The 115,343-nt window shown below is 37.9% G+C and carries 111 protein-coding genes, 1 tRNA gene, 1 pseudogene and 2 riboswitches (1 of these 115 only partly in view); of the genes and pseudogenes, 99 read left to right on the top strand and 14 right to left on the bottom strand.

Annotated elements, in window-relative coordinates:
- From xerD to IGI38_RS07370, 6 genes are all read left to right on the top strand, one after another.
- Positions 1 to 622: the 3' portion of a site-specific tyrosine recombinase XerD gene (gene xerD, locus IGI38_RS07395; protein WP_438728387.1), read on the top strand. It extends 269 nt beyond the left edge of the window; the window shows 622 of its 891 coding nt (coding positions 270–891); the start codon falls outside the window, past its left edge; its stop codon occupies positions 620 to 622.
- Positions 623 to 636: 14 nt separating this feature from the next.
- A complete protein-coding gene (locus IGI38_RS07390) occupies positions 637 to 1,002 on the top strand; it encodes a GNAT family N-acetyltransferase (RefSeq protein ID WP_438728385.1) in 366 nt (121 codons plus the stop codon).
- Position 1,003: 1 nt separating this feature from the next.
- A complete protein-coding gene (locus IGI38_RS07385; RefSeq protein WP_438728383.1) occupies positions 1,004 to 1,750 on the top strand; it encodes a segregation/condensation protein A in 747 nt (248 codons plus the stop codon).
- Positions 1,747 to 2,328, top strand: coding sequence for an SMC-Scp complex subunit ScpB (gene scpB / locus IGI38_RS07380; protein ID WP_438728380.1), 582 nt, complete (start codon positions 1,747 to 1,749; stop codon positions 2,326 to 2,328). Before IGI38_RS07385 ends, scpB begins: the two co-directional genes overlap by 4 nt.
- Entirely contained in the window at positions 2,328 to 3,044 is a 717-nt protein-coding gene (locus tag IGI38_RS07375) for a pseudouridine synthase (protein WP_438728378.1), read from the top strand. Before scpB ends, IGI38_RS07375 begins: the two co-directional genes overlap by 1 nt.
- Before the next feature lie 68 nt (positions 3,045 to 3,112).
- Positions 3,113 to 3,231: riboswitch (FMN riboswitch) on the top strand.
- Positions 3,232 to 3,349: 118 nt separating this feature from the next.
- Positions 3,350 to 3,943 carry an ECF transporter S component gene (locus tag IGI38_RS07370; protein WP_438728376.1) on the top strand — a complete coding sequence of 198 codons (594 nt, stop codon included), beginning with the start codon at positions 3,350 to 3,352 and terminating at the stop codon, positions 3,941 to 3,943.
- Positions 3,944 to 4,006: 63 nt separating this feature from the next.
- Here the strand turns inward: IGI38_RS07370 and IGI38_RS07365 are convergent, their stop codons facing one another.
- Entirely contained in the window at positions 4,007 to 4,219 is a 213-nt protein-coding gene (locus IGI38_RS07365) for a ferredoxin (protein WP_438728374.1), read from the bottom strand.
- Between the two features lie 29 nt (positions 4,220 to 4,248).
- Here IGI38_RS07365 and IGI38_RS07360 point away from each other — a divergent pair, with 29 nt between their 5' ends.
- The 11 genes from IGI38_RS07360 (at position 4,249) to IGI38_RS07310 (ending at position 15,753) form a co-directional block, all read left to right on the top strand.
- Complete coding sequence (locus tag IGI38_RS07360) at positions 4,249 to 5,235, top strand: helix-turn-helix domain-containing protein (RefSeq protein ID WP_438728372.1); 987 nt, start codon at positions 4,249 to 4,251, stop codon at positions 5,233 to 5,235.
- Complete coding sequence (locus IGI38_RS07355) at positions 5,226 to 6,617, top strand: RecQ family ATP-dependent DNA helicase (protein WP_438728370.1); 1,392 nt, start codon at positions 5,226 to 5,228, stop codon at positions 6,615 to 6,617. The genes IGI38_RS07360 and IGI38_RS07355 overlap by 10 nt, the downstream gene beginning before the upstream one ends.
- Positions 6,618 to 6,685: 68 nt before the next feature.
- Positions 6,686 to 7,309 (top strand): LysM peptidoglycan-binding domain-containing protein, encoded by a 624-nt coding sequence (locus IGI38_RS07350; RefSeq protein ID WP_438728367.1) that lies wholly within the window; start codon positions 6,686 to 6,688, stop codon positions 7,307 to 7,309.
- 60 nt (positions 7,310 to 7,369) lie between these two features.
- Positions 7,370 to 8,041, top strand: a complete 672-nt coding sequence (gene cmk, locus IGI38_RS07345; protein ID WP_438728365.1) for a (d)CMP kinase — start codon at positions 7,370 to 7,372, stop codon at positions 8,039 to 8,041.
- A 146-nt stretch (positions 8,042 to 8,187) separates the two neighbouring features.
- On the top strand, positions 8,188 to 9,408 hold the full coding sequence (rpsA, locus tag IGI38_RS07340; protein ID WP_438728362.1) for a 30S ribosomal protein S1: 1,221 nt from the start codon (positions 8,188 to 8,190) through the stop codon (positions 9,406 to 9,408).
- A gap of 525 nt (positions 9,409 to 9,933) precedes the next feature.
- On the top strand, positions 9,934 to 11,244 hold the full coding sequence (gene der, locus IGI38_RS07335; RefSeq protein ID WP_438728360.1) for a ribosome biogenesis GTPase Der: 1,311 nt from the start codon (positions 9,934 to 9,936) through the stop codon (positions 11,242 to 11,244).
- 228 nt (positions 11,245 to 11,472) lie between these two features.
- On the top strand, positions 11,473 to 11,748 hold the full coding sequence (locus IGI38_RS07330; RefSeq protein WP_010744623.1) for an HU family DNA-binding protein: 276 nt from the start codon (positions 11,473 to 11,475) through the stop codon (positions 11,746 to 11,748).
- Between the two features lie 266 nt (positions 11,749 to 12,014).
- Entirely contained in the window at positions 12,015 to 12,701 is a 687-nt protein-coding gene (locus IGI38_RS07325; protein ID WP_438728358.1) for a hypothetical protein, read from the top strand.
- Between the two features lie 192 nt (positions 12,702 to 12,893).
- Positions 12,894 to 13,946, top strand: coding sequence for a hypothetical protein (locus IGI38_RS07320; protein WP_438728356.1), 1,053 nt, complete (start codon positions 12,894 to 12,896; stop codon positions 13,944 to 13,946).
- Complete coding sequence (locus tag IGI38_RS07315; protein WP_438728354.1) at positions 13,947 to 15,194, top strand: tetratricopeptide repeat protein; 1,248 nt, start codon at positions 13,947 to 13,949, stop codon at positions 15,192 to 15,194.
- Between the two features lie 13 nt (positions 15,195 to 15,207).
- On the top strand, positions 15,208 to 15,753 hold the full coding sequence (locus IGI38_RS07310; protein ID WP_438728352.1) for a YpiB family protein: 546 nt from the start codon (positions 15,208 to 15,210) through the stop codon (positions 15,751 to 15,753).
- A 44-nt stretch (positions 15,754 to 15,797) separates the two neighbouring features.
- On the opposite strand, the gene IGI38_RS07305 is transcribed toward IGI38_RS07310, so the two are convergent.
- On the bottom strand, positions 15,798 to 16,688 hold the full coding sequence (locus tag IGI38_RS07305; protein ID WP_438728350.1) for a YitT family protein: 891 nt from the start codon (positions 16,686 to 16,688) through the stop codon (positions 15,798 to 15,800).
- Positions 16,689 to 16,859: 171 nt separating this feature from the next.
- Here IGI38_RS07305 and IGI38_RS07300 point away from each other — a divergent pair, with 171 nt between their 5' ends.
- The 24 genes from IGI38_RS07300 (at position 16,860) to IGI38_RS07185 (ending at position 39,892) form a co-directional block, all read left to right on the top strand.
- Positions 16,860 to 17,210 carry a nucleotide pyrophosphohydrolase gene (locus IGI38_RS07300; protein WP_438728348.1) on the top strand — a complete coding sequence of 117 codons (351 nt, stop codon included), beginning with the start codon at positions 16,860 to 16,862 and terminating at the stop codon, positions 17,208 to 17,210.
- Positions 17,207 to 18,424, top strand: a complete 1,218-nt coding sequence (locus IGI38_RS07295) for a CCA tRNA nucleotidyltransferase (protein WP_438728346.1) — start codon at positions 17,207 to 17,209, stop codon at positions 18,422 to 18,424. Before IGI38_RS07300 ends, IGI38_RS07295 begins: the two co-directional genes overlap by 4 nt.
- Entirely contained in the window at positions 18,421 to 18,798 is a 378-nt protein-coding gene (locus tag IGI38_RS07290) for a thioesterase family protein (RefSeq protein ID WP_438728344.1), read from the top strand. Before IGI38_RS07295 ends, IGI38_RS07290 begins: the two co-directional genes overlap by 4 nt.
- Positions 18,799 to 18,855: 57 nt before the next feature.
- On the top strand, positions 18,856 to 19,308 hold the full coding sequence (locus IGI38_RS07285) for a hypothetical protein (protein WP_438728342.1): 453 nt from the start codon (positions 18,856 to 18,858) through the stop codon (positions 19,306 to 19,308).
- A gap of 217 nt (positions 19,309 to 19,525) precedes the next feature.
- The gene (locus IGI38_RS07280; protein ID WP_438728340.1) at positions 19,526 to 20,104 is read left to right on the top strand and encodes a MarR family winged helix-turn-helix transcriptional regulator; all 579 of its coding nucleotides are present in this window, start codon (positions 19,526 to 19,528) and stop codon (positions 20,102 to 20,104) included.
- Positions 20,105 to 20,217: 113 nt separating this feature from the next.
- Complete coding sequence (locus tag IGI38_RS07275; protein WP_438728338.1) at positions 20,218 to 22,092, top strand: ABC-F family ATP-binding cassette domain-containing protein; 1,875 nt, start codon at positions 20,218 to 20,220, stop codon at positions 22,090 to 22,092.
- Positions 22,093 to 22,140: 48 nt separating this feature from the next.
- The gene (locus IGI38_RS07270; RefSeq protein ID WP_438728336.1) at positions 22,141 to 22,635 is read left to right on the top strand and encodes a dihydrofolate reductase; all 495 of its coding nucleotides are present in this window, start codon (positions 22,141 to 22,143) and stop codon (positions 22,633 to 22,635) included.
- Between the two features lie 110 nt (positions 22,636 to 22,745).
- Entirely contained in the window at positions 22,746 to 23,585 is an 840-nt protein-coding gene (locus IGI38_RS07265) for a DegV family protein (RefSeq protein WP_438728334.1), read from the top strand.
- Between the two features lie 55 nt (positions 23,586 to 23,640).
- Positions 23,641 to 24,492, top strand: a complete 852-nt coding sequence (locus IGI38_RS07260) for an SGNH/GDSL hydrolase family protein (protein WP_438728332.1) — start codon at positions 23,641 to 23,643, stop codon at positions 24,490 to 24,492.
- Positions 24,492 to 25,106 (top strand): YpmS family protein, encoded by a 615-nt coding sequence (locus IGI38_RS07255; RefSeq protein WP_438728330.1) that lies wholly within the window; start codon positions 24,492 to 24,494, stop codon positions 25,104 to 25,106. The genes IGI38_RS07260 and IGI38_RS07255 overlap by 1 nt, the downstream gene beginning before the upstream one ends.
- A 36-nt stretch (positions 25,107 to 25,142) precedes the next feature.
- Positions 25,143 to 25,364, top strand: a complete 222-nt coding sequence (locus IGI38_RS07250; protein ID WP_438728328.1) for a YozE family protein — start codon at positions 25,143 to 25,145, stop codon at positions 25,362 to 25,364.
- A gap of 82 nt (positions 25,365 to 25,446) precedes the next feature.
- Positions 25,447 to 26,865, top strand: coding sequence for a S41 family peptidase (locus IGI38_RS07245; protein ID WP_438728326.1), 1,419 nt, complete (start codon positions 25,447 to 25,449; stop codon positions 26,863 to 26,865).
- Between the two features lie 46 nt (positions 26,866 to 26,911).
- A complete protein-coding gene (gene lepB / locus IGI38_RS07240) occupies positions 26,912 to 27,460 on the top strand; it encodes a signal peptidase I (protein ID WP_438728324.1) in 549 nt (182 codons plus the stop codon).
- A 152-nt stretch (positions 27,461 to 27,612) separates the two neighbouring features.
- Positions 27,613 to 28,638, top strand: a complete 1,026-nt coding sequence (locus IGI38_RS07235; RefSeq protein ID WP_438728322.1) for a C45 family autoproteolytic acyltransferase/hydolase — start codon at positions 27,613 to 27,615, stop codon at positions 28,636 to 28,638.
- Positions 28,639 to 28,934: 296 nt separating this feature from the next.
- Positions 28,935 to 29,783 (top strand): ribosome biogenesis GTPase YlqF, encoded by an 849-nt coding sequence (gene ylqF, locus IGI38_RS07230; RefSeq protein ID WP_438728320.1) that lies wholly within the window; start codon positions 28,935 to 28,937, stop codon positions 29,781 to 29,783.
- Complete coding sequence (locus tag IGI38_RS07225) at positions 29,783 to 30,547, top strand: ribonuclease HII (protein ID WP_438728318.1); 765 nt, start codon at positions 29,783 to 29,785, stop codon at positions 30,545 to 30,547. Before ylqF ends, IGI38_RS07225 begins: the two co-directional genes overlap by 1 nt.
- A gap of 58 nt (positions 30,548 to 30,605) precedes the next feature.
- Positions 30,606 to 31,460 (top strand): DNA-processing protein DprA, encoded by an 855-nt coding sequence (gene dprA, locus IGI38_RS07220; RefSeq protein ID WP_438728315.1) that lies wholly within the window; start codon positions 30,606 to 30,608, stop codon positions 31,458 to 31,460.
- A gap of 101 nt (positions 31,461 to 31,561) precedes the next feature.
- Positions 31,562 to 33,640, top strand: coding sequence for a type I DNA topoisomerase (gene topA / locus IGI38_RS07215; protein ID WP_438728313.1), 2,079 nt, complete (start codon positions 31,562 to 31,564; stop codon positions 33,638 to 33,640).
- Positions 33,641 to 33,660: 20 nt separating this feature from the next.
- The gene (gene trmFO, locus IGI38_RS07210) at positions 33,661 to 34,959 is read left to right on the top strand and encodes an FADH(2)-oxidizing methylenetetrahydrofolate--tRNA-(uracil(54)-C(5))-methyltransferase TrmFO (RefSeq protein WP_438728311.1); all 1,299 of its coding nucleotides are present in this window, start codon (positions 33,661 to 33,663) and stop codon (positions 34,957 to 34,959) included.
- A gap of 201 nt (positions 34,960 to 35,160) precedes the next feature.
- The gene (xerC, locus tag IGI38_RS07205; protein WP_438728309.1) at positions 35,161 to 36,060 is read left to right on the top strand and encodes a tyrosine recombinase XerC; all 900 of its coding nucleotides are present in this window, start codon (positions 35,161 to 35,163) and stop codon (positions 36,058 to 36,060) included.
- Positions 36,061 to 36,089: 29 nt separating this feature from the next.
- The gene (hslV, locus tag IGI38_RS07200) at positions 36,090 to 36,635 is read left to right on the top strand and encodes an ATP-dependent protease subunit HslV (RefSeq protein ID WP_438728307.1); all 546 of its coding nucleotides are present in this window, start codon (positions 36,090 to 36,092) and stop codon (positions 36,633 to 36,635) included.
- A gap of 33 nt (positions 36,636 to 36,668) precedes the next feature.
- Complete coding sequence (hslU, locus tag IGI38_RS07195; RefSeq protein WP_438728305.1) at positions 36,669 to 38,060, top strand: ATP-dependent protease ATPase subunit HslU; 1,392 nt, start codon at positions 36,669 to 36,671, stop codon at positions 38,058 to 38,060.
- An 18-nt stretch (positions 38,061 to 38,078) separates the two neighbouring features.
- A complete protein-coding gene (gene codY / locus IGI38_RS07190; protein ID WP_438728303.1) occupies positions 38,079 to 38,867 on the top strand; it encodes a GTP-sensing pleiotropic transcriptional regulator CodY in 789 nt (262 codons plus the stop codon).
- 155 nt (positions 38,868 to 39,022) lie between these two features.
- Entirely contained in the window at positions 39,023 to 39,892 is an 870-nt protein-coding gene (locus tag IGI38_RS07185) for an aldose 1-epimerase family protein (protein WP_438728301.1), read from the top strand.
- A 100-nt stretch (positions 39,893 to 39,992) separates the two neighbouring features.
- Here the strand turns inward: IGI38_RS07185 and IGI38_RS07180 are convergent.
- Positions 39,993 to 40,607 (bottom strand): annotated as a pseudogene (locus IGI38_RS07180) (NUDIX hydrolase N-terminal domain-containing protein).
- Positions 40,608 to 41,237, bottom strand: coding sequence for a glycerol-3-phosphate 1-O-acyltransferase PlsY (plsY, locus tag IGI38_RS07175; protein ID WP_438728299.1), 630 nt, complete (start codon positions 41,235 to 41,237; stop codon positions 40,608 to 40,610).
- A gap of 126 nt (positions 41,238 to 41,363) precedes the next feature.
- Here plsY and IGI38_RS07170 point away from each other — a divergent pair, with 126 nt between their 5' ends.
- The 8 genes from IGI38_RS07170 to IGI38_RS07135 all read left to right on the top strand — a co-directional run bounded on the left by IGI38_RS07170 (position 41,364) and on the right by IGI38_RS07135 (position 53,063).
- Positions 41,364 to 41,786, top strand: a complete 423-nt coding sequence (locus IGI38_RS07170) for a CoA-binding protein (RefSeq protein WP_438728297.1) — start codon at positions 41,364 to 41,366, stop codon at positions 41,784 to 41,786.
- A 264-nt stretch (positions 41,787 to 42,050) separates the two neighbouring features.
- Positions 42,051 to 44,078 carry a DNA topoisomerase IV subunit B gene (gene parE, locus IGI38_RS07165; protein WP_438730355.1) on the top strand — a complete coding sequence of 676 codons (2,028 nt, stop codon included), beginning with the start codon at positions 42,051 to 42,053 and terminating at the stop codon, positions 44,076 to 44,078.
- 14 nt (positions 44,079 to 44,092) lie between these two features.
- Positions 44,093 to 46,540 carry a DNA topoisomerase IV subunit A gene (gene parC, locus IGI38_RS07160; RefSeq protein ID WP_438728295.1) on the top strand — a complete coding sequence of 816 codons (2,448 nt, stop codon included), beginning with the start codon at positions 44,093 to 44,095 and terminating at the stop codon, positions 46,538 to 46,540.
- A gap of 286 nt (positions 46,541 to 46,826) precedes the next feature.
- Positions 46,827 to 49,118, top strand: a complete 2,292-nt coding sequence (gene pflB, locus IGI38_RS07155; RefSeq protein WP_438728293.1) for a formate C-acetyltransferase — start codon at positions 46,827 to 46,829, stop codon at positions 49,116 to 49,118.
- 218 nt (positions 49,119 to 49,336) lie between these two features.
- Positions 49,337 to 50,122 (top strand): pyruvate formate-lyase-activating protein, encoded by a 786-nt coding sequence (pflA, locus tag IGI38_RS07150; RefSeq protein ID WP_438728291.1) that lies wholly within the window; start codon positions 49,337 to 49,339, stop codon positions 50,120 to 50,122.
- Between the two features lie 147 nt (positions 50,123 to 50,269).
- Positions 50,270 to 51,199: a manganese-dependent inorganic pyrophosphatase gene (locus IGI38_RS07145; protein ID WP_438728289.1), complete on the top strand. Its 930-nt coding sequence runs from the start codon at positions 50,270 to 50,272 to the stop codon at positions 51,197 to 51,199.
- Positions 51,200 to 51,394: 195 nt separating this feature from the next.
- Entirely contained in the window at positions 51,395 to 52,195 is an 801-nt protein-coding gene (locus tag IGI38_RS07140; protein ID WP_438728287.1) for a DUF1803 domain-containing protein, read from the top strand.
- 4 nt (positions 52,196 to 52,199) lie between these two features.
- Positions 52,200 to 53,063, top strand: a complete 864-nt coding sequence (locus tag IGI38_RS07135; RefSeq protein ID WP_438728285.1) for an alpha/beta hydrolase — start codon at positions 52,200 to 52,202, stop codon at positions 53,061 to 53,063.
- Between the two features lie 2 nt (positions 53,064 to 53,065).
- Here the strand turns inward: IGI38_RS07135 and IGI38_RS07130 are convergent, their stop codons facing one another.
- Complete coding sequence (locus IGI38_RS07130) at positions 53,066 to 53,620, bottom strand: DUF2179 domain-containing protein (RefSeq protein WP_438728283.1); 555 nt, start codon at positions 53,618 to 53,620, stop codon at positions 53,066 to 53,068.
- 423 nt (positions 53,621 to 54,043) lie between these two features.
- Here IGI38_RS07130 and glgB point away from each other — a divergent pair, with 423 nt between their 5' ends.
- From glgB to IGI38_RS07065, 13 genes are all read left to right on the top strand, one after another.
- On the top strand, positions 54,044 to 55,945 hold the full coding sequence (gene glgB / locus IGI38_RS07125; RefSeq protein WP_438728281.1) for a 1,4-alpha-glucan branching protein GlgB: 1,902 nt from the start codon (positions 54,044 to 54,046) through the stop codon (positions 55,943 to 55,945).
- A 39-nt stretch (positions 55,946 to 55,984) separates the two neighbouring features.
- The gene (locus tag IGI38_RS07120; protein ID WP_438728279.1) at positions 55,985 to 57,130 is read left to right on the top strand and encodes a glucose-1-phosphate adenylyltransferase; all 1,146 of its coding nucleotides are present in this window, start codon (positions 55,985 to 55,987) and stop codon (positions 57,128 to 57,130) included.
- The gene (glgD, locus tag IGI38_RS07115; RefSeq protein ID WP_438728277.1) at positions 57,117 to 58,265 is read left to right on the top strand and encodes a glucose-1-phosphate adenylyltransferase subunit GlgD; all 1,149 of its coding nucleotides are present in this window, start codon (positions 57,117 to 57,119) and stop codon (positions 58,263 to 58,265) included. The genes IGI38_RS07120 and glgD overlap by 14 nt, the downstream gene beginning before the upstream one ends.
- A 2-nt stretch (positions 58,266 to 58,267) precedes the next feature.
- Entirely contained in the window at positions 58,268 to 59,695 is a 1,428-nt protein-coding gene (gene glgA / locus IGI38_RS07110) for a glycogen synthase GlgA (RefSeq protein ID WP_438728275.1), read from the top strand.
- Positions 59,696 to 59,827: 132 nt separating this feature from the next.
- Entirely contained in the window at positions 59,828 to 62,266 is a 2,439-nt protein-coding gene (locus tag IGI38_RS07105) for a glycogen/starch/alpha-glucan phosphorylase (protein ID WP_438728273.1), read from the top strand.
- Entirely contained in the window at positions 62,247 to 64,079 is a 1,833-nt protein-coding gene (locus IGI38_RS07100) for a glycoside hydrolase family 13 protein (protein WP_438728270.1), read from the top strand. The genes IGI38_RS07105 and IGI38_RS07100 overlap by 20 nt, the downstream gene beginning before the upstream one ends.
- 96 nt (positions 64,080 to 64,175) lie before the next feature.
- Positions 64,176 to 64,781, top strand: coding sequence for a hypothetical protein (locus IGI38_RS07095; protein ID WP_438728268.1), 606 nt, complete (start codon positions 64,176 to 64,178; stop codon positions 64,779 to 64,781).
- A 61-nt stretch (positions 64,782 to 64,842) separates the two neighbouring features.
- Positions 64,843 to 65,028 carry a hypothetical protein gene (locus tag IGI38_RS07090; protein ID WP_438728266.1) on the top strand — a complete coding sequence of 62 codons (186 nt, stop codon included), beginning with the start codon at positions 64,843 to 64,845 and terminating at the stop codon, positions 65,026 to 65,028.
- Positions 65,029 to 65,074: 46 nt separating this feature from the next.
- Positions 65,075 to 65,158, top strand: a tRNA-Leu gene (locus IGI38_RS07085).
- 189 nt (positions 65,159 to 65,347) lie between these two features.
- On the top strand, positions 65,348 to 66,172 hold the full coding sequence (locus IGI38_RS07080) for a helix-turn-helix domain-containing protein (protein ID WP_438728264.1): 825 nt from the start codon (positions 65,348 to 65,350) through the stop codon (positions 66,170 to 66,172).
- A gap of 77 nt (positions 66,173 to 66,249) precedes the next feature.
- Positions 66,250 to 67,395 carry an N-acetylglucosamine-6-phosphate deacetylase gene (nagA, locus tag IGI38_RS07075; RefSeq protein WP_438728262.1) on the top strand — a complete coding sequence of 382 codons (1,146 nt, stop codon included), beginning with the start codon at positions 66,250 to 66,252 and terminating at the stop codon, positions 67,393 to 67,395.
- 123 nt (positions 67,396 to 67,518) lie between these two features.
- The gene (locus IGI38_RS07070; protein ID WP_438728259.1) at positions 67,519 to 68,229 is read left to right on the top strand and encodes a gamma-glutamyl-gamma-aminobutyrate hydrolase family protein; all 711 of its coding nucleotides are present in this window, start codon (positions 67,519 to 67,521) and stop codon (positions 68,227 to 68,229) included.
- A 14-nt stretch (positions 68,230 to 68,243) separates the two neighbouring features.
- Positions 68,244 to 68,762, top strand: coding sequence for a nucleotidyltransferase domain-containing protein (locus IGI38_RS07065; RefSeq protein WP_438728257.1), 519 nt, complete (start codon positions 68,244 to 68,246; stop codon positions 68,760 to 68,762).
- A 40-nt stretch (positions 68,763 to 68,802) separates the two neighbouring features.
- Here IGI38_RS07065 and IGI38_RS07060 read toward each other — a convergent pair whose 3' ends face one another.
- Complete coding sequence (locus IGI38_RS07060) at positions 68,803 to 69,252, bottom strand: hypothetical protein (RefSeq protein ID WP_438728255.1); 450 nt, start codon at positions 69,250 to 69,252, stop codon at positions 68,803 to 68,805.
- A 184-nt stretch (positions 69,253 to 69,436) separates the two neighbouring features.
- On the opposite strand from IGI38_RS07060, the gene IGI38_RS07055 reads away from it, so the two are divergent.
- Positions 69,437 to 70,138: an ABC transporter ATP-binding protein gene (locus IGI38_RS07055; RefSeq protein ID WP_438728253.1), complete on the top strand. Its 702-nt coding sequence runs from the start codon at positions 69,437 to 69,439 to the stop codon at positions 70,136 to 70,138.
- A gap of 12 nt (positions 70,139 to 70,150) precedes the next feature.
- A complete protein-coding gene (locus IGI38_RS07050) occupies positions 70,151 to 72,766 on the top strand; it encodes an FtsX-like permease family protein (protein ID WP_438728251.1) in 2,616 nt (871 codons plus the stop codon).
- Between the two features lie 29 nt (positions 72,767 to 72,795).
- Here IGI38_RS07050 and IGI38_RS07045 read toward each other — a convergent pair whose 3' ends face one another.
- Positions 72,796 to 73,392 (bottom strand): FUSC family protein, encoded by a 597-nt coding sequence (locus IGI38_RS07045; protein WP_438728249.1) that lies wholly within the window; start codon positions 73,390 to 73,392, stop codon positions 72,796 to 72,798.
- 99 nt (positions 73,393 to 73,491) lie between these two features.
- On the bottom strand, positions 73,492 to 74,451 hold the full coding sequence (locus IGI38_RS07040; protein WP_438728247.1) for a Gfo/Idh/MocA family protein: 960 nt from the start codon (positions 74,449 to 74,451) through the stop codon (positions 73,492 to 73,494).
- 241 nt (positions 74,452 to 74,692) lie between these two features.
- On the opposite strand from IGI38_RS07040, the gene IGI38_RS07035 reads away from it, so the two are divergent.
- The 5 genes from IGI38_RS07035 (at position 74,693) to IGI38_RS07015 (ending at position 78,234) form a co-directional block, all read left to right on the top strand.
- Positions 74,693 to 75,226, top strand: coding sequence for a hypothetical protein (locus IGI38_RS07035; RefSeq protein WP_438728245.1), 534 nt, complete (start codon positions 74,693 to 74,695; stop codon positions 75,224 to 75,226).
- Positions 75,227 to 75,243: 17 nt separating this feature from the next.
- On the top strand, positions 75,244 to 76,026 hold the full coding sequence (locus IGI38_RS07030) for a M15 family metallopeptidase (RefSeq protein ID WP_438728243.1): 783 nt from the start codon (positions 75,244 to 75,246) through the stop codon (positions 76,024 to 76,026).
- 9 nt (positions 76,027 to 76,035) lie between these two features.
- Positions 76,036 to 76,650: a glycoside hydrolase family 73 protein gene (locus IGI38_RS07025; RefSeq protein WP_438728241.1), complete on the top strand. Its 615-nt coding sequence runs from the start codon at positions 76,036 to 76,038 to the stop codon at positions 76,648 to 76,650.
- Positions 76,651 to 76,689: 39 nt separating this feature from the next.
- Positions 76,690 to 77,376, top strand: a complete 687-nt coding sequence (locus IGI38_RS07020; protein ID WP_438728239.1) for a hydrolase — start codon at positions 76,690 to 76,692, stop codon at positions 77,374 to 77,376.
- Between the two features lie 96 nt (positions 77,377 to 77,472).
- Positions 77,473 to 78,234: a C39 family peptidase gene (locus IGI38_RS07015; protein ID WP_438728236.1), complete on the top strand. Its 762-nt coding sequence runs from the start codon at positions 77,473 to 77,475 to the stop codon at positions 78,232 to 78,234.
- Between the two features lie 39 nt (positions 78,235 to 78,273).
- Here IGI38_RS07015 and IGI38_RS07010 read toward each other — a convergent pair whose 3' ends face one another.
- Positions 78,274 to 78,987 (bottom strand): HAD family hydrolase, encoded by a 714-nt coding sequence (locus IGI38_RS07010; RefSeq protein ID WP_438728234.1) that lies wholly within the window; start codon positions 78,985 to 78,987, stop codon positions 78,274 to 78,276.
- Between the two features lie 232 nt (positions 78,988 to 79,219).
- Between IGI38_RS07010 and IGI38_RS07005 the strand changes: the two genes are divergently transcribed.
- Complete coding sequence (locus IGI38_RS07005) at positions 79,220 to 79,711, top strand: pyridoxamine 5'-phosphate oxidase family protein (RefSeq protein WP_438728232.1); 492 nt, start codon at positions 79,220 to 79,222, stop codon at positions 79,709 to 79,711.
- A 47-nt stretch (positions 79,712 to 79,758) separates the two neighbouring features.
- Here IGI38_RS07005 and IGI38_RS07000 read toward each other — a convergent pair whose 3' ends face one another.
- From IGI38_RS07000 to IGI38_RS06990, 3 genes are read right to left on the bottom strand one after another with little or no spacing between them, the layout of a single operon-like run.
- The gene (locus IGI38_RS07000; RefSeq protein WP_438728230.1) at positions 79,759 to 80,421 is read right to left on the bottom strand and encodes a hypothetical protein; all 663 of its coding nucleotides are present in this window, start codon (positions 80,419 to 80,421) and stop codon (positions 79,759 to 79,761) included.
- Positions 80,411 to 80,920, bottom strand: coding sequence for a nucleoside 2-deoxyribosyltransferase (locus tag IGI38_RS06995; RefSeq protein WP_438728228.1), 510 nt, complete (start codon positions 80,918 to 80,920; stop codon positions 80,411 to 80,413). The genes IGI38_RS07000 and IGI38_RS06995 overlap by 11 nt, the downstream gene beginning before the upstream one ends.
- Positions 80,907 to 82,124 carry a GNAT family N-acetyltransferase gene (locus IGI38_RS06990; protein WP_438728226.1) on the bottom strand — a complete coding sequence of 406 codons (1,218 nt, stop codon included), beginning with the start codon at positions 82,122 to 82,124 and terminating at the stop codon, positions 80,907 to 80,909. The genes IGI38_RS06995 and IGI38_RS06990 overlap by 14 nt, the downstream gene beginning before the upstream one ends.
- 321 nt (positions 82,125 to 82,445) lie before the next feature.
- On the opposite strand from IGI38_RS06990, the gene lepA reads away from it, so the two are divergent.
- The 28 genes from lepA (at position 82,446) to IGI38_RS06850 (ending at position 112,010) form a co-directional block, all read left to right on the top strand.
- The gene (gene lepA / locus IGI38_RS06985; RefSeq protein WP_438728224.1) at positions 82,446 to 84,281 is read left to right on the top strand and encodes a translation elongation factor 4; all 1,836 of its coding nucleotides are present in this window, start codon (positions 82,446 to 82,448) and stop codon (positions 84,279 to 84,281) included.
- A gap of 195 nt (positions 84,282 to 84,476) precedes the next feature.
- On the top strand, positions 84,477 to 85,388 hold the full coding sequence (locus tag IGI38_RS06980) for a helix-turn-helix domain-containing protein (protein WP_438728222.1): 912 nt from the start codon (positions 84,477 to 84,479) through the stop codon (positions 85,386 to 85,388).
- Between the two features lie 91 nt (positions 85,389 to 85,479).
- Positions 85,480 to 88,707 carry a fibrinogen-binding MSCRAMM adhesin Fss3 gene (gene fss3, locus IGI38_RS06975; protein ID WP_438728220.1) on the top strand — a complete coding sequence of 1,076 codons (3,228 nt, stop codon included), beginning with the start codon at positions 85,480 to 85,482 and terminating at the stop codon, positions 88,705 to 88,707.
- A gap of 112 nt (positions 88,708 to 88,819) precedes the next feature.
- Positions 88,820 to 89,134 carry a YdcP family protein gene (locus IGI38_RS06970; RefSeq protein ID WP_081118559.1) on the top strand — a complete coding sequence of 105 codons (315 nt, stop codon included), beginning with the start codon at positions 88,820 to 88,822 and terminating at the stop codon, positions 89,132 to 89,134.
- A gap of 12 nt (positions 89,135 to 89,146) precedes the next feature.
- Positions 89,147 to 89,521, top strand: a complete 375-nt coding sequence (locus IGI38_RS06965) for a YdcP family protein (protein WP_029487158.1) — start codon at positions 89,147 to 89,149, stop codon at positions 89,519 to 89,521.
- Between the two features lie 9 nt (positions 89,522 to 89,530).
- A complete protein-coding gene (locus tag IGI38_RS06960; RefSeq protein ID WP_438728217.1) occupies positions 89,531 to 89,866 on the top strand; it encodes a damage-inducible protein J in 336 nt (111 codons plus the stop codon).
- Between the two features lie 69 nt (positions 89,867 to 89,935).
- Positions 89,936 to 91,279 (top strand): FtsK/SpoIIIE domain-containing protein, encoded by a 1,344-nt coding sequence (locus IGI38_RS06955; protein WP_438728215.1) that lies wholly within the window; start codon positions 89,936 to 89,938, stop codon positions 91,277 to 91,279.
- 85 nt (positions 91,280 to 91,364) lie between these two features.
- Positions 91,365 to 92,039: a zeta toxin family protein gene (locus IGI38_RS06950; RefSeq protein ID WP_438728212.1), complete on the top strand. Its 675-nt coding sequence runs from the start codon at positions 91,365 to 91,367 to the stop codon at positions 92,037 to 92,039.
- Positions 92,032 to 92,199 carry a hypothetical protein gene (locus tag IGI38_RS06945; protein ID WP_002298811.1) on the top strand — a complete coding sequence of 56 codons (168 nt, stop codon included), beginning with the start codon at positions 92,032 to 92,034 and terminating at the stop codon, positions 92,197 to 92,199. The genes IGI38_RS06950 and IGI38_RS06945 overlap by 8 nt, the downstream gene beginning before the upstream one ends.
- A 78-nt stretch (positions 92,200 to 92,277) precedes the next feature.
- Positions 92,278 to 93,420, top strand: a complete 1,143-nt coding sequence (locus tag IGI38_RS06940; protein ID WP_438728209.1) for a DNA cytosine methyltransferase — start codon at positions 92,278 to 92,280, stop codon at positions 93,418 to 93,420.
- Positions 93,421 to 93,444: 24 nt separating this feature from the next.
- Positions 93,445 to 93,699 (top strand): hypothetical protein, encoded by a 255-nt coding sequence (locus IGI38_RS06935; RefSeq protein ID WP_438728207.1) that lies wholly within the window; start codon positions 93,445 to 93,447, stop codon positions 93,697 to 93,699.
- A gap of 257 nt (positions 93,700 to 93,956) precedes the next feature.
- A complete protein-coding gene (mobT, locus tag IGI38_RS06930) occupies positions 93,957 to 95,141 on the top strand; it encodes a MobT family relaxase (RefSeq protein WP_438728205.1) in 1,185 nt (394 codons plus the stop codon).
- Positions 95,138 to 95,275 (top strand): DUF3789 domain-containing protein, encoded by a 138-nt coding sequence (locus IGI38_RS06925; protein WP_438728203.1) that lies wholly within the window; start codon positions 95,138 to 95,140, stop codon positions 95,273 to 95,275. Before mobT ends, IGI38_RS06925 begins: the two co-directional genes overlap by 4 nt.
- 4 nt (positions 95,276 to 95,279) lie before the next feature.
- A complete protein-coding gene (locus IGI38_RS06920) occupies positions 95,280 to 95,501 on the top strand; it encodes a hypothetical protein (protein ID WP_002298822.1) in 222 nt (73 codons plus the stop codon).
- Positions 95,502 to 95,513: 12 nt separating this feature from the next.
- Complete coding sequence (locus IGI38_RS06915) at positions 95,514 to 96,017, top strand: antirestriction protein ArdA (protein WP_438728201.1); 504 nt, start codon at positions 95,514 to 95,516, stop codon at positions 96,015 to 96,017.
- A gap of 88 nt (positions 96,018 to 96,105) precedes the next feature.
- Positions 96,106 to 98,148, top strand: a complete 2,043-nt coding sequence (locus tag IGI38_RS06910) for a PHP domain-containing protein (protein ID WP_438728198.1) — start codon at positions 96,106 to 96,108, stop codon at positions 98,146 to 98,148.
- Complete coding sequence (locus tag IGI38_RS06905) at positions 98,129 to 98,428, top strand: hypothetical protein (protein WP_438728196.1); 300 nt, start codon at positions 98,129 to 98,131, stop codon at positions 98,426 to 98,428. The genes IGI38_RS06910 and IGI38_RS06905 overlap by 20 nt, the downstream gene beginning before the upstream one ends.
- A 67-nt stretch (positions 98,429 to 98,495) precedes the next feature.
- A complete protein-coding gene (locus IGI38_RS06900) occupies positions 98,496 to 98,885 on the top strand; it encodes a conjugal transfer protein (protein ID WP_438728194.1) in 390 nt (129 codons plus the stop codon).
- Positions 98,872 to 101,319 carry an ATP-binding protein gene (locus IGI38_RS06895; protein WP_438728191.1) on the top strand — a complete coding sequence of 816 codons (2,448 nt, stop codon included), beginning with the start codon at positions 98,872 to 98,874 and terminating at the stop codon, positions 101,317 to 101,319. The genes IGI38_RS06900 and IGI38_RS06895 overlap by 14 nt, the downstream gene beginning before the upstream one ends.
- A gap of 4 nt (positions 101,320 to 101,323) precedes the next feature.
- A complete protein-coding gene (locus IGI38_RS06890; RefSeq protein ID WP_438728189.1) occupies positions 101,324 to 103,447 on the top strand; it encodes a CD3337/EF1877 family mobilome membrane protein in 2,124 nt (707 codons plus the stop codon).
- Positions 103,444 to 104,448, top strand: coding sequence for a bifunctional lytic transglycosylase/C40 family peptidase (locus IGI38_RS06885; RefSeq protein WP_438728186.1), 1,005 nt, complete (start codon positions 103,444 to 103,446; stop codon positions 104,446 to 104,448). The genes IGI38_RS06890 and IGI38_RS06885 overlap by 4 nt, the downstream gene beginning before the upstream one ends.
- Positions 104,449 to 104,466: 18 nt before the next feature.
- A complete protein-coding gene (locus IGI38_RS06880; RefSeq protein WP_438728184.1) occupies positions 104,467 to 105,378 on the top strand; it encodes a conjugal transfer protein in 912 nt (303 codons plus the stop codon).
- A gap of 424 nt (positions 105,379 to 105,802) precedes the next feature.
- Positions 105,803 to 106,039, top strand: coding sequence for a hypothetical protein (locus IGI38_RS06875; protein ID WP_438728182.1), 237 nt, complete (start codon positions 105,803 to 105,805; stop codon positions 106,037 to 106,039).
- Positions 106,040 to 106,052: 13 nt separating this feature from the next.
- Positions 106,053 to 106,175, top strand: coding sequence for a hypothetical protein (locus tag IGI38_RS06870; protein WP_438728180.1), 123 nt, complete (start codon positions 106,053 to 106,055; stop codon positions 106,173 to 106,175).
- An 82-nt stretch (positions 106,176 to 106,257) separates the two neighbouring features.
- A riboswitch (M-box (ykoK) riboswitch) is annotated at positions 106,258 to 106,427 on the top strand.
- Positions 106,428 to 106,564: 137 nt separating this feature from the next.
- Entirely contained in the window at positions 106,565 to 107,248 is a 684-nt protein-coding gene (locus IGI38_RS06865; protein WP_438728178.1) for an MgtC/SapB family protein, read from the top strand.
- A 4-nt stretch (positions 107,249 to 107,252) separates the two neighbouring features.
- On the top strand, positions 107,253 to 107,717 hold the full coding sequence (locus IGI38_RS06860; protein WP_438728175.1) for a GNAT family N-acetyltransferase: 465 nt from the start codon (positions 107,253 to 107,255) through the stop codon (positions 107,715 to 107,717).
- Positions 107,718 to 107,834: 117 nt separating this feature from the next.
- On the top strand, positions 107,835 to 110,573 hold the full coding sequence (mgtA, locus tag IGI38_RS06855; protein ID WP_438728173.1) for a magnesium-translocating P-type ATPase: 2,739 nt from the start codon (positions 107,835 to 107,837) through the stop codon (positions 110,571 to 110,573).
- 273 nt (positions 110,574 to 110,846) lie between these two features.
- Positions 110,847 to 112,010, top strand: a complete 1,164-nt coding sequence (locus IGI38_RS06850; protein WP_438730351.1) for an RNA-guided endonuclease InsQ/TnpB family protein — start codon at positions 110,847 to 110,849, stop codon at positions 112,008 to 112,010.
- Positions 112,011 to 112,569: 559 nt separating this feature from the next.
- Here IGI38_RS06850 and feoB read toward each other — a convergent pair.
- Together feoB and IGI38_RS06840 are read right to left on the bottom strand one after the other, a co-directional pair.
- Positions 112,570 to 114,471, bottom strand: a complete 1,902-nt coding sequence (gene feoB, locus IGI38_RS06845; RefSeq protein ID WP_438728171.1) for a ferrous iron transport protein B — start codon at positions 114,469 to 114,471, stop codon at positions 112,570 to 112,572.
- Complete coding sequence (locus tag IGI38_RS06840) at positions 114,458 to 114,694, bottom strand: FeoA family protein (RefSeq protein WP_438728169.1); 237 nt, start codon at positions 114,692 to 114,694, stop codon at positions 114,458 to 114,460. Before IGI38_RS06840 ends, feoB begins: the two co-directional genes overlap by 14 nt.
- A gap of 233 nt (positions 114,695 to 114,927) precedes the next feature.
- On the opposite strand from IGI38_RS06840, the gene IGI38_RS06835 reads away from it, so the two are divergent.
- On the top strand, positions 114,928 to 115,167 hold the full coding sequence (locus IGI38_RS06835; RefSeq protein ID WP_438728167.1) for a winged helix-turn-helix transcriptional regulator: 240 nt from the start codon (positions 114,928 to 114,930) through the stop codon (positions 115,165 to 115,167).
- The last annotated feature ends 176 nt before the right edge of the window (positions 115,168 to 115,343 follow it).

The following is a 115,343-nucleotide window of genomic DNA, read 5'->3' as shown; positions in this document are numbered from 1 at the left end:
GGATCATGATCCTATGCAACATATCGATAGCCCTAAAAAAGCTCAGAAATTGCCCCAAACACTTTCTTTGACAGAGGTAGAACGTTTAATTGCCGCTCCAGATACCAGTACTGATTTAGGTATTCGCGATCGAGCTATTCTGGAAGTGATGTACGCGACAGGGCTGCGGGTAAGTGAGCTGATAGGATTGAAACTTGGAGATATTCATTTAGAGATGGGTCTTTTACAGACTATCGGTAAAGGTGACAAGGAGCGAATCGTTCCATTAGGGGATTATGCGATTCATTGGTTAGAACGCTATCTTGCAGAGGTTAGGCCTTTATTAACAAGAAAAACACCAAATGAAACTTTCCTATTCGTTAACAATCATGGACACGGATTGAGTCGTCAAGGTATATGGAAGAACTTGAAACAGCATGTTATCAAGGCAGAAATCATGAAAGACGTTACACCCCACACATTACGTCATAGTTTTGCGACGCATCTACTTGAAAATGGGGCTGATTTGCGAACGGTTCAGGAACTTTTAGGGCATGCTGATATATCCACTACTCAAATATATACTCATATTACAAAACGGAGAATGACTGAAGTGTATAAAGAATTTTTTCCACGCGCTTAACAGGAGGATAAAGAATGCTTACTCAATACCGAAAAAATCAACGAAAAATAGCAATGGGTCTTTTAAGTTTTCATGAAAGTCTGAAAGATCAACAACATTTGTTAAAAGAAATCGATACATATGAAGACGATGATCGTTACCAACTTTATTGCTACTATAATGAAAACTCTGATAACGTTCAAGGTGTAGTTGGTATAAGTCAGTTAGAAGATCAAGAAATTGTTCTTCACGATATAAGCTTGAACCCTTCCTATCGCGGAGAAGGAATTAGTATTGCTATGATGGATGAACTACAAGCTATTTATCCAAATCAAAAAATTATTGGAACACCGGCCACATCAGTTTTTTTGGCGAAATGGCAGGAGTATAAGCGAGGATAAGATGGAAGCAATTAGTTTAAAATTGGATGTTTTTGAAGGACCGCTCGACTTATTGCTGCATTTGATCCAACAGTTGGAGATTGATATTTATGATATCCCTATTGCGGAAGTTACTGAGCAATATATGAATTTTATTCATGCTATGAAAACGCTAGAATTAGAAGTAGCTGGTGAGTACTTAGTTATGGCAGCGACACTGATGTCGATCAAAAGTCAAATGCTCTTACCAAAACCAGAATTAGAGTTTGATTATGATGATGAAGAGGGGGAAGACCCGAGGGATGCACTAGTTCAACAGCTTTTAGAATATCGGAAATATAAATATGCGGCTTCTGTCTTATCAGAAAAGGAACAAGAGAGAAGTTTATTTTATACAAAAGCACCGATGGATCTTTCTGAGTACGAAGAAGAGATTTTACCATTGCCTAAAAATCAATTGAACACGATTGATCTCTTTTTAGCACTACACGATGTCCTACAGCGAAAAAAACGAAACCAGCCAATTGAGACGACAGTCACGACTGAGACAATAACTGTTGATCAAAAGGTAACTGAAATCGGACTGCGATTGGAACAATTAACTGAGGGCGAGGGGTTGACTTTAGAGTCCTTTTTTATTCAATATACGAAGGATGAAATGATTACGACCTTTATGGCTCTTCTAGAATTGATGAAAAAGGGACAAGCTTTGGCAACTCAGAAAGAAAGTTGTGCGCCAATTTTGATATTTAAAGGAGCCATAGTATGAATCAACTAAGTCAGATTGAGGCGATGCTTTTTGTTGTTGGGGAAGAGGGCATCAGTTTAGAAGAATTGGCGTTCACGCTAAAACGTCCAATGCCAGAAATCTATCAGAATATTACTGAATTAAAAGGATCTTATGAAATTAATGAAAATTCGGCACTCACTCTTTTAGAAATGGGAAATCATTTTGTATTGAGTACTAAGAAAGAGTTCGCGCCGTTGTTAAAAGAATTTGCTCGCTCACCAATGGCTAATCGCTTAAGTCAAGCAGCCTTGGAGACACTTTCCATTATTGCTTATAAACAACCTGTGACTCGCTCTGAAATTGATGAACTACGGGGAGTTCAATCAAGCGGAGCTGTACAGACATTAGTGGCACGACAATTGATTGAAGAAAAGGGCCGTGTTGATGGGCCCGGACGAGCTATTTTATATGGAACAAGCTCCTATTTCATGGACTATTTTGGTCTAAAAGATATGGAGGAATTACCGGATGTTCAAAAAATGGAAGAAGATTTAGCGGATGAGAATGAACCTCTGGATTTATTTTATGGCCGCTTTAAAGAAGAGGATGAACAATAATGGAGAGATTGCAAAAAGTTATTGCCCATGCAGGGATTGCGTCGCGTCGTAAAGCAGAAGCTTATATTACAGATGGACGGGTCAAGGTAAATGGAGACATAGTTAAAGAATTAGGGACAAAAGTTGGAAAGAAAGATATCATTGAAGTCGACGGTGTGCCGATTTATCAAGAAGAACCTGTTTATTATTTATTTTATAAGCCTCGTGGGGTTATTTCTGCGGTGACCGATGATAAAAATAGAAAAGTTGTGACGGATTATTTTTCTGCAGTACCTGAAAGAATTTATCCTGTAGGTCGATTAGACTACGACACATCAGGGGTCTTACTTTTAACCAATGATGGAGATTTTTCACAACGTTTAGCTCATCCAAAACATCAAGTTGATAAGGTTTATGTGGCGAAAGTGAAAGGCTATGCTGAAAAAAGAAATCTATTGCCATTAACAAAAGGAATTCGTATCGAAGGCAAGAGGACGGCACCAGCCCGATTTGAAATTCTTTCAACGGATAAAAAGGCTGAAACAAGTATTGTAGAGTTGACGATCCATGAAGGACGCAACCATCAAGTTAAAAATATGTTAGCGGCAGTAGGATTCCCTGTTCAAAAATTGAAACGTGAACGTTATGGTGACTTAACCTTACAGGGGCTTCGTCCAGGAGAATATCGCCGTTTAAATACGAAAGAAATCAATACGTTATTACACCAATCAAAATAGCTGAAATCATTTACTTGTTTTTTGATAGTAAAATTGTTATAGTGAGTTTACAATAAAAATAATTTAAGGTTCGTCTTCAGGGGCAGGGTGAAAATCCCGACCGGCGGTAATAGTCCGCGAACTGCGCAAGCAGCCGAATCGGTGTAATTCCGATACCGACAGTACAGTCTGGATAAAGAAGATAGAGCTTATTTGAGTGAGTCTGAATTCAAGTAACTCTATGCTTTTCTGAAGCATAGAGTTTTTTTGCGAAAAATAGCACTCAAATAGTTCGTTGAAGATGATTCCAAAATGGAGGATTTCACATGAAGAACTTACGATTACAAAAAATGACAGCAGTAGCAGTGGCAGCAGCAATGGGATTGATTTTACAATTTATTGCTTTTCCGATTATTCCAATGTTTCCCTTTTTAAAGTTAGATTTTAGTGATATACCAGTATTAATTAATATGTTTATCTTCGGTCCCTTAACGGGTATTGCAACTGCATTTATTCGATCGCTGCTCCACTTAACTATGAGCGGTTTTTCTATAGATAACATGATTGGTGATTTTGCTAGCTTCTTTGCATCAACTTTGTATACATTGCCAATTTTCTTAATGTTTAGGAAAAAAACAACTTCAAAACGAGTGTTGGGTCTTGGATTAGGAATTTTAGCAATGACAGTATTTATGAGTATTGCGAATTATTTTGTTATCACCCCTCTTTACTTAAAAGCTTTTGGGCTCTCTGCTGGTCAAATGCTAGGTATGGGTCTAGGTCGTTATATTCTTGTAGGCATCGTTCCGTTTAATATACTCAAAGGAGTAATTGTCAGTGGAGTTTTCTTAGTATTACACGCAAAATTATTGCCTTGGTTGTCGAAAAAAACGTTAACTTCTCAACATCATTCAGTGTAACTGTTTCATGAAAGCAAAAATCTCAGACTAAGTGTCTGAGATTTTTTTTGCTGATATATGTTATTATGAATTCTGATATAGGATAGCATGAGATGGGCATCGCTTGGCGGACTGAATGACTGCAGATTGTTGATCTGCGGGAATAAACTCGTGATTCCTCCCTGGTTCGCCGATAAAAAGGACAAGACCATCATCTGTATAATCAAAAATTTCTGGCGCGATCGTTTGACATAAACCACAAGCGATACAACGGTCAGGAATGATTTCGCATTTCATTTTTTTCACCTTCCACAGGAGATTTTACTATGACTTTATTTATTTTAACGTTATTTCAGACTGGCTACAAGTTAAGAACCTCTACGTTATATCATTTATTAACAGGTAAAAGAACTAGTTCAGTTTTGCTTCATGGTTTTTTTTATGGAAATTTGGCTTATTTAGGTGCGTTCCCAAGTTTTAAAGAGGACAAATTTCAAAAAGAACTGGGGCAGTTGATTGACCACCAACTGATTTCAGTTGAAGACGGTTATGGTGAATTAACAACAAAAGGGAAAAAGAAATTATCCGAAGCTTCTTTTGAATTAGATGGATTAAACAATCTTCGTTACGGTCGAATGCGAGAAAATTCATGGCAATTGCTCCTTTTCGCAGTTCAGGTTATCAGCCATCTATCATTTAATAAAAGAGACTATCTTCCTATTGAGAATCGGCCCTACTATTTGCAAGAAATGAAAAAATGGTTGGCGCATTCAAAGCCAGATTTAGCTGGACAATTCCAAAATGAATTAGTAATGGTTTTTCAAAAATTGCCGCAAGAACAGGCCGATTTTTTAGCAAATCAATTTTCCGGTTTCGGTTTTCAAGGAAAAACTTCTTTTCAACTCCTACCAGAAAAATGGCAGAGAGAGCCATGGAATGTACTTTATCGTCAAAATGCGATTGATCTGTTTTTGGCGCAGATCAATGATGGAGAATTGTTGAGGTTATTGTCGAGTTTAGATCAATTAAATATCAATCAAAGTATGCTGAAAACAAAGGAATTCTTTTTAGCAGACAAAACGATAAATGAAATTCTGTCTTTACGTCATTTAAAACAAGGAACTATTAATGATCATTTTATCGAATGGGCACTAATGGATAAAGGATTTCCTTTTGAAAGATTTGAAATAATTGAATTTAATACTCTTGATGATAGCCAAGTGATTAATGCGCGTTATCAAGATTATGAGACTCCCTATTTAAATTTTAGACTGTCTCAAGTTTATTATTTGAGGAGAAAGAGATGGAACTAACAGAGTTGTTAAAAACTAAATTTCATTATGACCATTTTCGTCCTGGACAACAGGACATTATTGAGACGCTCTTATCAGGTAAATCGGTATTGGGAATGCTGCCGACAGGATCTGGGAAGTCTTTATGCTATCAATTACCAGGCTACTTGCTTGATGGGACTGTAATAATAATTTCTCCTTTGATTTCTTTAATGGAAGACCAAGTAACACAATTACAACGTTTGGGAGAAAAGCGTGTAGTAGCTTTAAATAGTTTATTATCATCGTGGGAAAAGCAATGGATATTAAATGAGGCACATAAGTATAAATTTATCTTTATGAGTCCAGAAATGTTTTTATCATCTCGTGTTCAAGAAACACTACAGAGAATGAAAATCTCTTTAGTTGTAGTTGATGAAGCCCATTGTATTTCGCAATGGGGAATTGATTTCCGACCAGAATACCTGAAATTGACCGACGGAATAAAATTTGTAGGGGGCTCATTGGTTTTAGCTTTGACGGCAACTGCTACTAAAGCGGTTCGAGAAGACATTCAACGATTATTATTTGGCAATAAAGCTCAGGAATTTATCTATTCTGTGGAACGACCAAATATCAGTTATTTTGTCTATCAAGAAGATAAACTTAAGAAACTACTGGAATTAGTGAAATCATTAGACGGATCAGGCATTATTTATTGTGCTACTAGAAAGAAAGTGGAAGAACTTTATCAAGTTCTCAAAAAGAAGCATGCTGTTGCGTATTATCATGGTGGTCTTAGCGGACAAGAGAGAAGAGTTCTGCAGCAGCAGTTTTTAACTGGTGATTTGCAATTGCTAATTGCAACGAATGCTTTTGGAATGGGGATTAACAAAGACAACATTCGGTTTGTCATTCATTACGATTTGCCGGATTCACCAGAGAATTACTTGCAAGAAGTAGGGCGAGCTGGAAGGGATGGTCGACCGAGCCAAGCAGTACTACTTTATGAAGAAGGCGATGAATATATCCATCATTTTTTACAAGAGCAGACCAATCAATCAAAGAAACTATTTGAAATAAAGCAAAAAATAAAAGATCTTACCTTCGAAGATCCATTGATAAAAAAATGGGAACAGTTTTTTCCTAATGAAGAATCACGATTATTAAATCTATTGAGTCACCGTGGAACAACAAAAAAGATGCAGTTACAAAAGATGCTTGACTATATTAAAACATCAGACTGTCGTCGCAAATTTTTGGTGTCTTATTTTGATGAAACTTTACGTGATAAAAATCCAAAATGTTGCGATAATGATGGCGCTGTTTTATCCATCATAACGAGTGAACGTGAAATTATTGATAAGGCTCTCTCATGGCAAATGATAATTCAAAAAATTTTTAAAAATGCTAAGAAAGATTGAAAAGTGGCGCCACTTTTTCAAGAGCTATGGTATAATACATGGCGATAGCATTTAGGAGGTTAGAGAAATTGAGTAGAAAAGATCGCTATAACGATACGAATAATGAACCGTGGGATCAACATATTTACGAATCTGATAGTGAAGAAGAAACTTATTCACGTAGCCAGTCTCGTCGTAGTGGTGGTGGTAATAAAGGTGGCGGAAATACAAAATTCTTAACGATTCTAGTCGCATTATTGTTAGCCCTTATTTTGATTCCAGCTGGTGCTTTTTTCTGGATTACTCGTGGAAATGATAAGCCAGCGGCCTCTCCCGAGAGTACCACGCAAGTATCAAAGGTATCTTCAACGGAAAAATCCAGCACTGAAGAAAGCACTTCATCGACAGAGTCAGAAGTGAATCAACAACAGCAACAACAAGCCGCTGATCAGCAGGCTGCTGCGGACTCTCAAGCAGCCGCACAAGCCGCACAAGCAGAAGCATCTCGATCTGCTGCAGCTGCACAACAAACGACACCATCTTCAAGCACAACAGACGATGCTAATGCACAATATGGCACTGTTCAATCTGGTGAAGGCCCTCAACAAATCGCTGGGCGTTATGGCTTAAGCGTAGATGAATTCTTAAGGCTTAATGGGATGGATAGAAGCAATTTCTATTTTGACCCAGGCCAACAAGTGCGTGTTAAATAATTTGAATACCTTGCCGTAATCGTTATCGATTACGGCTTATTTATTGAAAAGAGGCAGAACATGGAAAAAATTTCAATTGCAATTGACGGACCAGCATCCTCGGGGAAAAGCACAGTGGCAAAAATTTTGGCGAGCGACTTCAATTTTATTTATGTTGATACGGGTGCGATGTACCGTGCTATTACTTTTTTAGCTATCAAACATCAAGTGAGCTTCTCAGATGAAGCAGCCTTAGCCGCATTGACCCAAAAATATCCGATTACTTTTAAACAATCTGTACATGGCCAACTAGTGTTTGCTGACAATGAAGAAATTACCCAAGCAATTCGACAGCCTGATGTAACGGCTGCGGTTTCGGAAGTTTCTGCGCACGGGAAAGTTCGAGAGGAATTAGTGGCGGCTCAACGTCAATTGGCAAATGCCGGTGGTATTGTAATGGATGGCCGCGATATCGGAACAACGGTTTTACCACAGGCAGAAGTAAAAATATTTTTAGTGGCAAGTGTTGAAGAACGTGCTCAACGTCGTTATAAAGAGAATCAAGAAAAAGGAATTGTGATGGATTTCGAGTCAATTAAGGAGGCTATTGCAAAGCGAGATTATCTGGATTCACATCGAGAGGTTTCGCCGCTTGTTCAAGCTTCAGATGCCGAATTAGTAGATACAACTGGAATGTCTATTGAACAGGTAGTAACGAAGATTAAGAAGGTTGTATGCTCAAAAGGTTTCTAATTTTTGGATAAAATCGATAAATAAAGCGAATTTCTTTCATTTTTTTAGAAAAAAAGAAGAAATCGCTTTATTTTTCATGTGGATTAATCTAAAATAGAACATGTAGTGTATTTTACACAGAATTGTTGGTAAGGAGGACAAACGACATGACAGATTTAGAACAAAATTCGATGGACAACGAAAATGTTTCCATGGAAGCAGCAATGGAAAGTGTGCATGAAGTTCAAGTTGGCGATATTGTTAAAGGTGAGGTGCTCGCCTTAGAAGATAAACAAGTTATCGTTGGTATTGAAGGTGCGGGAGTAGAAGGTGTAGTTCCTGCGAAAGAACTTTCAACATTACCTGTTGAAGATATCAATGAAGAAGTCAAGGTTGGCGATATTCTTGATTTAGTCGTTATCTCTTCTATCGGAAAAGACAAAGAAAATGGTAGTTATCTTCTTTCTAAACGACGCTTAGATGCGAAGAAAGTTTGGGAAGATATCGAGAAAGATTTCCAAGATGGAAAAATTATCGAAGCGCCGGTAACTAGCAGCGTTAAGGGTGGTTTGGTTGTTGATGTAGGCGTACGTGGTTTTGTACCAGCATCAATGATTGATGATCATTTTGTTGATGATTTTTCAGTTTATACTGGGAAAACTTTAAAATTCAAAATTATTGAAATTGAACCTTCTGAGAATCGTTTGATTTTATCGCATAAAGCAGTTGTTGAAGCTGAAAAAGCTGAGAAGAAAAAAGAAATTTTAGCAGAGTTATATGAAGGTCAAGTAATCAAGGGACAAGTTGCTCGTTTGACAGATTTTGGTGCGTTCATTGATCTTGGTGGAATTGATGGTTTGGTTCACGTTTCAGAGATTTCTCATAGTCATGTGGCAAAACCTGCGGATGTATTAAGCGTTGGCGATGAAGTGGAAGTACAAGTATTATCCGTTGATCCAGAAAAAGAGCGTATTTCATTATCAATTAAAGCAAACTTACCTGGACCTTGGACAGACATTGAAGAAAAAGCGGCACCGGGTTCTGTGCTTGAAGGAACGGTGAAACGTTTGACGAGCTTTGGTGCATTTGTTGAAATTTTCCCTGGAGTTGAAGGATTAGTTCATATTTCTCAAATTTCACATAAACATATTGCGACACCGCATGAAATTTTACACGAAGGCGATCAAGTACAGGTGAAAGTTTTGGAAGTACATCCCGATGATCATCGGGTGGCTCTTTCAATTAAAGCTTTAGAAGAAAAACCTGAAGAAGCTAAACCTGAACCTGTCGAAGAGGAATCGTATGAATTACCAGAAGAAAATACTGGGTTTACTATGGGTGACATTTTAGGTGACGCTTTAAGTGATGACTCAGAAGAAAATGAATAATCAGAGCTACTGAGTTAAAAGGTGTGCATATGCATACCTTTTTTTGTTTTGGAAAAGAATAATTTTTTATTGGGGATTGACCAGTGTAAACTATCAGTAGCGGACAAGGCGGTAGTTTGAGGAATCCTGACTATAACAGTTGTTCTTAAATCGTTTTTTATCAATAAAACCACAATTTTATCATTATTTAATACATGTAAGCGGCTCCTTCTCTTGCAAGTAGGAGGTTTCTTCGTTAAACTAAGGAGAATTTGAAAAAAGAATGCAGCTGCTAAATCTACTTCTTGTATTTGTAAGATTAGTAGAGGGGTATCTAATTGAATCTAAAATAGATTTTGTGGAAATTTATTGTAATTATTTGAAATTGCCCTTGTTTTTATAGTATCTTTTTGATATGGGTTACAGTTAAATCACCACTCTTGGCCCATATCTTAGCGTACTAAATAAAATGATAAATACTATGAGCATTGGGCTGATTTTTTTTGAAAAAATTTAACATACTAAATAGAAACGAGGAGTTAAGTTATGTCAAATCCTACAATTGCGATCGTTGGTCGCCCGAATGTCGGTAAATCAACACTGTTTAATCGAATCGCTGGAGAACGTATCTCGATCGTGGAAGATACTCCAGGAGTTACTCGTGATCGAATCTATGCAAAAGGCGAATGGTTGGATCATGAATTTTCAATCATCGATACTGGTGGAATCGATATTGGTGATGAGCCATTCATGGAACAAATCAAACAACAGGCACAAATTGCGATTGATGAAGCAGATGTCATTTTATTAGTAGCAAGCGGAAAAGAAGGTGTTACTGACGCAGATGAAGCAGTAGCAAAAATTTTGTACCGCAGTAAAAAACCAATTATTCTAATAGTAAACAAAGTAGACAATCCTGAAATGCGCAATGATATTTATGAGTTTTATTCATTAGGACTAGGAGAGCCTTATCCTGTATCTGGTAGCCATGGACTTGGACTTGGTGATGTTCTAGATGAAGCAGTCAAACACTTTCCTGCTGATAATGAAGAAGATGATGATCAATCGATCAAGTTTAGTTTGATTGGCCGCCCAAATGTTGGTAAATCCTCATTGATCAATGCTATTTTAGGTGAAGATCGGGTGATTGTTTCAGATATTGAGGGAACTACGCGTGATGCAATCGATACGAAGTTCATTGGTGAACATGGTCAAGAGTTTACGATGATTGACACCGCTGGTATGCGAAAGCGCGGAAAAGTTTATGAAAATACTGAAAAGTATTCTGTGATGCGTGCCATGCGTGCTATTGATCGTTCGGATGTAGTTCTTGTTGTTTTGAATGGGGATGAAGGTATTCGCGAACAAGATAAACGAATTGCAGGGTATGCTCACGAAGCAGGTCGTGGAGTGATTATTGTGGTTAACAAATGGGATCTAGTTAAAAAGGATACCAATACCATGAAAAAATTTGAGGAAGAAATTCGTGAGGAATTTGCTTATTTGGATTATGCACCGATCGTTTTTGTTTCAGCAATAACCAAACAACGATTGAAAAAAATTCCGGCGATAATCGAAGAAGTCAGCATGAATCAAAATTTGCGGATACCATCTTCTGTTTTAAATGATATTATCATGGATGCAGTAGCAATTAATCCGACACCAACCGATAAAGGCAAACGCTTGAAGATTTTCTACGCCACTCAAGTTGCTGTGAAGCCGCCAACTTTTGTAGTTTTTGTTAATGAAGAAGAGTTGATGCACTTTTCATATGCGCGATTTTTAGAAAACCAAATCAGAAAAGCTTTTGAATTTGAGGGAACACCGATAAAAATAATCGCTCGCAGACGAAAATAAGGTATTTTATCATACTTTTATTTTGGTGACAACAGATTTCTCCGAATGGTAAAACAACCATGAATTTTATGCCATTAATCGCTAAAAACCTTGCTAACATAAGGTTCTTATGCTATCTTTATAACAGAATATTGACCAAATCAATATTTCTTAGCTGATGACTGGACCACTCAGTTATCAGTCGATGTTTACACATCACTACTCATTTCTCAGGAGGTGAATTCATTCATGGCAAACAAAGCAGAATTGATCGAAAAAGTTGCAGCAGCTACTGACTTAACTAAGAAAGACGCTACAGCTGCTGTCGATGCTGTATTTTCAACTATCCAAGACGCATTAGCTGAAGGTGAAAAAGTTCAGTTGATCGGCTTCGGTAACTTTGAAGTACGTGAACGTGCGGCCCGCAAAGGACGTAACCCACAAACTGGTGAAGAAATCGAAATTCCAGCAAGCAAAGTACCTGCATTTAAACCAGGTAAAGCGCTAAAAGATGCAGTTAAATAATTGCAACGTAAAAACCGTTGGGCTCTAGAGCTCTAACGGTTTTTTGTTTCTTAAAAATTAATCCAGAATTAGTTAATACTCATTTCGCTTCGGTTCGAAATAGTTATTTCTTCAAGTTTGCAACTTATTTTTTAATTTACGAAAGGCATTACATAGGATAAAATGAAGAAAGAAATTTCAAATTTATGGTTTAGCCGCTTTCTATAAAATGATATACTGCTAAATAATAGAATGCTTTATATAGAATGAAGAAGGAAGGTGAGACGATGTCAAAGGAACGACTTTTTTATGTGAAAAGTAATGATTCTTGGCATTCATATGATTTTCTTGCACAAAGAAAAAATGACCCTAAATGGCGGCAAGCTTTTTTAGAAGCAGACGCACTGCTAGAGCAAGAAGATAAGAAAAGGAAGCGCCGTAATTTTACAATATTATTAGTATCAGTTCCGGCATTATTGATTCTTGTATTGGTTGGCTTGTATTTCTATGGTTCTTCAGGGGAAGGGATAGTTCCGAAACGGGAAATAAGTTTGAATGATTCGACATCGGCCTCTACTATGTCAGCGGATTCATCTGAGGCGATTGATACATCCAGTATTGGGCAAGTATTGACTACACCTTGGGGTGAGCAAGTTACTGTTTTACGGATCCTTTCAAATGGTGAGCGGGTTATTAAAGAAGGCTATTCGCCATCTGATTTGAATAGTGATGGTGTATTGACTTTTGAAGAATTGTCAAAAGTCGAAGAAGAAGCGAACCGCGGGAATCAACAAACATATCAACAACAGGGACAAAACTATCAACAGCAGCAACAGGGACAAAGTGATCAGCAGCAAATCACGGATCAGGGGCAAAATAATCAGCAGACAACACCGCAAGAAAATCAACAACAAGGTGTTCAACCAAGCCAATCAAACACACAACAGACACCTTCAAGTCAAGAAGGTTACTAATACAGAATCAATATGATGTATTGTTAATATAATTAATATGTAAACAAGGCGAGAATAACAGAAATAGAATCCTTGAAATCCGAATAATTTCTTATTCTTACAATTATTGAAATAATATATTCTATAGCCTTTCGCAGATTTGTTGCGGGAGGTTTTTTTGTAGTATAAAATGAAAGAAACGGGGTGATCGGGATGGAAGTAACTTATCGAAATAGAGAAAATGAGACACGAGTTATTTATGGCGAAACCGTTGCTTCAATGATGCGTAAAAAGGATCTACAAAATAAACAGATTCTCTTTTGCGGTAATCAACGATACTATGATCTATATGCGGAGAAATTGCGGCAATTCATTCCTAAAACAAGCTCTCACGAATGGTTCATCACGACGAATAACCGTTATTGCAATACAATGGAAAATTTTCATGAATTGATTGGATTTCTCGATCGATTTAGTCGGCAAAAAGAAACTGTTTTTCTTGGTATTGGAAATGAGGGAGTCATGGAGCTTTTAGGTTTTACCCATCATGTCGCTAATTTTCAAGCTGAATTATTCTTTTTACCTGTTTCATTACGATCTTTTGCTCAAAGTTTATCATTTGTCGATCAGATTGTCTCAGATAAAACTATGATGACAGTGATGGAAATCGAGGAGGTTCCGCAAAGCATCCTGTTTGATCATACGTTGGCTGATCAGCAAAAAACTGGGAAAATGGTGGATCTTTTGACTTTAATTCGCTGTGGAATTGTTTGTGACTATCCATTTCTACAAAGTTTATATGTGAATTTCCCGACGCATGAAGCGTTAGCTCAACATTCTTTTTCAGCTTTTAGTGAAACGCTTATTAATTATTATCAAGAGAATAGCGAACAACTTCGCGGATTTGGAAAAACCTTTGAAAAAGCTTTTTTTCAAACGGAGAATGGGTCACTTTTGTCAAACAGTATGAAGACAATGTTTGGTTTGTTATTTGAAATGGCGTGGAACGTGACAGCAAGCAATCTTCATTTCAATTTCAAAAATTTTATGATATGGTTGGTGCGATTGGGATTTCCAATCATGATGCCTGAAGGGATCTCTCTGGCGGATTATGGTCAGCAGGTGATTGCTTTAGCACAAGAGAAGCCATTGGTTGGATTGATCCAAGTCGGTGAAGTAGGCATGAGCAAAGTTCCGACTCAAGGAGAATTACTTCAAACATTTAAAGAGTATCAAAAAATAGTAAACGAGATCAGGGGAGAATAGATGTCAAGCTACAGTGAAAAAATGCTCGCAGCATTAAAAGATGAAAATTTAACAGAAGCAACTCTGATGTTTGAAGAGGCGCTAAAGAAAGACGAACCGGAGATCTTAGCAAGTTTGGCTGAAGAACTTCAGGCACTAGGTTTTTTAGAAGAAGCAAAGCGTATTTTAGAGAAATTATTGATTGATTTTCCTCAAGAAGATATTTTTTATCTTTCGCTAGCGGAAATTTCTATTGAGAACGACAATATTGATGATGCTTTCGAATATTTAGAGAGAATTAAACCCGAGAGTGCCAATTATTTAGAGAGTTTACTAGTGACTGCTGATTTATATCAAGTATTAGGAATTCCAGAAGTCAGCGAAGCAAAACTGCTACAGGCGAAAACAATTGCGCCAGAAGAATCGTTGATTACGTTTGCCTTGGCAGAATTACATTTTTCTGCTAATCAATTAGGGGAAGCGATTAATGATTATGGTCAGCTTCAAAAGCAAGGAATAGATGAAATCGCAAATATTTCAATTGATGAACGAATTGGTGCAGCTTATAGTATGATGGGTGGTTTTGAAGAAGCCGTTCCATTTTTAGAACGAGCATTGGAGAAAGAACATACATCTGATCGTTTGTTTCAAGTAGGGTTTACCTACTATCAGTTGCATGACTATCAAAAGGCAACTAATTATTTACAAGAATTAATCACTCTTGATCCGCAATATCAAAGCGGCTATTATTATCTTGCGGATAGTTTGAAAGAAGAGGAATTATTAGAAGAGGCATTGCTTGCGGCTGAAGAAGGGATCAAAGAGAATCCTTATCAAGTGGAATTACTACATTTGGCTTCTGAAATTGCGTATCGTTTGCGCGATAGTAAGAAAGCAGAAGAACTATTGTTACAAGCACTTGAAACAGGCGATAAAACGGATGAAACCCTACTGACGTTAAGTAATCTTTATCTAAATGAAGCCCAACCTGATAAAGTCATTGAGATGATCAGTCAGATGGATGAGGAGGATAACCCCTATGCTGCATGGAATTTAGCGCAAGCGTATAATGAACTGGAGGATTTTGCTGCTGCACGAACATATTATAAACAATCATATGAAGATATGGCTCATGAGCCAGACTTTTTGAAGGCTTACGGCATCTTTCTGCGAGAAGATGGGCAGTTGGATACCGCGCGTGCTGTTCTGACGGATTATTTACAACTAGAACCAGGAGATTTAGAAGTGCAATCATTACTAGAAGAGTAGAGAGGTGAGAAAAATGATCGATGTAGGTGAAAAACGTGAGTTTCTCGTTTGGTTGATTAATAATGTAAGTTTTCAACGACGAGAAGTGATTTGGATTTTAAATTACTTAATCAATCATGAAGCAATTTTACGGAATGTCCACATCGTAGAACAAGCCTTGGAAACAAAAAGAGGATTGGTATTTCGAGATATCACTCAACGGGAAGAACCCATGGTATTTTCGATCGAAGGCAATCAATTTTCCAATAGTGATCAAATTTTTCATGAAATTCGTCTGCATTGGCAACAGCCTTTATACTTAGAATGTGTTTTTCCGAATTCTTGGCAGAATGCACAATATTTATCCGTTCTTGAAGACAACCCTGCACTTTCTTGGAATGATAACGTTAGTGAAGAGATTGTGATGGAGGTCGAAAGCTACATGAAGTTTCAAGAACAGGAAGCACAAGTAGATTTATTAAGGAAACAAATTGATATGGCATTGGAAGATGGCGACAAAGAAGCCTTTCTAATTTTATCAGATGAATTGAACAGGCTTAAATTGAGTCTGCATGAATAAAACCAACGCACAGATAAGAGTGACCCTCATCTGTGCGTTGGTTTTTAATTATTTCGTTTTAGACTAAATCTTCGCCGTTGAGGTCGTAAGTAAGTGAAACCTTCCCCCTCTACATCGTGCACGTTACTAATTAAAATAAAAGCTTTTTCATCAACAGAGTGAATAATTTTTTTCACTTCATTAATTTCTTGTTGAGAAACGACGATATAAACGATACGCTTCAACTCTGAGGAAAACCCGCCTTCTCCGTGAAGGTAGGTAACACCACGTTCTAAATGAGCCATCAATAATTCTGCGATCACGTTGCTTTCGTTAGAGATGATCATCACACCTTTAGCAGCATAACCTCCAGATGATAACATATCAACTACTTTACTAAATACGAACGAGACAATCAGGGTGTACATCATACGCTTCAAATCTAAATAGGTAAGTGAACAAATCAATACAATAATATCAAAAACTAATAGTGATTTACCCATTGTAAAGCCGATTTTTTGTTCAAGAATTCGAGCAATAACATCTGCTCCGCCTGTCGTTCCACCATTTCGATAAACTAATCCGCTGCCAAATCCAGCAAATAATCCCGCTAAGATAGAGACGATAAACAGATCATGGTCCAAATTGATTTGCAGTGGAATTCGCTGCCAGATCCATAAAAAGACAGATAAGCAGACAGTTCCCAAAATTGTATAGTAGAAAGATCGTTTACCCAAAATCTTTCCGCCAATTAAAATCAATGGAATATTAATAATTAATGTTGTGTAAGCAGGATCAATGCCAAAAAGGGCTCGAATGATCAAAGTGATACCGGTGACGCCGCCCTCTGCTAAGTGATTTGCAATATTCAAATATACTAGTCCAAATGCATAAATGGCTGTTCCCACCACAATAAATAAAATCTCTTTGATCCGTGTAGCCATAGTCGTTTCCATACGACACCTCCTGATTTTTATTTATTAAGACGAACTTTAACTAAGAATTTGACCAGACAATCGTCCTGTTCAAATTCAGTCCTCAATCAACATAGCATGAAATTCAGATAGTTACAACAACATGATAGGAAACAAATCTGTTTTTTGATAAGATAGGTTTGAGGTGGTTTGATGAATGAAAAGACAATGAAAATCATGCAACAAGAAGTTGATGATTATATCCAACAATTTAAAACTGGTTATTTTTCTCCATTAGGTCAAATGGCTCGCTTGACAGAAGAAGTTGGCGAGTTAGCTCGAGAGGTTAATCATCATTATGGTGAAAAAACGAAAAAAGACTCGGAGAAACCAAAAACAATTGAAGAGGAGCTTGGTGACGTATTGTTTGTGACAATTATTATGGCGAACTCTCTAGGAATCGATTTGACAGAAGCCTTTAACCGGAATATGGCAAAGTTCAATCAACGCGATCGTTTTCGTTTCGAACGTAAAGATGGCCAGACGGAAGGTGATACTAAATGAGATTAGAAGCTTTTCCTTTAGAATTTCAAGGAGCGATGCCAATTTTACGCAAATTGCAGAATGCTGGTTATGAAGCATATTATGTTGGCGGAAGCGTCCGTGATATTCTCCTAAATAAACCAATTCATGATGTAGATATCGCAACAAGTGCTTTTCCAGCAGAAGTAAAAGAATTATTCCATCGCACAATTGATGTAGGAATTGATCATGGAACAGTAATGGTAATAACTAAAGAGACGACATACGAAGTTACAACTTTTCGAACGGAGTCTACCTATCAAGATTATCGTCGTCCAGATCATGTAGAGTTTGTTCGATCGCTAAAGGAAGATCTGAAACGTCGCGACTTTACTATCAATGCCCTAGCAGTTGGTATAGATGGTACTGTGATCGATCTTTTTGACGGATTAGTTGATCTTAGAAATAAAGTCTTGCGAGCTGTGGGAAACCCTTATGAGCGTTTTCATGAGGATGCTTTACGAATGATGCGTGCATTGCGATTTGTGAGTCATTTAGGATTCACTTTGGAACCTGATACATTTGAAGCGATCCAAGAGTATCATTCCTTATTAGCGAAGATTTCTGTTGAGCGAATCAACGTAGAGTTTGTGAAATTAATGATGGGGTCTTTTCGCGAAGCAGGTTTGCGTTCTTTTGTAGAGTCAGAGTGCTACATTTATTGTCCCGGTTTAAGAGAATACGGGAATGCCTTGTTAAAGTTCTCAGATCTTCGTGGCCCAGCACTCCCAACTGAACGGCAGGCTTGGACGCTATTAATGATGATGCTTGATATGAATATTACAGACATTCGTCACTTTATGAAAGAATGGAAGTGTTCGAACCAATTGATTCGCGAGGTTAGCCAAATGGTTCCTGCCCTGCAATTTCGTTTGAAATATGAATGGGATAATTGGACGTTGTATCAGCTTGGCAGGGAGTTGGCTCTCTCTGTTGAATACCTTTTATACTATTTTGAGCGTGAACCTAATTTAGCTAAAATTCGTCTGTTATATCAAAATTTGCCAATCAAATCATTGAAGGATCTTACGATAAAAGGCAATGAGGTAATGGAGTACTTTGATTATCCTCGCGGACCGTGGATTAGTATGACGCTAAATGTTTTGGAACAAGAGGTAGTTGAAGGCAAATTGAAAAATGACAAAAATGAATTGTTGAATTATGCAGAAGGATTTCTGAAAAAGGAGATGCTATGAAAAAAATAACGAATCTGTATCGAGTGACTGAAAATCAGACAGCTTTCAAAATGGGCTCAGGTGATTTAGAAGTTCTTGCTACCCCCGCCTTAGTAGCAATGATGGAGAATTGCGCGAAGCTTTTATTATCACCTGAACTTTCTGCTGAACAAACTAGCGTTGGTTTCAAAATGGATTTGAGACATTTAGCTCCGACAGCTGTTGGGGCAGAGGTAAAAGTTGAAGTTCAAATAAATGAAACCGATAAAAATAAGATTTCTTTTTCTATCAAGGCTTTCGATGGTGAAAAATTAATTGGTGACGCTATACATCAAAGAGTTATTGTTGATACTGCAGATTTTCTTGAAAAAATGAAGTTGGAGCACAACATGTGACCGTTTACTCAAGGTATGCTAAACTAAATTTTAGATCATTAGTGAGGAGAATGCAGAATGGCAAGAGAAATGACAGCGTTAAAATTCTATTTTCGTAATGGCGAAACTTGGACAATTGATCGTCGTTACATTGGCGATTTGTGGATCAAACAGATTACGACAAGTTTTGGAAGAATTCATGGCAGCGAATTCGTGGAGATTCATCCATGTGCTGGATTCAAGATCGAAATTTATCAAGAAGGTGATCATGTTCAAACGACTGACATTAATCTAGGTGGTTTAGAGTTAGGCATGTTTGAACGAGCACGCAAGTTTGAGGATATTGAACGGATGGATATAATTTATCGTGCTGGACACCCTGACTCAGTATATTTCCCTTATAAGGACAAAGATACTGAAGGATTAGATAACGTGTATCAGTCGACAAAAGTCTCTGAAAAAACCAAAAGCCTATATATTGTAATTGATCCGACAAAAAATGTTGATGATGTTTATAGTGAGCAGTTCTAATCTATTGATTGACAAGTATCCTAAAATGGATACTTGTTTTTTTAGTTTATCTTAAAATTGTATACTAAAATATTCAAGGGAAATTATTTTTGGACAGGGCAATTCATAAAGAAAATATTAAGGTACCAGACAAATATGGTGAACATCTTGAAATATTGTTAAGGTACCTGTATTATAGAACATGTAAGGTACCTGATCAAAAAAGGAGAGATGAATAATGGAGAATCAAATGAATGATCAATTTATGAAGCTGCAACACGACTTGCGCCGTTACTATCATCGTCAAATGGCTAAAAAGCAAAGTTTTGGACCACATCGTGGGCAAGGTAGAGTTTTGACACTGTTGAAAATGAATCCAGAAATTAGTCAAAAGGATTTGACTTTTGTCTTAGGAATGCGGCCACAATCTGTCGGTGAGTTATTACAAAAACTTGAGGATAAGGAATTAATTACTCGCGAAACCTCAGAAGAGGATCGTCGCGTTATGATTATTCGTTTAACAGAACTTGGCAAAGAAGAAGCGGAAAAAATATCTGAAACACCTGACTTTGGTGAAGAACTTTTCTCTGATTTTAATGATGCTGAAAAAGAGGAATGGACGCGTTTGGTAGAGAAATTGAATAAAAATTTGAAAAATCTATTAAATGAAGATGATTCAGAAGAATTTTTTGGTGGTGGAAAGAGCTTTGACGGTCCGCAAATGCATCATGGTCATGGACCTCATGGGTTTGGTGGGCATCATGGTAAAGGTTCCGCTCATCATCATTTTTGCGAATTTGAAAATTTTAATTGGTAAACAAAAAAATATCAAAGACTTTTAAACGTGATAATCAAAAGCCGCAAAGGAAAAATTTCCTTTATGGCTTTTTTTTGTTACAATAACTGAGAGAAATTTGAGGATGGTTCAAGATGAAAGAATTAAAAGTTACAGAGTTACATAAAACATTTGGGGACAAAACATTATTTGATCGGATATCTTTTTTGGTTCATGAGAAAGATCGGATTGGATTAATTGGCGTTAACGGAACTGGAAAATCTAGTCTATTAACCATTTTAGCGGGGAAAGACAGTGGGGATGGAGACATTTCAGCAATCGAAAAAGCTAGTGAATATCGAATCGGTTATTTAGCTCAAGAGCAAAACTTTACTGAAGAGACGTTGGTCTTGGATGCTGTTTTTCAAGGAAATAATCCTTTGATGAAAACAGTCCGTGAATATGAAAAAGTTTTGCTAGAATTATCAAATGATAATAATGAGGAAACGCAGCGTAAATTTACGTTGGCTGAAGAAGCAATGAATAAGCAAGATGCTTGGACAGCTGACAGCGAAGCTAAGGCAATCTTAAATAAACTGGGCATTGATACTTTGAATAAACAAATCAGTGAACTTTCAGGTGGACAAATTAAGCGGATTGCCTTGGCGCAGGTCTTGATTGATGCACCTGATCTATTATTATTAGATGAGCCGACTAACCATTTGGACTATGATGCAATTCAATGGCTCGAAGGTTACTTGAGAAGCTACACGGGTTCACTTTTAATGGTTACCCATGATCGTTATTTTTTGGATCACGTTACGAATCGCATTTTTGAACTTTCTTTTGGAAAGTTATATGAGTACCGAGGAAACTATGAGGCTTACTTAATTGAGAAGGCTGAACGGGATCGAATTGCCTCTGAAAAAGAAGGAAAAAGAAAACAGTTGTACAAACAAGAATTGGCTTGGATGCGCGCTGGGGCAAAAGCTCGGACAACCAAACAGCAGGCAAGAATTAACCGATTTGAAGACCTAAAAGAAAATCTACATCAAGTGAAAAGTGAAGATCAGTTGGAGATGAATATTGCAACGACTCGATTAGGGAAAAAGGTCTTAGAATTGAAGCAAGCTTCTTACGAAATTGATGGAAAAACAATTCTAGATCATTTTGATTTGTTGATTCAAGCAAAGGAACGACTGGGCATTACTGGAAAGAATGGTGCAGGGAAATCAACGCTTTTGAATATTTTGGAGGGGCGATTACCACTAAATGCAGGATTACTTGAAGTTGGTGAGACGGTTCGATTGGCATACTATACTCAGCAAAACGAAACTCTAGACCCAAATAAGCGGATGATTGCCTATTTACAAGAGGCTGCAGAAGAAGTGAAACAACGAGATGGCTCGCAAATCAGCGTCGCAGAAATACTTGAGCGATTCTTATTCCCGCGCTTTATGCACGGATCGTTGATCGGTAAATTATCTGGCGGTGAAAAAAGACGACTATATTTATTAAAGTTGCTGATCCAGCAGCCAAATGTTCTTTTATTAGATGAACCAACCAACGACCTAGATATTGCAACATTAACAGTTTTAGAAGATTATCTGCAAGATTTTCCTGGCGCAGTGATTACGGTTTCTCATGATCGTTATTTCTTGGATAAAGTAGCCGAAAAGTTATTAATCTTTCAAGGTGACGGTCAAATTATTTCTTATTTTGGTTCTATTATGGACTATTTGGATCAGCAAACAACCCACAAGGATGAAAAAATAGTCAAAACAAAGCCTCAGGCTAAAGAACGAAAGAAAAAACTTTCCTATAATGAGCAAAAAGAATGGGAAACGATAGAGGATGATATTGCGCTACTGGAGAGTAAAATTGATGAATTATCAGAATCAATGAATCATCAAGGCGATAATTTTACTAAATTGCAAGATCTGCAAAAAGAAATCGATTATACAGAACAGACTCTGGAAGAAAAGATGACACGTTGGGAATATCTGAGTGAAATCATTGAAGATAATTGAATCAATTTTCAAAAATGAACATGTTACTTATGAAGAAGGAGGAACATTATGCTGATTGCGATTTGGGCACAGGATAAAAATGGGTTGATTGGCAAGAATAATCAATTACCTTGGTATTTGCCAAATGATCTACGTTTTTTTAAAGAAACTACAATCAACCATACTTTGGTGATGGGGCGTAAAACGTTTGAAGGTATGGGTGGTCGTCCCTTGCCAAATCGTCAAACGATTGTATTGACCCGAGATGAAACTTACAAAGCTGAAAATGTAATAGTCATGCATTCGCTTGAAGAAATTCTGGTTTATGATCAAAAGAATACAGGTACGACTTTTATTGCGGGTGGCTCTGCTATTTATACAGAGTTTTTGCCATATTGTAAGAAAATTCATCGAACTTTTATAGAGGCGAGTTTTGAAGGGGATGCTTATTTTCCAAAAGTATTTTGGAATGAGTGGGAACTGACCGAACGAAAACAAGGTCAAAGGGATGAAAAAAATCCTTATCGCTATTATTTTGAAACTTATATAAGAACCGAGTCATAATGACACGGTTCTTTCAAGATTTGTAAAGAAATAGTTTCAACAATGATTTATTTCATAAGGTTTGATATACTAAAATTAATTTGAAACTAGGTGTGGAAAGAAGGATCAAAATGCCAAATGTTAAAATTGTAACCGACTCTTCTTGTACGATTGAAAAATCTGTCCGAGATGAATTAAATATTACCGTTATTCCATTATCAGTGATGATCGATGATGTCGTTTATCCAGATGATGATGAATTAACTGGAGAGAAATTTATGGAGATGATGGCGCAGACCAAAAATCTACCGAAAACGAGCCAACCACCGATTGGGTATTTTGCGGAGCTTTATGATGAATTGGGTAAAGATGGGAGTGCAATCGTTTCTATCCACATGTCTCATACATTGAGCGGCACTGCAGAAGCGGCACGACAAGCGACCTTCTTGAGCAGTAGCGAAGTGACAGTCATTGACTGTGGATTTATCGATCAATCACAAGCTTTTCAAGTGATTGAGGCAGCTAAGTTGGCGCAATCAGGAGCAACCTTGGATGAGGTGTTAGCTGGTGTGGAGCGAGTAAAAAATCATAGCAAACTATTTATCGGTATTTCATCACTTGATAATCTAGTTAAGGGTGGTCGGATTAGTCGAGTTGCAGGAGTGATTTCCAGTGTACTTAACATGCGTGTAGTGATGGAACTTGAAAATGGCGAGTTGCTTCCGATAACGAAAGGTCGTGGCAAGAAAACATTTAGTAAATGGTTTGCTTCCTTCATGGATGAATTGACGAAGGTCAATGTAAAGCAAATTGGGATTTCCTATGCTGGTAAATTAGACTTTATTGATGAGGCAAAACAAGCATTGCAGGAAATGTTTCCAGATATGCATATTCCAGTCTTGCATACTAATCCAATCGTGGCTACCCATACGGGACCTGGAGCATTTGCAATCATGTATTACACAGATTAGTTGAACCTGCTGCCTCTAGTAATAGAGGCGCTTTTTTTACAAAAGGAGTAAATGAATGAAAAGATTTTCAATACTATTGATTCCGTTGGCAGCTGCTGTAGCAACTTTGCTCATACTTTTTCTAACAATTCCTAAAGCTGAGTCTCGTATTCATGTCGTCAGGGATGAAGGCCAGAATTACAAGAAATCTATTCACTTTGTTGCAGTGGGGGACTCTTTGACTGAAGGAGTCGGTGACGAGACAAAGCGTGGCGGATATGTGCCATTAGTAGCAGACGCTTTACAACAAAAATATGAACTAACTTCTATTGAGAAAGATAACTATGGTGTTTCTGGTGAACGCAGTGATCAAATCTTGAAACGTGTTAAAAAGGATTCTGATTTACGAAATAGTTTAGCTAGTGCAGACATTATTACAATGACGGTTGGAGGAAATGATCTCTTTCAAGCATTTCAGAATAATCTTACTGCTAAAAATGCCAAACAATTTGATCGTTCAATAAAAAAATACGGAAAGCAAGTCAATGATATTTTAACTGAGATGCGAGATTTGAATGCGACAGCGCCGATTTATATAGTCGGAATCTATAATCCTTATTATTTGAATTTCCCAGATATCAAAGCGATGCAAACGGTTGTTGATAACTGGAATAGTGAGACGAAGAATCTAACTAAAGAAACACAGAATTGCTTTTTTGTTCCAGTAAATGATCTATTATATAAAGGGATTGCAACAAAAGACACCGAAGAAACAAGTGGAAGTTCAAGTTCTGAAGTGAAAAACAATGCTCTTTATGATGAAGATAATTTTCACCCGAATAATTTGGGCTATCAATTAATGGCTACAGCGATCAAGGATAAAATTGCGGATACGAAAGATTTATGGTTAATAAAGGAGAGCAATTAATGGAAGAAACGAAGAAAAAAATCAATGGTTGGAAAATTGCTTTTCTTGTTTTGATTGGCATCATTATAGGCGGCATCATTTTTTCAACTGTACGTATATTCACTGCACGAGAAACAAATTTACCGCCTAGCAGCGAAACTACAGTGCCGAAAGGGTCTCCTGTACTGTCGATGAATACGAACAAGAAAAAACTGAACACCGTGATGGAATATTTTTTGAACGATTTACAAAAGGGTTCGGATGTCAAATATGAATTCTATTTAGAAAATCAAGCGATGCTAAAAGGCGAGTTCAAAATTTTAGGTGCTACAGTAGACTTTTATCTTTACTTTGATCCATATGTTATGGATAATGGCAATGTTCAATTAAAAGCCCGAGATTTGTCAATTGGTTCGCTAAATTTACCTGTGAGTCAAGTAATGGCGACCGTTAAGCGTGGATACAAGTTTCCTAAATGGGTAGCTATTGACCCAGAAGAACAAACAATCGTTTTGAAATTGAACGAGTTCAAATTGAATAACGGAATGTTCATCAAAGCAAACCATATTGATCTCGTTGGTGATGATATCCAATTTAGTTTGTATTTACCAAAAGAAAAGAAAGCGAATGATTGATCAATAGAAGCACATGCAATCATTGAGGTGAAACAAATGAGAAGAAGTTTTTATCATTATATACTGACACAGCGTGGGCATAATCCTCATGATCCTGTTGAATCATTTGCTGGAGCTGTCTCAAAAGATATAATGTTTCCTAAACAATCTGAAGATTACCATGAGATTACTGATTACTTGGAATTGAGCGTCGATTATTTAGATTCGATGGATCTTTTTGATCAAGTTTGGGATAAATATTTAGAAAACAATAAATAATTAAAAAGGAAAAGTTGTGGAAAGCTTTTCCTTTTTTTTCTAGCGTGCTATCATGAAAAAAAGGGTGAAAGGAAAATGCGCCTTGCAGAAAAAAACGTTACCAGTATCGATTTTTCTAATATCGATTGTATGTACTGTCGTAATTACGGCGGTAGTGACTCATTTTATTGAACAAAAGCAAGCGATGGATAGTGATTCTGTCGTCAAAATTACGCGAAACGATCTAGACGATGTTCAAGATTTGTATGATTTGATTAGTACCAACTACGTTGATAAAGTTGATAAGGAACAGTTGATCCAAGGTGCTCTAAAGGGAATGACTGAATCTTTGCAAGATCCTGAATCTGAATTTTTAACAGCGAAAGAAACTAAGGAATTGAATGAGCAAGTAGCTGGAAGTTTTGAAGGGATAGGTGCGAATCTTCAACTTGAAAATCGCTTACCAGTCATTGATCGTGTGCCTGTTAAAAATTCTCCTGCTGAAAAAGCCAAGCTAAAGGTAGAAGATATTATTCTGGAAGTGGATGGTCAAAAAACACAAGATAAGTCGATTGATCAAGTGGCAAGTATGATCCGCGGCAAAAAAGGGACTCAAGTAAAATTATTGATTCAAAGAGGTAGCGAACAATTCGAAGTATCTATTGAACGAGATATTGTTCCAGAAGATACTGTCAAGGGGAATCTTGATTCGAAGGATAAGTCAATTGGCTCAATCCAAATTGATAACTTTCGTGATACAACGGCATTGGAGTTCAGGACGATTATCGAGCAATTGCGTAAAGATGGCGCAAAGTCTTTTATAATTGACTTGCGCCAAAATTCTGGTGGATTGATGGCAGAATCAGAACGAATCGCTAGTTACTTTTTAGAAAACGGAGATACGATTGCACAATTTTCAAATAATGAAAAGGTCATCTCGATTGATAAAGCTGGTAAAAAAATCGATCAAGGTTTCAAAGTCAAAGAACCGACTGTATTTTTAGTGGATCAAGAGAGTTCTTATGGAGCGGAACTTCTAGCAGCAGCGGTTAAAAATAAGAATTATCCGATCATTGGGGTCAATACCTTTGGTAAGGGCAGTGTTCAAAGTGTTAGCCCAATTGGAAAGGATAAGTATGTCCAGTTAACAATTATGAAATGGTTCGCACCAGATGGATCATCAGTTGAAGGTAAGGGGGTAACCCCTACGATCCAGGCTGATTATCCTGAGTACGCGAAACTTCCTCCAATCTCGAAACAGTCTAATTGGCGTATTGGTGATTCTGGTGATGCAGTCAAAAATATTAATACAATGTTAAACGCTTTGGGATACTCGACAGAAGGTGATTTGTTCAATGAATCTACAAGAGATGCAGTAACAAAGATTCAGACAGAGAATAATTTATCAGCAACTGGAGCTCTCGATACTAAAACAGTAGATGTTTTACAGGAAATGGTGTTTAAACTTGTTAAAACAAATGATGTCGCTTATGCTAAAGCCATTGAAACACTAAAAAAATGAACGACAGAATAGACGGCATTGTTTCTATTTGCGAGGAGGGAAGCCAGTGAAAAACTTACTGACAAAAAACCATTTATGGTTAGGTGTAAAATATTTATTGATTTCCCTCTTTATTGGTGTAGTAATTCGTGGATTTTTATTGATCCCTGTTCCTGTAACCGGTAATTCAATGGACCAGACCTTGGCTCAAGGAGATATGGTTTTGATGGAGAAATTTAGTAAAGTTAAACGTTTTGATGTTATTGTTTTTCAGCAAGCTGATGGTACGATATATATCAAGCGAATCATTGGGCTGCCTGGTGATGAAATTCGTTATGAAAAGGATCAGTTGTATATCAATGGAGAAAAAATTAATGAATCCTTTTTAACCAATAATCGCAGTCATGATCATCAAGTTTCTCCTTACACAACAGATTTTCAACTAGATGAATTAATTGGCGAAAAACAATTGCCGAAAAATGAATATTTTGTATTAGGTGACAATCGACGGATTTCTAAAGACAGCCGATCTTTTGGAACGGTTCAAAGTAAAGATATCTTAGGCAAAGCTCAGGCTGTTTATTACCCGCTGACACATATTAAAATTATTTCGTAAAAGACGGATTCTGTATTCCGTCTTTTTTTCTTGAGTTAAAATGAAATATAATGTGAGAAAAGTTCTCATTTTATTCAATTGAAGTTAAATTTTTATTGCGTTACTCTTGATATAGGAAGTCGACTCCTAATTGAAGATAAAGGAGAAAAAATATGTATCATGCAAGATTCAGAGGTAATCACTATGAAATAGGTAAGAAGTGGGGAACGTTATTGAGAAAAAATGATCAATATCTTCTTGATAACATTCCTTTTGAAATAACTCAAGAAATGAAAGATTTTTCTAAAAACTGTTTCCCTTATTATGAAGAATTTTTTCCTGAGATTCTTGATGAAATAGATGGGATAGCAGAAGGTCAATTAATCGCACCAGATTCTTTATATGCCGTACTGTTTTCAATGTACGCACTTGTTAGAGTGACTAACTGTTCAAGTTTTATCATTAAAAATGAACATACTTTTTTACTTGGAAGGAATAGTGATTTTTTAACAGCGATTGAAAAGTTGTACATGAACTGTATATATACATTTAATGAGTCCAATTCGTATTCGTTTTCGGGAAATACAACGGCTTTCGTTGAAATGGAAGATGGGGTCAATCAGTGGGGGCTGGCAATTGCCTTGACATCTGTTTTTCCTAACAGCATCAAACCCGGGTTGAATGTTGGATTTATTCTTCGGATATTGCTGGAAAAATGCAAGAATGTAGATGAAGCGCTTGAATTGCTACAAACTCTTCCGCGATGCACTGCTGGAACATTAGTGATAGCGGATGCATCGGATAAAGCGTGCTTAGTTGAATTTACGAATAATGAGTTGACGTATTCATTTATCAATAATGAAGGGTATCTATGTGCGACCAACAGTTTTCATTTATCAGAAATGATTACGTACAAAATATCATTAGAAGATGATTGGTTTGCAGAAGAACGTTATCAAACGCTTGATCAGCATTTGAGTGAGAATTATTCCAGTATGGAAGTGTCAGAGGCTGAACAATTGCTAGCTGGGAAATATGGATTCTTGTGTCAATATGATCGTAAAACAGGAAAGGATACTGTTTGGTCTACAATCTATGATTTGAGGAATAACCATGTTTATCGTTGTGAAGGCAATCCTTCACGAAAAAAATATAACGAAGATTCACGATTTACCTTCAAAAAAAATAAGAATAACTAAAGAGACAATCGCAAAAGTTTGATAAAAACTTTTGCGATTTTTGAATGAAGGTATCTGAACGAGAAAAAGAGTTTAGTTGTGTAAGCTTCTTTCAGAACATACTATTTCAGTAAGTAAAGCATGTCTCAAAAAAGCAAGTATGAGATGATTTCAAGAAAAGAGAATTGTGATACAATAGCGTGTGGAATGTAGAAACTTAAATCCGTTAGTAAACAGAAAATAACTTAGAAATGACAGTAAAACAGGATTTTTTTAGTTTAACGGGTGAACATTATGTTTAAGGAAGAGGTACATATATGACTATTCAATGGTTTCCTGGTCACATGGCTAAAGCTAGACGGGAAGTTTCTGAGAAATTAAAATTTGTTGATATCGTTTTTGAATTAATTGATGCCCGTCTCCCATTATCTTCACGAAACCCAATGCTAGATCAAATTGTTCAACATAAGCCACGACTTATATTGTTAAATAAATCTGATTTAGCTGATCCGATTCAAACAAATTTGTGGGTCAATTATTTTCGAGAACAAGGTCATCACGTTCTCGCATTGACTGCTAAAGATGATAAAAGTGTAAAACAGATAGTTCCAGCTAGCAAAAAGGTCTTAGCAGATAAAATGGCTCGCGATAAAGAAAGAGGGCTAAAAACGCGTGCTATTCGTGCGATGGTTTTGGGAATTCCTAATGTAGGAAAGTCGACGCTATTGAATCATTTGGCAGGAAAGAAAATTGCAGGTACGGGAAATCGACCAGGTGTAACTAAGGGACAACAATGGTTGCGCTTTGGCTCTCAATTAGAATTATTAGATACCCCTGGAATTTTATGGCCTAAATTTGAAGATCAGGCTGTAGGGAAAAAATTGGCATTGACCGGAGCAATCAAAGACGATCTTTTACATCTAGATGATTTGGCTCTTTATGAGTTAGAGGTGTTCTGTCGATTCTATCCAGAGCAATTAAAAGATCGTTATAAATTAACTAATGATGATTTATTTATGGAGCTGCCAGAATTATTAATGTTAATTTCTGAAAAACGTGGTTTTAAAGATGATTATGAACGAGCAAGTGAAATGTTGATTCTTGAGTTACGACAAGGGAAACTAGGACGTTATACTTTAGATCGTTTTGAGGAGCTGAACGAGTAGTGGAAAAATTGTCAATCAGCGTGGTGAAAGCTGAATTAAAAAAAATAGTCTCGTTTGATGATCCTCGTCTTGCGGAGCTTCGAAAGGATTCACGAAAAGGCGTTCAACAAGCTTTAGATCAGTGGCAAAAGCAACAAGATAAACAGGCGGCTTTGATCGAAAAATATCGAGAAATGTCTGTCTTTGAGAATGAAAAGAAGACACAGGGATTTCAAGCAATTTGCGGTATTGATGAGGTCGGACGTGGACCACTAGCCGGCCCAGTAGTGGCAGCGGCTGTCATTCTAAATGATGAACATGCGATTTTAGGTTTAAATGATTCAAAGCAGCTTTCCGCTCAAAAGCGAGAAGAGCTTGTTGGTGAAATCAAGAAAAATGCTAGATCAATTGGTATTGGTGAAGCAACTGCAGAAGAAATTGATCAATTAAACATTTATCAAGCGACTAAAGTTGCTATGCAACGAGCGATAGATCAGTTAGAAATATCGCCAGATTGTTTATTGATTGATGCGATGGTTTTAGATAATGGATTGCCGCAAGAAAAAATTATTAAGGGTGATGCACGATCTGTTTCAATCGCTGCAGCAAGTATTATTGCAAAAGTTCATCGGGATGAATGGATGGCAGATTATGGAAAAAACTATCCAGCTTATGGTTTTGCAAAAAATGCTGGATATGGGACTAAAGAGCATTTAAAGGCTATTGATGAGCAAGGGGTCTTACCTATTCATAGAAAAACTTTTGCACCAATTAAAAATTTATAAAATAAAATCCTTCTTTTTTTAGTATCTTTTTGATAAAGAACTGAAAAGAGGGATTTTTTTGAAAAATAAATTTTTATTGCGTTTATGCTTAACTAAAGGAATCGGGGCTTTTGGAAAACAACGGATTTATCAATTCGCTAAAAGACATCAGTGGTGGCAATTTGATGGGTTAGAAGTACGCTTGTTGGCTCAAACTACTAAACCCAATAATTGGAATGAATGGACAGAAGAAAGATTACAGGAAATTGAGAGAACGCATCAATTTATCACTATTGAGGATATTGAATATCCAGAAACGTTGCGTCATGTTCCAACTCCACCATTGGTATTATTTTATAAAGGTGATTTAGCCTTATTAAAACGAGATATGCTAGCTGTGGTAGGTGCTCGTGAGGCAACAAAATATGGCTATCATGTTTTGCAGGAATTGATGCCAGAGCTAACAAAACGCGGGTTTGTGATTGTTAGTGGTTTAGCCAAAGGAATAGATAGTTTCGCGCATCAATTTGCTATCAGTAATCAGGGAAAAACGATTGGAGTAGTTGGAACCGGATTAGATATCTGTTATCCTAAATCTAGTGGTAATTTACAAATAGAAATGTGCCAACAACATCTGGTTGTGAGCGAATATCCTAATGGAACAAGTCCGGCGAAATTCCACTTTCCAATGCGTAATCGAATTATCGCGGGATTAAGCACAGGCGTTTTAGTAGTAGAGGCTAAAAAACGCAGTGGTTCATTGATTACAGCACAGCAGGCTTTGGATTATGGTAAAGATGTTTTTGTGGTTCCCGGATCAATATTAGATGGGCGCTCTAGCGGCTGTCATCAGTTGATTCAGGACGGGGCAATTTGTGTTGAAAAAACACAAGATATCTTTGATTCTTATGATTTATGGAATAAAATTCATTAGACCTGACTTGACAAACAAAATTTGAATAGCGTATTATAGGCTACGATTTGTCAGTAGTTACCGATATATAATAGTAGAAAAAATTGAGGAGGCAAAAACATTTGGCCTATAAATACCTAGTTATCGTAGAATCACCCGCAAAAGCAAAGACCATTGAGAAATATTTAGGAAGAAATTATAAAGTGGTAGCGAGTGTTGGGCATGTTCGTGACTTACCGAAGAGCAAGATGGGAATTGATGTTGAAAACAATTATGAACCCCATTATATCTCAATTCGCGGCAAGGGCGATGTCATCAAAAGTTTAAAACAAGCGGCTAAGAAAGCGCAAAAAGTTTATCTTGCAAGTGACCCGGATAGAGAAGGGGAAGCCATCGCATGGCACCTTGCTTATTTATTAGGTTTAGACTTAAAAGACAAAAACCGTGTAGTTTTCAATGAAATTACTAAGGATGCAGTAAAAGCGGCCTTTAAAGAACCTCGTTCAATTGACGTTTCGTTGGTTGATGCCCAGCAAGCACGTCGAGCATTGGACCGTCTAGTTGGTTATTCCATTTCACCGATTCTTTGGAAAAAAATTAAAAAAGGATTAAGCGCCGGACGTGTTCAATCAATCGCATTAAAGATAATCATTGATCGGGAACAAGAAATTCGTGATTTTGTACCGGAAGAATATTGGAGTATTGATGGAAATTTCAAAAGAAAAACCAAAAAATTTAAAGCTAATTTCTGGGGCGTTGACGGTAAGAAGAAAAAACTACCCAATGCTGAAGCGGTCAAGGAAGTCACTTCCCGGATTAATGGTAAGGATTATGAAGTAACCAAGGTTGAGAAAAAGGAACGCAGACGAAATCCGGCATTGCCATTTACTACTAGTAATATGCAACAGGAATCTGCTCGAAAACTAAATTTCCGTACTAGAAAAACCATGATGGTTGCACAGCAACTGTATGAAGGCATTGCTTTAGGAAAACAGGGTACAGTAGGTTTGATTACGTATATGCGTACTGATTCAACCCGTATCTCGGATACAGCAAAAACTGAGGCAGCTGAATTTATTGAAAAAACTTATGGGAAAGAGTATTCGCAACATCATGCTCGTAAAGCGAAAAATCCCCAAGGCTCTCAAGATGCCCACGAAGCAATTCGTCCAACTAGTGTTCAGCGGACACCTGATGAGATGAAACAATATTTAGACAAAGACCAGTTGAAACTCTATACTTTGATTTGGTCACGTTTTGTCGCTAGTCAAATGACTGCGGCAATACTTGATACAATGAAGGTGACGTTAGAACAAAATGGTGTAATCTTTATTGCTAATGGCTCTAAGATCAAATTTAAAGGGTTTATGCAAGTTTATATTGAGGGTCGTGACGATGGCAAGGAAGATAAAGAAAATATCTTACCAGAACTGGAAAAAGGCGATGTTGTTAAATCTGTTAATATTGAACCTAAACAACACTTCACTCAACCGCCTGCTCGCTTTAGTGAAGCGACGCTGATCAAAACATTGGAAGAAAATGGTGTTGGTCGACCTTCAACATATGCGCCGACTTTAGATACTATCCAACGGCGATACTATGTGAAATTGACACAACGACGTTTTGAACCAACGGAACTTGGAGAAATTGTTAATACCTTGATTGTTGATTTCTTTCCACAAATCGTAGATGTTAACTTTACAGCTGAGATGGAAAACGATTTGGATAAGGTCGAGGACGGCAAAGAGGAGTGGACAACGGTTGTCGATCGTTTCTACAAACCGTTTGCTGTCGAACTAGAAAAAGCTGAAGAAGGTATCGAGAAAATCCAAATCAAAGACGAACCAGCGGGATTCGATTGTGATGTCTGTGGACATCCAATGGTGATCAAATTGGGACGTTATGGAAAATTCTATGCTTGTAGCAACTTCCCTGATTGCCGCAATACAAAACCGATCATTAAGGAAATTGGTGTTGAATGTCCGGTTTGCCATAAGGGACAAGTGGTGGAACGTAAATCGAAGAAGAATCGTTTATTCTACGGCTGCTCACGCTACCCAGACTGCGACTTTACTTCTTGGGATAAACCAATTGGACGGACTTGTCCGAAAGACGGTGGTTATCTAGTTGAGAAGAAAGTCAAAGGCGGAAAACAAGTCGTTTGTGTGAATGGTGATTACGAGGAAACAGTACAAAAATAAACTTTATAAGTGAGGAATAGATGGTAAAAACTGTTAATGTTATTGGGGCCGGTTTAGCCGGAAGTGAAGCTGCGTGGCAATTAGCAGAGTCAGGGATCCCAGTGAATTTATATGAAATGCGTCCAATTAAATCTACCCCAGCACATCACACTGGAAATTTTGCGGAACTTGTTTGTAGTAACTCATTGCGCGGTAATGGTTTAACTAATGCGGTCGGTGTCTTGAAAGAAGAGATGCGTCGCTTGAATTCAGTTGTGATTACTTCAGCAGATGAGACAGCTGTTCCAGCAGGTGGAGCTTTAGCGGTAGATCGTAATAACTTTTCTGAATTGATTACACAAAAAATCAAAAATCATCCGCTGATTACTGTCATTTCTGAAGAAATCACTAGAATCCCTGAGGGAATCACTATTATTGCGACAGGTCCGCTGACTTCTGAAACCCTCGCAAATGAAATAGCGGAATATAACGGATCGCATGGTTTTTATTTTTACGATGCAGCGGCACCAATTCTGGATAGTTCTACTATTAATCGTGATAAGGTTTATTTAAAATCTCGCTATGATAAAGGCGAAGCTGCGTACTTGAATTGTCCAATGACTGAAGAAGAATTTATGCGTTTTTATGAAGCTTTGATCGAGGCAGAAGTAGCCCCGCAAAAGGAATTTGAGAAAGAGAAATTTTTTGAAGGCTGTATGCCGATCGAAGTTATGGCTAAACGGGGTATCAAAACCATGTTATTCGGACCTATGAAGCCTGTGGGGTTAGAGGATCCAAAGACTGGTAAACGTCCATATGCCGTGATTCAGTTACGTCAGGATAATGCTGCAGCATCAATGTATAATATTGTTGGTTTTCAAACTCACTTGAAGTGGGGGGAACAAAAACGCGTGTTCCAAATGATTCCTGGTTTGGAAAACGCTGAGTTTCTACGTTATGGTGTTATGCATCGAAATAGTTTTATGAATTCCCCAGAGTTGTTAAAACCAACCTATCAAAGTCAAAAAAGAGATGATCTATTTTTTGCCGGTCAAATGACTGGTGTGGAAGGATATGTAGAAAGCGCTGGTAGTGGATTAGTTGCGGGGTTGAATGCTGCTAGGCTGGCGAAGGATGAAGCACTGATCGAATTTCCTCGTGAGACTGCGCTCGGTGCGATGGCCTATTATATTACTCACGCGGAGGGAAAGCATTTTCAACCGATGAATGCCAATTTTGGGTTATTTCCTAGTTTGCCAGAACGAATTCGAGATAAGAAGCTACGTTATGAAACACTAGCAGAGAGAGCTTTGAATGCTCTGGCTGACATGAATATTTAGAAAAAAAAATCCGTTGCTTCGGCAATGGATTTTTTTATTTGTACAAAATAAACCGGATTCATGTTTGATTTGAAGGTAATTATGAAATATCTGTAAAGAATTGTTAGTATATTCGTGAAAAGTCAATAAATTCTGACAATTCAATTGTATTTAAAAAGCTCTTATGCTACATTTGTGATATGTTTGTGAGGTGAAAAAAGTTTGGAAAACGAAGCAGCAACGCAAGAGTTTATGAGTTATTTAATAACAGAACGCGGCTATTCGAAAAAAACAAAAGAGGCGTACCAACGGGACTTAGACGACTTTTGCGATTTTCTAAAAGATTCGGGGGAACCTTCGTTGATGGCAGTAGATCATTTGGATGTCCGAGTTTACCTAGCTTTTTTGAATGATCGAAAGTACAGTCGAAATACAATCAGTCGGAAGATTGCTAGTTTACGATCTTTTTATCAGTATCACTTAAGACATGAAAAAATTATGGAGAATCCTTTTTCTTACGTACATCTCAAGAAGAAACAGGCCAGACTGCCACGCTTCTTTTATGAAAAAGAAATCGAAGTTCTTTTTGAAAGCGTTGAAGGAACTGAACCGTTGGATCAACGAAATCGTGCGTTACTAGAGGTACTCTATGGATCGGGTCTTCGAGTTAGCGAATGTGCCAATCTCAGTTTGTCAGTGATAGATTTTGATAATAGTGTCATGTTGATTCACGGTAAAGGAAATAAAGATCGATATGTTCCACTAGGGTCGTATGCGGCGGATGCAATTCAGGCATTTGTATGCGATGGGCGCAAGAGATTGATGGATCATTTTGACAAAAAGCACGATTATCTTTTTATCAATCATCGGGGAGAGCAAATTACACCGACTGGTATCGAGTATGTTCTCAATCAAATTATCAAAAAGAGTAGTTTGACTAATGATATTCATCCTCATATGCTGCGCCATACGTTTGCCACGCATTTATTAAATAATGGTGCAGATTTGCGTACAGTGCAAGAATTACTAGGTCACGCCAATCTATCAACCACGCAAATTTACACGCATGTTACAAAAGAAAGCTTACAGAAAAGTTATCGCTCATTTCATCCAAGAGCTTAGAAGTTCATTTAAACGAAGGAGAGAATAAAATGTCTGAATCAAAATTTCATTCAACCACGATCTGTGCGATCGAAAAAGATGGAAAATTAGCAATGGCTGGTGACGGTCAAGTTACAATGGGAGAGCAAGTTATCATGAAAGGGACTGCACGTAAAGTTCGTCGAATCTACAACGGTAAGGTTGTCGTTGGTTTTGCTGGAAGCGTAGCAGATGCTTTTACTCTAGAAGAAAAATTTGAAGGCAAGCTGAACGAATATAATGGGAATCTTCAAAGAGCAGCTGTTGAGCTAGCTCAAGAATGGCGTACACAACAAGCTATGAAAAATTTAGAGGCTTTATTGATTGTTATGAACGACGAGGAGATGCTATTGGTTTCTGGTAATGGAGAAGTAATTGCACCAGATGATGGTATTTTAGCGATTGGTTCAGGCGGGAACTACGCTCTTGCTGCTGCTCGTGCCATGAAAAAACATAATTCTGAGATGAGTGCGAAGGAAATGGCTGAAAGCGCACTGAATATTGCCGCCGATATTTGTGTTTTCACAAACCATAATATTATTGTTGAGGAAATGTAATTCGTTCATTAATTATGAGTAAGGAGAATCAAGATGACTGAAGTTAATAAAACACCAAAAGAAATTGTAAGCGAGTTAGATCAATACATCATTGGACAAGAGGATGCAAAACGTTCAGTAGCGATCGCTTTACGCAATCGTTATCGTCGGATGCAATTAGAAGAGTCAATGCAACAAGAAGTTACACCCAAAAATATTTTAATGATCGGGCCAACAGGCGTCGGAAAGACAGAAATTGCTCGCCGTTTGGCACGAATCGTTAAGGCTCCTTTTGTTAAGGTTGAGGCGACTAAGTTTACAGAAGTTGGTTACGTTGGTCGCGATGTAGAATCAATGGTACGTGATCTAGTAGAGAATGCAATTACGATTGTTGAAAAGGAACAATACTCAAAAGTGTATTCGCAAGCCTTAAAACGAGCGAACAAGCGCTTAGTCAAAGTTTTAGTTCCAGGAATTAAAAAAGAGCAGAAACAAAGCAACAATCCATATGAACAGATGATGAATATTTTTAATCAAGCTCAAACTGAGCCCAAAGAAGAAGTGACAGAGGACATCAAGGTCAATCGTCAAACTATTCTTGATCAATTAGAAAAAGGATTGTTGGATCAAAGAGAAGTAACGATCGAAGTGACCGAACCCAAAAAGGCAGCACCGATGAATAACGGGTTAGAACAGATGGGAATCGATTTATCTGATACATTAGGAGCATTAACACCAGAGAAAAAAGTTCAACGCACGGTGACTGTTAAGGAAGCGCAGGAGCTTTTAGTAAAAGAAGAGCAGGCTCAGTTGGTAAATGAAGGAGATATCTCTACCGCTGCAATTAAGTTGGCGGAAAGTTCCGGTATTATCTTTATCGATGAAATTGATAAAATTACGTCAAAATCACAACAAAATTCAGGTGAAGTATCTCGCGAAGGTGTCCAACGAGATATTCTTCCAATTGTTGAAGGATCGCAAGTGAATACTAAATATGGAGCAATTCAAACAGATCATATCTTATTTATTGCTAGTGGAGCTTTTAGTTTGTCTAAACCAAGCGATTTAATTCCAGAATTACAAGGTCGTTTCCCAATTAGAGTAGAACTGAACGATTTATCAGCGGAAGATTTTGTCAGAATTTTAACTGAGCCTAATAATGCGTTAATCAAACAGTATATCGCTTTAGTTGGTACTGAAAATGTCAAAATAATTTTTACACAAGAAGCAATCGAACGAGTTGCGCAGATTGCCTCTGATGTGAATCGAGAAACCGACAATATTGGTGCACGTCGTTTACATACGATTCTGGAAAAATTGCTAGAAGACCTACTGTTTGAAGCGCCTGATATGCAAATGGGTGAAATCAAGATTACCGAAGCATATGTAGATGAGAAATTGGTATCTATTGCTCAAAATAAAGACTTAAGTCGTTATATTCTTTAAAAAAATGGAGGGGAAAAAGTGGAAACATTATTAGAGAAAACACGTCAAATAAATAAGTTAATGCAGCAGAAGAATGCCTTTGAACCGACTGCGGAATTACCTTATAATAATATGGCGCGAATTTTAGGGGATATCTTAGGCTCATTGACCTATATCATTGGTGCAGAAGGGAAGTTGTTGGGACTTAACGAAAAGATTGATATTAATACGGATCGTGTTCGTTCGTTTCTTGTCGATCGTCAATTTCCTGATAGCTATGTAGCTGAAATGAAGGAAGTTTTTAAAACAGAGGCTAATATTCCTGTAGCGAATGAATTAACAGCTTTTCCGACTGAAAGAGCAGAACTTTATCCTAGTGGGTTGACGACGGTCATTCCAATTTTTGGATCAGGGGAACGTTTAGGTACTATTGTGTTGGCGCGAACAGAAGGGGCTTTTGACGATGATGACCTCGTTTTGGCTGAATATGGTGCGACCGTTATCGGAATGGAAATTTTGTATCAACAATTTTTAAATGTGGAAGAAAAGATCCGTAGTCAAACGGCTGTACAGATGGCAATCAGTACACTTTCTTATAGTGAGTTAAAAGCGGTTAAAGCAATTTTTGATGCTTTGGAGGGCGACGAAGGTCGATTGACAGCCTCGAATATTGCAGATAAGATCGGCATTACGCGATCAGTGATTGTAAATGCTTTGCGAAAATTAGAGTCCGCAGGAATAATTGAATCCCGTTCTTTAGGTATGAAGGGGACCTATTTAAAAGTGTTGAATCCATTGTTTAAAGATGAGTTAGTACGTCATAAATAGAGCTGCCTAGCTGCCTGTCCAATTTTTTCAAGTCGAATGAATTCCGAAACATAAGATTGATTGTTTAGTTGGATGGTATACGGCATGGAACTTGAAATTATTTTTTCCGTGAGAATTGATAATTACATTTAGTAGGAATAAGGAGTGGGTTACTTATGTCAGTAACAATCAGCAATGATTTCTTACAAGCAACGATTAACGAAAAAGGAGCCGAACTTGTCAGTTTGTATGCTAATGAAATTGAATATGTTTGGCAAGCAGATCCAAAGTATTGGAATCGTCACGCACCATTTTTATTTCCATTTGTTGGTCGCTTGAAAGATAATCAATACACTTATAAAGGAAAAACATACTCTATGGGCCAACATGGCTTTGCTCGTGACAAAGAATTTAAGATCATAGAACAAACAAAAGATAAGGTGACTCTTTTGTTAGAGAGCGATGAAGAGACACATAAAGTGTATCCATTTGACTTTGCTTTGACGATTAGTTATGAGATTTGGGGGGAAGGAGTCCGAATTCGTTTTAATGTTGAAAATACTGGTGTCGAGGAAATGATTTTTGCATTGGGCGGACATCCGGCCTTTAATATTCCTTTAACAGATGATTTGAGCTTTGAGGATTATTTTATTGCTTTTTCTCCACAAAAATCACGAGTAAAGATTCCTCTTGATGGTCCTTACGCAAATTTAAATCAGAAGACGATCGGTCAAACGAATACTAATATTCAATTGAGTCGTGAGCTGTTTAAAGAGGATGCGTTGATTTATGAAACTCGGGGCTTAAATGCTTATACTTTAGGCAGTGAAGAATCGTCGCATAGTGTCACTTTAGCGTATAATAATATTCCTTACGTAGGATTGTGGTCGCCATACCCAGCTGAAGCACCATTTGTCTGCATTGAACCATGGTGGGGCTTTGCGGATACTGTGGATAGTACTGGGCGATTAGAAGACAAAGAAGGAATGAATCGTTTAGCTGTGAAAGGGAACTTTAAAACAGAATTCTCCATTACGGTTAGTTAAAAGTCGGATTTTTTCCAAGTTTAGATGCTTTATAGAAGCAGATTGCTTATGACTTAATGAAAACATAAAAGCCTGTCACTTCTGAAGTGACAAGCTTTTTTTAATCAAAAGGCACACGCCATTGATCATCACTATGGGCCTTAAAGCAGAGTTCGATTTGTTCTCGTGTGTTTTTCTCTTCAGCCAATTTGGGTAGACTGTTCTTATCAAACCAGTCGATTTGAATTGTTTCAATATTCTCGACAAAAGTGCCATTTATTAAACGGCACTCAATAAAAATTTTACAAACACTATAGGCATAGCGGGGAAGATTGTGTTTATTGCGATCTTGGATAGCAATAACTTTTTGTGGAACAACAGACAATCCTGTTTCTTCTAGTGTTTCTTTAACCGCATTTTCTTTGATAGATTGATCAAAATCGACCCACCCGCCCGGCAGTGATCAAGTGCCGTTTCTTTCTTGGACTAGCAGTATCTTTTCATTTTTGAAAACAGCTGCCCGTGTATCCAATTTTGGTGTGGGATAGCCAGTTTCAGCAGCGAATAATTCTCTTAATTTTGGAATTGGGATTGGAGACTGTACAGAGAGCATCTCTACAGCGATACTCCTAATGCGTTCAAAGCGTTCTTCATCAAAAGGATCTTTTGTATAGGTCAGACCAGCTTGTGCGAGAGATTGAAGTTCAATTGCCCATTCTAAGAGTTGCTCTTCCATCTATTTCTCCTTTTTATTTAGTCCAAACGAAACACGATTCTCCGTACCTGTCTTAATCCGTTGAATGTTTTCTTTATGACGATATATGATGTAGCAGGTCAAAGCAAAACAAACTAGCGTGAGTAACCAGTTATGTGTAGGTAAAATTGTTGGCCATATATAAGGTAAAGCAATTGAAGAAAGAGTCACAAAGACAGCTGAGGCAATACTTGCAGCACTGACCATGCTGGTGATATAAAGAATGATCAGAAAGAAAATCAATGAATAAAAAAAGAATAAAGGTGCAAATGCCAGTAACATACCAGCGCTAGTTGCAACAGCCTTGCCGCCTTTAAAACCGGCAAAAATAGGCATTGTGTGCCCAATAACAGCAACTAAACCAAACCATAGCGGATTGATATTCAAATGAAAAATGATAGGTAGAGCAGTTGCCAGAGAGCCTTTCAATAAATCCATTGCGAAAACAACAAATCCTGCTGTTCTGCCTAGCACTCGAAAGGTATTGGTAGTTCCTGAATTGCCGCTACCAAACTCACGAATGTCTTTCTTAAAAAAAAGTTTTCCAATCCAAATACCGGAAGGAATGGAGCCCAAAAGGTAAGCTAGGACCAAAAGTATAGCGGTTTTCATATGAATCCTCATTTCTTTGTTAGTAAGGCTATTTTATCAGATTTCAAAAGAGTGAACAAATTCTAATCCCGTGATATACTAAATATTGTGAATAAATAAAAAATTGAACTTAGTGAGGGAAATCAGATGAGTTTTCAAAATCCTAATCAAGAAAAGATTTTTCAGTATTTGGACGAAGCAAAAGTGATTGCGATAGTTGGATTAAGCGATAAGCCTGAAAAAACAAGTTATCAAATTGCTGACGTATTAAAATCTCATGGATATAAATTATACGGAGTTAATCCAAAATTAGCAGGCCAATCGATCAATGAGATTCCAGTTGTAGAAGATTTAGTCGCAGTACCTGAGACGATAGATATAGTAGATATTTTTAGACGTAGTGAATTTTTGCCAGCAGTTGCAAAGGAATTTTTGAAAACGGATGCCAAAGTTTTTTGGGCTCAGCTTGGTTTGAGCAATGAAGAGGCGGCTAAAATATTGCAAGATCAAGGGCGCAATGATATCGTTATGGATCGTTGTGTGAAGATCGAATTAAACAAAAAAGCGTAATCTCTTAGTTGATTTTCTTAAAAAAAAAGCTTAAAATGCCTTTTCAGTTGAAGGATAGGCTTTTTTTTTGAGCTTTTTTAGCGTATCATACAAATGATGTACTTTAGAAAAGGAAATTCACCCCACTTTTTATTGTTTGATAAACAGGCAAGAAATCTTTTATCAAATAGTGCGGCGATATCCAGTACGAATAAACAAAATATTTTTCTTATTAGGAAAATAATTACGTAAAAGTAGAAGTAAGGAGTTGTAGGCTTGGTTAAAATGAACAACGAGTATAATGACGCTTCGATCCAGGTATTAGAAGGATTAGAAGCGGTTCGAAAACGACCTGGGATGTATATCGGCTCGACTGATGGTCGCGGCTTACATCATTTGGTTTATGAAATCGTCGACAACGCAGTCGATGAAGCGTTGTCTGGTTATGGAAATGAGATTGAAGTTGTTCTTCATCCGGATAATAGTGTAGAAGTGAGCGATAAAGGACGGGGAATGCCAGTTGGGATGCATGCATCTGGAATCCCAACAGTAGAGGTAATCTTTACGATTCTGCATGCTGGCGGAAAGTTTGGACAGGGTGGATATAAAACGTCTGGTGGGTTACACGGTGTTGGTGCCAGTGTTGTAAATGCCTTATCAGAATGGTTGAATGTCACAATCGTTCGTGATGGTGTGGAATACTGTGAAGAATTCAAAGACGGCGGTAAGCCACAAGGAACTCTTAAAAAAATAGGCAAAACTCGTAAACCAAACGGAACAACTGTGCATTTTTTACCCGATGCTCAAATTTTTTCAACACTTAATTTTTCTTATGAAACCTTATCCGAGCGTTTACGTGAATCGGCGTTCTTGTTACGGGGTGTTAAGATCATTTTGACTGATCTACGTGGAGAAGAAAAGATTACGGAAGTCTTCCATTTCGAAGAAGGAATCAAAGAGTTCGTTGAATATTTGAACGAAGACAAGGATACGTTGACTCCTGTCGTTTATTTTTCTGGTGAACGTGATGGAATCGAAGTTGAATTTTCTTATCAATACAACGATGGATATTCGGAAAACCTTCTTTCATTCGTTAATAATGTGCGCACAAAAGATGGCGGTACTCACGAGTCTGGGATGAAAACATCTATGACTAAAGCTTTCAACGAATACGCTCGTAAATCTGGCTTGTTAAAAGAAAAAGACAAAAATCTTGAAGGATCAGATTTCCGTGAGGGGTTATCAGCAGTTCTATCTGTTCGCATCCCTGAGAATCTTCTGCAATTTGAGGGACAAACAAAAGAAAAACTAGGAACCCCTGCTGCTCGTGGTGCAGTTGATAGTGTAATTGGCGAACAAATGGGCTTCTACTTGCAAGAAAATAGTGAGAATAGCCAAATGTTGGTTCGTAAAGCAATCAAAGCGCGTGAAGCGCGTGAAGCTGCGCGTAAAGCCCGTGAAGAAAGTCGGAATGGCAAGAAACGCAAAAAAGGCGAATCATTACTTTCAGGCAAACTTACTCCAGCTCAGTCTCGAAATGCCGCTAAAAATGAGTTGTTCTTAGTCGAAGGGGATTCTGCCGGTGGTTCAGCGAAACAAGGTCGTGATCGGAAATTCCAAGCAATCTTACCATTACGAGGTAAAGTTATTAATACCGAAAAAGCCAAGATGCAGGATATCTTGAAAAATGAGGAGATTAATACAATGATCTACACAATCGGTTCTGGAGTTGGTCCGGAATTTTCGATTGAGGACTGTAATTACGATAAAGTAATTATTATGACAGATGCGGATACCGATGGTGCTCATATTCAAGTTTTGTTATTGACTTTCTTCTATCGCTACATGAAGCCATTGATCGAGGCTGGAAAAGTGTATATCGCTTTACCACCACTATACAAAGTTTCAAAAGGTGCTGGACGCAAACAAGTCATTGAATACGCATGGACAGATGATGAGCTACAAGATGCAACGAGTAAAATTGGTAAAGGCTATATGCTGCAACGTTACAAAGGGCTAGGAGAGATGAACGCCGATCAATTGTGGGAAACGACCATGGATCCTGAACATCGTACACTTGTCCGTGTACGGATCGATGATGCTGCTCAAGCGGAACGCCGCGTTACAACCTTAATGGGCGATAAAGTAGAGCCACGTCGTAAATGGATCGAAAACCATGTGCAATTTACTTTAGAAGAGGACGGTAGTTTACTGGATAATAAAGAAGAAATATCTACAGTTCCAGTGGCTGAACAACAAGAAAAAGAAGAAACGGCTGACGAAGTAAAAGTAATCAGTTTGTTTGATGAGTAGGAGGTGGTCAATTAATGGATACTAAGCATTCAATTCAAGAATTAACTTTGGAAGAAGTAATGGGGGACCGTTTTGGCCGCTATTCTAAATATATTATTCAAGAACGTGCGCTGCCGGATATTCGTGACGGCTTGAAACCCGTACAACGTCGTATTCTGTTTGCTATGAATAAAGATGGCAATACTTACGATAAAGGTTTCCGTAAATCTGCAAAATCTGTTGGTAATATCATGGGGAATTATCATCCTCATGGAGACAGTTCAATTTATGAAGCGATGGTTCGAATGAGCCAAGATTGGAAATTGCGTCAGGTACTAATCGAGATGCATGGTAACAATGGTTCGATGGATGGTGATCCACCTGCTGCAATGCGTTATACAGAAGCACGATTATCTCAATTAAGCGGTGAGATGTTAAAAGATATCGAGAAAGAAACCGTTGACTTCGTATGGAACTTTGATGATACAGAAAAAGAGCCAACAGTGTTACCAGCAGCATACCCAAACTTGTTGGTTAATGGTTCAACTGGTATTTCTGCCGGATATGCGACTGAGATCCCTACACATAATCTATCCGAGGTTATCGATGGTGCAATCTATTTGATTGACCATTCAAATGCTTCGTTAGAAAAAATTATGGAATATATTCCGGGTCCAGATTTTCCAACAGGAGGAATTCTACAAGGAAAGGCTGAAATTAAAAAAGCATACGAAACAGGAAAGGGCAAAGTAATCCTTCGTTCAAAAACCTCGATTGAACCGCTTAAAGGCGGGAAACAGCAAATCGTCATTCATGAGATTCCTTATGAGGTGAATAAAGCTGTTTTAGTCAAAAAGATGGATGAAATCCGTTTGAATAAAAAAATTGACGGGATTGCTGAGGTTCGTGATGAATCAGATCGGACGGGGCTGCAGGTCGTTGTAGAACTTAAGAAAGACGCTAATGCAGAAGGTATTCTAAATTACTTATTCAAGAATACTGATTTGCAAATCAACTATAATTTCAACATGGTTGCGATCGACAATATGACTCCGCAACAAGTTGGTTTGAAACATATTTTAGAAAGTTATATCGGCCATCGTAAATCTGTAATCACAAAACGTAGTCAGTTCGAACTTTCTAAGGCGCAAAAACGTCAACACATTGTTGAAGGTTTAATGAAGGCTTTGTCGATATTGGATGAGGTTATTGCAACGATTCGCAACAGTAAAGATAAAAAGGATGCAAAAAACAATTTAGTCGAACGTTTTGACTTCAGCGAAGAGCAAGCTGAAGCGATTGTGACCTTGCAATTGTACCGCTTGACCAATACTGATATCACTCAATTAGAAAAAGAAGCAGCTGAGCTAGCTGGTGAGATCAAAGAATTACATTTAATTTTGGACAGTGAAAAAGAACTGCATAAAGTTATGAAACAAGAGTTGCGCCAAATCAAAAAGAATTACGGCAATGATCGCTTGACAAAAATAGAAGATGAAATCAGCGAGATCAAGATCGAGACAGAAGTATTAATCGCACAAGAAGATGTGATTGTTACTTTAACAAAAGAGGGCTATTTGAAACGTAGCAGTCTACGCTCATACAATGCTTCACGTCCTGATGAACACGGGATGAAAGATGGCGATTCTATTATCTTTATTGATAAGCTGAACACACTTGAACATTTGTTGATTTTAACGAATCATGGAAATATGATTTATCGACCAGTTCATGAAATCACTGAACTAAAATGGAAAGATGTGGGAGAACACATCTCACAAACCATTACTAACTTATCTATGACAGAAGAAATAATAGCAGCCTTTCCTTATAAAGAGATTGATGCAAACAAACTCTTTATCTTCATGAGTAAGGAAGGTATGATCAAACAAACTCGTATGACAGAATTTTCGCCTTGGCGCACCTATCGTAGCCGACCTACAACTGCGATGAAAATGAAAAGCGATACAGATCAGATTGTATCAGTCTTCTTAACGGATGAGGTCCGTAATGTAGATGTTTTTATTGCTTCGCATCGAGCGTTTGGTTTGCGTTATCCGTTAGAAGAAGTACCTGTAGTGGGTTCTAAAGCAGCCGGCGTTAAGGCTATCAACCTTAAAGATGGCGACTATGTAATAGCGGGCGGTTTAGTTCCTTCTGAAGGAGATTCGCCAATTCTATTATTAAGTCAACGTGGTGCAGCAAAACGAATGCTTGCGCAGGAATTGCCGCAATTGGGACGTGCTAAGCGTGGCTTAATGATTTTCCGTGAGTTAAAGAAAAATCCGCATCGACTCACTTACATGACGACGGAGACTGAAGGAAGACTTATTTTGACGTCCAGCAAAGGTATCGAAAAAGAAATTGAGGTATCTAATGTCGCTATTAGCGACCGAATGTCAAATGGCACGTTTGCAATTGATGAGAAAAAAGAAGGAGAGCTTTTCTCTGTTTATCACCCTCAGGAATTAAGTGAGGAATAGCTTTCTGTACTATAAAATAGTAATACAGCCGGGTATCTGTTTTAAAACAGATACCCGTTTTTTTTATCACAAAATACGAAAAAATACATAGTTCGAGCAAAAGGATTAATTCGATATTTACTAGAAAATCCCATTATATAAAGGGTTTGCTAGCGATTTCAGGAATATCTTATTTTCTAATTAATCTTTCACAAGGAAAGGCTTGCATAATAGAATTTATGTGTTATACTTTGTTCGTAAAGCTGTAGCAATTAAGTTTTTATTATTCTAAGGAGGTCCTTTTGGAATGGGAACTGCAACAAATGAACTAGAAAAAATGAAAAACACTGAAAAGTCTGCATGGGAAGGCTTTAAAGGTCATCTATGGAAGAACGAGATCAATACTCGGGACTTTATCCAAGCAAACTACACACCTTATGAAGGCGCGGCTGACTTCTTAGCTGATCCAACTGAGGAAACCAATGCATTATGGAATAAGTTGCAAGAACTTCAAAAGCAAGAACGCGAAAATGGCGGAGTGCTAGATATGGAAGCGGATATCGTATCTGCTGCTAACGCATACGGTGCTGGTTATATTGACGAAGATATGAAAGATAAAGAAACAATCGTTGGTATTCAGACTGATAAGCCTTTGAAACGTGCATTCATGCCTTATGGCGGTATTCGTATGGCTGAAGAATCACTTGAAAGCTATGGCTACACACCAAATCCTAAATATACTGAAATCTTCAATGATTATCATAAAACTCATAACCAAGCTGTATTTGATGTCTATACTCCAGAAATTCGTGCAGCTCGTCGTGCTAAGATCATTACAGGGCTTCCAGATACTTACGGACGTGGACGTATCGTTGGTGACTATCGTCGTGTAGCTTTATATGGTATTGATTATTTGATGCAGCAAAAATTAAAAGATCATGCAAATTGTGGTCATGGTCAATTCACAGAAGAAGACCTTCGTCTACGTGAAGAAATTAGTGATCAATACAAGGCATTAAAACGTATTAAAGAAATGGCAGAAGCTTATGGCTTTGATATCTCTCGTCCAGCAGAAAATGCGAAAGAAGCTGTTCAATGGACATACTTCGGTTATCTAGCAGCAATTAAGGAACAAAATGGTGCTGCAATGTCAATCGGCCGTGTTTCTACTTTCTTGGACATCTATATTCAACGCGATATCCAAAATGGCATATTGACAGAGGAACAGGCGCAAGAATTGATTGATCATTTGGTAATGAAATTACGTATGGTTAAATTTGCACGTATTCCATCATACAATGAGTTATTCTCTGGTGACCCGGTTTGGGCAACATTATCAATTGCTGGTATGGGTATGGACGGACGTACATTGGTTACTAAGAATGATTTCCGTTTCTTACACACATTAGAAAATATGGGACCATCTCCAGAACCAAACTTGACTGTATTGTATTCTTCTCGTTTACCAGAAGGGTTCAAAGACTATGCAGCAAAAATTTCAATTGACACATCTTCAATTCAATATGAAAATGATGATGTAATGCGCCCAGTATGGTTAGATGATTACGCAATCTGCTGCTGTGTATCTGCTACACAAACAGGGAAAGAAATGCAATTCTTTGGTGCTCGCGCTAACTTAGCAAAAGCTTTGTTATATGCAATTAACGGCGGTGTTGATGAAAAATCTAAAGCACAAGTCGGACCTGATTTCCGCCCAATCGAATCAGACGATGCATTGGACTTTGACGATGTTATGGCTAAATATGATGAAGTGCTTGAATGGCTAGCGGGTATGTATGTGAATACATTGAATGCAATCCACTATATGCATGACAAATATTACTATGAAGCAGCTGAATTGGCGTTGATGGATACTGACTTAAAACGTACATTCGCAACGGGAATCGCTGGATTCTCACATGTTGTCGATTCGTTAGCAGCTATCAAGTATGCGAAGGTCTTCCCAATTCGCGACGAAGATGGAATTGTTACTGACTTTAAGATCGATGGTGAGTTCCCTAAATATGGTAATGACGACGCTCGTGCGGATGATTTAGCGGTTTGGGTATTGAAAACATTTATGGAAAAATTAGAACACTACCATACTTACCGTAACTCAGAACCAACAACTTCAATCTTAACAATTACTTCAAACGTTGTTTATGGTAAAGCAACTGGTACAATGCCTGATGGACGTAAAGCCGGTGAACCGTTGGCTCCAGGAGCAAATCCATCTTATGGTGCTGAACAAAATGGGTTATTGGCATCTCTTAACTCATTGACAAAATTACCATACGAATATGCATTAGACGGTATTTCAAATACTCAAAGTATTAATCCTGATGCCTTAGGACATGATGAAGATGAGCGGATTGAAAACTTGACGAACGTTTTAGATGGTTACTTCAATCAAGGAGCACATCACTTAAACGTGAACGTATTCGGTAAAGAAAAATTAATCGATGCAATGGAACATCCAGAAAAAGAAGAATATGCGAACTTTACGATCCGTGTTTCTGGATATGCAGTTAAATTCATCGACTTGACTCGTGAACAGCAAGAAGATGTTATCAGCCGTACATTCCACGCAAAAATGTAAGCTGTTGATTACAATAATTAAAGGTATAGTAAGGGCGGATGGACGGAGGTCTATTCGCCTTACTTTTACCAGTTTAGTAGAGCTTAAGCTGGATTTAGAAGAATAATCGCATGAAAAAAGTCATTTACTTATAGTCTCATAAAAAAACCAATTTGTTGGTATGCGTAGTGAAAATCAACACTTAAAAAATTTTACATATATTAAGAGGGGGCCTGTTTATGTCTGCTGTGACTGAACAACCTATTGTCGGAAATGTCCATTCAATTGAAAGTTTCGGATCTGTTGACGGACCGGGAGTACGTTTTATTGTCTTTATGCAAGGGTGTCGTATGCGTTGTCAATTCTGCCATAATCCGGATACTTGGAAAATCAATGATCCAAAAGCTAAAAAGAGAACTGCTGATGATATTTTAAAGGAAGCAGTGAATTATAAAAGCTATTGGGGTAAAAAAGGTGGTATCACTGTAAGTGGTGGGGAACCATTATTGCAAATTGATTTTTTAATTGATTTATTTAAAAAGGCAAAAGAGCTGGGAATTAACACGACTTTAGATAGTTGTGGCAAGCCCTTTACATTTGACGAACCATTTTTCTCGAAATTTGAGGAATTGATGAAATATACAGATCTGGTTTTATTTGATATTAAACAGATCGATAATCAAAAGCATAAAGAATTGACTGGTCAAAGTAACGACAATATCTTGGAGATGGCGAAATATCTTTCTGACATCAATAAACCTGTTTGGATACGCCATGTGCTGGTACCTTTTAGAAGCGACTATGACGAATTTTTAATTCGATTAGATACATTTATTAAGAGCTTAAACAATGTTGATAAGGTTGAAATCCTGCCTTATCATACGATGGGGAAATATAAGTGGGAAGAAATGGGAATGAAGTATCCTTTAGAAGGAATTGAACCACCTACTGATGATCGTGTAGAGAATGCTAAAAAGATATTGCATACTGAAGATTATAAAGGCTATTTGAAGCGTAAAAATTAAATAAAACAAAAAAATCGGGTGGAGTGTTCTTTACCCGATTTTTATTTAGATAGTTTTGGAATATGATTTAAAAAAGCGGCATGTTGTTGCTCTTTTCATTTTTTTTGATATGATAAAGAAGAACTTATTTAAAGGAGCGAATAAACTATGGGAAAAGTTTTAATTTTTGGACACCAAAACCCTGACACGGATGCGATTGGAGCAGCGATTGCATTTGCTAACTTGCAAAAGGAATTAGGTGTGGATGCCGAAGCAGTAGCGCTTGGAACACCAAATGAAGAGACACAATTTGCTTTGGATCATTTTGGTTTGACAGCGCCACGTGCGGTAAAAAAAATCGCGGCTGAAACAAATGATGTAATGTTAGTTGACCACAATGAATTTCAACAAAGTGTGGCCGACATTGAAGATCTGAATATTTTAGCGGTAGTTGACCATCACCGGATTGCAAACTTCCAAACAGCAAACCCTTTATATTATCGTGCTGAACCAGTTGGGTGTACGTCGACGATTGTTCTAAAACTATACAAAGAAAACAGTATTGCTGTTCCTGCAAAAATCGCGGGCATGATGTTATCAGCGATTGTTTCCGATACATTATTATTCAAATCACCGACTTGCACGCAAGAGGATATTGATGCCGCAAATGAATTAGCTGAAATTGCTGGTATTGAGTTGAACAGCTATGGGCTTGATTTATTAAAAGCTGGAACAAATTTAAGTAATAAATCTGAAGCAGAATTATTGGATTTAGATGCTAAGTCATTTCCTATGGCAGGAAAAACTGTTCGAATTGCGCAGGTTAATACGGTAGATTTGGCTGAAGTTTTCACTCGTCAAGCTGCTTTGCGTGATGCGATGTTGGCTGAAAATGTCAAGAATGGTTATGATTTATTCTTACTGCTTGTTACAAATGTACTTGATTCTGATTCAGAATTATTAATAGCCGGTGAACCAAGAGAAATGGTTACCGAAGCATTTAAAGTACAACTTGAAAATGACCGTGCATTCTTACCAGGTGTTGTATCACGTAAGAAGCAAATCGTACCTCAATTGACCGAAGCGTTTGAAAAATAATTCGAGCTTTTAAAAAGTGGACTTTGGAAGTCCACTTTTTTGTGGAATTTTTTAAAGAGGACTATAATTCAAATGGACATTGAGCTCAACAAATTGTTTTAAGCAATTTTTTTATCTATGGAATGGTTGGTGCTCAAAAGACCATAATTAAATATTGAGTTAAAAAGGTTCTCCATTTTTGGAAAGGAGATTGCTATGCAAATCTATACGAACAACAAAAAAATTCAACTTTTTTTAAAGCGTACAGAAATTCAAGAATTATTGAATTATTTTGAGAAACTGCAAGAGCCAGTGATCCTGCGTGAGATTAGAAAAAAATTTCCGTATCATAAACATTTAGATAAAGATATCGATTTTTTGATTGACAACGGTATTATTACTCGTCAGGATCGCCGCTATTATTTTTCTTTACCAGTAATTAAGGATTATCCAACGACTGAAATCGTCGAAAAAGTTATTCAAGAGGCAGATGAAAAGTATTCGATCGATGAGCTATTGGTTTGGTTAGGTGAAATACTGAGGGTTGATGAATTTAGCGATATACTCGCGATAGATTTTATTTTTCCGAGATTTAACCGATTAGAAAATGATAACTTTCAATTAGTGACAATTAATCGCGCAGGAAAATTACCAGAAACATTAGCGAATTATTTTGTGAATATTGACCAACCAAAATTATTCCCGAATCTGGCTTCGCTTATTGGGGATGTTAATCAGGAATTTTTCAGCAATCAGTTGGACCTAATTTTCGATCGTGTAATGGCAAGCAAGCCGCCGCGACGAGACTCGATCTTTGTGGATAGCTTGCTGACCACTCAAGTGATTACCGCTGATCCGGAATGGCAATTGGTTATTCCGTTCTATACTAAGAGTATATCTTATGACTTTGATCGAGAATTAGATAGCCGGACACGTTTCTTTTTTGTGCGACAATTAGCTGAACGACTGTTAGCTGACAGAGAAAGTTTTACGTACTTAATAAAAAAGAAGGCATGAAAAAATGCAACGAATAATAAAGGGATTTATTTTGATTGTTAGTTTTTTATTGGTGTTTGGCGGTATTTATTATGCGAAGGTGCGCTACTTCAGTCCAGGCACATTAGCAAAACAGAAAGGTATTCATTATTCAAATGTGCCTACAGTCTTTATTCATGGGTATGAAGGGAACTCCTTTTCTTTTGGACCGCTTTTACGGAGATTTGAACGAGAGAATGTCGCTAAACGTGAGATGACGATTGTAGTTCAAGCGGATGGTAAGCTAACTGTCGAAGGAAGATTGAAGAATAGAAATGATAATCCGACGATCATGGTCCTTTTTGCAAAAGATGTAACGGATGAAATAACTCAAAGCAAGTGGATTGATAAAGTAATGCGCTATTTGTATGAACAAAAGGTAACACGTGTCAATCTTGTCAGCCATTCTATGGGCGGGGTTTCGTCGCTACGCTATTTATTAGAGTATGCGGGAGATAAAACACCAGTGACTGACCGTTTTGTTGCGATCGCTGCACCCTTTAATGACTTGGAAATCGCTGAAGATACGGAAGAGATTTTTGCTTATGAATTAACAGAAAATGGACCAAGCGGGGAAACTCCGATCTATCAATATTTTGATCAAGCTATGAATCGCTTACCCTCGAATTTACAAGTACTTAATGTCGCGGGAAACTTGCAGGACGAAACAGATAGTGATGGCTCTGTTTCAACGCATAGTGCATTTTCCTTGCGCTTACTATTCCAAAAACATGCAAAGAGCTATCAGGAACTAACTGTTACAGGAAAAAGCGGCGCTCATTCGACGATAACTAAGAGTGATAAGTTAGAAAAAAAATTGATCCAATTTATATGGAAAAAAACAGCTTGAAGCTAGTGCTTCAAGCTGTTTTTTTGACGTTTGCGAACTTTTTTTGTCCAGAACCCGCCAGAGATATATTTTGGTTCATAGGAGATAATGAAGGCGCGCTCTTCAACTTCTTTAATCAATGCATAAAGGGTACGTTCTGTTTTACGTGGAGATAAAATCTCTAAGATCATTCGCCCACCTTCAAGACCTTCTCCATAGGATTGTGTGACGCCATATCCGTTCTCTCTCAAAATACGAGGTAAGCTCGATTCTTGATCAGTATTAGTTGGTAATATGACAGTGACCATGATATAGCCTAAAGCTAATTTGTCTTCAATTCTTATGCCAACACTAATTCCGATTGCGTATCCTAAGGCATATGTCAGTAGATTGATAGGGTTATCTAAACGATTTAAGACCATTGACAGCCCGAGAATGTAGATAGTAATTTCTACCATACTCATTAAAGGAGCTAAAACGCGATACCCCTTCATCGTAAGCATAAAACGAAGAGTATTCAATGTAACGTACGCAAAATTAATAAAAAAGATCATTACCAGCATTTTAATATCAACCAAATAAAAGAACCCCTTTATTTTATATTTTTCAAATTTATTGGGTTTTATTGTTCGTGTTTTTTCTTATGATTACCAGCCTAACGATTATTCTAGTAAAAAGCAAATAGAAGGAAATAAGTAAAAGAAAAACTTTTATAAACTATCAAAAAAAACGATCAAGATAATAACGAGTGTTATTTATATGTGCTAAATGAACTTATTTAAAAGAATTGGAAATTTTAACTTCTATTTTAAATCTTATTATAATATAATGTTAGATAGAGGCATTTAATAATGTAGAGAGGAATGCAGAAAACGCTTGATACGTTATTTATCTTGGGTTTGTGTTATTATAATAAAACAAGGTATGTTTTTATTATTAAACTTTACACATTGAAATGTAATTTAAGAGCGCTTTGTCGTTCGATTAAAAAGGTGGTTCTCATGAAAAATACTATGCAAGATGAAAAGCAACAAGTGGATGATGCTAAGAAATCATTTTTGTCTGGAGAAAATTTTTATGCACAACAGATGTTGGGAGCACACCAAGAGGAAGATGGGCATGTTTTTAGAGTATGGGCACCGAATGCACTAGCGGTTTCTTTAGTTGGAGATTTCAATGACTGGCAAGACTTGCCAATGGAAAAAGATGACTCAAGCGGAATCTGGCAAGTTTATACAGATGCTGCAAAAGAGGGGGATCTTTACAAGTTTAAGGTGAAACAAGCCGATGGTCGAGAGATTCTGAAAATTGATCCATTCGCTGTTCGGTTTGAAAAACGTCCTGGCGATGCAGCGGAACTATATAATTTCCCCGAAAAGAAATGGAAAGATGGTTTATGGCGCGGACGAAGCAAACGAGCGAATGCGTTTAAACGGCCGTTGAATATTTACGAGATGCATGCCAGCTCTTGGAAGTATCATGAAGATGGGACGCCCTACAGTTTCGCCGATTTGAAGCAGGAACTGATTCCTTACTTGGTCGAAATGAATTATACACATGTTGAGTTTATGCCATTAATGGAGCATCCATTGGGACGTTCGTGGGGGTATCAGCTAATTGGTTATTTTGCAATGAGCTCTTACTATGGCACACCGGCGGATTTTCAAGATTTTGTAGAAGCATGTCATTTGAACAACATCGGAGTGTTTGTTGATTGGGTGCCTGGTCATTATTGTATCAATGATGACACGTTGCCTTATTATGATGGAACGCCTCAATTTGAATATACCGATCCGGACCGAGCTAAAAATAATCGCTGGGGATCAATAAATTTTGATCTTGGCAAACCTCAGGTTCAAAGTTTTCTGATTTCTAGTGCGATGTTCTGGATCGAGATGTTTCATGTGGACGGCATTCGAGTGGATGCTGTTTCAAGCATGATTTATCGAGATTACGATGATGGTCCATGGACACCAAATCATGAAGGCGGAAACCGTAATTTTGAAGGCTATTACTTTTTGCAAAAGTTGAATGCAGTAATCAAGTTGGCACATCCAAATGTGTTAATGATTGCGGAAGAAAGTTCTTCTGAGACACCGGTTACTGGGTTGATTGAAAGTGGTTCGTTGGGTTTTGATTTTAAATGGAACATGGGCTGGATGAATGATGTTTTACGTTTTTATGAGATGGATCCGGTTTATCGAAGTGAAAATTTTAACTTAATTACCTTTTCTTTCATGTACATGATGCAAGAAAATTTTATTTTGCCGCTTTCTCATGATGAAGTAGTTCATGGCAAAAAGAGTTTGATGCATAAAATGTGGGGTGATCGCTATAAACAATTTGCGCAATTGCGGAATTTATACACGTATTTTATGATGCATCCAGGTAAAAAATTACTGTTTATGGGAAGTGAATGGGGTCAATTTTTAGAATGGAAATTTGATGAAGGATTAGAATGGGACGACTTGAATGACTCAATGAATCATTCAATGCAGCATTTTACAGCCGAATTAAATGATTTTTATAAGAGCCAAACGGCTTTATGGGAATTGGAAGATTCTTATGACACGATCGAAATTATTGATGCAGATAATACAGATGAATCGGTGTTGACCTTTATGCGCAAAGGAAAGCGTAAAAAAGATTTTTTGATCATTATACTAAATATGACTCCGGTTGAACGCCATGATTTCCACATAGGCGTTCCATACCCAGGAACGTATAAAGAAGTTTGGAATACTGAAATGAAAGAATTTGGTGGGACTTGGACGAAACACAACGAGGATCGTCAAAGTGAACCAATCAAATTTAAAGAGTACGGCCAGTTGATCAAGACGATTGTCCCAGCTCTGGGAGCTATTGTTTTAAAACCAGAATCAATTAACACACGCAAAAAATAGAGGGGAGGTAGATGAAGGAAAATCCTTCATCTAAGTAAAATGAAAACAGAAATTTTAGCAATGATTTTAGCCGGTGGGAAAGGTTCTCGCCTAGGCAAACTGACACAAAAAATTGCAAAACCTGCTGTCCCTTTTGGCGGTCGCTATCGAATTATTGATTTTACCTTGAGCAATTGTATCAATTCCGGGATTAACAATGTGGGTGTGGTGACACAATATCAACCGTTGGCATTAAATAATCATATCGGGAATGGCTCTAGTTGGGGATTTGATGGCTTAAATTCCGGCGTGACAATCTTACAACCGTATTCTAGCAATGATGGCAGTAAATGGTTCGAAGGAACGGCTCACGCGATTTATCAAAATATGGATTACATTGATCAAATGGACCCGCAATATGTTCTTGTATTATCAGGTGATCATATCTATAAAATGGATTATGAAGCGATGTTGGAAGATCATAAAGCCAATAATGCATCATTGACAGTCGCTGTAATCGAGGTACCAATTGAAGAAGCCTCGCGTTTCGGGATTATGAATACTGATGAAAACGATCGAATCATTGAATTTGAGGAAAAACCAGAAGTTCCCAAAAGTAACTTAGCTTCGATGGGGATCTATATCTTCAACTGGAGCCGTTTACGCAGTGTATTGCTGAACAGCTACAAAAAGGATGATCAAATGTTAGATTTCGGAAAACATGTGATCCCAGCCTATTTAGAAAGTGGAGAAAATGTTTTTGCTTATCGTTTTGACGGCTACTGGAAGGACGTAGGTACGATCGATTCTCTTTGGGAAGCTAGTATGGAGTTTATTGATCCGGAACATAATTTGAATATTCGAGATAAGAATTGGCGTATTTTAGCGAAGAATACGATTTCCCCACCGCATTTTTTAACAGAAAGTGCCGATGTGAAGGATTCACTAGTTGTTGATGGATGCTATGTTGCTGGTCACGTTGAACATAGTATTTTATCGGGCGATGTTCAGGTTAAAGAAGGAGCAAAAGTGGTGGACAGCGTGATTATGCCAGGTGCTACGATCGGTAAAAATGTACAAATCACGAAAGCGATCATTGGGGAGAATGCAATCATTGGCGACGGTGCGGTGGTTGATGGTTCGGAAGAAATCGCTGTCGTGGGCTATTCAGAAGTGATTGGAGTGTTGACAAGTGAGAGCGAATAAAATGTGTGCCATTATGGGTAATGTATATGAATGTCCAGAATTATTACCCTTAACTGAAAAAAGACCATTGGCTACTTTGCCTTTCGATTGCAAGTATCGTCTAATTGACTTCAATTTGTCAAATGCGATCAATGCTAATATCAAGTCTGTCTACATGGTTTTCAATCAAGGAACAACTAAATCTGTATTTGACCATATCGGCGGCGGACGTGAATGGCACTTGGATAGTGTGGATAGTCGCTACTTTATTCACTTTTATCAAGATTTCTTAAAAAAGAAAGCCGAAGGACGTCCTTATTTCGAATCTGTTATCGATTATTTAAATAAATCGAAATCGGAATATACAGTTTTTATGGGAAATCGAATGCTTTGTAACATTGATTTGGAGGCGGTATTAAAAATTCACCAACAAAGTGACAGTGTTATGACAGTTGTCTATAAAAAAATGCCTAAGGAACAAATCTATCGTCAAGATGAAATTTTAGAAGTAGATGAACATGGCATAATTAAAGGACACCATAATTTCTTAGAAGATAAATCAGATGATGAAATGCTTAATTTGAGTATGAAGATCTTTATTTGCCGTACAGATTGGTTAATCAATGCCTTGCAGGAAGGACAAAATTTAGGTGGTCCGGTAGCATTAGTTGATTTCTTGACTCTAGCGATGAATCAGGTGAAAACATATGCTTATGAATATACAGGTTTTTTAAGTAATATATTTGATATCAAATCTTATTATGATGCCAACATGGCGATGCTGGATCCGAAAAAGTTCACCTCGTTGCTTTATTCTAAACAGAAGATCTATACAAAACTAAAAAATGAAGTGGCTACGTATTATTCTCCAACCTCAGAAGTGAGAAATAGCCAATTCGCAACAGGCTGTTTAATTGACGGTAAAGTTCAAGGATCTCTTGTATCACGGAGTGTTGTAGTAGAAAACGGTGCCGAGGTTGAAGAATCGATTATCATGGCAAGCTGCAGTATTCAAGAAAATGCTTTTGTTAAGCATGCGATATTGGATAAAAATGTTGTGGTGGAACCAGGAATCAAAATTATTGGTTCAGCTGATCAGCCAGTTGTTATCAAGAAAAACACGCATGTATTAAGCGACGTTTATGGAGGCGAATAAGCGTGAAGACATTATTTGTAGCAGCTGAATGTGCACCCTTTTTTAAAACAGGAGGATTGGGTGATGTCGCAGGTGCTTTGCCAAAGGCGCTGAAGGAAAAAGGAACGGACGTAAAAGTTGTTTTGCCGTATTTTACGAAAATGTCAGACCGCTATAAAGAGCAGTTAGAGGATTTATTCTCTTATGATGTTTATGTAGGATGGCGTAAGCAGTATTGCGGTGTGAAGCATCTTAAAATGAATGGGATTGATTATTATTTTTTAGATAATCTGTATTACTTTAATCGTCCGGAACTGTATGGCTATTATGATGACGGAGAACGTTTTGCTTTTTATCAGCAAGCAGTCATTGAATTAATGGAGAAGATTGATTTTATTCCTGATGTAATGCACTTGAACGATTACCATACATCCTTCATTCCATTTTTATTGAAGGAAAAATATCACTGGATTCAGAAATTTAATCAAATTCGGACGGTTCTGACTATTCATAATATCGAGTTTCAAGGACAGTATGATCGTGAGATTCTATATGATTTATTCGGCGTAGGTTGTGAACGCTACGATGATGGAACAATTCGCTTTAATGATTGTGTGAATTTTATGAAAGCGGGCATCCTTTATGCGGATCGTGTAACGACAGTCAGTCCTTCTTATGCTGAAGAAATCAAAACAGCTGAATTTGGTACAGGGTTGGATGGAATATTACGGATGGAAAGCGGAAAATTGCGCGGAATATTAAATGGGATCGACTATGATACTTTTGATCCAGCAAAAGATCCTGCGATTTTTTCAAACTATGATGAAAAACATCTTGATAAAAAAACAGAAAATAAAGTTCAATTACAGAAGCACTTAGATTTACCCGTTCGTCCGGATATTCCTGTAATTGGAATTGTCAGTCGTTTAACATATCAAAAGGGTTTCCATTTGTTACTAGAAGAAATGGAACATTTGATGCAGTTTGATGTGCAATTGGTTTTGATCGGTACGGGTGATCCTAATTTTGAAAATCAGTTCCATTATTTTGGTGAAAAATACCCCCAAAAAGCTAGCATACATATCGCATTTGATGTGACGTTGGCTCAAAAAGTCTATGCGGGGGCTGATATGTTTTTGATGCCATCAGCGTTTGAACCTTGCGGATTGTCACAAATGATCTCAATGCGTTATGGAACATTGCCAATTGTGCATGAGATTGGTGGTCTAAAGGATACTGTTCAACCCTATAACCCAATTACTAATGAAGGCACTGGTTTTGGGTTTGATATTTTTGAATCGTTTTATTTAATGAACGCTTTAAAGCAGGCGATTGAACTTTATCATGATCACCAAGATATTTGGAGAAAAATTGTGCTAGAGGCAATGTCGCGTGATTTTAGCTGGAATGAATCTAGTCAACAATATTTAGAGCTATATAAGCAAATGTAGGATTCGAAATGCCAGAATCTAAAGCCTTAGGCTATGGATTTTGGCTTTTTCTATCAAGCTTCTAGCTGTGATGAGGTACTATGTAGTAAGAATTAATCGTATTTTCGAAAAATGCAGGTTGGAGATGACGAAATGGACAAAAAAGAATTTAAACAATCATTCAGCCGCCGTTTAGCTGAAAAATTTGCAATGGATGTAGCAGATGCTTCCCCAAACGAACTTTATCAAACGTTGGGTTCATTGCTGACTTCGGCATACTCACAGAATTGGCAACAAACATGGAAAGACTATCGAGAAGCAGAACAAAAACAAGCTTATTATTTCTCTATTGAATTTTTGCCAGGAAAAATGTTGAAAAGCAATCTGCTTAACATGGGCTGGCTGGATATGGTAACGGAGGCTTTAAGTGAATTAGGCATTAATTTAGATGATCTGGCTGAAGTGGAGCCGGATATGGCACTAGGTAATGGCGGCTTAGGTCGTTTAGCATCATGTTTCATGGATTCAATCGCTTCGATGGGCTTACCAGGTAATGGTAATGGAATTCGTTATGAATATGGGCTTTTTAAGCAGCGTTTTGTCGACAATTATCAGGTAGAGTTACCAGATGAATGGCTGCAAAAGGGCAATCTGTGGGAAGTTCGAAAAGAAAGTAAAGCGGTAGATGTGCGAATTGGCGGAGATGTCTACATGAGTCCTGATTCCTATGGCAACCTTGTTCCGATTTATCAAGGAGGAATGAAGTTACGCGCGGTTCCTTATGATACTGGTATGGTTGGGTATCAGAATGATATTGTCAATACGATGCGATTGTGGTCGGTGGAAATCCCGCCAGAAGAAGAGGATCGCTATCGAAGTATCGAAGATCGCCGTGCGGTTGAGGATTTGACATCCGTCTTATATCCAGATGATTCTAGTGAAGCGGGCAGAAAACTCCGCTTATCGCAAGAGTATTTCTTTGTTTCCGCTGGAGTACAAAGTATTTTACGGTATTACAAACAATTAGATAAATCGATGGACGAGATCAATCAATATATTGCAATTCATATAAATGATACTCACCCAGCAATGTGTGTCGCTGAGTTCATGCGCCTGTTAATCGACGAAGAAAAATTAGGCTGGGATCGGGCTTGGAATTTGACTCAAGAGGTCATGAGTTATACAAATCATACTATCATGGCTGAGGCACTTGAAAAGTGGTCCATTGATATGATGAAAAGTGTTTGTCCTCGAATTTATCAGATTATTGAAGAGATAGACAGACGTTTTGTTGAAGAGATGACCGGAGTTCATGATTTTGATTTAATTCAACGGACAAGAATCATTCAGTACGGACAGGTTCACATGGCTCATCTCGCTATTATCGGTTCTCATTCAACCAATGGCGTGGCAAAATTGCATTCGGATCTTTTAAAGTCCGTTGTTCTGCATGATTTTTATCGACTTTATCCAGCTCGTTTTAATAACAAAACGAATGGAATCGCAATGCGTCGATGGACACAGTTAGCCAACCCTAAAATGAGTAAAGTACTAGATGAGGCAATTGGGAAATCTTGGCGTAAAAAACCAAGTGACTTACGTTTACTGCTTAATTATGAAGAAGATGATCAAGTTCTAGATGCTTTAGCAGACGCGAAGCTAGAGAATAAAAAACGTTTAGCTGATTACATTCAAAAGCAATGTGGAATCGCAGTGAATCCTGAGGCAATTTTTGATGTTCAAATCAAACGATTGCATGCGTATAAACGCCAATTACTGAATTTGCTGCACATCATTAAATTATACTTGGATCTGAAAGAAAATCCTGAGCTGCCAATCGAACCGAGAGTATTTATTTTCGGTGCAAAAGCTGCTCCTAGCTATCATCATGCGAAATCAATTATCAAAGTCATTAATGAAACCGCTAGTTTGATTAATCAAGATCCAGCGATTAACGATAAGTTGAAGGTTGTCTTTTTGGAAAATTATAATGTGAGTTTGGCGGAGCGGATCATTCCAGCAGCCGATGTCAGTGAACAAATTTCTTTAGCATCAAAAGAAGCTTCTGGTACATCAAATATGAAGTTAATGTTGAATGGAGCAGTGACGATCGCGACTTTAGATGGGGCTAACGTTGAGATTCGTGATGCTGTTGGGGATGAAAATATCGCTATTTTTGGTTTAACTGAATCAGAAGTGTATCAGTATTATGAAAATAGAAACTATTCATCAATGGATATTTTCAAGGAGAATGCTGTCATACAAAAGGTGGTAAAGGCTCTTATTGATGGAACGATCCCCAATATTCTTACAGAAGGATATGAAATATTCGATTCATTAGTCAAATACAATGATGAATTCTTTGTCTTGCGTGATTTTGAAGATTACTGCTTAGCACAGGAATCGGTCAATCAAGCGTATCAAGATCAGCGTCGTTGGCGACAAATAAGCCTACGCAATATAGCAAATGCTGGACGTTTCTCATCAGACAATACAGTTCAACGTTACGCAGATGATATTTGGCAAATCGAGCCTGTTTTTGCTCATGAAGATGATCGAGGTGTGACACAACATGACTCATATTTACTTTAATCCATGGTTAGAACGTTATAAACAACCATTTGGTGCTGTTCAAGAAGGGGCAATGGTCAAAATTTGGCTGTCTGTCCCTGAGCAGCAAAATACAAAAGTCCTTTTGATCGTACGTAAAGAGGGAAGTTCGGTCGGTCAAAAAATTTTTTCAATGGAGCCAGCCTCAGAAGATCGGTTTCATTTTCAAACGATTATGGATCAAGGATGGGGTCTGTACTTTTATTATTTTAATATTATTCATGAATCGGAAGGGTACGAGACTGTACAATACTATGGTTTTAATAGGCAAGGCGGGGAAGGCAGAATTTATGGTTCTGAACGGGAGGTAGTTCCTTATCAGCTGACTTGTTATCAAAAACCGGAAGTCGCGCCTAAATGGTATCGCGACGCTGTTTTCTACCAGATTTTCCCAGATCGTTTCGCTAACGGAAATCCCGATAGAATAATTAATCAACCCAAAAAAAATACCTTCATTTATGCGACTGAAGAAGACGAACCATTTTATATTAAGAATCAAAAAAGTGAAATTGTTCGCTGGGATTTTTTTGGTGGGAATTTTAAAGGAATTCAGGAAAAGATACCTTATTTGTTAGAGCTGGGAATCACAGCACTTTATTTAAATCCGATTTTTGAAGCTAGTTCTAATCATCGATATGATACCAACGACTATTTTAAAGTGGATGGCGTTCTAGGAACTGAAGAGGATTTTCGAAGTTTGATCGCAGCTTTGCATATGGCGGGTATCGCTGTCGTGCTAGATGGTGTCTTCTCCCATGTTGGCAAAGATAGCCGCTATTTCAATATTTCAGGCTATTATGGAGAGAATACAGGTGCCGCACGAGATGCAGAGAGTCAATATCGTGACTGGTTCACCTTTAATCATTATCCAGATGATTATAAATCTTGGTGGGGCGTCGCAGATTTACCAGAAGTACGAAAAGAAAATCCTCGCTATCAAGAATTCATTTATGGCGATTTGGACAGTGTCTTGTCGAAATGGACTTCAATGGGTGTGGATGGCTGGCGATTAGATGTAGCTGATGAACTGACTGATGATTTCATTGCGGGGATTCGTAAAAATCTATTATCCTATCAAGAGAAAATCTTGATTGGAGAAGTTTGGGAGGATGCCTCAAATAAAATTGCATACGATACTCGACGTAAATATGTTTTTGGCGATCATTTACAGGGAGTAATGAATTATCCGCTGCGGCAGCAAATCTTGGACCTTTTAAAGCAATCCCGTTCCTTGCAAGATATTTGCGAAGAAATGATTCGTTATCAAGAAAACTATCCTGCTGATTTTTATTATAATCAGTTAAACAATATTGGAACTCATGATACTGAACGTATTTTGACAATGTTAGGCGGGTCTGTTGAAACGCTGGATCAAGCATGGGGGCTGATGTTTATGATGCCGGGCATTCCTTGTGTCTATTACGGTGACGAGGCTGGCTTGACTGGCGGTAAAGATCCTGATAATCGCAAATTCTTCCCTTGGAAATCGATTGATCCTCGCTTGTTTAAAAACTGTCAGAAGTGGATCGAACGCAGAAAGAAATATGATGTTATGAAAAATGGTCAGTTTTTCCCATTTTACTCTCAAGCCCAACAAATTTTTGGGATCATTCGTTATACAGAGAATGCTTACGTGATTTACGCGCTCAACCTATCTGATCAAGAACAACTATTAAATGTCGGAGAATTATCAAGTCCTCGTGCTTATCAGGGAGAATACGCGGTTTTAGAGCGTATTTTGGAAGGCGAGACATTGGCTCCAAAAGGCAGCTTATTCATGTATGATTCAAATTAACTTATCTGTTTTGTTTGCTTACTGCTTAGAAAATTAAAAGCATTTTTTCAGCATTTATGCTAAACTATGCTATATCAGAACGATGAGGATGATTTTATGCAAACGTACAGCAGAAAAAAGAGCCGTTTTCCTGCTTTTGATGATGAAGCAGGTGTTAAATTAGTACAAATCAATCAACGTGTCTTGTTTGATGGACAGGATGACTTGATTACAAGTTATCGTTTGGAGGCAAAAGATATCTTTGAACGCCCGATGCCGAAAAACAAACGAACAAGACGTGTTAATCTAGATGAAGAACCGCGCAGAGAGCTAGATCACCATAAAGCGAATTTGCCAACGTACTATGGAGAACGAAAAGAATCGAAAAAAGCGAACTTATTTGAAGAGCGCAAACCAAAAGAAACGACGCAGCCTAAAGCTTCTTTTAATACGCGAAATGGCCGCAGTGCTACACCTTTTGCACCTAAATTTGTGCCCTCTTCATTAATTCCCGATGAACCGGCCGATGCAGTCTCACCACGAGAATTGATGCAAAGAATGGAAAAATCACGTCAATCCTACATTCTATTTGCTTCGGAAAATGAACAGCAGCAACCGGCGATCGAAAGAAAAAATTCGCGTCAACGGTTAGATCGTTCACTACGAGGTATCATGGAAGAAGAGAATTCAAGTATTGAAAATAGCAAATATTTTCATGATTAAGGCAGAAGGAGCCGATTGGCATCCTTCTGTTGTTTTGCGATGATAGGAGAGAACAGGGAATATGAATCCATTTGAGGAAAAGATTCGTCAATTACGAGCAGGAGAAATTGATACTTTCGAAGTGAAGCGAGATGAGTTTTTTTTGTTTCGCGAAGTATGGAGTAAACAAGAGGATAAAAAATTTTTCCGAGGTATCGCTGGATTAAAGGGAAATATTACTTATGTCTACGATACATCAATCGTTTAGGCTATTGACTTTTTCATTTTAGCTCGCTATCATGAAAAAGGATTCTGCGGTGGTGTTGGAATTGGCAGACAAGCATGACTAAGGATCATGTGAGAGCAATCTCGTGTGGGTTCGAGTCCCATTCGCCGCATTAGGATGTACCAATCTTGGTACATTCTTTTTTTGTAAGAAAATCAGGATTAAATGATTAGACAATTGTTTATTTTCATTTTTAAGCAATCCTTTTGTGTATTTCGATCACAAGATTTGCTTGTCTATTAGTCATCAGCTAAAATTAACTTATTGAAATGTGAATTTGCATATTTTGGAGGAAGCGGTAATGGAAGCGATTGGTCAAGTCTTAAAAGAGTTCAGAAAAGAACATGGCATGACACAGAAAGATCTTTCTCAAGGAATTTGTTCTCAAAGTGTCTTGAGTCGGATTGAAAATAATGAAGAGATTCCCAATATTTTTGTGATCCAGCAACTTTGTCATCGATTAGGGATTACGATTGACCAACTGATGCTTGATTTTTTACCAGAAGAACTGTTCCTGCGAAAATATTTCAATAAGATGTTTATGTATTTGCGAATCGGAAAATATTTAGAGATTCGAACCACCTTAGACTATTTAGATGAGCGTCAAATCACGCATCTTGATAAGGATCGCCAGTTGGCCTGCTTTTTTAAGGGCGTCTGCGCCTATTTTATCGACAAGAACCCAGAAGCGGCTTTAGAAAAAATAGAACAGGGACTATCAATCTGTGTTTCGAAAAAATATGATGGCTATTTTGATAGTCGGATCTTACTTTTAAGTCTGGCTGGTAAGATGAACTCTGTTTTAGGCAGAGTGAACGAAGCGCAAAATTACTACAACCAAAGCTTTGAGCTATTTCAAACGATGATGGCTGACTATTCAGAACGAAGCGAATTGAGTAATCTTTTTGTTAATTATGGAACTTTTTTAGTTAAGCACGAGCGTTTGGATTTAGCAGAGAAGGTCGTGGATATGGGGCTAAAATGGAATCGTCAACAATGCAGTTACTACAAGTTGAGAGAGCTTTTGGAATTGAAGATCCTTATGCTGGAGGCTCGTGATGAACTTCATTTAGTGATAAATTATCGGAAAATGGTACGCGCCTTAGAAAAGATAAAAGATTTATAGAATGGTCTACACCATTCTTGACTTATTATCCTTTCAGGAGTAACTTTAAGGTACTAAGAAAAAAGGGAGAGCTCAAAATGAAAACATTTATTTACGCTGACAAATTCTTTCTAAACTCTGGTGTTAAAGGCGCAGGTTATTTAGATGTCACTGATGGCATTTTTGGAACATATACGAAAGAAAAACCAGAAGGTGCTGAGATCATCGACCAAAGTGGAAAATGGATCGCTCCTGGTTTAGTTGATACTCATATCCATGGGTATAAAAATCATGATGTTATGGATAATGATGCTGAAGGAATCAAAGTGATGTCTGAAGGCTTATTATCATGTGGTGTCACAAGTTTCTTGCCAACAACATTAACGTCTTCAAAAGAACGGTTAAAAGATGTTGCTGAAACAATTGGAAAAGTTTCCAAAGATGTTGATGGTGCTAAAATTCAAGGAATTTACTTTGAAGGTCCATTCTTCACAGAAGAACATAAAGGGGCTCAAAATCCTAGTTATTTCGGTGATCCAGATTTGGATACCTTCCATGAATGGCAAGAAGCTTCAGGCGGTTTGATTAAGAAAATTGCATTGGCTCCTGAACGTAAAGGGGTCAAAGAGTTTGTTAAAACAGTGACTGATGAAGGTGTAGTTGTTTCGTTAGGGCATTCCAACGCAACTTTAGAAGAAGCGCAAGAAGCAGTTGAAGCAGGTGCGAGTGTCTTCGTACATGCTTACAATGGAATGCGTGGATTTAATCACCGCGAACCTGGAATGGTCGGAGCTTTGTTGGCGTTGCAGCATGTCTTCTCCGAATTAATTTGTGACGGTCATCATGTGCATCCGCAAGCGGCTGAAGTGTTGATGGAAAAAGCAGGACATGATCACGTGGCTTTGATTACTGACTGTATGATGGCTGGTGGTATGCCTGATGGCAACTACAATTTGGGCGAATTCCCCGTAGTCGTTGCAGAAGGAACAGCTCGTCTAGACTCAGGTAACCTGGCTGGAAGTATCTTGAAATTAAAAGAAGCAATCAAAAATGTTGTTGATTGGAATATCGCAACACCTGAACAAGCAGTTATGATGGCGTCCTACGTACCAGCTGTCAGCTGTAAGATTGATGATAAATGTGGAATGATCGCTGAAGGTCGTGCGGCTGACTTTATTGTCTTAGACCCTAGCATGGATCTAGTAGCTACTTATCTTGATGGCGTAGAACGCTACCACGCTTAATTGAATCGTCATTATTAAACTCGATCATTTTTTTGATCGAGTTTTTTTGTTATTGAGAACCTTTTTATGGTAAAATTTTCGTTAAAACTTTTTATTTTGAAAAAAACTGAAATGGGGTACATTATGAAACCAATAATCGGTGTTATTCCGCTATATGATGATGAACGAGAAAGTATCTGGATGTTGCCGGGGTATTTGAAATTAATTGAAGAAAATGGCGGGGTTCCGTTGATTTTACCTCTAACCAGTAGAAAAGAAACATTGACGCCTTTTCTAACAGATTGCGATGGTTTTTTGTTTACTGGCGGGCAAGATATTGATCCTTCTTTGTACAATGAAGAAAAACGGGAAGAATGCGGCAACCAATGTCAGGTGCGCGATGAAATGGAAAGTTATCTTGTGCGTGAAGTAATTGCAAGAGACAAGCCGTTGTTGGCTATTTGCCGAGGGGTACAATTATTGAACGTATTATATGGAGGAACCCTCTATCAAGATCTATCAAGCGAATACGCTACAGCAATAGTTCATCAGATGACCCCGCCCTATGACAAGATTCAACATGAAGTTGATTTGATTGAAAATAGTCTGCTTCATCGTATTTTAGGACAAGCTAAACTAGGAGTGAACAGCTACCATCACCAAGCAATCAAGAATCTGGGTGAGGGGCTGGAGTCAACCGCAGTTTCGACGGATGGATTAGTTGAAGGTATTACTTTGCCTGCAGCTAAGTTTGTTTTAGGCGTTCAATGGCATCCTGAGTTTTTCAAGGCAGCGACACCAGAAAATCAGGCAATAATCCGGGCATTTTATTCTGCTTGTTTGGATAATACTTAAAAGGAGAAAAATGAATGAAATTAGAATCTGGGAAAATTAGCTCCGTTAATAAAGAAAACTTTCTTAGGATCATCGATCTGTTAACAGATTTAGATATTCGATATTGGGTTGAAGGTGGTTGGGGAATCGATGTTCTTATTGGAAAACAAACTAGAGAACATAGCGATGTGGATATTGACTTTGACGCAGCGTTCGAGAAACAATTAATCGAGAAGTTGACTGAGATAGGGTATCAAATTACCATTGATCAGCGTCTGACGCGTTTAGAATTATACCATCCTGTCTATGGAATTATTGATATTCACCCATTCGTAATCAATGAGTCCGGGAGTATGCAGCAAGCGAACCCTGAAGGCGGTTGGTTTGAGCTGGCGTCTGATTGGTTTTCTGAAGGGAATTATGAAGGCCGAGTTATTCCTTGTGTGTCAGTTGAGGGGCAGAGATTATTCCATAGCGGGTATGACTTGAGAGAAGTAGACCGCTCGGATTTAGAAAAGTTAAACAATACATTCTTACCGAATTCGAATCACTAATGATCGAAGGCGCACCGTCCTGCCCGACTTGTTTGAAGGATTATCTTGAACTGTTTTTCAGATATACCTGAATTTCTTCTGGCTTTAATTTCCTTGTCTCTGTGTATGGAAATTTCTGATAATCAGCCTTTTGATAGAGTCCTTGTCTTTTTGTAGCAGTCTTTTTCTTATTCTTTGTTAGATAATTTTCAAAGCTCTGTTCATTTATAAAAATCTTGTAGGATTTTCGTTTTGAATCGCTGATGATTTCATAGATACCACACGACTCGTGATAGAGGTGATCCGCAACCCGCAGATAAAGCTTTGCAATTTCCAAACTTTTAAAAGGAAAATCGATTCTGCGCAATTGTCGTTTGTCATCCTTTTGGCAGCAGATACATCGGCCGCAAGTACCGCAAATATATTGTTCATGATTCTCTAAGCATTCACGTTTACCAAGTAACGGTGTTGCATGATTGTCTGACGCATAGCATTCAATACATTCTTTCATTGTGAAACACTCCTTTTTACTATTATCCATTCAAAAACTGTCATTTTCAACAGTTTAGTTAATGAGGAACGATTTTTTTGTAGGTCAATGGCATCTGCCGTTGGCTTTTTTTTCTGCTATGTTAAACTGAAAAGAGAATTAAGCAGTTGTATACATCACTGTTTTTTGATAAGGGGGAGATAGAATGGCTTATATTGATGTGATCGATGAGAGTAAACATTACAAAATGGGAGAGACGATCATTAAAGCGAATGAAAAAATTAATTTTTCGATTGAAAAAGGAGAAGTAGCGGTGATTCTTGGACCAAGTGGTGCTGGAAAATCGACTGTATTAAATATCTTAGGCGGAATGGATGGCTGTGATGAAGGAAAAGTAGTTGTGGATGGGACCAATATTGCGGCTTTTAGCGACAAAGAATTAACTACTTACCGTCGAAACGATGTCGGATTCGTTTTTCAGTTTTATAATCTAGTTCCTAATTTAACAGCGAAAGAAAATGTTGAGCTGGCCTCTCAAATCGTTGCGGATGCGATGGAACCCGAGACAGTCTTGGCTTCTGTTGGCTTAGGAGAACGTATGGACAATTTTCCAGCGCAACTATCAGGGGGAGAGCAGCAACGGGTTACTATCGCGCGGGCCTTGGCTAAACGCCCTAAACTATTATTATGTGATGAACCAACAGGTGCGCTGGATTTTGAAACTGGGAAGCAAATTTTAAAAATATTGCAAGATACTGCACGAAAAAATGGGACAACGGTCGTGATCATCACGCATAATTCGGCAATTGCTCCGATGGCTGACCGGGTCATTCGAATCAATGATGCACAGGTCCGCAGTGAAGAATTAAATGACGCACCTCAGTCGATTGACGATATTCAATGGTAAGAGGTGATAAAAATGAAAAAAGCGATGCGGCGAACTAATTGGCGTGAGATTAGGCAATCTAAAACACGATTCTTTTCAATTCTAAGTATCATTTTTTTAGGTGTCGCTTTTTATGTTGGACTACGTGCTACTGGACCCGATATGCTGAAGACCGCTGTAAATTATTATCAAACACAACATTTGGCTGACACGCGCATTGTCTCCACATTGGGATTGACGGACAAGGATATCGAGACGATCGAGGAAACGGATGGCGTAAAAGCAGAAGGACGTTATTTCCAAGATATCAATCTGAGTCAGGAAAATCAGGTTTTTCGTATTTTTAGCTACGATTCGAGCCAAGTAATGAATCGTGTGCTGATTACAGCAGGACGATTACCGAAAAAGACAAACGAAATTGTCTTGGATGATTTTGCCAGAAAAAAAGGCTACAAACTAAACCAAAATTTTGATTTCTCGATGGACGATTCTAAAAAAGCATTCAAACGTCAAAGTTTTAAAATTGTCGGTTTTGTTAAAAGTCCTGAATTTATTGAAAATATCTCTCGTGGAAACACCATGGTAGGGAAAGGGTCGATTGATTGCTTCGCCTTTGTTTTGCCAGATAACTTTACTCAGCCGGTATATTCGGAAGCTTTAGTAAGGTATCAGGATTTAAAGAAGAGTGATGCTTATTCGCGAAAGTATGAAAAACGCGTAAAGCAGGAACAAAAGAAACTGAATAATCATTTAGAACACTCTGCTTCGGTTAGTTTAGCGGGAAAAAAAGCAGAACATCAAAAACTTCTCGATCAGAAAAAAGCAGAATTTCAACAGCAAACACAAATCGATTTGAACGAGCTTAATTCAGAACAACTATCGGCATTAGCATTGATAAATCCTGAGCTGCCAAAGCAAGTGGAAAGTTTGGATAAACAACAGGAGCAGATTGATTCTTTACCAGCTCCCGAGTATCATTTTTTTGATCGTTCTGAAAATCCGGGCTACAGCGAGTATGAAGATAATGCTCAGCGAATTTCCTCGTTGGCCTCGGTCTTTCCCTGGATATTCTTTCTGATCGCCGCCTTGGTAACATTGACTACTATGACGAGAATGGTAGAGGAAAAGCGAAATGAGCTGGGAACGTTTAAGGCATTAGGCTACCGTAATGGAGAAATTGCAGAAAAATACTTACTCTATGCCGCTTTAGCAGGTGGATCAGGAACTGTTCTAGGGCTTGCAGTTGGTTTCTATCTATTACCAAAAATTATTTTTAATGCTTATGGACAGCTATACAATTTAGATAATGTCGTGACGCCGTGGTATTTGAGTTATGGGCTGATCGCCTTAGGAGTAGCGTTGGCCTGTTCGGTTGGTTCTGCTTGGTTCGTTTTACGTTATGATTTGAAGGCGGCGCCTGCAACTTTGATGCAGCCTAAAGCACCTAAAAAGGGCAAGCGAATCTTTTTGGAGCGCGTGAACATTATTTGGCGCCGGCTTTCGTTTAGTCAAAAGGTAACGTTACGTAATTTATTCCGCTACAAGCAGCGAATGTTAATGACCGTAATCGGAATCGCTGGCTGTATGTCGATGATCATTACAGGTTTTGGTTTGCGGGATTCGATTGGTGATATCGTCACATTGCAATTCGATAAACTTTGGCATTATCAAGGAACAATTGTATTCAAGGAAACGCCAACTGCTGAACAAGAACAAAAATACGTGCAGCAGCTGCAAATTTTTTCAAACTATCAGGATCATCTATCAGTTTCCTTAGAAACCTTTGTTGCACAAAAAACGAATGTTTCTAAACAGGAAATCAGCTTGTCGGTTCCTAAAGAAGACAAGCAGCTTAATGATTTTTTGTCCTTTAGAGATCGCAAGTCGAACAAGTATTATTCGTTGAAAGATGATGGTGTCGTAATCAACGAAAAGCTAGCCAAATTATTTGATTTAAAAAAAGGCAGCGAACTAAAAATCAAGTCAATTGCTGGTAGAGCATACACGGTCAAAGTAGCTGCTATTGCTGAGAACTATGTGGGGCATTTCATTTACATGACACCGAACTATTATGAAAAAATCTTTGCTAAACAGCCAGAATACAATACGGATCTTTTATTATTTAGTAAAGAACCAATTCGGCACGCTGAAGATCAAATGGCAAAAAAACTAATGGATAATCCTGAAATTGCCAATGTGAGTTTTATGTCGAAGTCGCGAGATACGTTGCGAGACACGGTTAAGAGTCTGAATATCATTATGTGGGTATTGATCGTTTCGGCCGGTTTACTGGCCTTTATCGTATTGTATAATTTGACTAATATCAATATCTCGGAACGGATACGAGAACTGTCTACGATCAAAGTACTAGGTTTCTATGATGGTGAAGTGGTTCGTTATGTATATCGGGAGAATATATTATTGACTGTCATGGGTATTTTCTTTGGACTGTTCCTTGGAAAAATCGAACATGGGTATATTTTACAAACAGTTGAATTGGATATGACGATGTTTTCACCAGATATTCAACCATTGAGCTATATTTATGCTAGTTTAATCACTTTGTTCTTTACGTTGGTCGTCGGAGTGATCATGTATTTCCGCTTGAAGAAAATCGATATGATCGAAGCATTGAAAGCGAATGAATGATTTTTAAGAACAAAAACAAAGGAGCAATCTCATTTATGTTGAGACTGCTCCTTTATTTGTTTGCGGACATCATAAAGCATTTTGTTTAAATCGGCTTCTTTCTTACGGAGTTCAACCAGATCCTCTTTAATTTGTTTTTCCTTTTCATCTGTTTGAGGGGAAATAACGCCATTTAAAGAAATTCCAATAATCGTTCCTATAAAAGTATCTAACACGCGATTCAACGCGTAGAGAAAGGATTCACCTTGAGGAATACTCAGAGCAATCAACAGCATTGTTGCGATGGCGGAAATGATTCCTGAATTATTATTGAGACCATCTGAGACGACGATGACCAAGACTACGAATAAAGGCAGTACGATTAGTTCGACAAAAAAATCATTTTTGAAAAAAGCTTGGATATAGTAAAAAACGAGCGCCAGCAATCCACCCAGAGAATTCCCTAATACCCGTGAGCGACCAAAGGAAATACTTGTTGTCAGATCTTGTCGTAATGAAAAGACAGCCGCTAGTGCGGCGATCAAAGGGGAACCACGATCAGTCACATGGAATAATAGAATACACAACATCACAGCTAATGCGGTTTTCATTGTTCGCATACCTAAACGAAAACGACCAATTTGCAATTTTCCTCCTACTTTCTTATCTTTATATATAATAGTTTAGCGGATGTTTGACAAAAAAACAAAAAACATCGCCTAGGCAATGTTTTTTGTCAGAGCTATCTATTTATTTTTTTGCCATTGCTGCTGCATCTGATCTAAAATATCGATGACATCTTTCGTAAAGAAGAGTGATCTATTTGAAAGTTCTCCGGTAATCATTTTCACCATATTTTCGATTTCATAATTCATCGCATTCCCAGTGAAGCCAGATTCGATCAATTCTTTTGTCCCATCATTGAAAAATAATTCGGCTTTATCTGCGCGAGGATAGTCATCGACGGTCAAATAGCCATGTTCAAAAGCAACGATCCCTTTTTTCGGCATTTTAGCTTGGAAAGTCAGACTGACTGTTGCTAGTTCGTTCTTTTTGTTTTGTAAAATCGTCACAGATTGCTCATCAACTCCTGTTGAGAAAGGAACCATCGTTGAAGCAATAACTTCTGGTTGTTCTGACAGGAACCAGCGGGCAAAGGAAACAGCATAGGTTCCGATGTCTAATAAGGCACCGCCTGCTAACTCAGGGTTGAAGAAACGATTAGTCGGATCAGGATCTTTGTAGCTGCCAAAGGGTGCTTGGACCATCTTCAATTTTCCCAATCGACCACTATCGATTAATGTATGCAGTTCCTGATATAGAGGCATATTAAAGATCGTCATAGCTTCAGCTAAGATTAATTGCTGTTGTTCGGCAAGTTCGATCGCTTCTTGCAATTCAGCTAAGCTCATGGTAATCGCTTTTTCACATAAGACGTGTTTCCCAGCTTTTAAGGCTTGTATGATGTGTTGATGATGCTGGCGATTTGGAACAGCAATATATATAATAGAAATATCATCATCAGCCAATAGTTCTTCATAGCTTCCGTAGGCTTTTGGCAGATCGTATTGCTTAGCAAATTCTTCCGCTTTTTCTAACGTCCGCGAGGCACAAGCCGTAAGTTTACTTGTTGTTTGGTCAAAGTTTCCAGCAAAACTGTGGGCAATACCGCCGAGTCCAACGATGCCCCATTGTAAGTCAGTCATAGTGATCCTCCTAGTTGATAGTAGTTTCCTCTCTTCTCGATACAAAAACTGCTTCTCACAAAGCAGAGCATTGTTTTTAGTAAACATTCGAGTTTTCTTTTTGTAAAATATTTTCAAAATCAGAAATAAGAGGGAAGCTTTCTTCAAAGTATAGCAGTAAATATTAAAATATTTCAATCCATTTGCCAAAGCGCTGTATTTTTTCTAAAAATTCAGTAGAATAGGAGAGGAGGGATTTTTCGTGAATCAAATTTATTTAGATTTAGTAATGAGTGCAATTTTTGAACAATTTCATACAGAACAGGATTTTTATCAAGAATATTTAGGCATCACTGATGTTCAATGGCAACACTGGAAAGCCGGACAAAATAATTTGTCTCCTGAGGTAAATCAAAAAATCAAAAATCTTTTCAGTGATTATGAGTGGATGTTGAGTCAAAAAGTCATTCGCCAAACATTTCTATTTCCCGAGAAACGCCCAACAGCAGTGGCTGAGTATCGTGAAATGAAAACAATTGTTGCGCAAAAATGGATCGCCAGCGGTTTAGCTCAAGTTGAGATGATCCCATTTAAGAATAAGAATGAAGAAGAAAACCATGATTTTATCGACTTAAGAGTAACCATCGATTATGACAATTGGGGTTATAGTGATATACTAAGTTTTCGTTTGCCAGCTCATATCCAAAATCAAATTGCTAGTGCGCACAAAAAAACAGCATTGCTTGATTGGGTAAATGAGAACCTGACGGAAACATATACGTCATTAGACGATTAACGAGAGGATTTTTTAAATTGAAAAAAACAGTGGGACTGCTTTCAGTCATTACCATGTTTGGAATGACCGCCTATTCGCTTTTTTATAGCACACCCGCAGAGTCGGATGCGAAAAAGGCTACGGCAACGACTTACTCATTTGAAAAGAAGACGACTACGAAGAAGAAAAATACTGTACAAAAAGCGTTGCCGGATTCTAATGTGAAAGACTGGAACCTTGTACTAGTCGGCCCTAAAAATAAAATTGAAAATGAAGTCGCTGAAAGTCAGTTAACTACACTGTCAGATGACAGTCATCAAGTCGACAGTCGAATAGCTGCAGACTACGAGGCATTTTCTGAAGCAGCAACGAAAGCTGGGTTTCCTTTAGTAATTATTTCAGCGTTTCGTTCAGTTGAATCGCAGAAAGAAGTATTTGATACAAATGTGAGTGGCCTTATCAATGGAAATGGAATGTCAGAAGCAGATGCAATCACAAAAACGAAAGAAACCATGACGGAGCCTGGTTATAGTGAACATCATACGGGACTCGCGATCGATATTGTCGATCAGGAATGGTATAACTCGTATTCGACTCAAGTATTGGATGCCTCTTATGGCGATCACGATGGAGCAAAATGGATTGCTGAGAATGCGCCGAAGTATGGTTTCATCATCCGTTATCCAAAGGATCGGCAAGATATTACAGGTATTACTTACGAACCATGGCATATTCGTTATGTCGGTAAGGAAAATGCTGAATATATTACCAAAAACGATCTGACATTAGAAGAATTTTTGAAACAATTGTCAGCTAAGTAAGGAGTCACTATGGCTAAAAAAACTTACCAGAAACGAAAGTCCAAAACTTCGATCCCGCTTATTTTTGCGGGGATCTTAGTGATTGGGTTAGCTTTCGTTTTTTCTTTACATACATTATCTGATTTTGGTGTTGAAAATGAGACAAAAGAAGAAACCGTTTCTCATCAAGGCTTCATTGATCAATTAGCACCGCACGCAAAAGAATTGCAGCAGGGGTATGGTGTCTTGCCTAGTATTATTCTAGGACAAGCCATTTTAGAGTCGAATTGGGGTCAATCAGAGCTTGCTAGTCAATATAAAAATCTTTTCGGGATCAAGGCTTCGGGAAATCAAGCCAAAGTCAGTTTAGAAACAAAAGAATACGTGAACGAACAATGGGTCACGATTCAAGGCGATTTCAAAGTCTATAATTCTTGGGAAGAATCACTTGATGATCATACGATGCTGTTCGTTAATGGAACGAATTGGAATTCTCAGCTTTATGCTGGTGTTTTGACTGCGGCTGATTATCGGCAAGCAGCTCAAGCTCTGCAGACAGCCGGCTATGCAACTGATCCGGACTATGCGAATAAAATCATCAGTGTGATCGAAACATATAATTTGGAGCAGTACGATCATTCATAGTAAAATCAACTTAGGAAGTTGATAGGGAGATGATTTTGAATGGCAGAAGACTATGTACCTGAAATTATGACCGAATTGCGGCAAGATATCGTTCGTGTACCGAAAGAGATTCGAAAGGCTTCAGGAATTGTTATTTTCGGGAAAAGAATTCGTTCGATAATCTTTACAACTGATATCGCAATCATACGAAATACTGATGCGGATGCAGTAATCGCTGTATATCCGTTTACGCCACACCCAGCAATTACTAAAAGTATTATAGAGGCAGCAGATATTCCCGTATTTTCTGGAGTTGCCGGAGGATTGACCCATGGAGCACGTTCCGCCTATATGGGCATGTTCGCTGAATCTCAAGGAAGCTTAGGGGTCGTGGTCAATGGCCCGACACCAGTAGAAACGATTCAAGCAATTGAAGATGTCGTTGATATCCCATTAATTGCGACAGTTACATCGAAATATTCAAAAATCGAGGAAAAACTAGCTGCTGGAGTTGATATTATCAACATTAGCGCCGGAAAAGATACGGTAGAGGCAGTAAAATACTTCAGAAAAACGTATCCCGATCTGCCTATTATCGCAACAGGCGGTCCAGATGAAGAAACGATCGAGGCAACGATTGAAGCGGGAGCGAATGCCATTACCTATACACCGCCTTCAAATGGCGTGTTGTTTAGTAAGAAGATGGAGAAATACCGCAAAATGGAATATGATGAAGGGCATCAGTAAAAAGCTGTCGAAAACCATAGTTGGTTTTCGACAGCTTTTTTAGGTTCATTTAAGCTAACTTTGAGAAACTTACCTTAAGAAGAAATTCAAAATGGGGTGAGGAAAATCAAGCGATTAATAAAATGGACGAGTTTTGTTCTTGTACTCTCTGCTGGCTGCTTATTCTTTTTTTATCAGGATAAACTGGCACAAGTAGATAGCAGTGAAGTAAAGACCGTACAGTCACCGATTTTACTTGCGGATAAAGGAAACACGGACACCGACCTAATTGATGTTCCTATTGAGAATCAAAATACCGGATCGATTCCTCTTGAGAATGGTTGTGAAATCACGGCTTTATCTATGCTGTTAAATTATTATGGTTATGAAACAACTAAGAATGAGTTGGCTGATCTGTTGGAGTATGTGCCTGTATACGAAAATGAGGCAGAAGGAATCCGAGGAAATCCTCATGATGGTTTTGTCGGAAATATCTATGAAGGTTATGACGCAATGGGCGTGTCGGTTGAGCCGATTGCCGAAGTGGCAGAAGAAGTCGTTCAGGACGATCAAGAAGTAGTCGCTAGCAGCGATACGTCATTTACCGCACTAACGAGCTTAGTTCAAGCTGGGACACCTGTATGGGTAGTGACAACAGTTGATTTTGAAAATCCAACAGCCAATGATTTCATGCTTTGGGAAACAACTAGCGGAGAAGTGACGGTATCGCCGCTGTGTCATGCAGTCGTTGTTACGGGAGTAGATGACGAAAATGTATACGTGAACGATCCCTACGGCTATAAAAATCGGATTGTTGACCGTAGTGAATTTGAAGAGATCTATCAAAAAATGGGCAGTCAATCGCTCTATTTAGCTTAAAAGAGTACAAAGACACGGAAAATCTTCCGTGTCTTTGTTTTATGCAAAAATGTGTTGGAAAGTTGGTAATAATTGATCGAATGAGGTTAGTTCAATATCGTGAATTTGCGAGGTTCCTTTTGGTAACTGACGATTGCGATGGTTCAGCCAAAGAGATTGCCAGCCAGCTCGTTTTGACCCGATAACGTCGTTATTAAAGTTGTCGCCGACATACAAAGAACACTCAGGATTTAAATCAAATTGCTTTTTACCTAAATCAAAAATTTCTACATCAGGTTTTTCGTAGCCGGTTGCTTGGGAAATAATGATGTTGTCTTCGTCGACCCAGTTTAATAATCCTAACTGCAAAATCTTTTTATACTGGTGATCGGTTGGTCCGTTGGTAATGATACTGATAGGCACATTTCTGGTCTTCAGAAATTCTAACGTTTTTTCAACTTCTCGATGCATCTCAATAGCATCCAACTCCGCTTCGTAAACATCCTGGAAAGTTAGCGCTTCGTCGTCAGTAATATGAGGATAATCTAAATCCTTCAGGGATTGACTGATGCGATGAGACCGCATGTATTCCAATGTCCATTCTTGAGTGATGACTTTGTTAAAGTTTGCATCACTATGAACTCGGAAACGAGTGTATAGAGGGAGCATATCTGCCTCGCTAACCAAAGGAAATAATTTTTGAACAGCCTTGCGAAATGGTTCTTGTTGATCGTAAATTGTATCATCGATATCAAATACGACAGTTTCAATCAAAATTGACACGCCTTTCTTTTTCAGCAAATTTTCAGTTAATTACAAAAGCTATTTTAGTACAAAAAATCACACAAAAAAAGGGGATAATCGTTGATTAGAAAAGGTTTTTACTACTAAAAAAGACAAACCGCAGTCTAACAGTTTTCAGTTTTTTTGACTAAAAAAAAGATTTCTTTTTAATTTCTAATCTATTATGATTAGAGTATAAAATGGAACAGGTGGAGGGAATGTAATGCGCAGAAAAAAAAGACAAGTGACTGATTTAGCTTCAATCAAGAATTTGGTGGAAGAAGCACAGGTAGTACGGATTGCTATGAATGGGGAGGACTATCCTTATGTTGTACCGGTGAATTATGGTTATGAGTGGAACGAGGAAAAATTGACACTTTTTGTTCATGGGGCAAATGAGGGGAAAAAAGTATCGATGATCGAAAAAGATCCCAAGGTTGCTATAGAAATGGATGGCAATCACAAATTGGTTCAGGGAACGATGAACGCTTCGAGCTATTCCTATGCGTATCAAAGTCTCATTGGTTTTGGAGAAGCGGAACTGGTAGAAGATTTGGAAGAACGAAGACGGGCGTTGCATATCTTAATGGATCATGCGGCAAAGGGCGCGTCTTTTGATGAAATACCGGAGGGAATGCTAAAAAGAACAGGTGTCATCAAGATTACTCTAGACTCGTATACGATGAAAGAGAATGTTCATCCAGACGATAAATAAAAAAAGGTTTCAAAACCGATGTTTATTTCGGTTTTGAAACCTCTTTTTTAGGCTCTTTTTTTGGTTAAGCGATATTCTTCAAAATAGGCAGCATTTCCGCGACTTTGAACTTTCGCATAGATGCCCATCAAGACCGCTCCAATTGTATTCGTTAAAAGATCCCCCATGGTATCCATCAGAGCAGCCCGCCCAACTAATAATTTGCCTGCAGATGTCGCATACCGCTGAAGGTTCATATCAGCAACGGTATCACAAAGAAATTCCCAAAATTCCCAAAAGACACCGCAGAGACCGGCAAAGGCAAAGCCGAAAAGTAGGAATAACCACGGCGAGGTTTTACTGATATCGGCCTCTTTCATAAAGTAGCCGATCAAGCCATAGCCTAACGCGGTCAAGACCATTGGGCTAACTGTGTGTAAAATTTTATCCCAAAAAGAAATAATTGAAATCATATGCAAGGAGGTTCCCAGGAAGACAGAGATAACTAGGAAAAACCAATAGAAATAGATAATTTTTTCAGGTAAAACGATTTTGAACAGCTTTTCGATGATTTCTGGTAAGAAAATCAGCGCGATGCCGGCTAAACATTCGATAACAAAAATTACACCTTGCTTGGTCGAGTATTTGCCAGTCACAAATTCAAAAATATTATAGACAAGACAAAGCCCACCAAAAATCAATAAAGCCAGCCGATATTTTTTATAAGTCATGGAAATCACTACCTTCTAAAAAAGATTTGATCTGTTCTAATAGAGCTTCCTCGGTATTGACGATCGTACCGTTCAATTTAATAAGGCCCACGGTATAAAGATTTAAGTAATGAAATTGATTTTCTGCGGGTGTTTGCAGTGCATCAATTTTTTTCTGGTTATCAGCCCCTTGTTGACGTGAATCTGTATAAAGAGCAATTACAGGAATACCTTTTGCGTAAGCGACACCGATTTCTGATGCAACACCCGCATCGATGGTCAGCCCGTCTAACAAAGCAACCATCAGATCGCTTCTTAAGACTTCCTCAGTGTCAGCCAAAGCAATCATTTTACTGTCAGCATAAGCCGATTTATCATTGATGCCATCGTTTTCCTGCGGTAAATAAATAGTCAGGTCAGTGCTGATGGTTCGTATTTTTTCAACCAAGTATTGATTGTATAGCAGGTCGCTTTTTGCGAATAAAGGTGCGGCAAAATAAATATGTTTAGAAGTAGTCACTAAAATAAGCCTCCATATCTGGTATTGTTGTTTCTAATAATTCAATTGCTTTCTTGTCTGCTTCCAAACGCTCAATACGAGCAAGATAAGCAGCGCGGCGATAATTCATCAGCATGCACGTCAACGTCTGGATAGTTAGTTGAATTCGTTTGCCTTTAGGCTGATCAGAAATGCTTAATTGTCCCGTTGCGTCCCAGCTTAGGGCAAAGATGCCATTGTTCCATTCTGCGATGGGATCTTCTACAACGAAGTAAAAGGGATCAACAGGTTTTTCAAACGGATACTCCAGCAAGAATTCCTTTACATCAACGATTCGTGCCATAAAAAATGGAGAAATCGTTTCTGAAATCTCACTGTCATCAAGCAGGAAGGACAAGGGTTCGTTTTTGAAAATGTCTCCTTTGACCCAATAGACCATTGAGAAATGGGCACTAATGAAATTCCACAGACCATTTCGGCCTTCTTGGTTCAAATAGAACATTTCTTTAATATGGAAAACCTCGTCAGAAATCCAATAAAAAAGAACACCAGTTGGTTTCTTATTGGCATCATAATAAATCGCTGCAATCCGTTCTTCCTCATTTTCAAAGCGCCAGTATTCTTCCCAGTTCAATTCTTTGCGAATCATTGCTCCATGATTGTTCATTGCGAATTCTTGGTATACTTGGTAAACATCAGGATCATCAACTTCTTTACGTTCGACGATACCTGGCAGATCAACTTGTTTCGGTAATTGTGTGTCCTTGATTTTGAAGCTGAGCTTATCAGACATGATCTCCCAGCCCTTACGACGATAGTAGGGAATATTGTAAGGATACAAATATGAGATCCATTGATGATCTTCACGCATCTGAATCAATGCTTTCTCTATCAGATCTTTCATCAATCCGTGGTTCGCATATTCTGGATATGTCCCGACGCCAGTTACACCGCCCATTTGAAAAAGTTTGCCGTGGATGTTTACTTCACAAGGATAAATTGCGATCTGGGAAATCAATTTGTCATCATGAAACCAGCCAAACACTTTGGATTGCTCCAAAACAGGCTTCTTCGCCCTGACCATCTCCCGTTTATTCTCATACCCGCTATTTTCAATATCGCTTTCTGTTACTTGAAAAACGTAGCTGAGTAATTCATCATACTGAGCCAAGTGTTCTTCACCAACTGGCTTCAAGACTAGTTGTTTCTTAAAGTCACTGTCCATTGTGTCATCTCCTAATTCCTATTAATGAAATTATTTTTCCGAGAAAAATAAATCAGATTGTCATTACGTATATCATTCTACTAAAACCGCTAAAGCAGTCATTCTTTTGAAAAGTTGAATCTCTTTACAATTTACCATTAAGTGAATTTGTTGAGCAGGGAACGTGGCAAAATGAGATCAAAATTTAGTTTACATCTTAAGTATAGCAAAAGCAGGATTATTTTTCTCTTACCGACTTTGATAAATAGGGGAAAAGACTTTTTTTCTATTAGAAACGTTGGTATAATTGACAGTGCTGATTAAAAGAAATGAGGAACTTTGATGAATATAGAAGAAATGAAGAAACGCCAAGAAATGATTCGAAATTTTTCGATCATTGCGCATATTGATCACGGCAAGTCGACGCTGGCTGACCGGATCTTAGAACAAACGAATACAGTAAGTTCCCGTGAAATGCAAGAGCAGCTGTTAGACTCAATGGATCTTGAGCGCGAACGTGGAATTACGATTAAGCTGAACGCAGTAGAATTACATTATACAGCGAATGATGGTCAAACATATATCTTCCATTTGATTGATACACCAGGGCACGTCGATTTTACTTATGAAGTTTCACGTAGTTTAGCTGCTTGTGAAGGCGCGGTTCTAGTAGTTGATGCCGCCCAAGGGATCGAAGCTCAAACATTAGCAAATGTTTATTTAGCTTTGGATAATGATTTAGAAATCTTGCCAGTCATTAACAAAATCGATTTACCAGCCGCTGACCCAGAACGAGTGCGGAAGGAAATAGAGGATGTAATCGGAATCGATGCCGAGGATGCTGTTCTAGCAAGCGCGAAAACAGGTATTGGTATCAGTGAGATTTTAGAACAGATCGTAACGAATGTCCCAGCACCAAGCGGCGACTTGGAAGCGCCATTGAAAGCTCTGATCTTTGATTCTATTTATGATAGTTATCGCGGAGTAGTATTGAATGTTCGTGTTACTGACGGTATCGTTCGTCCAGGTGATAAGATTCAATTAATGAGTAACGGGAAAACGTTTGATGTAACAGAAGTTGGCGTCTTTTCACCAAAGGCAGTTCAACGTGATTACTTAATGGTGGGCGACGTGGGCTACATTACTGCCAGCATCAAATCTGTTCAAGATACGCGTGTCGGGGACACAGTAACACTTGCCAATAATCCGGCTGAAGAAGCATTGGAAGGTTACCGCAAAATGAATCCAATGGTCTTCTGCGGACTGTATCCAATTGATAATTCTCGCTACAATGATTTGCGTGAAGCATTAGATAAACTGCAATTGAATGATGCAGCATTACAATTCGAGCCAGAGACTTCTCAAGCTTTAGGATTTGGTTTCCGTTGCGGATTCTTAGGCTTGCTGCACATGGATGTGGTCCAAGAACGTTTGGAACGGGAGTTCAATCTAGACTTGATTACCACGGCACCGTCGGTTATCTATCGTGTAAACTTGACAGATGGCACACAGCTCGTTGTAGATAATCCGTCTGATTTTCCTGATCCATCAAAAATCCAAAATGTCGAAGAGCCATACGTCAAAGCGAATATCATGGTACCAAACGAATATGTTGGTGCGGTAATGGAATTGTCCCAACGTAAACGTGGCGAATTCATCACGATGGATTATTTAGATGATTATCGGGTAAATGTGGTCTACAATATCCCATTGTCAGAAATTGTTTTTGACTTCTTTGATAAGTTGAAATCCAGTACAAAAGGCTATGCCTCACTTGACTATGAAATGGCTGACTATCGTGAAAGCCGCTTAGTTAAGATGGATATTCTTTTAAATAGTGAAACAGTCGATGCCTTGAGTTTTATCGTCCACCGGGAATTTGCTCAAGAACGAGGACGTGCGATCGTCGATAAGTTAAGAAGTCTGATTCCTCGTCAGCAATTTGAAGTACCGATCCAAGCAACGATTGGAACAAAGATCGTTGCACGTACCGATATTAAAGCTCTCCGTAAAAACGTATTAGCGAAATGTTATGGTGGGGATGTTTCTCGTAAACGTAAATTGTTAGAGAAACAAAAAGAAGGTAAGAAACGAATGAAACAAATTGGCTCAGTCGAAGTACCTCAAGAAGCCTTCATGGCCGTGTTGAAAATGGACGACCAGGATAACGCGAAATAGCTTGTTTTCAACGGAAATCCCTATTAAATCAATCTTTCTGAGTAGCGCAAAATTCGTGATTTACCCGTTTAAAAAAGTTTAAACTGTCATACGGTTGTCACGGATCAAAAAAATTGTCAAAAACGGAATATTTTTCCTTGAAGGTTTTTAGCCGTCAGCGTATGATGAAAGCATCTCATGGGAGGTGCTTTTTTCATGTCTGAAAATATAAGTGGAGAACTTCTTAAGTCTTTAAGGAAAGAGAAAAAAATGTCTCAAAAGAAGCTAGCTGACTTAGCGGGGATTTCGCAAAGTGCTTTAGTGAAGTATGAAAAAGGAACAAGAAAAATCTCAAAGGATATTGATATTGTTTTAAGTGAAATCTTCAATGTAGATACACTTTTAAGTGATCAAACTGACTTAGTAACAACTACAGTAAATCAATTGTCAGCTTTTAAAGAAAAGAATTGTTTAACAAGTAAACAGTTAGCGCAAAAGATTGGAATTGATGCACCCTTGATGAGTCGTATATTGAGCGGTAGTCGAAAGCCATCAAAGGATGTGCAGCAAAAAATTGCTGTGTTTCTCTCTAACGATGGTAAAGAAATTTTGATGGATATAAAACAAGATGACGGTTCGTTTAAATTACCCATCATAGATAAAATAGCGATGGGAGAACGAATTCAAGAGATTCGGAAAAATCGAGGTGAGACACTGGAGAAATTTGGTAAGAACTTTACTCGGCCAGCAGGTAAGAATGTTGTGAATAGATGGGAAAAGGGTGCGAACATTCCTGATATTGAAAGATTAATGAATGTTGCCTATCTTGGGAAAGTGACTGTCGCTTATATTTTGTATGGCGAGACTTTTAGCAAGATGTTGAAAAGGGGAAATACGATTAACCAATTTGAAAAGTTGGATCCTTTCCGAATGGGACTAAGATTTAGGAAGATTCGAAGGGATTATCGTTTAGAAAGAGAAGACTTTGGAAAGTTTTTTTCACCGCTGATTACAAAATGGTCGATGGATAGATACGAGAATGGAAAAGATATCCCAAATACGGATCGCATTATTCAGTATGCCTATATAGGAAAAGTCTCTTTGGAGTTTTTGATATATGGTATCTGACAATTTTTGAAAAGAATAGTTTTAAACATTTGAGACATTCAGAGATGGATGTCTCTTTTTTATTACCCAAATGGGAAAGGAGATTAATTATATGAAAAAGCCGAGATTTAAAAATTGGCGATTATTTGCGACTTTGGCTCTATTAGGTCAAACTATTGGTGGTGCGATTGGTCCTACGATTGTTTTGGCCGATGAAATTACTCATCCACAAACGGTAACCGTGGAACTTGATTTAGCACATCCGTATGCTGTAGAAGGAACTTTCAGTGACGGCCGTCCAATGTCAGAAGTCACTGTTCCACATTATGCGGTGTACAATGGTGTGAAACAAGATATTTTTTGTATTGAACCAGGGGTTCCAATTTACAATGAGTTCACTCCCGGATATGAGAAAAATCCTTTGCCTGATATGCCGGAGAAAGCGAAACTAGTTTCCGTTTTATGGAAGAAAGCCGGTACAGATGTAGATACTCATATTGTGGCACAGAAGATGATCTGGCAAGAAGTTAATGGTTATACCCTTCATTCGATCAAACGATTGGATGGTAGTGCCGTAAATATCGCAGCCATTGAAGCAAAAATTAATCAAGCCATTGCCGATTATCAGAAGAAACCAAGCTTCCATAATAACACGGCTAAAACTGTGTTAGGTCAATCGACTACTGTAACAGATACGAATAATCTGAACTTATCAGAATTCGATGAGGTCGTGGAAAATACTGCAAATATTGATTATCGTGTGAACGGTAATCAATTGGTCATCACACCGAATGCCAATTCAAAAGAAAGTGGTGTGTTGACGCTTAAGAAATCCGCTGGGACGGGGACACCGGTTGCTTATAAGATGGCTGGACAACAGACCTTGATGGCCGGGGCGATTGATAAACCGAACACTTACACAATCAAAATTGATGTAGAAACCGAAGGTTCTTTAAAGATTAAAAAAGTTGATAAAGAATCTGGTGAAGTTGTACCAGGAACGGTTTTCCATTTAGACTTTGGAAAAACTTTACCCGCAAAAGACGTGACTACTGACAAAGAAGGCATCGCTACCTTAGATGGGATTACTCACGGTACAAAGGTAACTATTACTGAAAAATCAGTGCCAGCGCCTTATACGATTGATACTACCCCGATGACTGCCACGATTAAAGCAGGCGAAACCATTTCTGTGACTTCAAAAAATACACGGGAAAAAGGTCAAATCATTCTGGATAAAACCGGGATTGAAACAGGAAATGATCTTTGGAATGACAATTACTCTTTAGCTGGTAATACGTTTGCCATTCGCAAAGATAGCCCAACTGGTGAAATCGTTCAAGAAATGACCACGGACGAAAACGGTCATGCGGAAACACCAAAAGAGATTGCCGATGCGTTGGAATTGGGAACCTATTATGTGACCGAAACCAAAGCATCTAATGGCTTCGTAAATACCTTCAAACCCGTAAAAGTCGAATTGAAGTATGCCAATCAAACCGTAGCCCTTGTGACCAGTAATGTAAAAGGGCAAAACCAAGAAATCACTGGTGAAACCACTTTGATAAAAGAAGACAAAGATGCCGGTAATGAAACTCAAGGGAAAGCTGAGTTTAAAGGGGCTGAATATACTCTCTTTACTGCAAAAGATGGTCAGGCTGTTAAATGGAGTGAGGCTTTTAAACCAGAATTAGTGAAGGGAATGAAAGCTTCTGATGAAACAGTGACTTTGGTTTTAGATGAAAAAAATCAAGTTGCCGTTAAACACCTAGCCATCAACGAGTATTATTGGCAAGAAACCAAAGCACCTGAAGGATATACCGTGGATGAAACGAAGTACCCTGTATCTATCAAAAAGGTGGATGATAGCCAAAAAAATATGGTGATTACTCGAGATGTTACGGCAAAAGAACAAGTGATTCGCTTTGGCTTTGATTTCTTCAAATTCGCCGGATCAGCTGCAGGAACTGCCGAAACTGGCTTCAATGATCTGACTTTTAAAGTATCGCCATTGGAAGGAACCAATGAAATCACAGGCGCTGAAGATGAAGCAACCACAGCTTATAACGAGCAACTAGGGTTTGATGGCTACGGCAAGTTTGAAAATCTTCCTTATGGGGATTATTTACTTGAAGAAGTAAAAGCTCCAGAAGGTTTTCAAAAGATTACACCATTAGAAATCCGTTCTACTTTTAAAGAAAATAAAGAGGATTACACCAAGAGTGAATATGTCTTTACCATTACCGAACAAGGTCAAAAACAACCAATTAAAACGGTGACCGTTCCTTACGAGAAACTGACGAACAAAGCATTCTCCGTTACTTTGAACCGTTTGATGCTCTATGATTTGCCTGAGGAAGCAGATAGTCTAACTTCCCTTGCGACCTGGAAAGACGGAGACAAAGAATTGACTACCCTTGATTCTACCGAGCTAGTTGATAAATTGAGTTACAATCTACATGAAATCAAAGAAGACTGGTATGTGGTAGCGCAAGCCATTGATGTAGAAGCCACTAAAGCTGCCCAAGAAAAAGATGAAAAAGCCAAACCAGTGGTAATTGCCGAAACAACGGCCACTTTGGCGAACAAAGAGAAAACAGGAACTTGGGAAATTCTGCATAAATTAACCGTTGAACAAGTTTTGGATAAAACCATCGTCTTATTCAACTTTGTGTATGAAAACAAGGAAGTCTTTGAAGCAGGTGACGATCCAGTAGCGAAGGATGCTAGTTTGAATAACCAAGCCCAAACTGTCAATTGTACAGTGGAACGCCATGTTTCCATTCAAACAAAAGCACACCTAGAAGACGGTTCTCAGACCTTTACTCATGGTGGCGCGGTGGATATGTTTGATGATGTGTCCATTACTCATGATGTACTGGATGGCTCAAAAGAAGCCTTCGAAACAATTCTGTATGCATTACTTCCAGATGGTACGAACAAAGAAATTTGGAAATCTGGCAAGATTGATTACGAAGTGAACGACAAAGAATTTACCAAAACCGTGCTTGTAGAAAAAGTGGACACAAGTAAATATCCAGAAGGTACAAGTTTTACCTTTAAAGAAATTAACTACGATAAAGATGGAAATATCAATGGAAAACACAATGAAGATTTAAAAGAAAAATCTCAAACCTTAACACCAAAAGAAGTGCCAACCACACCCAGTACACCAGAACAACCGGAAACACCAAATGTTCCAAGTGGCTCTCAAGAATCTAGTCCTACAGTGAAGACATTCCCTCAAACCGGGGAGAAAAATTCCAATGTGTTATTGTTCATTGGCTTTACTTTGATCTTTGCGACGGCGGGCTATTATTTCTGGAATCGTCGGAACTAAGGTGATGTGATGAAACAACTAAATAGGAAAAACCAACGTGCGCGACCGCCTCCTCAAAAAGTGGTCGCGCTATTTTTGTATCCAAAACTAACAATGAAAAGAGGAAAAGAAGATGGAATTGAAATTTGTCGTGCCAGATATGGCCGAAACATTTGGAAAGATCAGTTATGCCGGTGAAGGAGAAATTTTAACAGAAGGCTATGGACGGAATACCACAGTGATTGGTCGCAGTTATCATCTATACTCCAGTAAACAGCGAGCCGATGATATTGAGGTGGTGGTAGCTGCGGAAGCCGGTGAAAAGGATTTTGATCAAGACCAACCGCTAAAAGCCGTGAATCCCCACTTGGTTGCCAAAGGCTATGAAATTGAGAATCGTGGGTTTACTGATTACGTGTTGTATGTCGATGATTTAGTGAAAGCATAGGAGGAAAAGAAGATGAGATTAACAGAAGGTATTGTCGTAGATTCAGGATTAACGTTTGGGAAGCTGCGCTTTTCTGCATTACGCCGAGAAGTACGGAAACAAAATGAGGATGGGACGATTAGTAACGAGGTAAAAGAACGGACCTATAATTTGAAATCCTCCGCGCAAGGTCGAATGATCCAAGTTAGTATCCCAGCAAATGTGCCCTTACGCGAGTTTGCCTATGATGCAGAGGTAGAGTTGGTCAATCCAATCGTGGATACGGTCGCCAATTATGTTTTCCGAGAAGGAACTACTGTTAATTGGTTCATTAAGGCAGATGATTTAGTCTTGAAACGACAACCGAATCAAGGAAATCCTACGAACCAAAATGAAGGAAAGAAATAGGTGAAAAGAATGGAAATTAATGTTGAACATATTTTAGATTGTCTCGATCGTTATGGCAAAGGAGAACTAACCAAAGAACAAGTCAACGAGGATTTGACGATAGACGAAAAAGTATTTCTTATTATGAATCAGGATTTTTTTGAAACCGATGAGGAAGATTTTGACGTACTAAAATGGTTGGATGAAGAAGAGTCTTTCTTTATGGTTGTCGAAGTAAATGAAAGTTTATGTCGTCAAGCAGAATCAGTTTTAGAAGAAATCGGTGTGGAGATGCCGGATGCCATTGAAGGTTTTTTAACGCAATTGGTTGAAACAAAACAGCTCCCCGTAGTAGTAAATGACTAGTGTAACTGTTTGAAATTGTCCCATGAAATCCTATTGGGCTTTTTTTGATTGGAGGTGGAAACCATTAAAATGTACAAAGGGCATCGCATACGCGCAGGAGATCAACACTTGGTTTATCACTTTGTTCTTGGCTGGCTAATCGCTTTATTCATAGGTTGGATGAGCGTCTTTTATTTTCATGAGCTTAGAAAATTTGAGATTTCTAAGCTATCACTTTCCACTATTGAAATTGTTTGGTCCATGAAAGATTTAATCTGCTTACTAGGAAGTCTCGTTCTTTCAGGAAGCATGATGTTGCTTTATATTCACTTTTTTCAGGACCATTGGCGAAGTTTATGGCATCGACAAAAGCTGGCTCGGATGATTCTAGAAAATCATTGGTATGAAGTGAAACAAACTCAAAGTGAAGGTTTTTTCAAAGATTTGAATAGTAGTCGGACCAAAGAGAATATCAGTTACTTCCCCAAAATCTATTATCGAATGAAAGATGGCTTACTTTCTATACGCGTTCAAATTTCACTAGGAAAATATCAAGATCAACTATTGAAGCTAGAAAAGAAGTTAGAAAGCGGACTGTATTGTGAGTTAGTAGAGAAAGAACTCAAAGACTCTTATGTGGAATACACCTTGTTATACGATATGATTGCTAATCGAATTGGAATTGAAGAAGTAGTGGCAGAAAACGGGATTCTGCGATTGATGAAAAATCAAGTATGGGCTTATGATTCTTTACCTCATATGTTAATCGCTGGCGGTACAGGCGGTGGGAAGACCTATTTTATACTCACTATTATCCAAGCTTTATTGAAGTCGGATGCAGAATTGTTTATCCTCGATCCCAAAAATGCGGACCTTGCCGATTTAGGTACGGTAATGCCCCATGTTTATTCTCAAAAGGAAGAAATTTCTGCTTGTGTGGAAGACTTTTACGAACGCATGATGGCTCGTAGCAAGGCAATGAAAGAAATGCCCAACTACAAAACAGGAGAGAATTATGCGTATCTTGGACTTCCGCCCAACTTTTTAATCTTTGATGAATACGTGGCTTATATGGAAATGTTAACGACTAAGGAGAGTGCGGTGATTTTGAATAAGCTCAAACAAATCGTGATGTTAGGTCGTCAATCTGGTTTCTTTCTGATTTTGGCTTGTCAAAGACCAGATGCGAAATATTTAGGAGATGGGATTCGGGATCAATTCAACTTTCGCGTAGCTTTAGGACGTATGAGTGAACTCGGGTATTCCATGATGTTTGGTGAGGTTGATAAAAATTTCTTTATGAAACGTATCAAAGGACGAGGTTATGTGGATACAGGCGTGAGTGTGATTAGTGAGTTTTATACGCCGCTAGTTCCAAAAGGGTATGATTTCTTAGAATCCATCAAACAAGTAGCGCAATCGAAAGAAAAATGACAACTACAAAGAAATTTAGACTTCTAGGGTATTGAATTAAAAGTATGATAAACTAGTGATGAAAGCGTCAGGAGGTGCAGTAAAAATGACAGAGGATTATTCTTTACAGTATGCTAAAGAGAACAAAAAAGTATTAATTTCTTCGATTACTGATGGAAAAGAAAAAGAGGAAGAAAAGACTGCCATTTTTATGGCTGGAAGTCCTGGTGCTGGAAAGACTGAGGCTGCACAAACTTTGACGGCATTGAATAGTAATGTTTGTGTAATCGATGCTGATAAATTTCGCGAACTATTTCCAGGCTATGCTGGGAATAATTCAGATGAATTTCAACGAGGATCAGCACTTTTGGTAGATGCTGCTCTCGATTTAGTTCTTAAAAAAGGGTATAGTTTTATTCTTGATGGCACGTTTGCGACTTCTAAGGTAAATCAAAATATTGAACGGGCACTCAAAAAGAATTATAATGTGCTTGTTTATTATGTATATCAAGATCCATTTATTGCTTGGGACTTTACTAAAAAACGAGAAGAAGTTGAAGGCCGTTTTGTTCCTAAAGAACGTTTTATCAATGCTTTTTTTCAATCGAGAAAAAATTTGATGCAGGTGAAAAAGCAATTTCAAGAGAAAGTAACCATCAATATCTTAGTGAAGGACTTTCAAAATACGATTTCTGATTTTCTAATGGACATTGATAATGTTGAACTAGCATTACCAATCAGTTATACGAAAGAAAGATTGGAGGAAGAGCTACATGACTGAGAAAGAAAAAGTTGAAGAAATTATGGAGAAGTATAACCGTAACTTTTCTACACTACAAAAGAATGCCTCTGCGAAAGAGCTGAAGACAGTCTTTAAATTTGTAGCAGATGAATCCAATCGAAAACAACGAGAATTGATTGGTTTGGATAAAGAAAAATAAATTTGAAATTGAAATAGTTTTAAGGGCCAAGAGCAAAAATGTTCTTGGCTTTTTTCTTTGCAATGAATGAGGTGATGTATGACATTTTTAGATTTATTCGCCGGGATTGGTGGTTTTCGCTTAGGTATGGAACAAGCGGGCCACCAGTGTATCGGCTTTTGTGAAATTGATGAATTTGCCCGGCGGAGTTATAAGGCAATTCATGATACAAGGAAGGAGGTGGAAATGCATGACATCACAAGTGTATCAGACGAGTTTGTTCACTCCCTCGGACCAGTGGACATCCTTTGCGGCGAATTTCCGTGCCAAGCTTTTTCAATTGCGGGAAAGCGGCAAGGATTTTCCGATACTCGAGGTACTTTATTCTTTGAAATCGCTCGGTTCGCCACTCTTCTCCGACCTAAATTTTTATTCCTTGAGAACGTCCGGGGATTGCTCAATCATGAAGGAGGGGCTACGTTCGAGACAATCCTCCGAACGCTGGATGGACTGGGGTATGATGTGGAATGGCAGGTGCTTAACTCAAAGGCCTACGTTCCCCAAAGCCGCGAGCGGGTCTTCCTTATCGGACATTCTCGAGACGCATGTACCAAACAAGTATTTCCTATCATTGGATCGTCTCCAACATCTGATCAAAACATCCGAAACTTGTTAAATATCAATCCTTCCAATCGAGGAATGGGTGGACAAGTCTATGGTTCAGATGGTGTAGCGCCCACCTTAACTGGTGATGAAGGAATCAAAATCGCGCTATCGGTAAAGGATGGGATTTCTGTAGCCGGTATGTTGCCGGGAAACTTTGAACAAGGCAATCGGGTATACGAAGTAACCGGAACAGCTCCCACCTTGTCAACGAAGCAAGGGGGAACGAAGATAATGATTCGAAAAAATGAAACAGAATATCAAGAGGTGAAGCCAGGGGACAGTGTGAACCTGGCTTTTCCTAATTCCACAAGTCGTCGAGGGCGTCTGGGAAAGCAAAGTGTGCATACCTTACTAACAGGAGACCAACAAGCAGTCGTCACGGATCAGTATCAGATTCGGAAGCTAACGCCAAGAGAGTGCTGGCGACTTCAGGGGTTTCCCGATTGGGCTTTTGACCGAGCTTCTCAAGTTAATTCAGATAGTCAGTTATATAAGCAGGCCGGAAACTCAGTAACCGTTCCGGTCATTTTTGATATTGCCAGAAGATTAAAGGAGGTAAAAGCACATGATTTATGATGAGTTGATTGGGAAATCTACTGGGTGATTGGCAAGATTCAGTCAGATCCAGAACTGGAAGAAGAATTGTACCGGCTCAATTTTGATATTCGAAAAAATGGGGTGAAGGTCCCTGGTGATTCATATGTACTGGACGAGGAAACCGATGCTCGAATTGAGTTGAATCAGGTTATCAGTGAATTCGAACGGATTGCGGACCTTGCCAAAGAACCTGATATCCGCCAATACTTGTTTGAGATAAAAGCAGAATTGGAAATTGAGGGCATTACCTCAGAGTAACGGCTAAATAAACCACTGATAGGCGCTGACCGCGGGGGATTTGCGAAGCAGAAATCATCCGTGGTGCTGTGCCTGTTCATGGACGGCGGCAGCCGGCCATGATGTCTCACCCCCCGTATCTAACAGGGGGGTACAAAAACACAAAAAACAAGCAAGCAACGATTGAGAATTGCTGGTGTATCAAGGGAAATTAACGATTTGATTCAGTGTGAAGTATTCGTCAATTACTTCACACTTTTGCTTTAGGAGGTGATTATTTGGCGAAAAGAAATTTAAGCAAGGAATTGCTAAAAGAAAAGCGTAAGGATTATAAGGTTTCGCAGAACAAATTAGCTGTCGCATGTAATTTGACTCGAGAGTATATCAACAAGATTGAATCAGGTCTACTTACACCATCAGAAAAGACCATGAGAAAAATTTTTGACCAATTAGAAAGTTTCAATCCCGATTTGCCTTTGACGTTACTGTTTGACTATGTAAGGATTCGTTTCCCCACAACGGATGTACGGAAAATTATTCAAGAAATTCTCCATTTAAAATTTGAGTATATGCTCCACGAAGATTACGCCTTTTACTCCTATCAAGAACAATATGTTATGGGCGATATTATAGTGATGTTGTCTCATGAAGAAGATAAAGGCGTTCTTTTGGAATTAAAAGGGCGAGGCTGTCGACAGTTTGAAACTTTTTTATTCGCCCAAAAACGTAGCTGGTACGACTTTTTCGAGGATTGTCTAAAGGCCGGTGGCGTGATGAAACGCTTGGATTTAGCAATCAATGATCGAGTGGGCTTATTGGATATTCCTGAGTTAACGAAAAAATGTCAGAAGGAAGAATGTATTTCCTTGTTTCGTACCTTTAAAAGCTATCGTTCCGGAGAACTGTTGAAAGCTGATGAAAAGGATGGTATGGGCAATACCTTATATATCGGTAGCCTCAAGAGTGAGGTCTATTTTTGTTTGTATGAAAAAGACTATGAGCAATATATCAAGTTAGGGATTCCATTAGACCAAACTGAAACGAAAAATCGCTTTGAGATTCGACTGAAAAATGACCGTGCTTATCATGCGATTCAAGATTTGTTAAAAGGTCGTAGCATTGAGAGCACCACGTTTCCCATTATCAATCGTTACTTGCGATTTGTGGATAAGATGGAAGGCAAACGGCGAACCAACTGGCCCTTAAATGAACAATGGGGTCGCTTTATTGGACGGAATCGGAAGGAGATTCAACTCACTTCTGAACCGAAACCGTATACCATTGAACGAACCTTGAATTGGCTCGGACGTCAAGTCGCCCCTACGTGGAAGATGGCCAAGGAGTTGGATCGGTTGAATCAGACAACGTATATCCAGGATATGGTACAGAATGCACGGTTATCAGACCGGCACAAAAAGATTTTGGAGCAACAAAGTATGGCAATCGAAAACTTGATTATATGAAAAGAGGAATTTTGATGGGAATTGTGAAAGATATTTTATTGGCATTTGGTGGCAGTATGATTGGTGTTACCGTGATGTGCTTGATGAATGCAAGTGCAACAGCGGACCGGGCTATGGAAAAGAAAGGAAAGTGACAAGATGAATTTCGGACAAAATTTGTATCAATGGTTTTTGACCAATGCCCAATCCTTAGTCTTACTAGCGATTGTGGTCATTGGTTTGTTTTTAGGATTTAAACGAGAATTTTCTAAACTAATTGGCTTCTTGGTGATTGCCTTGATTGCGGTAGGGTTGGTTTTTAATGCTTCTGGTGTGAAAGATGTCTTACTCAATTTGTTTAACCGAATTGTTGGTGCGTAAGGGGGAATCATGATGGAACAGATGCGTGTGTATATTGCGAACCTTGGCAAATACAATGAAGGTGAATTGGTGGGGGCGTGGTTTACCCCACCTGTCGATTTTGATGAAGTGAAAGAACAGATTGGATTAAATGATGAGTATGAAGAATATGCGATTCATGATTATGAGCTACCTTTTGAGATTGATGAATATACACCAATTGAAGAAATTAATCGGTTGTGTGGGCTGGCAGAAGAACTAGAAGGAACTCCAATTGGTGACGTTGCTTCTGAGATTCAACATGCTTTTTTCAATTCTTTTGAGGAAATGGTAGAGCATGTGGATGATATTATTTGTTATCCAGATTGTAATGATATGAGTGATATAGCGTATTATTTGATTGAGGAAACGGGTGCTTTAAGTGAGGCACCTGCACATCTACAAAACTATGTTGATTACGAGTCTTATGGTCGAGATTTGGAGATAGGAGGGAATTATTTAGTCACTAATCTAGGTGTTTTTGAATATTCAATCTGACGTAGGGAAAACGATCATAATATCTCATTTATTTTATCTATTGAAAGTGCTAATATTAATGTGAAGTAAATGGGGAGGAAATTGATGGATGAAAAAGTTAGACTTGCATATTCATACAGTTCGTTCTATTAGCGATTCAAAGAAAATAGACTTTTCAATAGAAAAATTATCAGAATATATACATGAAAAAAAACTTGATGCTATTGCCATTACAAATCATAATATTTTTGATATTGAACAGTTTAGGGAAATTAGAGAGGAAATTAAAGTACCAGTTTTTCCAGGGGTAGAAATTGATTTAGAAAAAGGTCATTTATTATTGATTGGTGATTGTTCAGAATTTCACCTTGAAGATTTTGCAACATCATGTGAAAAGTTGACTAATTTTATAAAAGAACAGTCCGACTCACTGACTGTATCAGAATTCTATTCAGTTTTTCCAAAGCATACTTTAAAAAAATATTTATTGATTCCGCATTATCGTAAATCACCTGAGATTCCAGAAAGAATTATTCATGAGTTATCAGAAAACTCCACCATTAGTGCTGGAGAGGTTAGTTCTCCACGAAAATTTATGGAACTGAAAAATCAAATTGATGGATTAACTCCTGTTTTGTTTAGTGATCAAAGAATCTGTAGTTTTATGAGTAGCTTTAATAATCATCAAACCTATTTGAATATTTCCGAAATTAGTCTAGCGGCAATTAAGGGGGCATTATCGGATAAAACAAAAGTGAGTTTATCAAAAAAAGATGGAAAAAACTTATTTGAAATTCATGATGGAATTAATGTTTCTACAGGTTTAAATGTATTATTAGGGGAAAGATCTTCCGGTAAAACTCATTTACTAAATAAAATAAATGAAAGCACAGCGAATACAAAATATATTCGTCAGTTTGAATTAGTAGAAACTGATGATAAACGTTCGGAAGAAACATTTCATGCTCAGTTACAGAACGATGAGAGTATGTTTTCAGCAGATTTTTTATCTGAGTTTAATGAAATTGTCAAGGATATGTTGAATATTGATGTGCTTACTACTAAAAGAAAAGTTAAAGACTATGTGCAGTCATTGTTAAAAAATGCTGAAAATACAGAGAAGAAAGATGCTTTTGCTAAATCAGCCCTTTTTAGTGAAGAGAAGTTTAAGCTTAAGGATACATCTACTTTAGAAGAATTAATAAAAGCAACTCAGGTAATTCTTGAAAACAATGAATACTCATCACTTATTGACGAAGTTATCGAGAGAGAACAACTTGTGAAACTGTTGCTTCGCCTGATTAAGGAGCACAGACGGATTTTTTTGGATAATGAAATAAAGGAAAAGGCAAACACTATTATCGGTAATGTTCAAAGTGAACTGTCTTTGAAAACGACAACACAAAGAATTCTTGACATTGATCTAAGTGAGGTTGCTGAAGAGCAACTAAAAATAAGAAAGTTTAATGAGCTCGCAGAAAAATTACAGCAAAAAAAAATTCTTAATGAAAAGCAAACCTTTGATTTTACAGTAAGAAAGTCTAAAAGAAAGTTTGCCACTCCAAGGGAATTGATTGAACAAGCAAAGAAGAGAATGAGCTTTTCTGATATATTTCCATCATATTCAATTCCCTTTGATTTTTTACAGAAACTAAAAAGTAAAAAAGAGCTTGAACCCGCAGATTTTTATAAGTATTTTGTGAAAATACAAGTAGAAATTTTAAACAAAGACTTGAAGCCAGTTTCTGGAGGACAACGAGCGGAATATAACTTTTTACGGAAAATAGAAGGTGCTCTATCACATGATATGCTTCTCATTGATGAACCTGAATCATCGTTTGATAATCCATTCCTTAATACAAAAATTAACACAATGTTGAAGGATATTTCGAAGTACATTCCAGTATTTGTTTCAACACATAATAACACAATTGGTGGTTCCATTAGTCCGGATTTCATTTTGCATACAAAAAGGAGCATTGAACAGGATAAAGCTATTTTTAGAGTTTACACCGGCTATCCAACAGATAAAATCCTATACTCAAATGATGGAAAATCAATTAATAATTTATCTGTTCAGTTAACATGCCTTGAAGCAGGCGAAAGTTCGTATAGTAAGAGGAGCGAGATGTATGAAATACTTAAAAATTGAAAATAATCAGGGCTTTTTCTTAAAAGAAGATAATTGGATTGCGGTTGATCAAATCACAAAGGATGACCTCTTTAGCTTTATTAACATTATCTTGGATAGCGATGAAGGAGATTTTGAGATGGATGAATTTTCTGACGAGACAATTCAACATGCTGCCCACAAAATTATTTATAAAAATATTTATAACAAACTTTTGGAATTAGAACATGAGAAGGATAATCTTCATGATAAAGTTAATCAGCAGTTTTCAACCGCATTTCAAAAGTATTCAAATGACTAGTGATAATTTTTTTGAAAGGCTCATTCATTAAGGATGAGTCTTTCGTTGTATTATAGGAGATGAGTCGATGAAAAAAATAAAAAGCTACACCAGTATTTGGGCAGTTGAAAAAGTCATTTATGCAATTAATGACTTTCAGCTGCCTTTTCCTGTGACGTTTAACCAAATGGCTTGGTTTGTTTTATCCCTGCTGTTTGTCATTGTTTTTGCCCATGTGCCTCCACTATCTATGATAGAGGGGGCCTTTTTAAAATACTTAGGTATACCAGTGGCGGTTACTTGGTTTATGTCGCAAAAGACATTTGACGGCAAGAAACCATTAGGATTTTTACGATCCTTTATCAGCTATTACTTGCGATTTAAGGTGACTTTTGCAGGAAAGAAAGTCAAAGAAAAGAAGAAACGATGGGACGAACCAATCACCTTAGTAAGGAGTGTGAACTATGTACCCGATTAAGTATATTGAAAATAATCTTGTTTTTAACCAAGAAGGCGAGTGTTTTGCCTACTATGAACTAGTGCCTTACAATTACTCCTTTTTGTCACCTGAACAGAAGTATCAAGTGCATGATAGCTTTCGCCAATTGATTGCTCAGAACAGAGAAGGGAAGATTCACGCCTTACAAATTGCGACAGAAAGTTGTATTCGCTCCACACAAGAGCGATCGAAAAAGGAAATTGCAGGTAGACTCAAAGAAGTAGCGAAACAACGTATTGACCTTCAAACAGATGCATTAGTATCCATGATTGGCGATAGTCAGATTGATTATCGCTTTTTTATTGGCTTCAAGCTAATTGCGACAGATGAAGAGGTCAATCTAAAGAGTCTCAAGAAATCTTTCTTTTCTGGGCTTCAAGAATTTGTCTATGGAGTGAATCATCATTTGATGGGCGACTTTGTTTCCTTATCTAATGAAGAAGTTCGCCGGTATACCAAGCTTGAAAAACTAATGGAAAGTAAATTGGCTCGAAGATTTAAAGTAAGACAAGTCACACCGAGTGATCTGACGTATTTAATTGAGCATATCTATGGTGAAAAAGGCATGCCGTTTGAAGAATATGAATTTCACCTACCAAAGAAAAAGCTAAAATCAGAAACGCTGGTGAAACGTTATGACCTACTACGTCCTAGCCGTTGTTTGATTGAAGAAAAGCCCCGGTACTTACGGATGGAACATGAAAATCATGAATCGTATGTAGCGTACTTAACAATTAATACAATTGTGGGGGAAATGGAATTTCCTTCCTCGGAACTTTTCTATTACCAGCAACAACAATTTACGTTTCCGATTGATACTTCAATGAATGTAGAAATCGTGACGAACAAAAAGGCGCTAGCGACCGTTCGCAATAAGAAAAAGGAACTGAAAGATTTAGACAACCATGCCTATCAATCCGACAATGAAACGAATTCCAATGTTTTAGATGCGTTGGATTCCGTGGATGAACTTGAAACCACTTTGGATCAGTCGAAAGAATCCATGTACAAACTAAGCTATGTGGTTCGGGTGAGTGCCGAATCAGTAGATGAACTAAAGCGGCGATGTGATGAAGTGCTTGATTTTTATGATGATACCAATGTAAAACTAGTCCGTCCCTTTGGCGATATGATGGGGCTACATGAAGAATTCTTACCCTCAAGTAAACGATATATGAACGACTATATTCAGTATGTTACGTCTGACTTCTTGGCGGGACTTGGATTTGGGGCCACACAGATGTTAGGCGAGTTAGAAGGCATTTACTTTGGCTATAACGTGGATACAGGTCGGAATGTTTACTTGAAACCAGCATTGGCCTCACAAGGGGTAAAAGGTTCAGTTACCAATGCTTTGGCAGCTGCATTTCTTGGTTCACTTGGTGGTGGAAAATCCTTTAGTAACAATCTTTTAGTCTATTATGCTGTCCTTTTTGGTGGGCAAGCTGTGATTGTCGATCCAAAAGGCGAGCGGGGTGGCTGGAAAGAAACGTTGCCAGAAATTGCGGATGAAATCAATATCCTCAACTTAACTAGTAAGCCAGAAAACCAAGGCCTGCTTGATCCTTATGTGATTATGAAGAAAAAGAAAGACTCAGAAAGTTTAGCGATTGATATTCTGACCTTTTTAACAGGAATTTCTAGTCGAGATGGAGAGAAGTTTCCTGTTCTGCGCAAAGCCATTCGGACCGTTACCCAAAGCGATCAACGAGGGTTGCTACAAGTCATTAATGAACTTCGAAAAGAGGGCTCACCAGTTGCGGAAAATATCGCCGATCATATCGAGTCTTTTACCGATTATGATTTTGCCCATTTGCTTTTCTCAGACGGTTCAATTACTCAATCGATTAGTTTAGATAAGCAGTTAAATATCATTCAAGTGGCGGATTTAGTTTTACCAGATGCGGAAACGACTTTTGAAGAATATACCACCATGGAATTGCTGAGTGTTTCGATGCTAATCGTCATTTCGACTTTTGCCTTGGACTTTATCCATAGTAATCGAGAAATTTTCAAGATAGTGGACTTGGATGAGGCGTGGAGTTTTCTTCAAGTAGCTCAAGGAAAAACGTTATCGAATAAATTAGTGCGTGCTGGTCGGGCCATGAATGCCGGGGTTTATTTCGTCACGCAAAACAGTGATGATTTGTTGGATGAACGTTTGAAGAACAATATCGGATTGAAGTTTGCTTTTCGAAGTACCGATATTCATGAAATTAAGAAGACTTTGGAATTCTTTGGGTTAGATCAAGAAGATGAAAGCAATCAAAAACGCCTACGAGATTTAGAAAACGGCCAATGTTTAATGCAAGATTTGTATGGTCGAGTAGGTGTGGTTCAAGTTCATCCAGTCTTCGAAGAACTCTTCCATGCTTTTGATACCCGTCCACCTGTTCAAGAGAGAATGGAGTGAGGAGATGAAAAAGAAACTTTTTCGGATTGTGGGAATCGTTTTTATTAGCATCATCACTCTGACAGTTCTATTGAGTTTAGTCGGTACGGTAGCTGAGGCGACTGGATTAGTTGATGATACAGTTGAAGTGGGAAATCTTTATTCCCATTATTCACTTGGTAACTATCAGTTGGATTTCTTTGTGGATAGTTCATGGGATTGGCTACCTTGGAACTGGGGCGATGGCTTAGGGAAGAGCGTGATGTATGGTCTTTATGCCATTACTAATTTCATTTGGACAGTTAGTTTGTATTTATCGAATGCCACGGGTTATGTGGTTCAAGAAGCTTACAAGTTAGATTTCATTTCGGATACAGCTGAAAGTATTGGAAAGAATATCCAAACCTTAGCCGGCATTACCGAAAATGGACTACAGACCTCAGGCTTTTACTTTGGGTTTCTACTATTGATGATTTTAGCTCTAGGAATTTATGTGGCGTATACCGGATTATTAAAACGAGAAACCACCAAAGCAGTTCGAGCTGTCATTAATTTTGTGATGATTTTTCTACTTTCGGGTTCTTTCATTACGTATGCGCCCACCTATATCACAAAAATCAATGACTTTAGCTCAGATGTTAGTGAAGCTGCCCTTAGTCTTGGAACAGAGATCGTTGTACCCAATTCAGAAAGCCAAGGAAAAGATAGTGTCGATTTAATTCGGGATAGCTTGTTTTCCATTCAAGTCCAACAACCTTGGTTACTCTTGCAATTTGATGATTCCAATATAGAAGAAGTTGGCGAAGATCGTGTTAACAAAATCCTGTCTGTAAGTCCAGATGAAAACAAAGGCAAAGATCGGGAAGAAGCGGTCAAAGCGGAGATTGAAGACAATGACAATGCGAATTTAAGTATTACCAAGACCATGAACCGATTAGGGACCGTGGTCTTTTTGGTGTTATTCAATATTGGGATTTCCTTCTTTGTTTTCCTCCTGACAGGGATTATGTTGTTTTCGCAAATTCTCTTCATTATCTTTGCGATGTTTCTTCCTATCAGTTTCTTATTGTCCATGTTGCCGACTTATGAGAGTTTGGGGAAAAAGGCGATTATTCGCTTATTCAATACGATTATGATGCGAGCAGGAGTTACCTTAGTCATTACGACTGCATTTAGTATCTCAACGATGTTTTTCAATATCTCAGCCACTTATCCTTTCTTCATGGTAGCTTTTCTACAAATTGTGACTTTCGCCGGTATCTATTTCAAATTGGGTGACATTATGAGTATGTTCAACCTCCAGAGTAATGACAGTCAGTCAATGGGCAGACGGGTTATGCGAAAACCGCAAATGTTGATGAACCGTAAATTGCGGCAACTTAATCGAAATGTGGGCCGGACTTTGGCTTTTGGTGGTGGTGCAGCAGTCGGAAATAAGTTGGCAAAGGAACAATCAAAATCCAAATTTAGGCCATCAGGTTCTTCTCTACGAAAGGATTCACGATTACCTAACGATCACGAGGTACCATCTGACTTGAATAAAGAAAAGCCAATCTCAAATAATAAGAAGCAATCCCGAATGAATTTGGCCGGAAGAAAAATCGGCAAGGTTTTGGATACCCAAGCTTTGATGAAAGATAAGGCAAAACAAGTAAAAGATCAAGTACGGAATACGCCAACGAATTTGAAATACAACCTCCATAAAGGGATCGAAAAAACGAAAAAAACACCAGAAGAATTCAAGCGCGGACTTGTCCAAGAAAAAGCAAATCGAGCGGAGTTGCGAGAAAAACAACGACAACGTAGAGATGAAAAAATGGCTGAAAAGCGCAAAGTATTGAATGAAGCAGGAAATCGTCATGGGAAAAGAAGGACAAATGTTCCAATAAAAACAGATCTCCAACCTCAAAAAGATAGGAAGACGAAAAAAGAAGCCCCAAAGCGGATTGTGAGAGCAAATCCGAATCCCGAAATCAAAAGAAAACTAACTAGTCAAGAAATCATTTCAAAAGGGAAAAGCCAATCATCAAGTAAAAAAAATTCTTTCCAACAAGTGAAACAGAGGTCCACTCTGCCAAAGCGGACCAATCAAAAAGTACAAAAAAGACTGAATCATCGTCCAAAATCAAGGTTAGGTGAGAAAAAATGAACTTGAAGAAATTGGGTATCATTTCGTTAACTTTCCTGACCATCACCTTTATGGGCATCTTGATGTGTGTGGGTTTGTTGTTTGGTGAAGACAGTGAAGGGAGTGGTAGTTCTGAAACTTCTCCTGGAGGTAGTAGTGTCTCAGAAGAAGTCTTAAAGCACCGCTCAATGGTGGAAAAGTATGCCAAAGAATCAGGCATTACAGAGTATGTCCCGATTCTTTTGGCGATTATTCAAGTGGAATCTGGGGGCACAATGGAAGATGTCATGCAAAGTTCTGAGTCAGCCGGTTTACCACCGAATTCATTAAGTATTGAGGCATCCATTAAACAAGGGTGTCTCTATTTTGCGTCCTTGGTTAAGCGTTCCAAAGAATTAGGTTGTGATCAAGCTAGTATTATTCAGGCCTATAACTATGGTGGCGGGTATTTAGACTATGTCGCGAAAAACGAGAAGAAGCATAGTTTTACTTTAGCTGAATCATTTTCAAAGGAAAAATCAGGCGGTCAAAAAGTTGATTATCCCAATCCAATCGCAATTAAGGAAAATGGGGGTTGGCGCTATAACTATGGCAATATGTTTTATTGCTTATTAGTGAAGCAGTACCTAACCACGAGACAGTTTGATGATAAAACAGTCCAAGGGATTTTTGACGAGGCTTTTAAGTATGAAGGAACGGCCTATGTATTTGGTGGTTCAAGCCCCACAACGGGATTTGATTGTAGTGGCTTGACCCAATGGTGTTATGCCAAAGTTGGTTTGAAACTTCCTCGGGTGGCCCAGGATCAATATGATGCCATGACTCATATTGATCTAAAAGATGCCAAACCGGGTGATTTGATTTTCTTTCATTCGACTTATGATGCCGGTACTTATGTGACCCATGTGGGAATTTACGCAGGTGAGAATCGCATGTTTCATGCAGGAGATCCAGTGGGATGGACGAATCTAACGGAAAACTATTGGCAGCAGCATCTTATCGGTGCTGGACGGTACAAATAAGAGAGAAGAGGAAAAATAATGAAGATAAAAATTGAACGGAATCAAAAGGAAAAGAGCCCAAAAAGGAAAAAAGAACGAGTCGTATCCGTGGGTAAGCATCGAAAAATGGTGCTTGCCCTTTGGCTTTTATTGTCTTGTAGCCTTGCTTTTGGCGTTTATAAAAATTTCACCGCCATTGATCAACATACAACTCATGAAAAAGTGGTTATAAAAGAGAAGGTAGTGAATACTTCTGGCGTTGAAAGTTTTACAGAGGATTTTGCGAAAGAATATTTTTCATGGAAAAATAACAAAGAAGCAATTGAAAAGAGAATGAGTAATCTCGAACAGTACCTTACAGAAAATGGTCTCGCTTTAAGCCAAGATATGGTTCGAGCAGATATTCCCACGAGTTCCGAAGTTCAATCTGTAAAAATTCTAGATGTTGAAAAACTCTCGGAAGAATTTGTCGTCTCGTTTTTAGTGGAGCAAAAGATTATGGAGGGAAAAAAGGCACAACCGATTTCTTCTGCATATCGAGTGATAGTCTTTGAAGATGAAAAAGGAAATCATATTGTAACGAACCTGCCTACCATGATTGCAAAACCAGAAAAGGCACAATATGAAGAAAAACAAGTAGAAAGCGATTCAGAAATTGATGCCAAAGCAACGGAGGAAATCACTGAGTTTTTGGAAACATTTTTTAAATTATATCCATCAGCTTCTGAAAAAGAATTGGAGTATTATGTTGAAAATAATGTGATTCAACCGATTAATACAAATCTTCAATTTGTAGAAATAACTAATCCTATTTATTTTGAAACAAAGAATTCGGTTCGAGTAAAAGTCATAGTGAAATATCTCGATGATGTTGAAAAGGTGACTCATGATTTTCAATATAACTTATTGTTATCTAAAGGAGAAAACTGGAAGATTACCAATTGCGAATAACGTTCTAAGATGAGTTCAAAAAGTATATAGGTAACCAATTATTGTAAACTTGTACAATATGTCGTAGTTGAGACATAATAAAGAAGTAGTGGTACTAACTATTTCGATAAAGTCCTTGAAAAATGAAAACGACAATATTTTAAAAAATTTATCAATTTTATGATGAAGGAGTCGAAACCAATAAACGTGTTGTGGCTGTCCTTATGCGTGGAATGAATTTATGCGCAAAAGGATTTCATCGACGCAAATCTTTTTATGGTAGAGTAAAAGCAATTGAAGAAATAGTAAAAGAAAATTTATTGAATCGACAATTTGAACAGAGCCAAATCGATGCTGTTTGGGTGACAGATATTACTTACATTCCTTGTAATCACTGTCGTCTCTATTTGTCCACCATATAGCAACTCGTAATCCACGTTGCTATATGGTGGATTCAAACATGAAAAAAGAAATTGTCATCCATCCATTACAAATTTATAAAGGAGAATTGCCTACGGTAATTTATTCCGGTAGAGGTAGCCAATACCGGTCTCTTGGCTATCAAGAGCTGTTGACCGACCACCACATCACACATTCAATGAGCCAACCTGGGACTCATATTAACGATGCCGGTAATCGAATGATCAATCAAACGAGAATTAATCGAACCCAACAAGCATAAAAGTAAAATAGAGATGAAGGTGTTGATTCAAGATTATTTAGAGGACTACTATCCAAATAAAAGAATCCATACAAAATTTATGATGACTCCTCGACAATTTGAGGCGAAGAAAATAAGTAATCTAACCGACTGTTAACTAAACTGTTGTAGGTCCCTACAAGTCTAAAACTATTTGTTGACAGAGCTAATTCATTTTGTTACTATTTCCATGAAAATAAAATATGATTTGTTAGGTGAGGCTCCTATGCAAACATAGGCTACTGCCCAAAAATGTCGAGAGACGCCAATGGGTAGAACAGGGATTGTCGAATACAAGGCTTTTCTTAAGGTAGCTAAGATGTTTGTCTTTACGTTGTATAGTGCCAAAACTCAACGATTAGATCGACGTCTTATTTTGTCATGTGATTTGATGATTTTAGAACGGTTTTTCGCGGAGTTTTTGTGCGAAAAACCGTTTTTTTATTTAACATATTCATTTTTATTTTTAATAATCTAGAGAGGAAGTGATGCTATGGATTTTTAATTATGTTGTTTATGAGTGTATTGGCAGGTGGATTGATTGGAATTGAACGTCAATGGCGAAAAAAACTAGCTGGAGTACGTACGATGGTTTTAGTTTCACTGGGGGCAACAATTTTTGTTTCTTTGTCTTCGACATTTACGACAGATACTAGCCCAACAAGAATAGCAGCACAAGTAGTTAGTGGGATAGGTTTTTTGGCAGGGGGAATCATTTTACGGGATGGTTTTAGCGTTACAGGTTTAAATACTGCTGCGACACTTTGGTGTACAGCTGCAGTAGGAGTAATGATTGGTGCGGGATCGATTAAAGAAGGTTTCTTGGCAGCAATTGTGATCACTTTTGTTAACATTGTGATACGTTTTATTTCTCATCGATTTGATCAAATTGCGGAAGTATATCGACCTGATACTATAGATAACGTGCAAAATTCCTTTTTGATCATTACAGGTAAAAATTCGTCCGAAGTTTCGCTAAGAACAGAAACTATCGCTCAATTAGATCGGTATTATTTATCATTCTGTCATTTTGTATGTCAAGACCTTGCCGGAGATATGGTTCAACTACAAGTTGAGCTTGAACCCGCTTCAAATATGGATCTGGCAATGAAGGAAATCATTGCTCATTTATCGAGAAACAAAGAGGTACTTGAAGTTTATCAGCTAATAAAGGAGGAAGAAACGTGGTAAAACAGTGTTTACTATAGTTAGATGGGATAGTCGAACTTATCGGGAAGCGATTATTCTGCGAAACGAGTTATTGAGAGCTAGCGCGGGGCAACCCTATTTGACAGCCTCGCCTATTAGTGAGATAAACGACATTCACTTGGTAATCAAGCGGGATGGCGTGACAGTAGGTACTTTACTAATGCATCCCTGTTCTTCAAACTGCATTCAAATAAAGCAAGTGGCTATTCATCCAGATTATCAAGGAAGAAGTCTGGGGAAAAAATTGATTGTGTATGCTGAGCAGGTAGCTAGAAATTTTAACTTTTCCATCATTTTTTTAACTGGAAGAAAGCAAGCTTGGGGATTTTATGAAAAAATGGGGTATTGTGATTTAATGGATGATTATTATGAAAATGGGTTGACATTAAAGGTATTTAAAAAAGAATTAGTATACTTTTCGAAAAAAAAGGAGATGAAAACAAATGGATGACAGTAGTTCGAGGCAGTTGGGTTTGCAGAAAAAGATTGAACTAAAAACAAATCAATTATTATTGTCTATTTGTTTTTAGTTCCTGAACTCTCCAAACCCTAGCAAGGAGGAAGTTTTATGAAGACGCTAGGAAATATCATTCTATACCTAATGATTGGGATAGGATTATGGCGAATTTTTTTTGGAGAGAAGGAAAGAAGAGTGGAAACTAGAAAAAATGGAAATCATGAAGTAAATTATGGTTTAATAGCACGAAAAACAATTGAAAATCTTTTTGATACATTTCAAACATCAAAAAAAGGACTGTCTGAGGGGCAAGCAATCAGAGCAAGAAATGAATATGGGGATAATAAGATTTCATATGGAAAGAAAACACCCTTTTTCATTGAAATGGTAAAAGCCTATATCACTCCCTTTACGTTAGTTCTGATTGGATTGGGGATTACTTCTTTTATTACAGATGTTGTTATTGTAGCACCGGAAGATCGGGATTTTTTTGGTAGTAGTATTATTTTCGCAATGGTTTTGATTAGCGGAACAATGACTTTAATTCAATCTGTACGATCAAATCAAGCGGCGGAAAAACTAAAATCGCTTGTAAAAGTAACTGCAACCGTAAAACGGAAGAACAAGTATGATGAAATTCCTATGGAAGAAATTGTCTGTGGAGATATTGTAAAATTATCGGCTGGGGATATGATTCCGGCTGATATCCGACTCATTACGACTAAGGATTTGTTTATTTCACAATCCGCACTAACAGGAGAAAGTTACCCAGTAGAAAAAAGATCAGATATCATTGTTACACAACATAATTCAGAAACTAGTTACGAGAATATGGTGTATATGGGTAGTAATGTTATTAGCGGAAGTGCCGAAGGTGTGGTAATTGGAACTGGCAATCGTACTCTATTTGGAAATGTTGCGGGATCATTATCAAGTAAGCCGATTCAAACAAGTTTCGAAACGGGCATTCGAAAAACTTCTTTTCTCTTTATCAAGTTTATGGCTTTGATGGCTCCAACAGTTATAGTCATCAACGGATTTACTAAAGGGGATTGGATGGAAGCTTTTCTATTTGGTTTATCTGTAGCGGTTGGTTTAACGCCTGAAATGTTGCCTATGATTGTAACAACCAATTTGGTTAAAGGAGCGACAGCTATGGCGAAGAAAGGAACGGTTATAAAAAATCTCAATTCGATTCAAAATTTCGGTGCTATTGATGTGTTGTGTACCGACAAAACAGGAACACTGACACAAGATAAGATCATTTTGGAGTATCATTTGGACTTATCTGGTGAAGAAGACGACCGTGTATTACGCCATGCTTATTTAAACAGTTATTATCAAACAGGATTAAAAAACTTATTGGACGTTGCTATTATTGATGCGGCAAAAGAAGAATTGGATACGAAAGAAATACATTACAAAAAGGTTGATGAGATTCCTTTTGATTTTGAACGTAGACGTATGAGTGTGGTAGTAGAAGACACTAGTGGAAAAACCCAAATGATCACTAAGGGTGCAATTGAAGAAATGTTGACCATCTCAAGTTTTGTAGATTTTAGAGGCGACGTTACAGAATTGACTGATGAGGTCAGACAAGAAATATTGAAAAAGGTAAGCGAATTAAATGAAGATGGTTTACGAGTGATTGGTGTTGCACAAAAAACAAATCCTAGCGTTGTAGGAGAGTTTTCAGTAGCAGACGAATCTGAGATGGTCTTAATTGGCTATTTAGCCTTTTTAGATCCTCCAAAAGAAACAACTAAACAAGCTCTAGAGACTTTAAAAACGCATGGAGTTGGTGTGAAAGTGTTGACTGGGGATAATGCCTTGGTAACACAATCAGTTTGCAAACAAGTTGGTTTGGGGACAGAAAAGTTAATTAGTGGCGAGGACATTGTAAACATTTCAGATCAGAAACTTAGCCAATTAGTGGAAAAGTACAATGTATTTGTAAAACTGAACCCGCAACAGAAGCAACAAATTACACGGATTTTACGCGAAAATGGTCATACTGTAGGATTTCTTGGTGACGGAATCAATGATGCACCAGCTATGAAAGCAGCAGATGTTGGTATCTCAGTAGATACCGCAGTCGACATTGCCAAAGAATCCGCCGATGTTATTTTATTGGAAAAAGACTTGATGATTTTGGAACGAGGGATTATTTCTGGACGAGAAACATTTGGAAACATCATGAAATATATCAAAGCCACAGCAAGTTCAAATTTCGGAAACATGTTTTCAGTTTTAGTTGCCAGTACATTCTTACCATTTTTACCGATGTTACCTTTACAAATTCTCTTTTTAAATCTTATCTATGATATTTCCTGTGTATCGATTCCTTGGGATCACATGGATAGAGAATATCTAGATGAACCGAAACGTTGGGAAGCTTCTAGTATTGGGAAATTTATGATTTGGTTAGGACCAACAAGTTCCGTGTTTGATATTACGACCTATTTACTCATGTATTTTGTCATTTGTCCGGCTGTTATTGGCGGAGAATTTCATACTCTGACACCAGCTCAACAAGTCGCGTTTATTGCTGTATTCCATGCTGGTTGGTTTGTGGAATCCTTATGGTCCCAGACTTTAGTACTACATGCATTACGGACGCCGAAGATTCCGTTTATTCAAAGCAGGGGTTCATTTATCATGACAGCTATTACTTCACTAGGTATTGCTGTAGGGACAGTCTTGCCATTTACAAACTTCGGACGAAGTTTAGGGTTAGCAGCTTTGCCGACCGATTATTGGTTATGGTTAGCAGCTACTATTGTGGCCTACTTGGCTTTAGTGACCATCGTGAAACGATTCTATGTCCATCGTTATAAAGAGTTGTTATAAAATAGATTATCTTACAGTATACAGTCAAGTAGGCAATTTTTCAGGTTACCCGTCATCATAAAAATAGTGTGTTTCTTTTACGAAGGGAACAACGAAAGAAGTGAGATTGTTAGTGATTTTTATACTTTTCTTGTTGTATATGTGTGTGTGGCTGTACTGGTCGTTTGTGATTCAAAGCAACATAAATATAATGAAGGCTCCATTTCACTATTTTTTTATAAATAATGATTTTAATGGAGACTTGTCAATAATATTCTGGTGAAGAGATAATTAATCTCGAGGGAGGGAAAAAATGATTCGAGGAAAAAGATAAGGCTATGTCCCACGAATGAACAATTAATGAAGCTATGGCAATCCGCGGGAACTGCTCGTTGGGTCTATAATTATACAATAAGTATGCAACGTATGAACTATCGATTTAATAAGGGGGAGCTCCTTTCCGACCAGGTGATTCGAAAACATATTACAAAAATGAAAAAACGACCTAAGTACTATTGGTTAAACTTAGTGTCGAATAATATAGCAAAACAAGCTGTTAAAGATGCTTGTGATGCGTATAAAAAATGGTTTCATGCAATAGATGGTTCAAGTAATTTATATGTTGAAATTCCAAAATATAAAACTAAGAAGAAAACAACTCCCTCATTTTATAATGATTCAACACGGATAAAGGTTAAGGATAAGTCTGTATTATTGGAAAAAATAGGTTGGGTAAAAACGAACGTAAATTTGCCGGTGAATAAGAAACTATATAATCCTAGAATCTCTTTTGACGGAAAGTATTGGTATTTAGCTGTGGGATTAGAAGTTGATCAAATAACTTATCCAATAAGTGGTACTTTGGGAATTTGCTTGGATGGAACTTATCCGGTTGTGTTGTCTACAGGAGAAAAATTTACTTCAATAAATCAAACTGACACAATGAAAAAGCTTGAGAAAAAACTAGCTAGACTAAAACTACAATATCGTCGAAAGATAAGGATGAACGAAGATAAATTATTTGTTGAAAAAAAGAATCTTCACAAGTTAGAGATAAGAATTCAATTGATCTACAGGAAAATTTCAAATATTCGGGAAAACTATTGGCACCATGTTACCACAACCATTCTCAAGAAGCGCCCTGAGAAAATAGTGATTTCTTATTTACCACTTCATGAATTAATGAAAAAACAAGAACATCAGAAAAGGCTGTCAAAGGAGTGCTATTATGAATTAAAACGGCAACTCCACTACAAATGTGAAGAACTAAATATTGATTTTACCGAAGTGGCCCCAACCTATCCTTGTAGTAAAATATGCTATAGATGTAAAAGTATGAACTTTAATCTTTTAGAATCTGGAGTCGTATATCAGTGTCTAGAATGTAACAACACAATTTTAAAGGATAGAAATACTAGCTTGAATTTAGTCGATTATAGTATTAATTGGATAATGTAGGACGCGTTGCATCCGAATATACGCCTGTGGAGTGTCATGCCTCTATTCATTTTTATAATTAATAGTTTGGCTTCAACACGATGAATCAGGAAATAAACAGTATTTATTTTTAGTTTGATAGATATTGGCAACGACTCCTAGAATGCACGTTAGGGGGTTATAATATTATTCTTCAGGCATTTATATCAATGATTTTTAGTCAATATTTTTTGGGAAAGTATGTAAAAATCATGTCTCTATGGTGGGAAAAGATATTTTAGCGATAAAAACTCCTTACGATATACCGATAAATGGTTATCAACCGTTTATTTTATCGAAAGGAGTTTTTTTATCGTAAACGGATCTGATTTCTGTATTTTTTTGATCAACTACTTAATTTAGGTTTATTTATCCTCTCGTTAAAACAACTTACTCCACTTTTGATACACCAAAAAAACTGTTTCAAGTGGCAAAACACTACTTGAAACAGTTTTTGTCTACAGTCTGAATACATCTCGCGTGTATATTTTTTATTATGTTTAAATATTTTACGACGTATCTAATATGATTGAGACTTGAATTAGAATGCATGAACAATGGTTGTGGTAATTATAGTAATTGCAATGCCTATTATCGTTGGTACGATGAAGGAAACAAATGTCCATTTTTTACTTTTAGTTTCCTTATAAATTGTTAAAAGCGTAGTGGAACAAGGCCAATGATATAGCGTAAATAGTAATACGTTCATTGCTGTCAGCCACGTCCAACCATTTTCAATCAACAGTTGGTGGAATTCATTTAATGAATTATATTCAGTTATTGTGCCTGTTGCCATGTATCCCATAACCATCAGCGGTATAACTATTTCATTGGCCGGAAGCCCCAAAATAAAGGCCATTAATATAGTCCCATCAAGTCCCATAAGTTTTGCAAAGGGGTCAATAAACTGTGTTATATGTTGCAATAATGACAGCTCTCCCATTGAAATGTTAGCTAAAATCCAAATTATTAATCCCGCTGGAGCAGCTACTATGATGGCTCGCCACAAAACAAAGAGTGTTCTATCAAGGATTGAACGAACGAGCACTTGCCCGACTCGGGGCTTTCTATATGGAGGCAATTCTAATGTGAATGAAGAAGGAAGTCCTTTTAAAATAGTTTTTGACAATAAGCGAGAAACAACTATCGTTGATATAACACCTAGCACAATCACTGATGTTAAAAATATCGCTGACATAATTGAATTAGCTAACCCCTCGGAAGATCCAACAAAGAACATAGTGATTACAGCTATTAAAATTGGAAAGCGACCATTACAAGGAACGAAATTATTTGTAATAATAGCAATCAGTCTCTCACGAGGTGAATCAATGATTCTTGCTCCAACAACTCCCGCTGCATTACAACCAAATCCCATACACATAGTCAGTGCTTGTTTTCCGCATGCGCCAGCTTTTTGAAAATATTTATCAAGATTAAAAGCTATTCTTGGCAGATACCCAAAATCTTCAAGCATTGTGAAGATAGGGAAAAATATGGCCATTGGCGGTAGCATTACCGCTATAACTGTAGATAAAACTTTATAAATTCCTTCAATAAGAACACTCTGGATACTTTGAGGAATATTTAGTTGTGTTGCTTGAATAATTAACCATTCTCCAAGTTGACTGAAGTGATCAGCTAAAAAATCAGATGGTCCGTCAGCACCAGCGATTGTAAACCAAAAAATAATTAGGAGGAGGAGTATCATCATTGGAATTCCAGTAATTTTTTGAGTTAGTATTTTATCTAAGATACGATCATTCCGATCATAATTTTGATTTTCAAATTTCACCACTTCTTTTGCGATAATAGATGCTCTTTCTAAAAGTGCTAATGATTCTGTTTGAGTATCCTCATGAATTTGATCCAGCGCGTTACGCATGTTTCGGTTGGAAGTAACTTCTTTACCTATCACTTTTTCTATTGTATCCATCAATTCATTTAGTCCTTGTTTTTTTGCTGCAGATGTAGCCACAACAGGAACGCCTAAAAGCGTTTCTAGCCTAGCTAAGTTAATAGAAATTTTCTTCTTGTTTGCCTCGTCAATTAAATTGACACACACAATAACTTTTGGAGTTATTCGAATTATTTGCAACACAAGGTTTAAATTTCTCTCTAAACTAGTAGCATCGCAAACAACTACCGTTGCTTCTGAATCTTTGGATTTGATGAAGTCTTTTGCAACCTCCTCTTCTTGAGAATGAGCTGACAACGAATAAGTTCCAGGTAAATCGACGAAGACGTATCCGTTATGATTATGTTCAACGTATCCTTGGGCAAGATCAACAGTTTTTCCGGGCCAATTACCGGTATGTTGCCTCATTCCTGTTAGTTCGTTAAAAATTGTACTTTTTCCCACATTGGGATTTCCAGCCAATGCGATCGTTCGATCAGTCTTTTTTTTCTTTTGGATTTCAAACCCAGAGTTAGTTATCTCCATATCTTTTCACCTCGATATATTGTGCATCGCTATTCCTTAGAGCAATCGTTGTACCGCGTACTCTGTAGGCTATAGGATCTCCTTTTGGACTTGTTAGAATCTTTTTTATGGGAGTTCTTTCATAAAAACCTAAGTCTAGTAACCTTCGATTCATTTCAGCATCCGGATGATTAACTGATACAACATCATACGCTTCATCCATAATAATATTGTGTAACTGCATTTTGTACCTCCTTTATATTTTTAGGTAAGCCGAATACTTATTTATTATATGACCAAAACTTTATACGTTCAAGGTAGAAACTACAAATTCTCATTGTTATTTAAGTTGAACTAAAAAATGTTTTAGGTTATCCTAAAAAAAGACAGAGCGATTTGGATTTTGAAAAGGTTCTTGATATATAGCGCGTGGAAAGGGACCTCGTAATGTTCTTAGATGATTAGGAGAGAGCTGCTATGGTGAAAATAAAATCGACTACACTATTAATTTATTTGTTAGTAATACAAGAGTTATCAGCTAAAGACAAAGTAATCAAGAATAATGATTTAGCTAAAATTCTAGGTATTAGTCCATCTTCCGTTAGTGAAATGTTGGAAAAGTTAGAACTTGAAGGTTATTTGAATAAAAGCTGTTTTCAGTTAACAAAAAGGGGGAAAAATTTAATTGAAGATTACAGTGAAAATATAAGGGGATGAAAGATTAGCGAAGTTTATTTGAAGTGGTACCGGGCAATTTGTTGTCATTATTGTTTGACTCAAGAACAGGAGAGGTAGTGAATGTTTGATTACTTTTTTTTAACGCTAGGGTTACTATTTTTTTCTATAATTTTGCTGATAGTAATCACTATACTTTTAAAAAAAGACGCTAAAAA

The organism is Enterococcus sp. AZ128 (genome assembly GCF_051714485.1).
Classification (GTDB): Bacteria; Bacillota; Bacilli; order Lactobacillales; family Enterococcaceae; genus Enterococcus_A.
This window is presented reverse-complemented; position numbering and strand designations above follow the sequence as displayed.

What these genes read in the sequence shown, in the direction of transcription:
- IGI38_RS07040 (WP_438728247.1), bottom strand. Translation starts at nt 74,451, where the DNA reads ATGACTGACTTACAATGGGGCATCGTTGGACTCGGCGGTATTGCCCAC.
- IGI38_RS06965 (WP_029487158.1), top strand. Translation starts at nt 89,147, where the DNA reads ATGAGATTAACAGAAGGTATTGTCGTAGATTCAGGATTAACGTTTGGG.
- IGI38_RS07065 (WP_438728257.1), top strand. Translation starts at nt 68,244, where the DNA reads ATGAAATTAGAATCTGGGAAAATTAGCTCCGTTAATAAAGAAAACTTT.
- IGI38_RS07385 (WP_438728383.1), top strand. Translation starts at nt 1,004, where the DNA reads ATGGAAGCAATTAGTTTAAAATTGGATGTTTTTGAAGGACCGCTCGAC.
- IGI38_RS06920 (WP_002298822.1), top strand. Translation starts at nt 95,280, where the DNA reads ATGAATTTCGGACAAAATTTGTATCAATGGTTTTTGACCAATGCCCAA.
- fss3 (WP_438728220.1), top strand. Translation starts at nt 85,480, where the DNA reads ATGAAAAAGCCGAGATTTAAAAATTGGCGATTATTTGCGACTTTGGCT.
- IGI38_RS06925 (WP_438728203.1), top strand. Translation starts at nt 95,138, where the DNA reads ATGAAAAGAGGAATTTTGATGGGAATTGTGAAAGATATTTTATTGGCA.
- IGI38_RS07285 (WP_438728342.1), top strand. Translation starts at nt 18,856, where the DNA reads ATGGCAAGAGAAATGACAGCGTTAAAATTCTATTTTCGTAATGGCGAA.
- pflA (WP_438728291.1), top strand. Translation starts at nt 49,337, where the DNA reads ATGTCTGCTGTGACTGAACAACCTATTGTCGGAAATGTCCATTCAATT.
- IGI38_RS06865 (WP_438728178.1), top strand. Translation starts at nt 106,565, where the DNA reads ATGTTGTTTATGAGTGTATTGGCAGGTGGATTGATTGGAATTGAACGT.
- IGI38_RS07145 (WP_438728289.1), top strand. Translation starts at nt 50,270, where the DNA reads ATGGGAAAAGTTTTAATTTTTGGACACCAAAACCCTGACACGGATGCG.
- parC (WP_438728295.1), top strand. Translation starts at nt 44,093, where the DNA reads ATGGATACTAAGCATTCAATTCAAGAATTAACTTTGGAAGAAGTAATG.
- IGI38_RS07275 (WP_438728338.1), top strand. Translation starts at nt 20,218, where the DNA reads ATGAAAGAATTAAAAGTTACAGAGTTACATAAAACATTTGGGGACAAA.
- IGI38_RS07325 (WP_438728358.1), top strand. Translation starts at nt 12,015, where the DNA reads ATGTCAAAGGAACGACTTTTTTATGTGAAAAGTAATGATTCTTGGCAT.
- IGI38_RS06905 (WP_438728196.1), top strand. Translation starts at nt 98,129, where the DNA reads ATGAAATACTTAAAAATTGAAAATAATCAGGGCTTTTTCTTAAAAGAA.
- ylqF (WP_438728320.1), top strand. Translation starts at nt 28,935, where the DNA reads ATGACTATTCAATGGTTTCCTGGTCACATGGCTAAAGCTAGACGGGAA.
- IGI38_RS07185 (WP_438728301.1), top strand. Translation starts at nt 39,023, where the DNA reads ATGTCAGTAACAATCAGCAATGATTTCTTACAAGCAACGATTAACGAA.
- lepA (WP_438728224.1), top strand. Translation starts at nt 82,446, where the DNA reads ATGAATATAGAAGAAATGAAGAAACGCCAAGAAATGATTCGAAATTTT.
- IGI38_RS07050 (WP_438728251.1), top strand. Translation starts at nt 70,151, where the DNA reads ATGAAAAAAGCGATGCGGCGAACTAATTGGCGTGAGATTAGGCAATCT.
- IGI38_RS07235 (WP_438728322.1), top strand. Translation starts at nt 27,613, where the DNA reads ATGTATCATGCAAGATTCAGAGGTAATCACTATGAAATAGGTAAGAAG.
- IGI38_RS07300 (WP_438728348.1), top strand. Translation starts at nt 16,860, where the DNA reads ATGAATGAAAAGACAATGAAAATCATGCAACAAGAAGTTGATGATTAT.
- IGI38_RS06910 (WP_438728198.1), top strand. Translation starts at nt 96,106, where the DNA reads ATGAAAAAGTTAGACTTGCATATTCATACAGTTCGTTCTATTAGCGAT.
- pflB (WP_438728293.1), top strand. Translation starts at nt 46,827, where the DNA reads ATGGGAACTGCAACAAATGAACTAGAAAAAATGAAAAACACTGAAAAG.
- IGI38_RS07070 (WP_438728259.1), top strand. Translation starts at nt 67,519, where the DNA reads ATGAAACCAATAATCGGTGTTATTCCGCTATATGATGATGAACGAGAA.
- IGI38_RS07295 (WP_438728346.1), top strand. Translation starts at nt 17,207, where the DNA reads ATGAGATTAGAAGCTTTTCCTTTAGAATTTCAAGGAGCGATGCCAATT.
- IGI38_RS07005 (WP_438728232.1), top strand. Translation starts at nt 79,220, where the DNA reads ATGCGCAGAAAAAAAAGACAAGTGACTGATTTAGCTTCAATCAAGAAT.
- IGI38_RS07270 (WP_438728336.1), top strand. Translation starts at nt 22,141, where the DNA reads ATGCTGATTGCGATTTGGGCACAGGATAAAAATGGGTTGATTGGCAAG.
- IGI38_RS07105 (WP_438728273.1), top strand. Translation starts at nt 59,828, where the DNA reads ATGGACAAAAAAGAATTTAAACAATCATTCAGCCGCCGTTTAGCTGAA.
- IGI38_RS07120 (WP_438728279.1), top strand. Translation starts at nt 55,985, where the DNA reads ATGAAAACAGAAATTTTAGCAATGATTTTAGCCGGTGGGAAAGGTTCT.
- IGI38_RS06870 (WP_438728180.1), top strand. Translation starts at nt 106,053, where the DNA reads ATGAAGGTGTTGATTCAAGATTATTTAGAGGACTACTATCCAAATAAA.
- IGI38_RS07305 (WP_438728350.1), bottom strand. Translation starts at nt 16,688, where the DNA reads ATGGAAACGACTATGGCTACACGGATCAAAGAGATTTTATTTATTGTG.
- IGI38_RS07090 (WP_438728266.1), top strand. Translation starts at nt 64,843, where the DNA reads ATGAATCCATTTGAGGAAAAGATTCGTCAATTACGAGCAGGAGAAATT.
- IGI38_RS06835 (WP_438728167.1), top strand. Translation starts at nt 114,928, where the DNA reads ATGGTGAAAATAAAATCGACTACACTATTAATTTATTTGTTAGTAATA.
- IGI38_RS07170 (WP_438728297.1), top strand. Translation starts at nt 41,364, where the DNA reads ATGAGTTTTCAAAATCCTAATCAAGAAAAGATTTTTCAGTATTTGGAC.
- IGI38_RS07370 (WP_438728376.1), top strand. Translation starts at nt 3,350, where the DNA reads ATGAAGAACTTACGATTACAAAAAATGACAGCAGTAGCAGTGGCAGCA.
- IGI38_RS07330 (WP_010744623.1), top strand. Translation starts at nt 11,473, where the DNA reads ATGGCAAACAAAGCAGAATTGATCGAAAAAGTTGCAGCAGCTACTGAC.
- IGI38_RS07260 (WP_438728332.1), top strand. Translation starts at nt 23,641, where the DNA reads ATGAAAAGATTTTCAATACTATTGATTCCGTTGGCAGCTGCTGTAGCA.
- IGI38_RS07280 (WP_438728340.1), top strand. Translation starts at nt 19,526, where the DNA reads ATGGAGAATCAAATGAATGATCAATTTATGAAGCTGCAACACGACTTG.
- IGI38_RS07250 (WP_438728328.1), top strand. Translation starts at nt 25,143, where the DNA reads ATGAGAAGAAGTTTTTATCATTATATACTGACACAGCGTGGGCATAAT.
- IGI38_RS07020 (WP_438728239.1), top strand. Translation starts at nt 76,690, where the DNA reads ATGGCAGAAGACTATGTACCTGAAATTATGACCGAATTGCGGCAAGAT.
- hslV (WP_438728307.1), top strand. Translation starts at nt 36,090, where the DNA reads ATGTCTGAATCAAAATTTCATTCAACCACGATCTGTGCGATCGAAAAA.
- IGI38_RS06885 (WP_438728186.1), top strand. Translation starts at nt 103,444, where the DNA reads ATGAACTTGAAGAAATTGGGTATCATTTCGTTAACTTTCCTGACCATC.
- der (WP_438728360.1), top strand. Translation starts at nt 9,934, where the DNA reads ATGTCAAATCCTACAATTGCGATCGTTGGTCGCCCGAATGTCGGTAAA.
- IGI38_RS07025 (WP_438728241.1), top strand. Translation starts at nt 76,036, where the DNA reads ATGGCTAAAAAAACTTACCAGAAACGAAAGTCCAAAACTTCGATCCCG.
- IGI38_RS07080 (WP_438728264.1), top strand. Translation starts at nt 65,348, where the DNA reads ATGGAAGCGATTGGTCAAGTCTTAAAAGAGTTCAGAAAAGAACATGGC.
- IGI38_RS06895 (WP_438728191.1), top strand. Translation starts at nt 98,872, where the DNA reads ATGTACCCGATTAAGTATATTGAAAATAATCTTGTTTTTAACCAAGAA.
- IGI38_RS06980 (WP_438728222.1), top strand. Translation starts at nt 84,477, where the DNA reads ATGTCTGAAAATATAAGTGGAGAACTTCTTAAGTCTTTAAGGAAAGAG.
- cmk (WP_438728365.1), top strand. Translation starts at nt 7,370, where the DNA reads ATGGAAAAAATTTCAATTGCAATTGACGGACCAGCATCCTCGGGGAAA.
- glgB (WP_438728281.1), top strand. Translation starts at nt 54,044, where the DNA reads ATGAAAAATACTATGCAAGATGAAAAGCAACAAGTGGATGATGCTAAG.
- IGI38_RS06890 (WP_438728189.1), top strand. Translation starts at nt 101,324, where the DNA reads ATGAAAAAGAAACTTTTTCGGATTGTGGGAATCGTTTTTATTAGCATC.
- IGI38_RS07290 (WP_438728344.1), top strand. Translation starts at nt 18,421, where the DNA reads ATGAAAAAAATAACGAATCTGTATCGAGTGACTGAAAATCAGACAGCT.
- IGI38_RS06970 (WP_081118559.1), top strand. Translation starts at nt 88,820, where the DNA reads ATGGAATTGAAATTTGTCGTGCCAGATATGGCCGAAACATTTGGAAAG.
- IGI38_RS07060 (WP_438728255.1), bottom strand. Translation starts at nt 69,252, where the DNA reads ATGAAAGAATGTATTGAATGCTATGCGTCAGACAATCATGCAACACCG.
- IGI38_RS06880 (WP_438728184.1), top strand. Translation starts at nt 104,467, where the DNA reads ATGAAGATAAAAATTGAACGGAATCAAAAGGAAAAGAGCCCAAAAAGG.
- IGI38_RS07255 (WP_438728330.1), top strand. Translation starts at nt 24,492, where the DNA reads ATGGAAGAAACGAAGAAAAAAATCAATGGTTGGAAAATTGCTTTTCTT.
- IGI38_RS07375 (WP_438728378.1), top strand. Translation starts at nt 2,328, where the DNA reads ATGGAGAGATTGCAAAAAGTTATTGCCCATGCAGGGATTGCGTCGCGT.
- IGI38_RS07355 (WP_438728370.1), top strand. Translation starts at nt 5,226, where the DNA reads ATGGAACTAACAGAGTTGTTAAAAACTAAATTTCATTATGACCATTTT.
- IGI38_RS06945 (WP_002298811.1), top strand. Translation starts at nt 92,032, where the DNA reads ATGACTGAGAAAGAAAAAGTTGAAGAAATTATGGAGAAGTATAACCGT.
- IGI38_RS06840 (WP_438728169.1), bottom strand. Translation starts at nt 114,694, where the DNA reads ATGCAGTTACACAATATTATTATGGATGAAGCGTATGATGTTGTATCA.
- IGI38_RS06950 (WP_438728212.1), top strand. Translation starts at nt 91,365, where the DNA reads ATGACAGAGGATTATTCTTTACAGTATGCTAAAGAGAACAAAAAAGTA.
- IGI38_RS07310 (WP_438728352.1), top strand. Translation starts at nt 15,208, where the DNA reads ATGATCGATGTAGGTGAAAAACGTGAGTTTCTCGTTTGGTTGATTAAT.
- IGI38_RS06955 (WP_438728215.1), top strand. Translation starts at nt 89,936, where the DNA reads ATGTACAAAGGGCATCGCATACGCGCAGGAGATCAACACTTGGTTTAT.
- IGI38_RS07390 (WP_438728385.1), top strand. Translation starts at nt 637, where the DNA reads ATGCTTACTCAATACCGAAAAAATCAACGAAAAATAGCAATGGGTCTT.
- IGI38_RS07095 (WP_438728268.1), top strand. Translation starts at nt 64,176, where the DNA reads ATGCAAACGTACAGCAGAAAAAAGAGCCGTTTTCCTGCTTTTGATGAT.
- IGI38_RS07055 (WP_438728253.1), top strand. Translation starts at nt 69,437, where the DNA reads ATGGCTTATATTGATGTGATCGATGAGAGTAAACATTACAAAATGGGA.
- IGI38_RS07265 (WP_438728334.1), top strand. Translation starts at nt 22,746, where the DNA reads ATGCCAAATGTTAAAATTGTAACCGACTCTTCTTGTACGATTGAAAAA.
- IGI38_RS07365 (WP_438728374.1), bottom strand. Translation starts at nt 4,219, where the DNA reads ATGAAATGCGAAATCATTCCTGACCGTTGTATCGCTTGTGGTTTATGT.
- IGI38_RS06900 (WP_438728194.1), top strand. Translation starts at nt 98,496, where the DNA reads ATGAAAAAAATAAAAAGCTACACCAGTATTTGGGCAGTTGAAAAAGTC.
- IGI38_RS07140 (WP_438728287.1), top strand. Translation starts at nt 51,395, where the DNA reads ATGCAAATCTATACGAACAACAAAAAAATTCAACTTTTTTTAAAGCGT.
- IGI38_RS07360 (WP_438728372.1), top strand. Translation starts at nt 4,249, where the DNA reads ATGACTTTATTTATTTTAACGTTATTTCAGACTGGCTACAAGTTAAGA.
- IGI38_RS07100 (WP_438728270.1), top strand. Translation starts at nt 62,247, where the DNA reads ATGACTCATATTTACTTTAATCCATGGTTAGAACGTTATAAACAACCA.
- IGI38_RS06990 (WP_438728226.1), bottom strand. Translation starts at nt 82,124, where the DNA reads ATGGACAGTGACTTTAAGAAACAACTAGTCTTGAAGCCAGTTGGTGAA.
- nagA (WP_438728262.1), top strand. Translation starts at nt 66,250, where the DNA reads ATGAAAACATTTATTTACGCTGACAAATTCTTTCTAAACTCTGGTGTT.
- IGI38_RS07135 (WP_438728285.1), top strand. Translation starts at nt 52,200, where the DNA reads ATGCAACGAATAATAAAGGGATTTATTTTGATTGTTAGTTTTTTATTG.
- rpsA (WP_438728362.1), top strand. Translation starts at nt 8,188, where the DNA reads ATGACAGATTTAGAACAAAATTCGATGGACAACGAAAATGTTTCCATG.
- feoB (WP_438728171.1), bottom strand. Translation starts at nt 114,471, where the DNA reads ATGGAGATAACTAACTCTGGGTTTGAAATCCAAAAGAAAAAAAAGACT.
- plsY (WP_438728299.1), bottom strand. Translation starts at nt 41,237, where the DNA reads ATGAAAACCGCTATACTTTTGGTCCTAGCTTACCTTTTGGGCTCCATT.
- IGI38_RS07000 (WP_438728230.1), bottom strand. Translation starts at nt 80,421, where the DNA reads ATGACTTATAAAAAATATCGGCTGGCTTTATTGATTTTTGGTGGGCTT.
- parE (WP_438730355.1), top strand. Translation starts at nt 42,051, where the DNA reads ATGAACAACGAGTATAATGACGCTTCGATCCAGGTATTAGAAGGATTA.
- scpB (WP_438728380.1), top strand. Translation starts at nt 1,747, where the DNA reads ATGAATCAACTAAGTCAGATTGAGGCGATGCTTTTTGTTGTTGGGGAA.
- IGI38_RS06915 (WP_438728201.1), top strand. Translation starts at nt 95,514, where the DNA reads ATGGAACAGATGCGTGTGTATATTGCGAACCTTGGCAAATACAATGAA.
- IGI38_RS07320 (WP_438728356.1), top strand. Translation starts at nt 12,894, where the DNA reads ATGGAAGTAACTTATCGAAATAGAGAAAATGAGACACGAGTTATTTAT.
- mgtA (WP_438728173.1), top strand. Translation starts at nt 107,835, where the DNA reads ATGAAGACGCTAGGAAATATCATTCTATACCTAATGATTGGGATAGGA.
- trmFO (WP_438728311.1), top strand. Translation starts at nt 33,661, where the DNA reads ATGGTAAAAACTGTTAATGTTATTGGGGCCGGTTTAGCCGGAAGTGAA.
- IGI38_RS07315 (WP_438728354.1), top strand. Translation starts at nt 13,947, where the DNA reads ATGTCAAGCTACAGTGAAAAAATGCTCGCAGCATTAAAAGATGAAAAT.
- IGI38_RS06960 (WP_438728217.1), top strand. Translation starts at nt 89,531, where the DNA reads ATGGAAATTAATGTTGAACATATTTTAGATTGTCTCGATCGTTATGGC.
- hslU (WP_438728305.1), top strand. Translation starts at nt 36,669, where the DNA reads ATGACTGAAGTTAATAAAACACCAAAAGAAATTGTAAGCGAGTTAGAT.
- IGI38_RS06875 (WP_438728182.1), top strand. Translation starts at nt 105,803, where the DNA reads ATGGTGGATTCAAACATGAAAAAAGAAATTGTCATCCATCCATTACAA.
- IGI38_RS06940 (WP_438728209.1), top strand. Translation starts at nt 92,278, where the DNA reads ATGACATTTTTAGATTTATTCGCCGGGATTGGTGGTTTTCGCTTAGGT.